This window comes from Wolbachia endosymbiont (group B) of Parapoynx stratiotata, from assembly GCF_947250635.1.
Lineage (GTDB): Bacteria > Pseudomonadota > Alphaproteobacteria > Rickettsiales > Anaplasmataceae > Wolbachia.
The window spans coordinates 115,343-230,685 of record NZ_OX366335.1 but is presented as its reverse complement, the minus strand read 5'-3'; the positions used below and the strand labels follow the sequence as shown (position 1 = coordinate 230,685).

Here is a 115,343-nt window from a genome sequence, read left to right as displayed (position 1 = left end):
GATCTTATGCATGTCATTGTTTAATGCCATAGCTGAAAGACGGAGCTAGCAGTTATACCAATTCTCATTGTTGGCAAGTCAAATAAGAAACATTCAAAATTGTTTGATTGTGGAAGTGGAAAGAGAAGTAATAAATTTGCATACACTTGCCCTTTTTTACAGTTAATCTAGTTTATAGAACTACTCGTGGTAATCCAAATAAGATTTTTTCTCATAATCAAGTTATAGTAAACGGGGAAAATTTTTCGCATCTAAAAAATTTTAGATTTAGGATTGAAATTAATAAGTGGAGTGATTATGTAATGCATGTATTAGTAAAAGGAGGTACAACATGAGTAATATAGTTCATTTAAATAAAAACAATAATCGTGATAATTTTAGTGTAAGAGGGTTACAAAGAGCCGTTGATGACATATTTGATAGCTTTTTTACAGGATGGAACCCAGAGCTTTCCAAAAGAGGCAGTAGTCTACTACCAGTTTGTGATTTTTATGAAACAAAGGAAAGCTATTGCCTATCATTAGAGTTACCAGGTATTCCTAAAGAAAGCATAGACATTAGTATATCTGGCGATAACTTAATAGTGAAGGGTGAAAAAACATGTAATAATGAATCAAAAGATAAGCAGTTTTACCATAAAGAAAGGTACTATGGTTCTTTCTATAGATCTATTCAACTTCCAACAAATGTAGAGCAAGATAAGGTATCTGCCAACTTTTTAGATGGGGTATTGCATGTAACCATACCTAAGTCAGAGAAACACATCAAGAAAATTGATGTAAAGTAACCAGTAAGTAATAGCAGGCTTCTGACCTTGAGGCTTGCTATTTTAATATCTGTTCAGCAGAGTGGCAAAATAAGGTAAACGAGAAAAGACAACTAAATGAATGTCATGAAAGTAGCTGATGCTGGCTCCCTTATGAAGGTGTCATCTTAGCACCCAGACACTGATTTTTTAATTGAAAATGTTGTCTTGTTTGTGATAAATTTTGCTCGATGCCAGTGTCGAGCACTGGCATGACATTATAGAAGCTGGAATTACAGTGTCAGCTACTTGAATGACAATATTTGCTGTGTAATTTACCTTAAAAAATGAAATTCCTACAGCTACGTGTAAGCTACTTTCATGACACTCATTTAGTTGTCTTTTTTGCCACTTTGCTGAACAGATATGCAAAATATTAACTTAGCAATACAAAAAATTATCTATAGATTAGACACACCATTAGATCTTATGCATAGTCATTTTTTAATGCCATAGCTGAGAGACGGAGCCTGCTCCCCTTATCATGAAACTGAAGTCTATATGGTACCACAGTATAATGATATAATAAAATATGAAAAAAATACCAATAAAAAAAGGCAAAAAAAGCCCGTATTAACTTTAACAATTTAAAATGATTTAATGTGAAAACCATAGGCGCCAATTGTTTTTTTAACTTAAAAATAAAAGTCAAGTATCAGGAATTCTAGACATAAACCCTCCTATATGAATAAAGAGCTAGCAAAAATAAACTTATATATTTTTTGCTGAAATTTGATTATTTGGTGAAAAAACCTGCAGGTGAAGATAGATTTTGGATCCTAAAAAATCTTCATTCTCCACTATAATGAAGCCACCAGAGTCTGTCAAGTAATTTTTTATTTAAACTGCTCGCAATCTTTTTATACACTCATCTTTACCAAGAATTACCATGATATCGATGATTCCAGGCGCATCCATTATTCCAGTTATTGGGGCGCGTAATGAGTGGTATATATCGCTCATTTTTATATTATGTAATTTTGAAAATTCCTTAATCTGAGAAGATAAAAAATTCTTATTCCAATCTTCACTACCTACACTCGAAAGAAATGATGCAAGTAACTTAATTACATCGAGGTTAGATTTGACAATTTGCTGAGCTTCTTCACTAAAATCAACTTGAATATAAAATTTTGCTAAATCCAATAATTCGGTCAGATAGTTTGCTCTTTTTTTCAGCTCTGTCAGTCCCTGCAGTAAATAGCCCTTTTTTTTGTCAGTTAGAGTATTTTCTCTAAGCATTAGAGTCAGAATATCTTCATTGCTCATATTACTAATATAGTGGTTATTCAAATGCTCCAGTTTTTTGAAATCGAGCCGTGCAGGTGAACGACCGATGCTTTCTAAATTAAACCACTCTATTGCTTGCTCATCGCTAATAATCTCATCGTTGCCATGACTCCAGCCAAGTCTTAGCAAGTAATTACGCATTGCCTGTGGCAATATTCCCATCTTTTCATAATCGCAAACACTTGTAGCCCCATGCCTTTTAGATAACTTATTCCCGTCTTCTCCATGAATTAGTGGTACATGTGCAAAGCGTGGGACATCAAAATCAAGAGCCTGATATATCAGTAATTGTTTGAAGGTATTAGTGAGATGATCAGAGCCACGTATAATATCGGTTATTCCAGCATCATGGTCATCAACCACTACAGCAAAAATATATGTTGGAGTATTGTCAGAGCGCAAGATTACTATGTCATCAAGCTGGTCGCTACTTATTGTAACTTGGCCGTATATTTTATCGTCAACAACAATATCTTCTGAGTCTGGCACTTTGAAGCGAACAACAGGCTCTGCATTTGATGTCGAATGAGTACACTTATGCTTATATATTTTTCCTTCTTCCCTTGCTCTTATTTTCTTCTCCGCAACTTCATTCTCGGGGCAGTAACAATGATACGCCCTACCCTTTTCAACTAAAAGATTTGCAACTTCAATATGTCTAGCTATTCTTCTCGATTGGTATATTATTTCTCCATCATAGTTTATTCCAAGCCATTTTAACCCATCTATTATTGCATCAATTGCTTCCTGTGTTGAACGTTTTCTGTCGGTATCCTCAATCCTTAGTAAAAACTCCCCACCATGACGCTTTGCATAGAGCCAATTAAACAAAGCTGTGCGAGCTCCTCCAATATGTAAAAATCCTGTTGGTGATGGAGCGAATCTAGTGACTATACCTGGCATATTTGTCTATTGTGATAACGTAACCGATGATAACTAAAATTTGTACTTGCAACAACGTGGAACTATAGTAAATTTGAAAGATCAATTTACATTTATTTTTAACAAACTGCATTGTATAATTTAATATTAGTGAATGCAGTGAGGTGTATATATGGATAATTTATTTGAAATTGCAAGAGGAGTTGTAACAAAAGAGGATGAAAATAAATTTATTGAAGCTTGCAAGAAAAGAGTTGCTTGTGTAGCTAAGCATAGAATTGATGAAAATGGAAACCCATTTCATATAGCAGCAAGTAAAGGGTTTCTATTATCTGCGTTACAGAAGATCATAAAGGATTTAGAAGAAAGTACCAGGAGTGAGGTTGAAAAAGCAAAAGAAGCTAAAGATTAGAAAAGGAATTTAAGAATAACAAGAAATATATTAAGGAAGCACTCCTCGATAAAAGCTATATTAAGGATGAAGGGAAGAAGGCAGTATCACCCCTTTATTTCTTGGACCCTGCAGAGCGGAAAGAAGTTAAGCAAATTGCAGATATAAAATGTGGCTTTATATGTAATAAGAAGTTTCATCTATGCTTATATATAGTAGGAGCTATAGTGTGTGCTACCGCTATGTGTGTATCTTTGTATCTTCTATTTTCGGCTTCTCAATCTCTTGCATTGGCTTCAATAGCGACAATAGCTTCTGGAGGGTCTTCATATCTGTTATTTAAGGCATGTAACGAGGTATATGGCCTCTATAACGAAAGTACTATAGTGACAGATCCTAATGTTATGCAACTTTTAGAGGGTGGTTTAGCCCCAACATGAAGTACTTGCAAGGAATAATATAGAAATTTACTTTCTTAACTTAAGAAAGTATACTGATAAGATGATAAGAAAGAAGTATAGTAAAATTTTAATAGCAAATAGAGGAGAGATTGCTTGCAGGATAATCAAAACTGCGCGCAAGATGGGTATATCTTGTGTATGCGTATATTCAGATGCAGATGTAAATTCTGTGCATGTAAGGCAAGCAGATGAGTCGAAGTACATTGGTCCTTCACCTTCTTGCCTGAGTTATTTAAATATTGAAAAAATATGCGAGGTGGCAGTTGAAACAGGTGCTGAAGCGGTTCATCCTGGCTATGGGTTTTTAGCAGAAAATCCAGATTTTCCCCGTGCTCTGGAAAAACATAACATAGATTTCATTGGTCCAAGTGCAGAAACAATAGAAGTTACAGCCAATAAAATAACAGCAAAAGAAGAGGCAAGAAAAGCTGGAGTAAATGTAGTGCCAGGATATATGGGTAAGATCGAAGATGCTGCCCACGCAGCCATCGTTGCTGAAGAGATTGGTTTTCCCGTTATGCTCAAAGCTGCATCAGGTGGTGGTGGCAAAGGAATGCGAATTGTATATTCCAAAAAAGAAATTGAACTAGCATTTACATCAGCAACAAATGAAGCAGAGAAAAGTTTTAAAGATGGCAGTATTTTTATAGAGAAATATATAGAGCTGCCAAGACACATTGAAATACAAATCATAGCAGATAAATATGGCAATATAGTGTGTCTTGGAGAGAGGGAATGCTCGATACAAAGGAATAACCAGAAAATAATGGAAGAAACTCCAAGTCCATTTATTAGTGAAGAAGTAAGACAAAAAATGTATGCCCAATGTGTTTCTTTGGCAAAGCAAGTTGGTTATTTTTCAGCAGGTACTGTCGAGTTTGTTGTAGATAAAGACCAAAACTTCTATTTTCTTGAGGTAAATACGAGATTACAAGTTGAGCATCCAGTAACAGAATTTATAACTGGAATAGACATAGTAGAAGAAATGATTAGAACTTCCTGTGGAGAAAAATTGAGATTCAATCAGGATGATATTAAACTTACTGGTTCTGCAATAGAAAGCAGAATTTGCGCTGAAGACCCATCAAAGAAATTTTTCCCTTCCAGCGGAAGAATCAAATATTACGACAAACCAGATGAAAATGGTCATGTAAGAATAGATGATGGAGTAGCTAGCGGTTCAGAAATCAGCATGTTCTACGACTCAATGATTGCAAAAATTATAACCTATGGAAAAGATAGAATAGAGGCGATCAGCAGAATGCAAAAAGCTTTGTCTGAATGTTATATAGAAGGAGTAACAAATAATATAGAATTTCTAGAATCCATTTTCCATCATCCAAACTTTATTGCAGCAAAACTCCACACAAGATTCATTCCAGACCATTATCCCAGTGGGTTTCAAGGCGATTTTATCACAGAGGAATATATTAAAATATTTATTTTTGCTGCACTGTATGTTCACTTAGAAAATGAGGGAAAGTATTACAGTAAGTCAATAGATGAAGCATTCATAGTGAAAATAGACGATAATGAGTACTCCGTAAATGCAAAATACCAAGATAATATATTAACAACAGTATATAACCACAATAAATACTCCGTGGTAGGTAGGTGGAAATCAAGTTATAGATTGCTACATATCATAATTAATGGCGATACCAACATAGCACTTAAAATAGAAAGGCAAGGCAGCAAATACTTTATAAGACACGCAGGTATGAAAGCTAAATGTTGTGTATTGAAACCTCATGTAGCTAAACTAAGCAAATTAATGCTAAACAACAAAACAGAAGGGATTTCAGTAGACACTGTGAAATCTCCAATATCTGGTTTATTAGTTAAATTACACGTAAATGCTGGAGATCAGGTAGAAATAGGACAACCTCTCTTTGTTGTGGAAGCAATGAAAATGGAAAATATCATATGTGCTGAATCAGAAATGGTGATAAAAAATATCCCTGTTACAGAGGGGAAAAATGTACAGGCTGGTGATTTGGTATTAGATCTGCTTTCTTAAATAACACAAGAAATATAAACCTGACCCAAATAAGATAAATGAAAACATTTGATGGGCTATGGCAATGGCCATTGGTATATGCAGCAACAAAGTGACTACTCCTAAAATTACCTGAATAATGACGGAGAGTAGCATAATATATACTGGTTTTACACTGGCATTTTTTATTGTGAGTATTGCTGTCAGAACTAATATCAGCAATGCCAATGCCCGGTGTATGAATTGCACTGTTACTCTATTTTCAAAGATATTGAGCCATGTAGGCTGTAAGTAAAATAAATCTTCCGGAACAATTTGTCCATCCATTAGTGGAAAGGTATTGTAAATTAAGCCAGCATTTAATCCCGCAACAAATGCACCGAAGATTATTTGTATTGTAACTAGGATTAAAATTATCCATATGTAACATGTAATGTTGCTATTAATTTTAATTATCTGTTTTGGTTTGATTTGGTAATCAAAAAATTGATACGACAATAATGCAAAAATAACCAATGCAAGCAGTAAGTGAAGTGCAAGCTTATAGTGACTAACATGAGGATTAGATACCAAACCGCTTTTTACCATATACCAACCAGCAAAAGCTTGTAAAATTCCAAATAATAGTGCTGTAGATAACCTTATTACTGCATTTTTAGGTATTCTTTTTTTTAGTGTAAAGTATATAAATGGTAAGATAAAAACTAAACCTGTCAGCCTTGCAATTAACCTGTGCACATATTCTATTAAGTATATGGTGCGAAACTCTTCCATACTCATACCATAATTAAATGCTTTATATTCAGGTGTAGCTTCATATTTTGATTTTTCTTTTAGCCAGTCTTGTTCACTCAGCGGTGGCAATGTTCCGGTAATTGGTTTCCATTCCGTGATTGACAATCCTGCTTTTGAAAGTCTGGTAAATCCACCAATTCCCACCATGCAAATCACCATGAGAGAGCAGAGAAAAAGCCAAATAGCTACAGGTTTTGCTTCCATAATCCATGCTGAGTTTTATTCCATTGCTGAGGGTGAATAACAAATTCCCACAAAGCGAGAAAAGCTGCAACGCTATGTAGTAGACTATAGACGGGAAAAAATATTGATACTATATAAAAATAAAAAGGCATTTTTTGTTGTCTGATAGCTATTATCAAAAAAATCAAGTTAATACCGTATACTATTATAAAATAATATAAGAATAATTCATTCAAAATTTGAGTCAGCACCAATGAAAGTAACAAAAAAGGAGTCGTGAAAAATATAAAAGCTGAGGAACCAACAAAAAGGTTTAATAGCAAAACTCCCTTAAGCCCAGTGTGCTTAAAAAGTAATTTTATATTTTTTAAATGAACGATATAAGTTTGCATATAACCTTTAATCCAGCGTGCTCTTTGTTTGATCCAAGCAAACACAGTAGTTGGTGATTCTTCCAATGTTTCTGAATCAATAATCCTGGTTTTATATCCCATTTGCGCAAGTCTCAAACCAAGGTCAGCGTCTTCAGTGACATTGTAAGCATCCCAAAAAAGCACTTTCTTTAAAATTTCCACTGAAAAATGGTTACTGCTACCACCCAAAGGTATTGGCATGTTCATTTTTTGAAATCCAGGCAAAAAATATTGAAACCAGTTCATATACTCGAGAGAAAAGAATTTTGTAAGAAAATTGCAACCAAAGTTATAGTAATTTAATTTCGCCTGTACACAAGCCAACTTTTCGTCGCCCTTATTAAATTCAATTAGTGCTTTTTTTAACTGCAACGGATCTGGCTTGTCATCTGCATCATATATTACCACATACTTTCCTCTAACAAAGTTCATAGCATAATTGCATGACTTAGCTTTTGTTCTAGGCAGAGAATGAGGCACTTTTATTACTTCAAAATACTGCGGTAAGGTGCATTTTTCTATAGCTGCTAACATTTCTTGGTCATCGCTCTCTATCACAAGCTTTACATCTAATTTTGATTTTGGATAATCCAAACTTTCAATGCTCTTAATCAATTGCTTTATAACCGCATTCTCTTTAAAAGCAGGCAATAAAATAGTATATATAGGTTCATTCATCTTATCATAATCTGCTTTTTGGTTAGAAATTTTACGCAAGCCAAAAATTTTAGTTACAAATTTGAATAAAGAACTAGAACATCCGATTATAAATATCAACACCAAAGCAAAATATGCATATTTTTTTGTCAGTGTTAAAGTCGAAATCATAACAAAGAAAGAGGAAAAAAAGATTGAACTGAGCCTAATGCTTTTAGCTGAAAAATTAGGATTCTTATAATATAAGTAGTTACTTGCGAATTCTGAAATACCAAAGTGTGAGTTAAGAAGATTTAAAATCTGTTTGCTATCTACTTTTATCAATACATATTCAATACCGTAATGAGATTCGACCCAAAGATTGATATCTTGGCTTATGTCTTCAACCATAAAAAAAGTAGTATCATTTAATTTTTGCCAAGGAATTATATTAAACCTATAGTAGAAAAGTTTCTCTTGTTCTTTGCATAAACTAGAATCAAATTTAATTTTTTCTACATTATCAGTTTGAAGTACAGGCATTAAACTTAATGCAACTTTTTGCTCAAGTCACGTGAAAACGAAGATATAACCTCACTACTACGCTTATCATCTTTACGTTCATGCATTATTTTTTTTACAGCATCAGCAGCTATACTCGCTGTGTTAGCTTGTAAATCCCCAAGAGCTTTTTCAACTTGGTCAGTAACTTTCTTCAAATTAGAATGGGCATTTTCATCTAACGTTTGATCGAGTTGCTGTCTATTATGCTTAATAATACTATTAGCCTTATCAAGTGCTTCATTCATCATTTTGTTAACTTCTGCATCTAATTTTTTGTATTTTTCAGAAGATTTTTTGTAATACTCCAACATATCTTTTCTGAATTTTTCAGTTTCTTCACTTGAAAACTTGCTTTTGTTACGTTTATTGTTAAGCGCGTTTTTTATTACCTTCCTTAGCAATTTATATGAGAGGATAAAACCTACTAAAAAAGCAAGGCTTATAACTAGTAATGTAGACATAAAAACCCTAAAATTCTTTGGACACCAAGTCAGCAACAAATTCCTCTTCAATTTCAGAATTAGTTAACTTAGTGTAGTAAATTAAAGCAATACTAGTAGCCATTTGTTTTAACTCACTAATATGCTTAGATTTAAATTTCGCCACTCTTTCTTCAACAAGCTTGACTATTTTTTTGTCTTCCTCTTCTAATATATTCTTAACACTCGCTCTCATTTCTTCCACCTGAGCAAGTGCATCATCTATGATTTTTTTTGCCCGTACTTTAGCTTGGTTTAAAGCTGCATCATACTTGGCAATCTGCTCTTCTGCACGTCTTAAAAGGTGAATAGAACTATTAAATGAATCTAACACTTCTTTACTTCTAGTGCTTATTATTTCATCTAACTTCGGTAAAAACAAACAACTGACTACAAAAAAAAGTGAAGAGAAAAAAATTAAAAACCAAAAAATTTGAGAAGAGAAAGTTGAAACATCAAGCTGTGGCATCTGTTAAGCAGCAAATATTAATAACATTGCAAGTACAAACGCAAGCAACCCCATGATTTCAACCATGGCAGCACCAATATAAACGTAACTTTTCATTTTACCTTCTGACTCAGGATTTCTCGCAATCCCATTTAACATAGCAGAAAAGATATTAGCTATACCTAAACCAGCACCGAGCATTCCAAATACAGCCAAACCAATTGCTATAAATTTTAAAGCCACTAAATCCATATATTACCTTTAACTATTTCTTTATAATATAATTGTAAAATATTCTGCAAGGAAGTCAATTACTTTACTGCATCTGACAAATATACACATGTTAATATAGTAAATATATAAGCTTGCAAAACTGCAACAAATACTTCAAATCCTATTAGTGCAATTATAAACAAAAAAGGTGCAGGTGTAAAAAATATGTTCATATTTATGACGAATCCTGCTATCACTTTGATGATTGTATGACCCGCAATCATATTTGCTGCAAGCCTTATTGATAAACTAATCGGTCTTACTAAATAAGCAAATAATTTAATAATGATGATTATAGGTGCAAGCCACGAAGGAGTTCCTTTTGGTAGCAATATGCGTAAAAATTCTACTCCTCTTTCTTTAAACCCAACAATCGTTATATAAGTAAAAACCACCATTGATAAAGCGAAGGTAACTATCACATGACTTGTAACTGTGAAACTATAAGGAAGAACACCAACTAAATTACACGATAAAATGAAAATAAATACTGTAAATATCAAAGGAATGTGCTCCAAACCTTTGCTTCCAGTGTTACTTTCTATTATTGAAACAACAAAATCATATACATATTCAACTGCAGCTTGCAAATATCCTGGTATTACTGCACCTTTTCTTATTCCAAGGAGCAAAAACAGTACCATTAATATCACCGAGATCATCATAAAAAGAGATGAGTTGGTAAAGTTTATGTCATACCCAAATAATTTTGGTAGTTCTATTATTGTATATACTTTAAATTGTTCTAGCGGATTTAACGCCATTTTGACCCTGTATACTTAAACTGCAGCAGTAAATAAAGTATAAATTTTATAAAATAAAGTCAAGAATTAAGATAAGGAGCTCTGTATTATTATAGCATTAACATATTAACAAAATATACAATTAAAATGCAAATTATAGTCACTACCAATCTTATTCTAAATTCTTGACTTAACATCTTATTTTAACTATAATTTAGTTTTAATATGAGGCAATTATGAACGAAATAGATTTTACTAATCCACCTTTAAATTTAGAACAGGAATGTGGTAACGGGTACATCAAGTTTACAGATTATTCTTCTAACTCAGACACTGGTCTTTTCCACATGGCAGGTGAAATGCTAAATGAAAGCCATGATGTTATAGGAAATTTCACTGGTGATGCTTACATTTATAATTTCCATATAGATGATCACAATATGAACATTCAACTCTGCATGGAAATGGACTGCAAAGGTGATATAAAGAAAATTCTTTCTTTGTAGAAAGAGTAGGCTTCTCTGTTGTTTCTTGCAATATAGAAGCCACTTATTACAACAAACTTTAAAAACATCACATTTTACATTACTATGAATTTTTGTTTCTTGTTAGATAAATGAAGTTCACATTATCTTGGTTATTAGAGTACTTAGAAACCAATGCTAGTTTAGAGGAAATTACTGATAAATTAACTCACATAGGGTTGGAAGTAGAGAATGTGATCGACAATTCCAGATTGGCCGGGTTTCTTGTTGCAGAAGTATTAGAAGTCGCACCTCATCCAAATGCTGATAAATTAAAATTATGTAGAGTAAATGATGGAAGTAAAGTTCTGCAGATAGTCTGCGGAGCAAAAAATGTTAAAGAAGGCATGAAGACTGTACTTGCATCTCTTGGTAGCACATTGCCAGAAAGCAACTTTACAATTAAGCCTACAAAAATAAGAGGAGTGCTAAGTGAAGGGATGCTCTGCTCTGCCTCTGAGCTTTCGCTGACTCAAGATGAAAGTGAAGGAATAATCGAGCTTTCTGATGATTATAAAACAGGAGATAAATTTTTCAATTGCGATCCTCTAATTGACATAAACATCACTCCAAACCGTGGAGATTGCTTAGGTGTTTATGGAATAGCACGTGATCTAGCAGCAACTGGAATTGGAACGTTAAAGACTTTAATCATTCCACAACTTACCGCTTCTATGAACTCACTAATAAACGTCAAAGTTACTGACGGGGAGAGCTTTATTAGTGGAATATACATCACCAATGTAAAAAATAAAGAAAGCCCAAAATGGTTAAAAGATAAATTGGAATCGATAGGAATGCGCTCCATTTCTGTAATAGTTGATATTACTAATTACATCATGATATCTTTTGGCCGCCCAATGCACGCATATGATGCAAAGAAAATAGAAGGTGAGCTCATAGTATGCAAAGCAAATGATGGAGAAAAATTTATTGGTTTAAATGGTAAAGAATATTCATTAAATAAAGAAATAAGAGTTATTTCTGATGATAAAAATGTTCATGGAATTGCTGGAATTATGGGCAGCAAGTATAGCGAATGTACACTTGAAACTACTGATATCTTTTTAGAGTCTGCTTGGTTTGACCCCATCTCCATCACTAAATCTTCAAGGCAGCTAGGCATCTCCACAGACTCAAGTTACAGATTTGCACGTTCAATTGACCCTGAATTTACCATTGATGGACTCAATCTTGCAGCCAAAATGATTTTGGATTTATGTGGCGGAGAAGTGTCAAGCATAGTGTCTGCTGGCAATTTGAATAAGGCTGATACCAAGATAAATTTTGATTATCAAGATGCAAACAAACTTGGAAGTGTATCTGCATCACCTAATGAGGTATTCGATATTTTAACAAAGCTAGGGTTTAGTATCGATAAAAAAACCGAAGGTAATTGGAATATACAAGTACCAAGCTGGAGACCGGACGTAACCATACCTGCTGACTTAGTTGAAGAGGCAGTAAGAATATACGGCTATGATAAAATAAAGGAAGAGCAACTAGCAGAAGACGTTACAGTAGAAGAAGAGACACAAGATGATTTGCGCATTTTAATGACAAGCAGAGGATTTCATGAAGTGATAACTTGGTCTTTTATGAGTGAATCAATAGCTGAAAAGTTTGGTTACTTGAATAAGTTATTCATTATCGATAATCCATTTAATAATAACTTCAATATAATGAGGCCAAGTGTCATACCAAATTTGTTGCAAGTCACTGCAGATAATATTGCTCACGGGATATCTGATCTCGCAATTTTTGAAATTGGACCAATTTATAATGGTGAGGCTCAGTCTAAGTACGTTTTAAGTGGAATTAGATCAGGAAATAATTCGCCGAAAAACCACTATAACACTGATAGAAAAATAGATATTTTTGACGCAAAGGCTGACCTCATAACAGCTTTGGAACTTTTTAATGTCAATTGTGATAATTTAGCAATAGAGAGAGCAGAAAAAGAATATTATCACCCAGGAAAATCAGGCTCCTTATCTTTTAGAAGTAAAATAGTTGGTTATTTTGGAGAATTGCATCCGAGTATATTGGATTTTTTTAACATCAAACAAAAAATTGTAGGCTTTGAGTTGATATTAGAAAATATCGAAAATTTACCTATAAGTAGAAAAAAATTTATCGATTATAAATATCAAAGTGTAAAACGCGACTTTGCATTTATTGTAAATAAAGATGTAGCAGTAGGTAGTATAATCAATATGGTGAAAAAAAGCTCAGAGCTCATCACAGAAGTTTTGATATTTGATGTATATCATGGAAACAATATAGAATCGAATAAGATGTCTATAGCATTTTCAGTTACTTTCTGCTCTCCAACTCACACTTTAACTGAAGAGGAAATCCAAAAAGAATCAAATATGATAGTCAACTTAGTGTGTGAAAATACTGAAGGAACTTTGAGAGCTCATCATTAAGCCGTAATCGCCGTTTCCTGATTTTGATGTGTCACGTTTATTTCATCCAATTTATTCCCTATCTTGAATTCAATATCCTTGAAAAACCTATCCCACATTCCATGCAAATGCTCTTCCACTTTAGGCCAGACATCATTTTTAAATGTTTCTCCATCATCAGAAAATAAATTACCCAAAAAAACTCCTACTTCCTCATAACTTGATTGAAAATGTTGAAGAAATGTCTCTACTTCCTTATGAGTATCATGTGCCACACTCAACGCTTTTCCTTCTGCGCTCTTATCCCCATAGATTGCAACGGCAAGACCTGTTTGAATATATCCCAAGCATGTCCTAGCAACTTTTATAGGCTGCAGCAATGAACTCTTATCGCTTTTTGGCACATTATTTACTATATTTTCCACCAACTTATTTATTAAAGGAGACAATAAATCTTGACAAAAATGCTTGATATTATTCTTTATTTCAACTACAGGACCTTTCATGCATTTTTCTGCTAAAAAGTATTCAAGTTCCGCTTCCTCTAATACCTTCTTAACTGCTTTTTCGTTAAAAGTTCCATGCTCGAACGCCTTCAGTAAATCATCTTCTATTATTGCAAATTTTATTTTTTCACGAGATTCTAGTTCTTCTCTATAATCATTTATTGTTTTTTCATTTATCAATAATCCTTTTTCTTCCAATTTCAACTGTTCTAATGTTTTTAGAATTTCTTTGTTATTTTCTAAGTGCTTCTGTACTAGCTTTGTATTTGGATGCTTCTCCCCCCTTCTATTTTGCTCATCTTCTAAATATTTGTTTAAATCCTCACTTTCTTCTATTACTTCTCTTAACGATATAGGTTGATCTAAGCATTCTGCAATTTTCACTCGGTGCACATTAATCCTCTGTACTAAATCCGGCTCCTTTTCCTCTAACAGCTTACATGAATTCTCTATACCCTTTGCTTGACTTTTAAACAAATCTTGCGTTTTACGTTTCGTTATTTCTAAATACATCTTTGCTATAAAATCATTCACTTTACCTGAAGCTTCTTCTAAACTTTCCCCATTCAAAGGACCTTTTATCTCCTCTTCTAAATCTCGAAACTGGCCCATTAAGCTTAATATTCCTAACAGGCTTAACTCACCCTTTGCTTTTCTCATTACTGATTTTACTAGTCTTCGCTTAACTTCTTGATTACCATATTCGAACTTAAAAAGACCTTCTAATCTTCTTCTTAAATTATCCTCCGCTAAGCTATTCTTTTTTATAATCTCGTATATTCCTTTCAATTTTTCATGTCCCTTATCTTCTCCTGCTTCTTTTAAAAAACCTCTTAATTTGCTTTCTAAAACACCATATGTTGAGTTATTCTCTTTTATATCCTTAAATATTTTTTTCAATTTTTCGTGTATCCCATCTGGTCCCTCCTCTTCTAAAAAATCTTTTAATTTCTTTTCTAAATTACCGTTTGTGAAGTTATTTTTTTCTTCATCATATACTTTTTTCAGTTCTTTATGTATCTTAGTATATCTTTCTTCTCCTTTTTTCTTTAAATCCTCAATTCCTTTTTTAGCATTATTTAGAGCTTCTTCTGTTTTTTCAGGATTTATATCCTCATAAACATCAATAATTGCCCTCTCAGCTATTTTCCCTTCTTCTTTAAGCCGTTCCCATTCTGCTTTAAATACAGGAAGCTCACTATCTTCTAAGATATCTGGTACTTTTGCTCCTGCTTCTCTCAAATCTTTTATTATCATCTCTTTCTCATTTGGTAATTCCTTACCTTGACTTTCTAATTTCTGTTTCACTAAAGTATTTTTTAGCTCATCCTCCAGTGAAAAATCTTTTCCCCGTCTATTTTGCTGAAACTTAATTGCTTGTATAAAAGCAACTTGATAAGCATTTTCTATTAAGTGAATTGTCAACTTAGAATCTATGCTACTCACCACTTTCAGCCTGAATTCACTCAATAATTCCTTCAGTTTATCATGTGTAATATCTTTCTTTTCTAGACTCACCAGCTCTCCCATAGTTCTTGCGCATTCTTGAATCGAAGTTGCAAGCACATTCTTGATTTCACTATGTAAGGGCTTAAGACCATTTTTTAAATTGATGTTAGTTGACAATTTTAGTATGGTATTATGCTCTGAATCTCGTGTCACATTAAACCACTTATTATCTTCATTATCGCATAAATCTTTAAGTAATTGTTTAAATTGTGGTGGAAACTTTATTTCCATATCATATTCAATACTTGGCCCAGGAACTTTCGTTTCATGAAAAGATACCTCAACATTTTGGTGCTTATTAGAATACTGCCCCGTACTTATTTTAAGAACAGTAACTAAAGAATGGACTAACTCTCTATTTAAAAGATAAAAAGTAGCCAAAGCAACTGTTGCAGGAACGATTAAGGCTACAAGCACAGTCACATTAACAAAAATTGCCATTGCAGCAAGAGCGCCATATGCCAATCTTTTTGGCACACCTGTTTCACTCTTTTTTGTCTTATCTTCCACTACACCTTCTTGTGTCTTGCTATTTGCTTTAAATCTACTGTATATGACTAACCCCAGTGCAGTAAAAGCAATATAAGGGAGCATTAAAACTGACAGAGCTAAATTTAATATTTTCTTCTCTGGACAAGCTCTGTTTATTTCCTTAAATATTTCACTTGACATATTATACCAGGAAGTAAAAAACTCAGAATTATAATCTTTATAATGAAATATACTGAGTGAAACATTAAAAGCAGCTATTTGTTTAATTAACCAATCCTGCTTACTTACAGCATCAAAAAACTCTTCTTCCTCTTCTGAATTAGCAAGACCTAAATCACTCCCTTCTTCCACATTAGAAACAGGTTCTTGTTCTTTCACAGCATCAAAAAATTCCTCTTCTTCCGAAGCAACATCGGAAGTAGATTTTACTTCACCTAAACCATCACTATTGTTGTTTAAATCAACAATTTCTTTATGGCTATCTGCAACAACTTGATTCATATTATTACCTTACCCTAAGCAATCTAAGTATAGCATAAACATTACTAACTTTGCAACTTTATTAACTTAATACCAACTGTCAAACCTTGGTATTCCTTAGAATAGAAATCGGCTTCGATCTCTTTATTAATGTCCAAAGATAAGGCAAGAGTCTGCTCTTTTATATATTCAACCCATGTATTTATTGCTTCCTTAATTTTTTCATCTTCTGTTTTGATTATTACTCTGATTCTATCTGATATATGAAAATCAGCTTGTTTTCTAGTTTCTTGAATAAGCCTCACAACATCTCTCGCAAGCCCTTCTAGAATTAGTTCATCATCGAGCTCAGTGCTCAGAATAACAATCCCTTTATTGTTATCAAATACAGAAGAATATTCACTGTTTGCTTTTAACAATAGTTCATATTCACCTTTTTCTATAGTATAGTTCTCTGTTTCATCCCCCAGAAATATTTGCTCATTCTCAATTTGCTTCCACTTTTCTTCTTTGACATATTGAACTAGTTTCTTGATTTTATCTGCAATCTTCTTACCAAGTAGCGGAAAATTTAGTTTTAGCTCTAGTGATGCAATATCTTCAAGTCTGTTTACTAATTCTAATTTTTTTACATTTACCTCATCTCTTATTATCTCTTGATATTCATTTTCAAGGAAATCGCAGGAAGACCTATGATAAATGGTCATACTGCCAAGTGGCTGCCTGATGCGTATATTAAACGTATTTCTGATGGATAATGCAGAGTTACATATCTCTCTTACCAAATCCATCTTGGCAATGAGTTCACTGTCATATCTATCTGATTGTGGAAAATCAGCCAAATGAACAGATGTTTCTTTGTACTTAAGCCCTTGCCATATAGTCTCTGTTATGAGTGGCAACAAAGGAGCTGCAGCTCGAAGCATGTAATAAAAAACTGTGTATAGCACATTATAAGCGTCGGTTTTATCTTGATCTAAGTCACTTTTCCAAAAACGCTCGCGACTGCGACGAATATACCAATTATTTAGCACTTCAAAAAAATCTGTCAAGATTTTGCAAGCTTCCTGAGAGTTATAGTTGTTCATAGAAGCTTGGATGCCTTCCACAGCTTCAAAACATTTTGAAATCATGTAGCGATCAATAGTACTTTGATAATCTTGACAAATCTCAGCTTTAATTCCATCTGCATTTGCATACATAGTAAAAAAGTGATAACTGTTCCAAATAGGTTTTATTACGTTTTTCAGAACATCACGCACTAAATTTCCTTCTTTGTCGAGTAGTAAATTACCACCGCAGACAATGGAACCAGACAGCATAAGAAAACGCAGCGCATCAGAACCATATTTGTCAAACACTTCCATTGGGTCCGCATAATTATTCAGACGTTTGGATAATTTCTGCCCTTTCACATCAAGAACCACACCGTGGCATATGCAGTTCTTAAATGGCTCACTGTCAAATAAAGCAGTGGAAAGCACAAAAAGCGTATAGAACCATCCTCTTGTTTGTGCTATATATTCAGTGATAAAATCCGCAGGGAAATTTTTCTCGAACCATTCTTTATTTTCAAACGGATAGTGAACTTGCGCGAACGGCATCGAGCCAGACTCAAACCAACAATCAAACACATCAGGCACACGACGCATAACTGATTTTCCTGTTGGATCATCAGGATTTGGTCTCGTCAAAGTATCGATAAACGGTCTGTGCAAGTCATCTATCTTAACATTAAAGTCTCGCTCTAGTTCTGCTATTGAGCCATACACATCCACTCTTGGATATTTTGCATCGTCTGATTTCCACACAGGAATTGGAGTACCCCAGAATCGATTGCGTGAAATAGACCAGTCGCGCGCTCCTTCAAGCCATTTTCCAAATTGACCATCTCTAATGTGGTTTGGTATCCAATTAACTCTCTTATTTAGCTCTACCATTCTGCTTTTGAATTTTGTAACGGCAACATACCAAGAAGGCATAGTGCGGTAGATTAAAGGAGTGTCAGTTCTCCAGCAGTGTGGATAATTGTGAATATATTGCTCAGTTTTAAACCAGCTCCCCTGCCTTTTTAATTTCTTGATTACTGTATCATTGGCATCAAAAACATGAACTCCTGTTAAATCCGAAACTTCTGCAGTAAATTTCCCACCGTTATCAATTGGACAAACAGCTCGAATATCATGGCTTTGGCAAAGGTAAAAATCTTCTTCACCAAATCCAGGAGCAGTGTGCACAACACCAGTACCATCTTCTCCTGTAACATAATCAGCAATGAAAACACGGAACGCATTTTTTGTATCTTTAAAGTAATCAAACAGTGGTTTATAGGAAAGACCTGCAAGATCACTCGCTTTAAGTTTTGTATTACAGTTTTCATATTGAATATTGCTTTGTTCACAGTGGCTGACAAATTTCTCTAAATAACTTTCAGCAAAGATGCAGACTTCACCATTTACTAACACCATACAATACTCAATATCCTCCCCTACTGCCAGTGCAAGATTGCTCGGCAACGTCCAAGGCGTTGTAGTCCAAGCAAGTAATCTACATTTTTGTTTAAATTGCTTTGGATTTTCTAAAAGTTCAAAAGCAACAGTTACAGCTTTGCTAATTTTTTCTCTATATGCATTATCAAGCCTTGTTTCAAAATTAGAGAGTGGAGTTTCGCACGCCCAGCTATAGGGAACAACGCGTATTGATTCATACACCAGACCTTTATCATAAAGCTGCTTAAATGCCCACATGACCGACTCCATGAATGACTTATCCATAGTCTTATAGTCATTGTGAAAATCTACCCATCTTGCTTGTCTATTTACATACTTCTCCCATTCTGATGAAAATTTCATCACAGAAGTACGGCAATGATTATTGAATTTTTCAATGCCAAATTTCTCTATCTCAGTTCTACCAGATATTCTAAGTTCCTTTTCCGCGCCCATCTCAGCCGGTAGCCCATGGCAATCCCAACCAAATCTGCGTTCAACCCTTTTTTGCAGCATAGTTTGATATCTTGCAAATGCATCTTTTATAAAACCAGTAAGCAAGTGTCCGTAATGCGGAAGTCCATTTGCAAACGGAGGCCCATCATAAAATACAAAACAATGATCCTTGGAACGTTTCTCGACTGACTGCTCAAAAATTTTATTTTCCTGCCAAAATTTTATGATTTCCTTTTCTAGCAATGAAAAATCAGGACTGCTGCTTGTATCAGGATAATACTTCATATTCATTTTAACTGGATAAAATCAAAGAATATAGAGCTTTCTGGAAAATTACAAATCCAAAAACTCTGTTTCTATAAACATTGATAGGTATTGACATTATTATACAGCATATTAATAAATCAGACTTATTTACTTAAGTTAAAGATGAATAAAGACAATAACAGTTGGCCTTATCAGAAATTTCACGATGCTAACAAAAATAATAGTAAAAGCAGCGTTATTTGGAGATCGCTTTCTTATGAATATAATAATTCTGGAAAGGTTGAAAAAGTACACTATCAGTGGGAAAAGAAAAAAAATCCCGCAAATCTATTATATCAAGTCTCATATGATTGCGTAACAGAGAGTTGTAGTCCCTTAAGGATTAAATCTAGATAGCTTATAAACTTATAAAAACACACAAAGTGCTTCTACATGAGAGCATAGGAGCACTTTTCTCTAATTAGGCAGCGCATCCCAACAAACTATTTTGCCGAGCTTCCAATATCCTTACATTTACTATTTTATCTTTGTATTTATCGTCAGGATCATCAACGCATACTGATTGCATGTATGGGCTTTTACCAATAATTTGATTTTGGTGTTTACCTTTTTTATCACTGAATAGAACAGATACAGTTTTGCCTATCATACTCTGGTTAAATTCAAGTTGTTGTTCACTAATTAATTTCTGTAAACGAAGAAGGCGCTCTGTTTTAACCTCTTCTGGTACTTGATCTTTTCTTTCCGCACCTGGCGTTCCTGGCCTTGGGCTATATTTAAAACTATAAGCCTGAGCATATTTTATTTTTTCTACTAATTTCATAGTTTTTTCAAAATCTTTTTCAGTTTCTCCAGGAAAGCCAACGATAAAATCAGAAGAAAATTCAATTTCAGGTTTCAATTTGCGCAATCTGTCTATTATTCCCAAATATTCCTCTGCCGTGTGTTTTCTATTCATTGCATGCAATATTTTATTCGAACCTGACTGCACAGGTAGGTGAACAAACGGCATGAGTTTTGATTCCTCCGCATGTACCAAGTAGAGAGATTCGTGCATATCTCTTGGATGAGAAGTTGTGTAGCGGATTCTTTCTAGCTTTTCAATTTTAGCAATGTGACTAATTAATTTTCCTAAATCCCACACCTCTCCTTCGCACTCTCCATGATAAGCATTAACATTTTGACCGAGCAAATTGATTTCCCTTGCCCCATTTGCAACTAACTTCAATGTTTCACGGAATATTTCATTTACTGGTCGTGAATACTCAGCCCCGCGTGTATATGGTACCACACAAAACGTACAAAATTTATCACAACCTTCTTGTATGGCAAGAAACGCAGAAGACCCCTGGCTATTGCCATAGCATTCATCTGGCAATTTATCAAACTTCGCAACTTCTGGAAAATCAGTATTTATTACATGACCTTTACTTCTGCTTGCTTTGACTATTAACTCCGGTAAAGCAGAAATACTCTGCGGACCAACAACAATATCAACAAAAGGAGCCCTTCTGAACACTTCTTCTCCCTCTGCTTGCGCTACACATCCAGCCACCACTATGGTCATTTCCTTATTTTTTTGTGATGAATGGATTCTTCCAAGCTCTGAGTAAAGCTTTTCTGCTGCCTTTTCTCTAATATGACAAGTATTCAATATCACCAAATCAGCTTGTTCTGCATCACTAACAACGTTGAACCCTAAAGGCTTAACTATATTCTCCATTAAAATGGAGTCATAAACGTTCATCTGACAGCCGTAAGTTTTAATATATAGGCCTTTCATATTTAAAATTCTTCACACAAATTCTAGCAAATTATACGAAAAACTGAATTCTAGTACAACAGCCAATAAAGATTGCTTGACAAACCTTCTCGCTTTCCTTACTCTAACAGTAGAGGTATTTTAAGAGCTCAAAAATCTATCTTCGTCTGCAGACTTTTCAGTCAATTTTTCAACAAAAAACGTACTCTTCAGCACGTGTTCAAATTCTGTTGTATGTGCGCTGCATTTTCTTTCTAATCTTTCAGGAGGATTTTATGTCCAGAATTCCAGATACTTAACCTTTATTCTTAAGCTAAAAACCGATTGGTACCTATGGTTTTTATAAAGAAAGTGCAAAAAATACTTTAAAGAATATGAAATAAAGGTAGAAAAGGTTTGAGTAACCAAAAACTGTTTCCAGGCATAAATTTGTCATGTATACCAAAAAGTAATTACACTAATATAATATTCACACTTATATGCTAATATAGATATAATACTAATTAAAGAGCATGTTATGCAAGAAGAAGTATCAGATTTTACAGATGCTCTTTGTCAAAATAAATGTGATTCCTTTCGAGTGACACTCTCCTATATCTTTCTTTAGGTTATACAGAAGTCTAACACAATTATAGAACAAGCGTAAAAGTTCTGGTAAAGTAGTTTTATTTACAAAAAATATGCTACTTGATATTGAAAAACGCAGCATAACAAATGCACTGTGGAAGTTACAAGAAGCAGATCAAAGGGAGATTTTTACTCTTATACAGAGATTTGAGTTGCCAGAAATATTAGCAAGAATATTAGTTGCTCGTGGTGTTAACATAGAAAATGCACATGACTTCTTACACCCACTAATCAGATCGCTATTACCAGATCCCTTTCACCTCCTTGATATGGATAAAGCTGTTTCTCACATAATAAAAGCAATAAACAATAATGAGAATATTGCAATATTTGGTGATTACGATGTTGATGGTGCAACGTCATCAGCATTGATTAATAGGTACCTAAGAGCGATTGGGACACACTCTATAATCTATATTCCAGATCGTGTTGATGAGGGCTATGGATTGAACACAGATGCTTTATTACAACTTAAAAAGAATGGTATTGATTTATGTATTTCTGTTGATTGCGGTACGCTTGCATATCAACCAATAGAAGATGCAAAAGTCTTTGGACTTGATATTATAGTTGTCGACCATCACCTTGGAACAGAAAAATTACCAAGTGCTGTAGCAGTTGTTAATCCCAACCGCCTTGATGAGAGCTCTTCTTATACTAATCTTGCAGCAGTTGGAGTGTCATTTCTGCTAATTGTTGCTCTTAATAGAAGCCTACGTGAGCAAGGATTTTTTACCAACAAAAAAGAACCAGATTTATTTGATCTACTGGATTTGGTTGCTCTTGGAACTGTTTGCGATGTTATGCAGATTACAGGCCTAAATAGGGCTTTTGTTTTACAAGGATTAAAAGTTATGTCAGCAAGAAAAAATGTTGGCTTACGTGTTTTGTTTGACGCTTTGGGAATCCTTGAAAAACCAAGTGTTTCACGATTAGGGTTTAGCATTGGACCGTGCATAAATGCCGGAGGAAGAATTGGAGAAGCATCGCTCGGTGCAAGGTTGCTTTCCACCGATGATGATGATGCACATTCAATCGCGCTAAAATTAATAGATTTAAATAATGCAAGAAAAATGCTAGAAAATGAGGCTATTTTGGAAGCTACAACACAAGCAGGAAAATTTGCACAATTAGGTGTAAATTTTATAATGGTAAGTGGCAACTGGCACCAGGGAATAATTGGTATAATTGCATCAAGACTAAAGGAGCAATTTCACTTACCAACGATAGTAATATCTTTAAATAATGGAATAGGAAAAGCAAGCTGCAGATCAATTTCTGGGGTAGATATTGGTGCTGCGGTTCTTTCTGCAAAATTTACCAACCTAATCATTGAAGGTGGTGGTCACAGTATGGCAGCAGGATTTTCGATTAAGGAAGATAAAATAAGTGATCTACATGATTTCTTTACTGAAAGATTTGCAAACTCCACAAACGATAAAACTATAAAAGCTGATGGTATAGTAACAGCTAAAGCAATAAACTTATCCCTGTGGAATCAATTGCAACGCTTAGAGCCATTTGGTGTTGGCAATCCTGAACCGAGATTTATCATCCAAGGAGCAAAGATAAGAAAGCCGGAAGTTATAGGAGTTGATCATATAAAATGTTTTATTGCTGATGATAATGTTATGGTAAAAGCTATTGCGTTTCGCTCTGCAAATACCGAGCTTGGCTCTGCTATCATGCAGGGAAATGTTAAATCAATTTTAGGTAAAATCTCTATGAATTATTGGAATGGAAATGAATTTGTGCAGTTTTTAATAGAGGATGTATTGACCATTAGTTGAGTTACTATTTTACAATAATTACCTGTCAATCTCACCAAAGACTATATCGAGTGAACCGATAATTGCTGCAATATCAGCAAGCATATGTCCTTTTGCCATGAAGTCTAAGGCTTGTAAATGCGCAAAGCCAGGTGCTCTTATTCGACATCTATAAGGTCTATTGGTACCATCTGAAACTATATATACTCCAAACTCGCCTTTTGGTGCCTCAACAGCTGTGTAAGCTTCACCTTCTGGTACACTATATCCTTCTGAATAAAGCTTAAAATGATGGATCATAGCCTCCATCGATGTTTTCATTTCTGCTCTTGGCGGTGGAGAAATTTTTCTATCTTCAGTTTTTATTGGCCCTTCAGGTATCTTCTCTACGCATTGCTTCACCAAGCTGATAGATTGCCTAATCTCCGCCATTCTTACTAAATAACGGTCATAACAGTCACCATTTTGGCCAATTGGTATATCAAAATCTAGCTGATCATATATCTCATATGGCTGGCTTTTTCGCAGATCCCAAGCAAGCCCAGCAGCACGGAGCATTGGTCCACTAAAGCCCCAATCAAGCGCCTGTTTTATTGATATTTCACTAATTCCTACAGTGCGTTGCTTCCATATTCTATTTTCCGTTAAAAGTTCATCAACATCATCTATATACTTTGGAAATTGCTCTATAAATTTTGCAATATCTTCAATCAAACCTTCTGGGATATCTGCTGCAAGTCCACCTGGCCTTATATAAGCTGCGTGAAATCTTGCACCTGAGGCCCTTTCATAGAACTCGAGTATTTTTTCTCTCTCTTCAAAGAGCCATAAAAGAGGAGTCATCGCCCCAACATCAAGTGCTTGAGAAGATATATTTAGTAAATGATTTAGTATTCTTGTCAGCTCACAAAACAAAACACGCAAATATTTTGCTCTAATTGGAATTTCACATTGCAACAATTTCTCTACACACAACGAATATGCATGCTCTTGTGACATTGGTGACACATAATCAAGGCGGTCAAAGTAAGGCAGAGCTTGAAGATATGTTTTATGTTCTATTAACTTCTCAGTGCCGCGATGCAAAAGTCCAATGTGGGGATCTGCCCTCTCGATCACTTCACCATCCATCTCTAAAACAAGACGTAACACCCCGTGTGCAGCTGGGTGCTGAGGGCCAAAGTTTAGCATCATTGTCTTTAGATCAGGCATGCTTGGTAGCTTAAGGTATTGGAATTGTATAGGGTAAAATGTGCTTAAAGTCAATAGGCTTCTTGTACAAGCTATAACTCATCGTTACAATAGAAAAACTCTCAAAAACTTCACCACTTCTTCATGATCTGATAGACAATGTTTATGTGTCACATACAATTATTGCACTTATGTTGATCAAGGCAGCGAAATTATGTATAGATAATTTTGATTGAGAAATAGTTTTTCTACTATATAAATTCTACTTTAGAGTAATCAAAATTAATGAAAGACAATAAATATAGTTTAGGTTTAAGGATCATTCATTGGTTAATGTCTGCTTTTATTATTGGCATGCTTTGTTCTGGGCTGTACATGAAAAGTTTGCCGATTAGCAGTGAAATTAAATTCAGCATATACGCTGTTCATAAGGCTTGTGGTATCACCGTTCTTGGATTAATTATAGTACGTATATTTTTTCGCGTCTTTACTTATGTTCCGCCATTACCAGCCAATTTTTCTCGATTTGTAATCAATGCGAGCAAAACGATACACTTTGGTTTATATGCTTTGATGGTGCTAATGCCACTATCTGGTTATGTCATGTCTTCTGCTTCTAGCAAAGAGATCAAATATTTTTTCCATATCCCTTTATTAATTAACCATAATGAAGATCTAGCTAGTGCAGCTAATCAGTTACACTCGATACTTGCATATTTTATGATACTCTTTATAGCCTTGCATATAATTGGTGCTTTAAAACACACATTTATAGATAAACAAAACATTTTTAAACGTATGATATAGGTTATATGTTAAGTAGCCTCTGGAAAAAAGGAACAAATTTTCTCGGTAGTGAGTTTGCCATAATGGGTGGTGCTATGAGCTGGGTTTCAGAGAGAAATTTGGTTTCAGCAATCTCAAATGCTGGTGGATTTGGCGTGATTGCTTGCGGTGCAATGTTTCCAGACTTACTGAAAAAAGAAATCATAGAGACACAGAAATTAACTAACAAACCATTTGGTGTAAATCTAATTACTATGCACCCAAAGTTGAGTGAGTTGATAGATGTGTGCATTGAAACGAAAGTAAGCCATATAGTGCTTGCCGGTGGACTACCAACGAAGCCTAATATAGAAAAAATCAAGAGTGCGGGCATTGAAGTTATGTGTTTTGCACCAGCATTAAGCCTCGCGAAAAGGTTAGTAAAAATGGGAGTAGATGCGTTAATAATAGAAGGTATGGAAGCAGGAGGACATATCGGTCCTGTTAGCACTTCTGTTCTCGCACAAGAGATATTACCTCATTTTAAAAATGAGAAAACACCGGTATTTGTTGCAGGTGGAATAGGAAGAGGCGAAATGATAGTGAACTACCTAGAAATGGGAGCAAGTGGCTGTCAAATAGGTACATTATTTGTCTGCACGAATGAGTCAATCGCTCACAAAAATTTTAAAGAAGTATTCATCAAATCAGCTGCGCGTAATGCTGTATCTTCTGTGCAGATTAGTGCTGATTTCCCTGTAATTCCAGTAAGGGCTATAGCTAACAAAGCAAGTGACGATTTTATGGAGCATCAAAGAGACATTATTGATAAATATCAAAATGGAGAAATCTCAAAAGAAGATGGGCAGCTTGAAATAGAAAAGTTCTGGGCTGGAGCTTTAAGAAGGGCAGTAATTGATGGAGATGTTGAAACAGGATCTTTAATGGCCGGTCAAAGTGTTGGCATGGTTGATAGAGAAAAGCCTGTAAAAGAAGTGATAGATATGTTAGTTCAACAGGCAAGCAATTATGTTGAAATGTAAAATCAGTAATCAGCAAAGAAAATAGTTAGCAAATTGCTATAATTATCCGCAACAAGGCATAACTGCCCAGTTTTAATGTAAAATTAACGCTAAAGAGGTATTCATACATTTTGTTATGTATGGAGAAATGTTATGCTAAGTCGTTTTGCAAAACATCAGAAGAGTGAAGATATTAATCAACAATTGTACAATTCTATATACAAAAAGGTCACAAAAAAAACACATAATCATGAAAATCTAAAAAAGGGAGATGGAACTATCGCAAAATGCATAGAGTTGTTCAACAAAGCAGCTGATCCGAACATATTAATTAAATTAGAAAAATTACTGAGAGAGCAAGAAAAATATTATAATTATTACACCGAGAAATTTCTTCCAGAATTGGAAAAAGAAGTAATGGGATCAGAAGTCGGACTTCCAGTATTTAAGAATGAAATAGAACAATCACAAGGATCACCAACAAGAAGAGGGAAAACATTAAAAATAATTTCAGAGATTACTAAAAAGAGCAACAATAAAGATCATTCTAGTATCACTATTCAAAATCAGAAAAGTCTTAGAAGTAATCAAGCAAATAGACAAAATAATACTATGGAACTATTTAACAAACAAATTCTTTCTGGTGAAGTTGAAATTCCCAAAAATTCAGGTATTAATCCTCTGGAAAAGGATTCTTTAGCTAAGGGTGTAAGTGGAAAAGGAACCCCTGGAATATATAATTCCTTGAGAAGTTCAGGTCGTTATGATGCTTCAACAATTCTTACATCAAAACAATCGCAAGAAAGAAAGAAGATCACACAATCACAATTGAATAGTCAATCTGATCTTTCGATTGATAGTAAAGATTTAAAAAATGAAAAGCCTAATATAACTGTGAATGCTGTAGAAGTGACAAGTGGTGCAAATACTTCTAAATTCAGTAGTAGTAGTGATTTAGATAGTCGAATAAATTCATCTAGCTTGGCATCAAGTAGCAGAAGGAACAGCTTAACTTCAGTAACAAGCATTTCATCTGAGGAAAGTGTACACTTAAAATTAAACCCTGCTGAGGAAGATAATAGTTTGCAACTAGAAGATGAAGGAAAAACAAAATTAGCACATCCGAACAAAACAAGGCCCAAAGGCCCAAGCGGAAGAAGATCCCCTTCTAAACATCATGAAAAGATTGAAGATCAAGTTAAAAAAGAATCATCTCAGTATGTGATCTTAGTGACAGGTAGTCAGGCAATGCAATCCGAAAAAAAAGAAGCTGCTAATTACGAAAATAAGAGTAAAGTTAAAGAACCTCATAATAAAAATCTTCACGTCGCACTTGTAACAAGTTCTGCTCTCTTAGCAATAGGGTGCATTGTTGCAGGAGTAATGACATCAGGATTAGTAGGAGCAGGACTGTTTGTGGTGGCTGCAGTGTTTGCTACAGCAGCAGCTGCTGAATTTTGTTCAAATATTCTGTCAAGTAAATTGACATCCATTAGTGTGAGTCCTCTTGTTGATAATAAAGGGCTAACACAGTGATAAAAGTTAAATATGAGTTACTTATGGTGAGCAAGTGAATTCGGTTCTTGCCTATTGATGTAAAAATTGTTACAGTTGAGGAGTATCTTAAAGGTATTTAGCTGATGCGTATTCAATTGGGTAGAGTTTTTGCTATTGTAGCCCTGTTAAGTTTTATCTTCATGTCATGTTCTAGCAAAGCAAGTGATGAATTGAAAAATATACCAGGAACGTTGAAAGAACTTATTTCTTCATTTTCAGTTAAAGATACTATGGAAAATATGAATCCTTCGACAATTATAGGGTTATGTATAGCTACAGTGATACTTGCAGTAGTGTTCAGAGGTCTAATTTTCTTCATGATACTGTTTGGTGTACTGATCATGATGTTTGGGAGTACAGAAAAAGCAACAGATTACTTGAAAGAAAAATTCAACTTTGCAAAAGATATAAAATTACAGCCCGACAGCGAAAAAAAAGATAAAAATTAAGATAGTATTTTTATGTTTTTTAATTATCTTTTTATTGAATACACATAATGTTGTATGCAACCAAAAGTACCGGCCACTAGCTCTAATTCTGAAAAAAAGAACAATTTAGCGTTACTAGAAAGTATTAATTTAGATTTTATCCCTTATGCTTGCCACTACGATGAAGAAACTATACTAACAAAACAGGGGGAATTATTAAAAATAATCAAATTAGAAGACTATTCTTCAGTTGATAACTATGGTGATCTTAGAACTGAAATTAGAAAAAGTATATCAAAAAATATCAAGAGTTTATATTTTACCGTTTGGATTCACACTGTCCGTAAGCGCAATAAACTGAGCTTACAGTGGAATAAAACTGCAGACTTTTCCGATCAGCTACACTCAACGTGGTTTAATAAACTAGTTGATAGTAAACTACAGTATATAAATGAATTGTACATTGTGGTGTTACTTAGTGATTTTGGCAAAAATATTAATAATGCATTTTTTTTTGGCGGGATAAAGAATAGGCACAAGTTATTTTTACAAAAAAATCATCAAGAATTACAAAAAATAACTGACCTGATTCAAAAAGATTTAGAACCTTTTGGAGCTAAAAAACTGGGCCTTAGGTCTAGTGAAGGTAAAATATATTCTCAAATGATGGAATTTCTCCATTACATTATTACATTAACGCACAAAGATTATCCAATATGTGAAAGGGACCTATCGCAGCATGTGAAAAACCTAAAAGTAGCTTTCGGTTTCAATAAATTTCAAACATCGTTTGAAGGTCAACAGAAGTTTGGTTCTATTTTTTGCATAAAGGAATATCGAGAAATCCCCTTAGAAAATATAGATAGGTGTTTGCAACTTGACTCTGAGCTTATCATCACAGAAATAATAATATTTACTAGTAATAATAAAGCAGTAAAAGAATTTAAAAAACAAATTAATATACTGCAAATCAGTGAGGACAATACCTTACTTCAAAACTCAGGAATAAATGAAATAATAGAGCTTGAAAAAATTTCTGCTATGGATTTTTGTCAACAGAAAATTATTGTTACAATCTTTGCAGATGATAAGAATAGGTTAGCTAAAAATATCAGCGATTTATCCTCTGTAATGTCGTTAATCGGGTTGATGATGTTTAGAACTGATCTGCACATGGAAAATCATTTTTGGGCACAGCTTCCTGGAAACTTTGCTTTTGTTACACAACCAAAAAATATATTAGAAAAATATGCTTGCAGCTTTGCTATGTTGCATGATTTTACATCAGGTACGTTAAAAGGAGGAAGATGGAAAGAAGCAGTAACAGTTTTTTTTTCAAAAAAAGGCAGTCCTTACTTTTTTAACTTTCATGGAAAGAAAAATAATGGTCATACCACAATACTTGGAGCTCCAAATTCAGGTAGAACCTCACTGATCAATTTCTTACTTTCGGAATCAAGAAAATTTAACCCTAGGATTGTTATACTGGATAATACTGGAAAATCAATAATATTTACTAAAGCAGTAAGCGGCCAATATTACATAATTGATCCAAAATATAAAGATAAAAGTCTAAAATTTAACCCACTGAACATTGAAGATAGTGCTTCTAATCGCAATATGCTTGTTGAATTGATCAAAAGGATGGTTGCAGATGCAAGTTTGGTAGACGTAGAAGAAAAGACAAAAAAAATTGTAGATTCTATATTTGCTATACCAAGAGAATCGCGATCTATTTCTCAAATTTCTGAAGTGCTTTTACTTCTTGGAGGCAAAATAAGTAAATGGTGTGGTGATGGTGAATTTGCTTACTTATTCCAAGATGGTGATGAGTCAGACATTGACTGGGGAACAAAAACTATATCCCTCAATACTGCAAATCTCACTAAGCAAAAAGAATGTATGTCCGTGATACTTTACTATTTCTTATACTCTTTCGAAGCAAAATGTGATGGCTCACCTGCAATACTTGTTTTGGATGAAGCATGGGAGATAAGTAATATTTTTCCTACAGAGGGAGAGTTTGACGACTGGATGCAAAGAATGACAAAGTTAAATGTTGTAGTAATTCTAAGTACTGAAAACTTAAACCTAGCATTTGCTAGCAAGTTTACTCAATATTTAGATAAGCATGTCGATACGAGGATCCTGATGCCGAACATAAATGCAAACAGGTTATACATGAAAGCATTTTCTCTGTCGAAAGAGGAACTGAATGTCATTTTGCAAACACCAACACAGGAAGGTTTATTTTTGATAAAGCAATACAAAGGTTTAGTAACTTTAAATCTAGATTTGAAGAATATGAAAGAAATACATGTACTTTCAGCTAATAAAGAGACTATAAAGTATATGTATGAAGCAATAAAGGAAAAAGGCGAAAAAGTGAGTAAGTGGTTACCGGCGTTCTATGAAAAATGTAAAGCTTAATTTTTTATTGATATTCTCCTTGATATTTTGTCTTTCTTATCAAGGATATGCTGATTGTCCAACATTTGTAAAAAGTAATACTGAAATTGAAGCTACAGGAAGTAAAGCAGGAAAAGGTATTGCGAATTTTTTTAAAGGCAAGTGGAGCGATTTAGATTTTGACGAAAAATTATTGCAATTTATTAAAGTTACAGCATTAAATAATCAGGGACCAGAAGGTTACTTCGATCCAAAGATTAAGGTCTGCGATTACGAAGGGAACGACAACTGTTATATATTATCCAGTGGAACATTCTGCCGCCAGATATATGGAACGCAGAGTACAGGAGCTGGAGTTTCTGCAGCAGCTTTTATAGATTGGGAAGGAGATAAAACAAAAGCTGGAGGAGAAATTGCCCAAGGTCTTGGATGGGAATGGGCAGATGGTGTTACTGATGAAGAAAAAGTAAAATTTGCTAATGCCCCTAAAATATGCGCTTGTAGTCAAAAGGGGGCTTGTATGTCAGGAATTTCTTCATGGGGCTCTAGAGTATTTTCTGGGGAAAATATTTTTCGTCCTGGAGAGATGGAAAAAGCTTGTGATACATGCTATCAAACAAAAGTAAAGTGTGCCCCTGTGCAACTTGCACCTGGCCCACCTGCATTTTGTGAACAACTTGCGATGTCACCACCACAAGTTAGAATTGTTCCTATAACAAATGAAGAAAATGATTATTTCCATCCAAGAGTTGGAGTCATTATTGGTGAGCTGAAAGAAAGAAGAGAGCTACCTTTTCCACGCGTTATTTCAAGTAATAAAAACATTCAAAGTGCTACATACTCTATTCCAGATAAAGATACCCACCATCACTTTAAAACTTATAGAAAAAAAGGTCAGCTCTGCACTGAATATTATGGTACTGAGAGAGAAGAGTCCAAAAGAAAATTACAATTTCCTGCTCGCTGCTTCCCAGCGCCACCTGCTCCAAAGATTGAAGAAGTGAGCATACCAAAGCCTAATGAGGGTAAAGGCGAAAATACGCTAAAAGTAAAAATGAAGATGAGTGAGAACGTTTGTACTTATGACGCACGTGGAACTCACAGTAATGGCATCTGTACTTTTTATGTTAATAAAAATTCTCCTACATATGTTGGCCATCTACCTTTAAAAGTAGTAAAGCCAGCAATAGTGGCAAAAACAACTGATAGCAGTAACAGTAAAAGCGACATCGATAGCGTAATAGAAGGTATATTAAAAAATAATTCGCAATTTGAAGTTCTAGAAAAATATGGATATGTTCCCGATATTGAAACAGAATGTAAAGAGCTTCAGAATGGTAAGTGCAAACTAGATGGCTCAGGATATCCAAAAGTAGAAATAAAATATAAAGAAAATTCTAAAAGTAAAATGCTCTGCCTTTCTGGGTGGCAACCAGAACCAGAGGAGTTTGTTCTTAAAAAAGAAAGTAAGCTAATATCGCTAAAATCAATGGGGGCAAGATACAATAAATACAATACTGTTTATTCAAAGGAGTCTGATCAGCTTTATTATTTTCCCTGTAACGAAACAATTGAGGTTTTAGCAAAGCCACAAGATGCACTGAATGAAATAATATTTAATAAAAAAGGATATATTTCCATTCCTGCTGAAAATAAGTCTAGAGATAACTGCATGGCAAAAGAGGATAAAGAGGTAGATACAAAACAAAATTGTGACAAATGCAAAATAGTATATGAGTTAACAGATGGAAAGTATGAAGAAAAAAACTGTAATCACGGTGATGATGGTTGCCTCTGCTTTGATGGAGTATGTAGTCGCTCAACACAGTATGTAGATAAGAATGATAAACTATTTTACTTAAGATATGAAGAAGTGGATTGCAAGGATAAGGATGGTAAAACAGTAAAAAACGAGAAAGGTGAAATACAAAAGTGCACACAATTAAAAAATCAACCGATTAAAGCAAATAGAACAGAAGTCTTTTATGCTGATAAATTGTGTAGGTTCGATTTAGAGGGTTTAAAAAAGAGATTACGTGAAATAATAATAGCACAATTGAAACATAAGAAGAAGATTATTGAAGACAGGGATCAAAAACTTTATGAGCTTGGAGATGGCTATACAGATGATCTGTCAATGTATGATTACGTTGAAATAGAAGCATGGGGAGGTGGTGAAGCTGGTCATATAGCTGATAAAGCTCAGTCTACTGTAAGTAGACTAGGAATGCCAGGTGATTACATTAAAGCTAAACTGAGAGTCAACCCTAGTTATCCATATATTAAAGTAAAAGTGACAGAAGGAGGTGGTGGACAAGAAGATGATGAATCTAACAAGGATGGGGGACCAACTTTAATAAAAATGTGCAGAGACTCTTCAGAAACAATTTGTAAAGATTTAATTACTGTTGCAGGCGGAGGTACATACAGAACCTATGGGGGAAGGGATTACAAAGATACAATAATTCATGAACAAAGTTTAAAATTAAAAGAAGAAATTAAGAAAGGGGACAAGCTAAACTCTAGTAAAGATAATAAAATAGCATATATAGAAAATGGTGAGATTGGGTATAAAGATGTAACAAAATGTAGTAAAAACTACGTGAATAAAACATATGGTGCTGGTGGTTGTATCAACGAAAGCAGCAAAAGTTATAGCAAGGGCGCTCCTGGTTACGCAAACATTAAACCTATATTTGAGGAAATTAATGAAAAAAGAGTAAAAAAAATAGATGATGCTATTGACAAAATGATACAAAATCCAGATGATATCACAGGTATTGATGATTCCTTAATAAATAAACTTGATCAAAAGATTATTGATACAATTAAAGAAGAAATTAGAAAAGAATTGTTAGGATTATAGTCAAAGGACCCTGATGGTTGCAAATGGGGTAAAGTTGAATTTACATCACTGAGAGTATCTGTTCAGATGCATGTCAAACCAGTGTTTCTTTTCTTGTATCTCAGTTCCCATAATGTCATCCCAGTGCGTGACACCCATTTCTTTCTAGTGCTTCCTTCCTTGTCATCACAGCTTCCATAATGTCATTCCAGTGCTTGACACTGGAATCCATGTAAATTTAACTGGACGCCAATGTCACAAACTAGTTTTCTCATCTATCTTATTTTGCTACTCTGCTGAACAGATACGTCAATTTCATCTACTGATGAGCTAGGTCTGCTGTCCTTTATATGTTGTACCAAAAGCTCCATAATTTTTTTTTGCTCATAAAATTGCTGAAATGAATATATTCCATTCGAGCCAACTAACACGAAGAATCCTCCTTGTACATTTGGAGGATTATCATGCCAGCTAATTTTTCTTACGTATTCAGCAGCTTGTAAGGAAGTATCTCCTGAAAGGTTTTTAATATTAGGATCAGCACCTTTTTCTAGCAGTAATCTTGCCATTTTTTCATTACCTTTCATAGCTGCTATATGTAGAGGTGTATTGCCAAGCTGATTGCCAATATTGACATCCACCCCTTCTACACTAAGTAATAATTGAGCTACCTCGTCATGGCCATTATCAATAGCTACACACAAAGGATTCATACTGGTATCACAGCCATTGACTTTAGCACCATTATCAAGAAGCAACTTAACTACTGCTGCATGCCCATTCTGAGCAGCTAGATACAAGGGTGTGACATTATTTTTTTTATCTACTATGTTAACATCAGCATTTTTTGTGCTAATTAATAGTTCAACTATTTCAGTATGTCCGTTCTGAGAGGCTAAGTACAGAGCTGTTATACCAAATTCATTGTCTTTAGCATCAATCTCAATTTCTTGAGTATTAAGTAACACCTTTACAACTTCTACAAGTCCATTTTGAGCAGCAATATGTAAAGGTGTCTTACCATCAGTACAGTCTTTTATATTGGGATCAGCTCCCGCTTTAATTAACTCCTCTACTATAGCTTTGCTTTTAGCTACAACAGCAAAGTGTAAAACTGTACTGCCTTTAGTAGTTCTTGCATGAATATTAGCTTCTTTACTGATTAGTAACTTTACTACGTCTAAATGTCCTGAATAAACAGCAAAATGCAAGGCTGTAAATCCTTTTTTATCCTTGATATTGATATCAGTTTTTACATTAAGTAATAACCTAACTTCATTTATGTTACCATTATAAGCGGCTTGATGTAATAGAATATTTTCAACCGGGAGCGATTGAGTGCTGAACATATTTACCTCTATATAATAGTATGCCTAGTGGTATTACATCAAAACAAGGAACATTCAAGAAAAATTTTTGCATCTGGCAATCTATTTTCTCTATTCTGATATATACAAACTCTTTAAACCCACCTTGTAATCAGGATAAACTAGAGAGACACCAAGATCTTTTTTAATTTTAGTATTGCTTACTTTTTTTGACCCTAAATAAAAACCCCGTGCGTAATTTGGTACGGAAGAAATCTCAACTGGCTCTGGAGGGCTAATATTGAGAAGCTCGGCTGCATACGTGACCACTTCAGATTGCGTAGCAGGTAAATCATCTGCACAATTGTATATCTCATAAGGCTTTATATTTTGCATGGAAGAAAATAAAATATTCGATATATCTTCAACATGAACACGAGAAAAAATTTTTTTCACATTTCTTGCTTTGCCAAGCTGCAGGTCAATTAGCGCATTTCTACCAGGACCATATATCCCAGCCAAACGAAAAATATGTACAGGCAATTTGCTACTTAGCCACTTCTTTTCAGACTCAAGGCGCTTTTCTCCTCTAATTTCTATAGGCTTTGTTTCAGATTCCTCATTCACCCAATTACCACAGTGGTCACCATAAACATTAGTTGCAGAAAGATAACCAAGCCATTTAATATTCTCCAGACAATGACCGTATCTCTCCATAACATCATCGCCGTCTGGAGGAATAGAAACTAAAACATGTGTTACGCTTTTAAGCAGATCTTGATCAACCTTTTCATAATCAAAAAGTTGTATATCTTTATTTCTTGATGTACCGTTAACTTTCCAGCCTAAATTTAGCAATTTTTTCGATAGAAATTTAGCTACATATCCGTAACCAAAGCAAAACAAGTGCATGGAAATTAATTTCCAAAATTCTTCTTGATAAACTCAACCCCTAACCTTATTCCTTCTTCATTAATAATATGGCCTAATCCATGAATTGGGTATCCTTGAGCGTTTACTCCATTTTCTTTCAGAGCTTTAACCGCTAAATCAAGGGACGAAAAAGGTACCACATCATCAGCGTCACCATGAATAATACATATGTTGGGTTTTGATTTTATCTGCGGTGCAGTTTTTGAAGGCGAAAGAAATCTACCAGAATACGCAACAACTGACGCACAAGACTGAAGCCGGGTAAGAGCCACATGTATTGCAAGCATTGCCCCTTGAGAAAATCCAACTAAAGAAAGCTGAGTATCTTTTAAATTAAGCTCCTTTAATTTTGTATCAATAAAATGATTTACAATTGATGCAGCATTTTTCACCCCATTATATAGTGCTTCTTCACTACGATCCTCTAAACTAAACCACTGATAACCATCACCTATTTCCCTCTCAAACGGAGCATTCGGTACCACAAAACATGAATCAGGCAAAAACTTGCTCATAACTTTAGCAAGATGCACGAAATTATCGCCACTTGAGCCCCAACCATGAAAAAAAATAATCAAATTTTTCTTATTTCCATTTGGACAAATTTCTTGGCTTTTAAGTTCAATCATCTCTTCATCCCTTTATGTTTATATTTAACTTTATGGTAATACTAAATTTGAGGAACAAGACCTCACTACTGCTATAGCTCTTTGATATGAATAAATACTACTTAGCTTCAATTTTCTCTATCAATTTCTTGACCAAGCCTCTCAATCTTCTGCTGGAATCATCAAGCTCTTGAATTTGTGAAGCATCTTTTCCCATGAGCTCTTTGTGATTACTCTTTATGTAATCATACATTTCCTTCATCTGAGCAATCATCTTGTTGATATCCATACCACCCATATCAGGTATCATGCTAGGCATATTTCCTTCTAGCATACCACCAGCCATAAGTTGCTGAGACATTTGCATGAATGGCTTTAAGGTCTGTTGAAGCAAATTAGGGTCGCTTGCCAATTTTTCTATTTGCTCTTTGCAAGTATCCATGTACTGCTTCATAAATTCATCATCTTGCACTTTATCTGTCATAATTACACCTATTTGAAACTAATATTATATATTGTTTTTAATTAAAAACAATACAAGAACAACTATATTAATACTTGATTAAATGACAAATTAACTATTTTAAAGGTTCACATACTCTCTTTAACCATTCCTTATCTTTTATGCCATTTTCTATATTTTTATAAACAAATTGGTGATAGCTATTTATCCATTTAACTTCATCTTCAGTAAGCATTTGTATATCTATTAGCTTTTTATCATAAGGAACAGAGGTCAATTGTTTAAAGCTTAAAAAGACGTTTTCTCGCCTTTCAATATACATCAGATTCTCAATTCTTATTCCATACTTTCCTGGAATATAATAACCAGGCTCGTTAGAAAGTATCATGCCTGGAATGAGTTCCACTTTATTTCCTCTTGATATTGCTTGCGGTCCTTCGTGTACCGAAAGGTAACTTCCTACTCCATGTCCTGTACCGTGCATGTAATCCATTCCAAATTTCCATAAATGTATACGCGCTAATATGTCCAATTCTCCACCAGTAGTGCCAGAAGGAAAGACCGCACTTGCTATCGCAATGTGAGCTTTTAATACTATTGTGTAGTGAGCTCGTTGCTCATTGGTTGGACTACCAATTGCTATAGTTCTTGTAACATCGGTTGTGCCATCAAGGTACTGACCACCAGAGTCAATTAAATACAGCCCATCTTCTTGAATGACTTTATTTGTCTTATTGCTTGCACGGTAATGAATGATTGCTCCATTCTCGTTGAATGCTGAAATTGTTGGAAAACTCGGTTGCTTAAACAAATTCTGCTCTTTTCTGTATTCTAAAACTTTTTCTTCAGCTTCAAGCTCAGTAATTTCACTGTCAATATTGTTTTCAAGCCAATATAGAAAATTTATAACTGCTACTCCATCTTTGATGTGCGCACTTATAGCTCCAGTTATTTCAGTTTGATTTTTTACTGCTTTGTGAATCAAACAAGGATCCTCCTTCTCAATTATCTGCTTATTTTCTATTAGACCTCTTTCATTACTTATTGTCATCCCAGTGCTTGACACTGGGATCCATGCTTTTTTATTTCTGGTCAAGCACTGGAATGACACCGAAGCTGATTTTTCATTTAAATAATGGTTATACAAGGGATCTATTGCATTCATAATGCTCATTGGAGTCGTGCTTGGATCTATCACCACCAAATTTAACTTATGTAGTGAATTTTCTAGCTCACTAATATCAAAAACATTTATATGGTTATCAAAATTTGCTTCTATAGTTGAATGTTCTTTATCTTGAATAAATAAATCAACATTGGCATTTTTATACAATATAGCACGACCCAATATACAAGGAGTATATTCAGCACTTTCATTTCTTAAATTTAATAACCACGAAATTGAATTTGGATCAGTCAGAAGCACTGCTTCAGCCTCTATGTTTTTAGCTACTCTTTCACATTTATCCTTACCACTCTCACCAGATACATGTGAGACTATTGTTTGTGCTTTATGACTACTATCTTTTTTAGTTAAGTATGGTACTAGTTTACAAATGCCTTCATATTTTCTTATGTCCTTCATAGTAAAATATTGCGGATAGTAACCCAGTGAGGTAGTCAATGTTAAGTTTGCTTTTACCCATTTGTGTGGATCCTCTTCTTGTATATTATATACTCGAAAACTGCCCTGATCGAGCTGACTGCGAGCTTGTGTGATATAGCGTCCATCTGTAAAAAATGGGCACTTATTACTCTTTGTAACGATAAGTAGCCCATTTGTTCCCGTGAAGCCACATAACTCTGCTAACTCTTTTGAATATTCATTTAAATACTCGTCTTTAGTATTCAAAATAAATGCATCAACATTTATTTCGTGCATAAAAGAGCGAAATTCTTCGATTTTTGACATGTTACGCAGAATTAGCAGCTATTTTCGTTTTCTTATTCCTAAGGTACACTAATATGCTAACTATCGCTGCTGGAGTGATACCTTGTATTTGCTTCGCAATACCAATTGTTGCTGGCTTTATTGACTGCAACTTTTCTATCACTTCAGTTGACAAGCCTTTAATCTGTGAGTAGTTGAAATTAGTTGGAATTTGAGTATTAACTTCCTCTTGTAGAAACTTCATATCTGCTTCTTGTCTTACTAAATAAGGCTTGTATTTTGCTTCAATTGCAACTGCTTCATATATTTCATTCTTGGCTATGCTATCAGTTATAGTGTTATTCCAGCACATGACGCTGGAATCTACATTTTTTTCAGTGTCAACTGCATCCATTCTATCATCATTCAAGTACTGGATTCCAGTGTCAGCTACTTGGATGACAGGAAGAGGTGCTTTGGTGTTATGCAAGTAGCTGACACTGGAATCCATGTTTAACTCTGGCCATATTTCTCGTAATTTATTCCAGTCAATATTTGGATAACCGAGCAAATTTAATGCTGTTTTTCTTATTCCATCATAAGATATTTTAATGCCATAGGACCTGAGCTGCTCAGGAGTAATTGTTAGGCTCTCTAATTTCTCCTCAAGTTGCTTAATGGATTTAAGTTTACCCTGCAAAACAGAGTATCTCCCATGCGACACAAGAGAGATGTCATAACCTTTTTGTGTCAATCTTCTATCTGCATTATCTGACCTGATTGCCAGTCTATATTCTGCACGCGAGGTGAATAATCTGTAAGGCTCAGCAATTCCCTTAGTGACCAAGTCGTCTATCATTACACCGATATATGAGTCTGTACGATGAAGAACAAAACTTTTTTGAGATAAAGAGAATGCTGCATTGATTCCGGCAATAATTCCCTGCCCGGCTGCTTCTTCATATCCAGTGGTACCATTAATTTGACCAGCAAAATATAGTCCTTTAACTTTCTTAGTTTCGAGAGTATGAAATAGCTCTCGTGGATCGATATAATCGTATTCAACTGCATATCCAGGTCTTAATATTTCTGCATTTTCAAGCCCTTTTATACTCTTTATCATTTCATACTGCACTTCGATGGGCAATGAATTTGAAATTCCATTTGGATATATAGTGTTATCATTAATCCCTTCTGGTTCTAGAAATATTTGGTGATTATTTTTTTCTGCAAATTTTTTAACTTTAGTTTCAATTGATGGGCAGTATCTTGGTGCAATAACGTTATCTAAATATGAAGAAGCTGATCTGTGAAGATTCTCTCGAATTACTTTGTGTGTATGTTCATTAGTATGAGTAATAAAACATGAAACCTGAGGCTGGTTAATTTTCTCTGTAAGATAAGAAAATGGTGTAGGTGGATTGTCACCCACTTGTTCTTGTAATACCGACCAGTTTATAGTGCCACGATCAAGCCTCGGTGGAGTTCCGGTACGTAATCTGCCCAGTTTAAAATCATACTTCTTTAGCGTATTTGCAAGCTCTATTGCAGGTTTATCTCCCATTCTTCCAGAAGGAGTTGTTTGCTCTCCTATATGAATCACACCACGTAAAAAAGTCCCTGTAGTCAAAACAACTCTGCTTGTCAGTATACGTTCACCTGAGTCTGTTATTACAGCTTTTATATAAGATTCTCCATTGCTATCACTTTCGATAAGAAAATCGTCAACTGACTCTTCTTTTACTGTCAAGTTGTTATAATTTAGAATAATTTCCTGTATTGCTTTTTTGTATAATTTTCGGTCTGCCTGTGCACGTGGGCCCCATACCGCTGCGCCTCTGCTGCCATTTAAAACGACCGAGTGTATGCTTGCTCGGTCGATAGCTCTCCCCATTATTCCATCAAGGGCGTCTACTTCTCTAACTACAACACCCTTTGCAACTCCTCCAATTGCTGGATTACAAGACATCTCTCCTATAGTTGAAATTTTGTGAGTTATAAGTAGTGTGTTTGCACCAAGACGAGCTGCAGCTGTAGCTGCTTCACACCCGGCATGACCGCCACCTACTACCACTACATCGTACTTATGCATCTTCTTGAGTAATTCCTACTCTATAATATTCCAACTATCAGTGATTGATGTCAAATTTTACAGATTACAACATTGCACACTAACTTAGCTCAAACTGCCGTCTCTCTCGCAGAAAAAACTTTTTCAACTTTGGGAAAGATGATACTTTTATTAACTTCTTCTTCCGGAAAGGTAATACATTCATCTACTTCTTCTTCCTGAGATATTTTGACATATGTAGAATCTGTAATCGAAATTGCACTTACTGCAGATTTAATTGCTGTTTCATCTACACAATGCACTATAGCTACAGTTGCAAAGAACCCTAAAATCGGTGATATCAGCCCTATCATTCCACTTATTAATGTAAATCCTATTTTTGGATTAGGAAAAATAGCAGCTATGCTTCCAGCAAGTGTAACTCCAATTGCAGCGCTTGTAGATATCATCAAACTCAAAAAATTTGCTACTTTTCCATGATCCTCCCCAACAGGATCTCTTTTGCAAAACTTATATAGCAAACATCCTACGTGAAAAACCGCAATCAATGCTGGAGCTATACAACCAGCAATTCCACCTATGGCTAAAGGTGATGAAGTGTCAAAACTTAACCAACAAGCTAATACTCCTAGTGCTGACACTATACTATAAGCTAACAAACAAATATACATACAATCCCTCTCACTAATTAATATCACTAATTAATAGGCATCATTTTTACTCTAAATCGCAAACTTCCCCTCCGCCATCTAAATACTAGAGCAACAAGGAATGCTAACGGCCGTGAAAAAATATCTAATGTTTATATTTATGTAAAGTGGAAAATTTTAGTGGGGCGAGCGACCAGGATTGAACTGGCGACATTCAGTACCACAAACTGACGCTCTACCAACTGAGCTACGCCCGCCAAGGTATAAAATTTCTAACACACAAGCATAAATAGTCAATTAATTATTTAAGCTACCTACTTTTGCATAGAGTTTTAAGTTTAGCGAATAAACATTTTCATTTATGCTTTTAGCATTATAGTTAATCGTATTGAAATCGTGATATGTTTAAAAGTATTTTCACATTTAGTTTTTTTACAGCTATTTCAAGAATTTTAGGGCTAATAAGAGATGTATTGATTGCTACGGTTATTGGTGCAACTTCTCTTGCAGATATATTCTTTTCCTCGTTTCGCTTTGCTAATTTATTTCGATCGTTTTTTGCAGAGGGAGCATTTACTACCTCATTCATACCATTATACTCTGCAGAGTCATATGATAATAAAAAGGCATTTAATTTCGCAAGTAGTGTAATATCCATTACGTTTATTATTCTAGTAATTTTTTGCCTTATCACACAAACCTTCTTCCCTTACATGATCAAAATCTTCACTCCTGGATTTGACCAAAATAAATTTACCTTTACTGTAACTTTGTCGAAAATTATGATGCCCTACATAATCTTCGTGTCAATCGCATCACTTATTGGTGGAATGTTGCAAGTAAAACAGCATTTTGCTTCAACAGCTATTTCACCAATCATTTTGAACCTCTGTTTAATCATCAGTTTGTTTTTACCTTACATTGAAACACCGGCTCATAACCTTTCTATAGCCGTCCTGATTGGAGGGATTTTGCAGCTACTTTTAATAATATTTAGTGCATACAAATTAAAGGCTTTCTTTTCTTTTAGTTTAGAATTAAGTAACGAAGTAAAATTATTTTTTAAACGTGTGATACCTGCAATTATCAACAATTGTGTAATACAAATAAGTGTATGGATTGACACAATCATGGCGAGTTTTATACCAAATGCAGTTTCTTATATATATTATGCCGATAGACTAAATCAACTACCGCAAGGAGTAATTGGCACTGCAATTGGTACAGTACTTCTTCCTCTGATTTCAAAACGAATAAATGATACTGAGAATATAGTCAAAATACAGAACAAGGCCCTTAATATAGGGTTAATATTAATTATGCCAATAACTGCTGCTTTTATCATTATTCCTGACATAATTTTACTTACGCTTTTTTCTTACGGCCGATTTGATTATTATGCAGTGCAGCAAACTGTTCCTACATTAGTAGCATTTTCTCTTTCTTTACCCGCATTTATTATAAATAAAGTATTGCTACCCACATTCTTTGCTAGGGGAAAGCTAAAAATACCAACTATGTTCTCATTAACGTGCCTTGGAATTAATGTAATACTAAATCTCATATTAATGAACAAATACCAACATATAGGAATTGCTATTGCTACTTCCATTTCCACTTGGATAAATTCTATTTTATTGATTAATTATTTAACAATAAATAAGATGTATAAGATTAGCCAAGCATTATTACTAAATATTGTAAAAATTCTCACTGCAACATTGGTTATGTCAATAGTTCTTTATCTCTCTAATTACTTATCAGCAGGGTTGTTTTTCGATAGAGGGCTAGCTCGTATTGTTTATTTAGTAACTTTAATAGCTTTGAGTGTTATTATTTATTCTAGCACTCTTTACCTAATTTTTAGAGGAAATTTGAATAATTTGAAATATGTATAAATTACACCCTTTGTATTGCTATATGTCATTTCAGCTACTATTCCAATATCCACTCCTTTCATACCATAACCTATTCCTGTCATTCCAGCACCTATTCCTGTCATCCCAGCACCTATTCCTGTCATCCCAGTGCTTGACACTGGGATCCAGAAATTTTGTTGATTATATAATCTGGAAAACCTTATTTAAGTCACACTGGATCACAGTGTCACACACACAACTGTATGAGTGTTGTGGTTTGAGAGCAATTTCCACTGGGAACCCAGTGCTCATCAGACCAGCTTCTCATGTAAAAATGCTGTGTTTTAACATAAGAATAGCTACTTTTTTGCTAATTAACTTAATGTCTAATCAAATTTCCTGGATCCCAGACTGGGATGACAAGAAGAGAAGGGATGCTGGAATGAGAGGTCTATTATGAAACTTTCTTTATACGCCATATCATCAATCTTGTTTCTATTAATTCTCATGCACGTTGCTGCAACTTTTAAGGATTGGAGTGGCTACAGAGAATATATCGTAAAAGAGTTAGAGAAGACGTATGATGCTAAAGTACATGTTGGAGGAAAAATTGAAGTTTCGCTCATTACTCCAAAACTTACTATTCACAATGTATATGTACAATATAACAAAAACAAGGAACAAAAATTATCAGATTTAATTAGTGCAAAAAAAATTGAAATAAGGCCATCGTTGTTTTCATTTTCATTGCAACCAAAGTCAATCTCATTTTTGGGCATGAAAAGCAACAAAGAAAATTTACTTAATATTATAAATACGAAAGCCAATGATAATATAGTTGATATATTAATAAAGGACAGCCAAATAAGTTTTAACGCCGATACTATTAACATCAAGGAAGTTGCTATAAAAAAAAATAAGCAGTTTTTTGGTGAAGTACAGATTGGTGACAACAATTACGATTTTTCTGGAAAGGTTAATGTCACAAAAAATAATGTACACATTAGTGTTGATTCAAATTTTGCAAATTTGCTATTTAAAGGTAATAGAAATCAACAGGGTAATTTAACACTGACAATCAATAACAGTTCCGGTTCTGTGAGCAATTTAGCAAAAATCATTAATCTTAGCTTCCTTTCTTATGTGATTCCCAGCGAAAATATTGAGATATCATCCAATATCAATCTCAATGAAAGCGAGTTTACGGCAACTGATTTAAAAATTGAGTCCAAAAGCATGCAAGGCACTGGTATAATACAAAATGATAGAAAAAGTGATCATACTAATATCAATATTAGTTTTAGTAAAGTCGACCTAAAAAACGGCTCACACAAAACAACAGATATGAAGGGTCTTTTAGAATCTTTTAGAGAGGTTGTACCAAAGAACCTGAGCTTGGATTTTAATATGGAAGCTTCAAATATTCAATATCAAAACAGGATATTGGACAAATTTCATGCTACGCTAAAATTTGCTAATGGCGAAATAAACGTTGATACTCTTCTTCAATTTCCTGGAACCAATAATATATCTCGCTTATCAGGAAGAGTTTCAAACAATGGCAACTTGTCTGAATTTAATGGTGATATATTGATAAAGGGTGAGTCGTTCATTTCACATATTTTACCTTCTATCAAGATGCAAGAAAGAGAGAAAAGTCAATTTACAGCAAGTTCTAAACTATATTTAGCACCTAGAATATTATCTCTTTCAGATATCAGATTGCTAAATAACAAAGAATCTTGGCAAGGATCAATTAAGGTAAATCACACAAAAAAACACAATATGATCGATAGTAAATTTAGCATACATAACATTAATATAGATAAATATGATTATTCATTATTCAGCAAAGTGCAATGGCTGAAAAATCTTAAATATGATGTAAATATAAGAACTAGTGTTAAAGATTCTATATTCAATGGTACAAAAATTGAAGATTTGGATTTTTCATTAAAAATACAAGAGAACAAGCTAGTTGCAGATAAAATAAAGTTATTCGGAGAAAATTTCGACATTACCGGTAGTGTAAAAATATTAGTGGATCAAAAATACACTAAGCCTTTATTAGACGTAAACCTTACAGGTAATAAATTTAATGGAAATATCTTTAAATTACCAAAACTATTAGAGGTAGAAAGAAACTCAAGAAATGAAATAAATCAAATTCAATGGTCAACAAAGCAGCTTAATTTTTTAGATGAGAAAGGAGATTTTGATGCAAACGTGCAAATCAAAACTACAGAATTTAAAATTGGGCAAAACGTCTTAAAAGATTTTAACTTGGATACAGTGATAAGAAACAACACTATCACTATCAAACAGATAAGTTACATACTAGAACATGGACAAATGTTTTTTCAGGGTTATCTAAAAGCAGGCTCAATTCACACAAAATTTTCTATTGCAAATTTAGACACCAAGGAAGTTATAGGAGTTAATAACATAAATGGCAAGATAAGCTTAAGTGGTGAAATCAAAACTCAAGGGACAAGCTTTGATGATTGGGCTAGTAACTTATCAGGAAATGTAAACTTTCAAGCACAGAAAATAGAGTTTACAAATGTGGATTTTAATTCATTCATCACTAAGTTGTTAAGCAGTAAGAATAAACCTGAAATTTCCAAGCTTGCTTACGTTGATATATATAATGGCAGTACGCTTTTTGAAAATATTAATGGAAAAGTAAGTATTAACAGTGGTGTATGTTCAACTAGTTCACAGTTTAGTACCGATCAAGCATCAGGTTCTATCTCTTCTAATTTAATCTTATCTAATTTCTCCTTAACTTCTATATTCAGACTCTTTTTCATACTACCAAATCATAATAGTCCTCTTTATATCGAGGCACACTTAGATGGCCCTATTTGGTGCCCTAAGATGAGTTTTGATGTAGACCAAATTTACAACACCTTAGTTAGCAAGAAAAATAGTTAACTCATTTAGATGTAGGATTTAAGGGACCATCTATCTTTAAGTTAGACCTTAGTAAAAGATGTTCTACTCTCACCAATGATAAAACTGATTGATTGTTTGTACATTCTCAATGCTTGCGTCGCTGCAGCTTGTGCTTGGACTTTCTGTATCTCCAAGCAATAACTGTGTTATCTCCCTGTAGCCTTCACAAACAGACAAATGCAAAGGAGTAAAACCAGAATTGTCCACTGCATTAACATTTGCTCCGTTTTTAAGCAATAATTTCATTTCCTCTAAGCGGTTTCCGCAAGCAGCATAATGTAAGGGAGTAGCGCCATTATGATCTACTGCATTAACACTCGCTCCGTTTTTAAGCAATAATTTCATTTCCTCTAAGCGGTTTCCGCAAGCAGCATAATGTAAGGGAGTAGCACCCTTATGATCTGCTGCATTAACATTCGCTTTGCATGTCGATAACAATTCTATATGAGGAAGAGTAAAATTTTCTTGTTCTTGATACATAAAATACCCTCTATTTATTACAGCTTAGTATAAATATCTACACTATATAAATATCAATTCAACTTATCACCACCGGGTAACGGTAAAAGTTTCTCCTTTTATAATGAGCATAGGCCTGTGTACATTACTCTAATTATGAGCTTGAGCAGCTGCTTGAAGTTGTTCAGCACTTGGATTATCCAAATTCTGACTTGGAAATGCCTCTATAATGTTCTTTAACTCTTTATCTGTTAAGTGATAAGTTACTTCGTCAAAAACTTGATGTAACACCCACAAATTAGAATTCTCTATAGCTGCTTTACTTTTATCTAATAAATCCCTTCTGTCCGATGCCTTATCAAATTGGCTTACTATTGTATCAGCGTGTTCAGGAAATTCTGATATATATTCCAATTCGTCAGAACATCTTATTTCATCATATTCTCTATCAGACAAATAACCTGCTAATTTATTCTCATCAGTCTCTCGCAGGAACTGATATAATGATATAGTGCTGTTACTAAGCTTGACGTTCATCATCTCATTCTGATAATCATCCCAGAATTCGGACAATTCACTATTTTTGACAATACACTCTGGTTTCGTTGTGATACCACTATGTACCACAGCATATGCAATTATAGTTCTTACTACCATCGGTTTATCGCAATACCCTATTTGGTAATCATCACTAGCTACAATAGATAAAGGGGTCCTTCCTTTCTTGTCTACTGCATTAACATTTGCTCCTCTATCAAGCAACAACCTTACTAATTCCTCCCGATTATACTTAAGTGCAAAATGTAAAGGAGTCATATCCAGATTATCTACTGCATTAACATTTGCTCCTCTATCAAGCAGCAATTCTGCTACCTCCATCTTGCCACTTTTAACTGCAGTATGTAAAGGAGTCCACTTTCGCCTTTCTACTGCATTAACATTTGCTCCTCTATCAAGCAGCAATTCTGCTACTTCCTTATGACCATACCTAACTGCAATATGTAAAGGAGTCTCCTTTTGCACAGTTGTTACTGCATTAATATTTGCTCCAGCTTCTATCAACTCCGTAATCTGCTGTATATTCTCTCCTTTAGAAGAATTCATTAATAGTTCATCCAATTCTCTTTGTTCCCTTTCATTCATAATTTACCCCACAATTTCATTGTAGTTAATTTAATATGCAAAAAAAAATAATATCAACCCAATTTATCACCACCGGGTAACGGTTGCAAGCCAAAAGCCTCTCTTTTTTCATTGAGCGTCATGAAGCTTGCATTTTCCACGTATTTCCACATCTTTTGTCTTTTTTCCATTAGAATTTCTATTGCATCTTTGTCGTATGACAAACATAAATCCTTACCAAATTTTGGCACTAGCCAAGAATTCAGGTGACAGATAATATTTTCTAGCGTTGGTAAAATCGTCTGTTCCCAAAGGGAAAGACGTGCTTCAACTAAATTACTGTAAGTGTTATCACCTGGTATGCCAAGCAACTGAGGCGGAACGCCAAAAGCTAGCGCAATATCACGAGCTGAGCTATGTTTTGACTCAATAAAATCCATATCCCTCGGTGATAAGCTCATTTCCTTCCACTCTAGGCCCCCTTCAAGCAATATAGGTCTTCCAGCATTGACAGGACCTGAGTAATGATCATTTATCTGTGCTTTTAAGCGTTGATATTGCTCTTGACTTAAGTTTCCACCACTTCCATCCTTTTCTGATTTTACAACTATTGCACCACTTGGTCTTGCTCCATTTTGCAGCATTGCCTGATTCCAAGCACCAGCCTGATTATGCTGATCTATACTATATGCAGCTGCCTCAATTGGTGAAAGTCCATACCAATCATTCAAAGGGTTAAAGGTTTTAAGATGCAGTACTGTTGAACGCCCAGTCAATTTATCAACTTTAAAGTCATAACTGTTGTTATTTACGGTATAACGATAGGCATAAGGAACGTTACTTCTCCCTGGAATAATTTCAACTCTATCAGGGCGCAGAAGATAAAGCTCTGTTGGTTTGTTCTGCGGCTCAATCATCAATATATAAGAATTGCCGTTAACTAATCGATAAGTCACAATCCCCTCAATAAATTCCGATTTTGATGTCATTGGATTAGGAGAATAAAGTAACTTCAGTAATGGATGCGCTTTTAGTTGTGATTTTCCCTGGTCAGTAATCTGACAGAGAGTAAAAGGTACCGCAGATGCAGCACTTGCGATCATATTAATTGCTCGAAAGGCAATGACATCTTTTATGTAGCCTTCCTCAGCAAAACTTGCATAATCGCGCCTACTCCAACTTGGTTCCATCATTAGTTGCAAAGCAGAGTATTCACTGCTTTTCTTTCTTTGAAAAATGTTAAAATTCATATGTGCCTCCTGAAAATTTTGTTAAAAATTTGAAATTGTAGTTGAATTATATCAATTAGTGTTACAAGAATGATGTCATCTGAGTAGCTGACACTAGTTCGTTTGCGATAGTGCCATTCAAGTAGCCCATATTTGTCATCCAAGTAGCTTGACACTAGGATCCATCTTTTTATACAATTTAGTCAAATACGTTCCTTTTAGCGTAAAACAGCTATGCTTACCAGTTCAGTGTGCTATCTACAATCAAATTTCTGGATTCCAGACTGGAATGACATTGATAGACCTAAAGAAATTGAATATGACGGAATGGCTAATATCTAACCAACTTATTGATTATAACAATGCTGTAGAATTCATGGAAGCAAAAATTCAACAAATTTACAATAATTTATCTGACGAGCTAGTATGGCTGCTCCAGCACCCTCCACTTTATACTGCAGGAATCAGTGCAACAGATGATGACATTATTGAAAAATTATTTCCTATATATAAAACAGGTAGGGGTGGTAAATATACATATCACGGACCAGGGCAGCGCATTATATATTTAATGCTAAATCTTAAAAAAAGAAACAAATGTGACATAAAACTATATATCAGAGACCTAAGTAATTGGATCATAAATGTTTTAAAACACTTTAATATACTTGGGGAATTTAAGGAAGATAGAATAGGCATTTGGGTGAACAACAACGGAGTAGAAGAAAAAATAGCAGCTTTTGGCATTCGCTTGAGAAAATGGGTAACTTATCATGGCATAGCACTTAATGTCTCTCCAAACCTTTCCCACTATAAGGGTATTATTCCTTGTGGACTAAAAGATTACGGCGTTACATCAATGGAAAAACTAGGAGTAAAAGTTTCTCTTTGCGAATTAGATGATATATTAAAGCAAGAGTTTCATAAGATATTTTAATGTATTCCTTTATTCTTTATTTTCTATGCCTTTTACTCACTAATCCTGCACACACAATCAATCAAGTTGATATTATTGCTCCTTCTTCGAAAGGAAAAGAATCAGATCTGCCTACTATAAGAGAATACGTAAAAACTTTGGGTTTTAATCCTCACATTTCGGAGAAAATATACAGTAATGACAACCCATTTTATTCTAACTCTGATGAGTTTAGAGCGAATGATTTGGTTAATGCGCTCACTGATGATAGCAAAATAATTTGGTGTATCAGAGGAGGAGAAGGGGCTTCTCGGCTAATTCCCTATCTAGAAAAGTTACCCAATGATAAAAAAGAAAGAATTGCTCAAAATAAAAAAATTCTTATAGGCTATAGTGATATCACTGCTTTACATATTTATCTGCAAGTTAAATACGACTGGCAAACCCTCCACGGCACCATGTTGGAAATGATAGTAAATAACTCTGTTGCTGAAAGCTCTGTTGAAAAATTAAAAGAATTAATTCTTAACCAACGCAACTCTATCAGATTTGACAACTTAAAGATGATAAATAATGGAGTTAGACTAAAAAATGGCAGATTAGAGTCTAAAATCATCGGTGGTAATATGACTTTGGTTGAAAACAGTATAGGAACTGCTTGGCAAATAAACGCAAAAAACAAAATTCTATTTTTAGAAGACATAAGAGTTTATCCATATTCAATTGAGCGAAGTTTAGATCACCTAAAACAAGCTCATATTTTTGATGGAGTAGATGCAGTAATATTCGGTGACTTTGTTAACTGTTATAATGATAATCTTGTTGAAATTGTAAAAGAAAGGTTTGCAAAAAGTGTTAACTTTCCAGTATTTACAATAAAAGGGGTAGGACATGGACATAGAAATGACCCTTTACCTCTCAACACTCACACTATCATCAGCATTCAAAACGAAAAGGAGTTTATGGATGTGCAACAGTTATACAAGTAGCTTTATCTAACACTCCTTTCATTCCAGCACCTTCGTTGTCATCCTAGTATCCCCCCTTGTCATCCCAGTGCCTAGACACTGGAATCCAGATCAAGTACGGCTATTATCCAAATAACCCTTCGTTGTTATTCAAGCAGCCCCTTCGTTGTCATCCCAATGCCCAGACACTGGGATCCAGGAACCTGCGTCACGCGCTCTACTATGAAGGAATGCTAGTAACTCCCTGCTGTCCATTTATTAAGGCGGCAGATGATTTCTCTGCTCCATCAACTTTAGTACTAGGCTTTAGTAATTCATATGTAGCACAACCAACTACCAGTGCTGCTGCTGTAACTGCAACCACTGCTATAACGATAGGTATCAACTCAGCTGTAATTATTCCAGTTGTAAAAAGTGCCACTGCTATAGCAGTGCCTAATAATGTATTCACTCCACCAGCAATCATTGCCTTATTACGTGCTTTCACAAAAGAACGTCCTCCTGCATCTAATAGAGCTTTTACTATGCTTTCACTCTTAGCATAACCTTCAGCATAAATTTCACCATACCCTTTAGCACGCTCTTTAGCATGCCATTTAATACGCATTTTAGCATAATCTAAAGGAGTCTTTCCATATCGATCTACTGCGTTAACATTTGCTCCTCTTTCGAGTAAAACCTCTACTATCTCTTTCATCTCTTTGCAAGTAGCAGAGTGCAAAGCAGTGCACTCATTTCTATCTTTCGTATTAACATCTGCTTCTGCTCTGATTAAAACATCTACTATCTCTTTGCGACCATAATCAGCAGCAGAGTGCAAAGCAGTGCACTCATCTCTATCTTTCGCATTAACATCTGCTTTTGCTCCGATTAAAAACCCTACTGTCTTTATGTAACCATTCTGAGCAGCTATTATTAGTAACGGAAGCTTTGAGTACTCTATCCCTGAAATATTTAAGCTAAATGCATGATTTACATCAAATTCATCTTCCTCCCACTCTTGATATAGACCTTGATCCTGTTCCTTTAGTTCTTCTTGTATTTTCTTAATTATATTATCTTTCTTTAAATCTTTCTTAGCCTCAATCGTCCTCAGTACTTTTTTCAGTGATTCATATTCTCCTGTCATGATTTTACCTTCAATATTAAAAGAGTTATTTAATTATTACATAATTATGATAAAAAGTCAATTAAAACAAGCTAATAACCGGGATTGTGAATAGTAAATTAGATTCAAATAGCCTCTTTGTGTTATTTCAGTGTTAGACCTTTTCATATCCCTACGAGCAAATTAATGTTATCCTTTTATTGCTAATCTAAAGTTTTTTATGTTCATACACTTGCGTGTTCATAGCGTTTATTCTCTGCTTGAGAGTTCGGTTAAAATTGAGGAGCTGATTGGTCTTTGTTTGCAGAACAAAATGCCGGCAGTTGCAGTTACTGACTCAGGTAACTTATTTGGCTCACTTGAATTTGCAGAATATGCAGCAAGTAGGGGAATACAGCTAATAATAGGATGCAATATTATCGTTCGACACTTAGAACAAAATTTATCAATACTCCTACTTGCAAAAAATGAACAAGGGTACACTAATTTAGTCACCTTGGTGAGTGAGTCTTTTAAAAAGCGCAAGAATAACAGCGATATTCCTTACGTTGATTTTGATGAGCTATTAAATTTAAGTTCAGGCCTAATCGCCTTAACTGGTGGATATGACGGCATATTGGCTCAACTGTTATTGAAGCAAGATAAAGAAACGATAAAAAGACTGCTCTCAGCATTCGATGGTCATTTATATGTTGAATTGCAGCGTCATGGGCTGAATAAAGAGCTAGAGCTTGAAGAAGCTTTAATAGATTTTGCTTATCAGCGCAATATACCACTAGTGGCAACGAATGATGTGTTTTTTTCAAATAGATCTGATTATGAAGCTTATGATATATTAACGTGCATATCGGAGGGCAGTTATGCCCTGGAGAATAACAGAAAGAAGTTAACTACCGAGCATTACTTCAAATCTGTGGAAGAAATGGAGGAACTGTTCAGCGACATTCCCGAAGCAATTTATAACACTTTAGTGATAGCTAAGCGGTGCTCTTACATGCCAAGAAGCAGGCAGCCTATCTTGCCTAAATTTCCTTGTCGAGAAAATAAAACTGAGAATGAAGAACTGAGGGAGCAGGCAGTTGCAGGATTAGAATTCCACATTGCAAATGAAACGGACATAGACCTTAAACAATACTACGATCGGCTGAATTACGAACTAAGCGTAATAACTTCGATGAACTACGCTGGCTACTTTTTGATAGTTTCTGATTTCATTCGTTGGAGCAAAGCAAATGGCATTCCAGTTGGACCGGGAAGAGGTTCTGGTGCTGGATCGATTGTTGCTTGGAGCTTACAAATTACAGATCTTGATCCAATAAAGTTTGGTCTGATCTTTGAAAGATTTTTAAATCCTGATCGTGTATCGATGCCTGACTTTGATATCGATTTCTGCCAAGAGAAAAGGGACCTGGTTATTGATTATGTTCAGAAAAAGTACGGTTATGTTGCTCAAATAATCACTTTTGGAAAATTGCAAGCAAGGGCAGTATTGCGTGATGTTGGTAGAGTATTGCAAATGCCTTACTCTCAAGTGGATAAAATATCTAAAATGGTTCCATTTAATCCAGTAAATCCTGTAACTTTATCGCAAGCGATAGAGCTTGATCAAAACCTACAGAAAGAACGAGATAGTGATGAGGTAATTGCAAAGCTTCTTGATATATCACTAAAGCTCGAAGGAATATATCGTCACGTTTCAACTCATGCTGCTGGAATTGTAATATGCGATCAAAAATTAGAAAATTTTGTTCCCGTCTATTATGATCCAAATTCGGCTCTGCCAATCACTCAATACAGCATGAAATATGTAGAGAAAGCTGGGTTAATAAAATTTGATTTTCTTGGACTTGGTACGCTAACACTAATAGATCATGTATGTCGTTTAATTAATCGTGATGAAAAAAAATTTGATATTTCCTCGGTTTCTTTGATTGATCAAAGAACCTATGAAATGCTCTCAAGAGGTGATTCAATCGGAGTGTTTCAGCTTGAAAGTTCGGGAATGAGAGAAGCTTTAATCAAACTAAAGCCAGACTGCATTGAAGATATCATCGCTTTAATTTCTCTTTATCGCCCAGGGCCTATGGATAACATTCCAACTTATGTTGCAAGAAAGCATGGACTTGAAAAGCCAGATTACATTCATCCATTGCTTGAGGAGGTGTTAAAAGAAACATTCGGAGTAATAATCTACCAAGAACAGGTAATGGAAATAGCGCGTATTCTCTCTGGATATAGCTTAGCAGAGGCGGATTTACTCAGACGTGCCATGGGTAAGAAAATTAAGGCAGAGATGGATAAACAACGTGAACTTTTTGTTCAAGGAGCAACAAAAAACGGTGTTGATTACGACAGGGCAAGTTATATTTTTGATCTTGTTGCAAAATTTGCTGGTTATGGATTTAATAAATCCCACGCTGCAGCATATGCGATTATATCTTACCAAACAGCTTACCTTAAGGCTAACTACCCGCTAGAATTTTTTACGGCCTTGATGAATCTCAACATTGATGATAGAGACAAACTGAATTTGTTTTATCATGCTGCAAAATTCAGTGGAGTTGCTGTTCTTTCGCCTGATATCAGCAAATCTAAGGCTGAATTTTCAATAGAGGGTGAGCACATACGCTACGGAATTGCTGCTTTGCGTAATGTTGGTTTTGCTATAGCAGAAGGAATAGTAAATGCACCTTATAAGGACATATGGGAATTTATTCAAAATTCTGGTCATATGATAAATAAGAGGGCGCTAGAAAGCTTAATTAAATCTGGAACATTCGATAGTGTGCACCAAAATAGAAAGCAGTTATACGAGTCAATAGACACATTGATTTACTTTGCAAATAAAAATAGGCAGTCAAATCAAGCTGTTTTATTTGGCAATCTTGATGTCCTCAAGCCAAAACTTGAGAACGTGGAAGATTTTAATGAAGAGGAAAAATTAGAGCATGAGTTATTTTCACTAGGGTTTTATTTAACTAATCACCCGCTTAAAAAATTTAAAACTCTTTTGAAAAAATTAAATATTGGGTTTATCGGAGAGAGTAAGACGATAAAAACTGCTGGTGTAATATTAAATGTGCGTATGAGAACCTCAGAACGTGGAAGATTTGTTATCCTAACACTTTCTGATCCCCACAATGTTTCTGAAATAGCATTCTACAATAATGAAATAATAGAAGAAAAAAGGAATCTATTTTCACCTGGAGCATTTGTGATAATTGATCTTGAAATTTCAGAAAACACAACGAGACTATCAGGAAAGGACATATCTGAATTTACAGAAAAGGTTACTTCTCTAATGAAAGGATTAGTTTTAACTGCTGTATGTGCAGACTCGCAAAAAGTTGCTGAGGAGTTGAATTCAGTGTTGAAAAATGGAGGCAAAACCAAAATAATGCTAAAGTTTCTTCTCGAAAAACATAAAGTCAGCATCTTGTTGCCAGGTGCATATTCAATCACCCCCCAAGCTATTTATGAAATATCTCACTTAAGTTGGATTGAAGGCGTAGAAATTAATACAAATAACTTGCTTATATAAAAAAGTTTTATATAATAAAGTGTTTAATTGATATTAAAGGAAGATATAGTGAATCTCTATGAATTTACTTTTATAGCACAACCGAACTTATTGCAGCAAGAAGTAGAAGAAATGGTCCAAGAATTGGCTATTTTGTTGAAAAATATTAAAGCAGATGTTATTTCTCAGGAGGTTAAAGGTCTCATAGAAAGAGAACATAGCACAGTTACAAAACAAGAGCTAGAGGCAAGTACTGAAAGCATTAAAAAAAGTCTGATTGTTTACTCTGATTTTTTGGAAACTCTGACAAAAATTTTATGGGTTGAATTGGAAGAAGATTTTTCAAATTTAAAAGAAATAAAGTCAAGAATCGATAAAGAATTGAAAAATGAACTAAGTGATACGGGAATAAAACAAAATTTTATGGACCTTCCAGGAGCTAACACTAAAAGTGCATTTATCTATAATGTAGTAAATGCTTTTAAGGAAAATATTTCACAACATCTAATAAAGCCCCTTCAAGAGGTTTTAAAAAGTTTTAAAATAGTAGACTCAAATCAATTGAGTAAAACGCTGGAAGTGCTTTTGAAAAATATTGAAGCTTCAGGATTGATAAAATATGAATATTGGGGTCTATTGGATTTTGCATACCCAATAAATAAGATGAAAAGTGGTCATTACTGTATGATGTGTATAAGTTTTACTTCAAGCATTATGGATGAATTTGAGCGTAGAGTAAAACTGAATGAGAATATTATTCGCCACTTGTCTGTACGGGTTAATGAGTTTTTTAAAGGTAAATCTTACATGCTGGATAAACAAATTGAGGAGAAAAGTGCATAATGATAAAAAGACGAAATAGTTTTAATAATTCTTACGTGTCTGTAAATAACAGAACTGGCTTTAGGCGTCCTAAGGTCTGTCCTCTTACTGCATCTAAAGATGAGGACATAGACTATAAGAATATAGATTTATTGTCCAAATTCACCTCTGACTATGGTAGAATATTACCTAGAAGGTTAACAGGTGTGTGCGCAAGAAAACAAAGAAAGTTGCGCTTAGCAATTATAAGAGCACGCTTTTTAGCTCTTGCTCCTTACTGTACTAAAAAAGTTAGGTAATTTATGTTAATAATTTTAAAGGAAAATATAACAACTTTAGGTAAGCTTGGTGAAGTTGTCAAAGTTAAGCCAGGTTATGCACGTAATTTTCTTTTTCCACAAAAAAAGGCGATGAAAGCCACTAAGGAAAATTTAATAAAGTTAGAGGAACAGCGTTTATTATTGGAAGAAGAAAATATCAAAAAATTAAATGCAGCAAAAGTGCTTGCATCATCACTGCATGATAAATTTATTATATTAATAAAGCAAGCTTCAGAGGATGGAAAGATTTTTGGCTCTGTAACCACACGTGAAATTGCAAAAACTTTATTACAAGAAGGATATGATATAAGTCATCATAGTTTATCTTTTGGTGGAATAAGTATCAAAAATTTGGGCGAGTATCAAGTAAATATAGAATTACATAGTAAAGTGATAGTTCCAATTACTATATACGTTGTAAGATCTGAAAAAGATGCACATGAATTGAGGCAAGTAAAGTTGCAAAATCAGAAATCTGAGCAACAAGAAGATACAAATAACGAATAGCAGTGAATAAAATATTTCAACTACTCTTGTCATTCCAGTGCCTTTTTTTTCTGTCGTCCCAGTGTTACACACTGGGGTCTAGCATGTTCAAAGATAAGACAGGGATCATCTAATGATCCCACGCTATAGCCGCAAAGAAATGTCTTCCATTTGGGAAGAAAAAAATAAGTTTAATATATGGCTCAAAATAGAAAAATTAGCGTGTGAAGCTCAAGCAGAGTTAGGAGTGATTCCAAATAGTGTTGCTCAGAAGCTCTCTGATGTTATTGAATTTGATATTGAACGTATTAACGAAATTGAATCCATTGTAAAACATGATGTTATAGCTTTTTTAACATATGTTGCTGAAGAAGCGGGAGTTGATGTTCGTTATCTTCATTATGGAATGACAAGTTCTGACGTTTTAGATACATGCCTTGCGGTTCAGTTAAAGGAATCATGTGATATTTTGCTCGAAAATTTAAAAAATATACTTTCAGCACTGAAAAAAAAGGCTGAGGACTATAAAAATATTGTTTGTGTTGGGCGCAGTCATGGAATGCATGCAGAATCAACAACTCTTGGATTAAAATTTGCTAGATTTTATGCTGAATTTAAACGCAATTATCAGAGATTAATTAGCGCGAAAACAGAGATCTCGATTTGTAAAATATCAGGTGCAGTAGGTAATTTTTCAAATGTTGATCCGTTTGTTGAAGAGTATGTAGCGAAAGAAATGGGACTTATACCTGAAACCATATCGTCTCAAGTCATTCCTCGTGATAGACACGCAATATTCTTTTCAGTTTTAGGAGTGATTGCAAGTTCAATAGAGAATATTGCCGTTGAAATACGTCACTTGCAAAGAACTGAAGTTGGAGAAATTTCTGAGTATTTTTCCACTGGTCAGAAGGGAAGTTCTGCTATGCCGCATAAGTGTAATCCTATTTTAAGTGAGAATTTGACTGGGCTCTCACGCTTAATACGCAGCTATGTTTTTCCTGCATTAGAAAATGTTGCATTATGGCACGAACGAGATATATCGCACTCGTCTGTGGAAAGATGCATTGCTCCTGATGCTTGTATAGCAATGGATTTTGCTTTAGTACGATTAACAGATTTGATAGATAAATTGGTGATCAATAAGGAAAACATTGAAAAGAACTTAAATTCTTCAAAAGGCTTGGTTTTTTCACAACGAGTATTACTCGAGTTGGTAAATAGTGGTTTGGCGAGGGAAGAGGCGTATAAAATTGTTCAGAGCAATGCAATGAAAGTGAAACAAAACAATAGTGATTTTCTGGCCGAACTGAAACAAGATAAATCCTTACTTGAAGTTATTAACTCTAAAAAACTTGAATCTTTGTTTGATTTGAAGTATTATACGAAACATGTAGATCATATATATAGCAAGGTTTTTAATGAGGCTGAGTAGCTCAGTGGTAGAGCAGGAGGATCATAATCTCTTGGTCGGGGGTTCAAATCCCTCCTCAGCCACTCAAGCTAAGCTATGGTTTGGCGATAGCAGCGCATTTGACAAAATAACGTGATTCATTGTCAATTAACTGAAGTTTTTTTTCAGTTGTTCATATAGTATATGGAATAATGTATGTGAAGTGATAAAGATACAACATTTGTTGTATCTATTCAGGGGAATGGCTAATGGTATCCGTTCAAGAAAGTGGTAAGGTAGATGAGAAAAGACAACTAAATGAATTTCATCCGAGTAGCTGACACTGGCATCTATATAAAGACAATCTAATGCACTCATTTAAAGTGAAGTTTTCTGGATCCCAGTGTCTAGGCACTGGGATGACAAGAAAAGAGTTGACTTGAATGACACCGAATAGGTACTGGGACAGAGGCTACTTGAATAATATTTCACCATGTCATTCCAGCACTTGATTCTGGAATCCAGAAGTTTTTTGAGCACAAAAGTCATGCTAAGTTTTTGTTGTTAAGAAAGGCTGGATAGCTACTTGCATGACACCATTTGTTACTGTGTTTTTGTCTATCTTATTTTGCTACCCTACTGAACGAATACACAAAATCTAACTTTTTTCTATACAACCAGCCAGGTCAAGAAAGGTGAATCTATCTCTTGTTGCAAATGTAAGATTGACTACCTTGCAATATTGCTCTTTGTTCCAATTAAGATGCTCCGGTAAGTACGGAATTGATAGATCTTCAAATACTTTCTGCAGGTGTTTTGCAGATAGTAAATTTTGCTTAATTAAACTAGAAATGTTACTCCATTCTTTGCAAATAATCTCTTGAATTTTTTGCTGCATCATTTGCTTCTGCTTTAGAATTTTTATAAATTCGGTATTACCAAAGCACTGAGTTATATGTTTTACATCTAAAGTGATCGGTTTGGTAATCGGGTTTCGTATTGACAATATCTCCTCTTGCAAGTTAGCCATGGTAATCGTTGTCACAGCAATTTTTTCCCCATGTAACGAGGAGGAATAATCCTGTGTTACCATCTCAATTGCATGAGCTATCATATGTTCTCCTTGACTTGCAGAGTAACTGCCTTTTGACATCACCATTCCGAGTCCTGAAATCAATAAGGCTTCCATAAGTAATAAAACTACTCTTTTATCTTTTTTAGCAAGTGCCAAGTGTTCTCTGAGCAAAATTTCCTCCAGATTGCGAACAAGTTTAAAGGGAAGTTCATTATATTCTGTGCCAAGTAATAGATGAGATAATAGCCAATCGGCTTGTACTGTTGAACGGCAGATGAAATCTGCAAATCCACTTAATGTGAGTCGTGGTGGTGCGTTGGCAATTATATCGGTATCAATGTATATTGCCTTTGGAAGATGTGCTCCGAACGATTTTTTATATCCATCAACTAATATTGAAGCGTTTGCAGAGCTATATCCATTCATGGAAGCAGCTGTTGGAAAGGATATGTAATCTTTGCCTTCTAAATAGCTTGCGTACTTACAGATATCATTAACAGTGCCACTGCCAAATGCAACCATTAAGTCACTATCTTTTGCTTTATTTCTAACTAGGTTTACAGCTTGGAGAGAAGCAGCTCTGTTCAGTCTATTTGGTGTCATCCAAGTAGCGTGACACTGCGATCCATCATAGTCACGCGCTGGAATGACAGGTTTGGCTGGAATAATTAAATGAGAAACTTTATTAAGTATGTTTTTGTTTAAAAGTTTTGCTGTATTTTCATCTGCAATCAGAAAAATGTCATTTCCGTATTGTCTACATATTTCATAGATATTATCAGCAAGTACTGTTACTTCCCTAATAAGAACTTGTTCTGTGTGCTGTAATATTTGTTTTAAATATCGCATAGAATGTTTACAATACGGTAATGTTAGTATTTCAAGATTGATATGAAGATTGACCCTGTAGAACTAACTAAGAAATTAATTTCTTTTAAAAGTATAACACCAAAAGACGATGGGGCAATAGAGCATATAGCAGCCATTCTCAAGAAAAGTGGTTTTGAATGTGAGATTTTAGAGTTTGGTGATAAAGTTAAAAATCTTTATGCGAAATATATAAATGGAGTACCAAACTTGTGTTTTGCTGGACATGTTGATGTTGTACCACCAGGTGAGTTAAAAGATTGGATATCTGATCCATTTAAGCCAGAAATTAGAGATGGAATGCTATATGGAAGAGGAGCAGCTGATATGAAAAGTGGAATAGCCGCATTTATTGCTGCTATGGTAGATTCAGTTGCAGGTAAGTTTCGATTCAGTGGTTCAATCAGTGCATTGATTACCAGTGCTGAAGAAAGCGCGGAAGAACATGGAACAAAGGAAGTTTTGGAATGGATGAAAAGTAAGCAAAAAAAGATAGATTTTTGTGTAGTTGGCGAACCAACTAGTAGTGAGAAATTAGGTGATACAGTAAAAATAGGTAGAAGAGGTTCTGCAACATTTAAATTGATTTGCCATGGTAAACAAGGGCACGTTGCCTACCCAGATCTAGCAGATAATCCAATATATAAAATGATATCGGTATTAAGTAAGATAAAAGATACTACTTTTGATAGTGGTAACAAATATTTTCAGCCTTCACATTGCGAAATTACTACTATCGACGTTGGAAATAATACTAATAATCTAATACCTAGCTCAATAGCAGCAGGTTTCAATATTCGATATAACAACATACAGACGCTTGACGGCTTATATAAGCTGATTGATGAAATATGCTCTAGTGTAACTAACGATTATAAACTTTCTATGCAAAGCAGCAGAAACGTTTTTCTCTCTACTCCTGATAGAAATACTGATATTATGCTTGATGCGATAAATAAAATGACCGGCATTGATGCTGTGCTGAGTACAAATGGTGGCACATCTGATGCTGCGTTTATTAAGGATATTTGTCCAGTAATTGAATTTGGTATGATCAACAAAACCGCACATCAGGTAAATGAATGCGTATCAATAGACGATATACATAAATTAACAGCTATATATAAGGAGTTTATAAAAAATTATTTTTACCCCACTAATAAAATATTAAACCAGATCAATGTAATTGGTAATACGCCTGATGGTCCATTATTAGCTTGAGGTGCAGTTGCATAGAGAAGAAAACTTACTAGACACATTTTACCAGCCCCTTATTATAATATTAAGGGTATTTTTGACTCAAAACTTGTCTTTGATCTGTGCAAGCTCAATAACAAAAACTCAGTAAAAAGCTTATTAGCGAGAATTATCTGTTCAGCAGAGTGATAAAATAAGATAGACAAAAAAAGTATAAGAGAGAAATCGGTGTCATGCAAGTAGCTGACATAGGTTTCTTTATAATGCCAGTGCTCAGACACTGGTTTTTGATCGAAAATGTTGTCTTATTTGTAATCAATTTTCCAGTGTTGCGCATTGATCATTTTTTTCTATAGTTGTCTTTTCTCGTCTACCTTATTTTGCTACCCGGCTCTACCGATCCAGATGCTTCTAGAGAATTTCTTAAACATTTATAGCTCATACAAAACCCGGTCTGACTGTCATAAAGGCTACTCGCTTCAGCAAGACAACTTTCGCACTACTTCAAATTCTAATTTTCAACTTAAAGAGGTACATAATGTCAAATAACTTCAATTTCAAAGAATTTTTTTACCATCACGAAGCAAATAGCACTTTAGATGATATACAAAGGTACTGCATACTGTGGCAATCAGTGATATCACAGGCAATGATTGATGCAGCAAGTAACTGTAAAAAAACAGAAAGCTTGATAGAGAAACGTAAAGCAATTTCCTGGCTATCAGACTTCAGTCAAGATTTTGTTGAAACATGTATACTGGCTGACTATGATCCGTTATACATAAAAAATAAAATACAGCCAATTCTAAAAAAGATAAAGCCCTTTTAATGAGGTTTACCCCTCTCACCAAGAAAAATATCATTTAATCTTTTTTCTATAGCTTCATCTATATCTTGGATTAATAGCTGCTTTATCATATTCACTTTCCGTTCTGCCTCTTGAAGATTATTGTTACCGTAACTGTTCTTATTACTATAACCATAACTACTGCCATTTGGTTTATTACTCATTTTTCTTCTTGTGCTGAGTATCTGAACTATCTTCTCCTTGAAAAAAGACTTCCAGCCTGTGCCAGAAAATAATTTGTAGAGAAAATGCGGAGTAAGAAACGCTACTAATATTCTAATAGAAACTCCATAACCCAAATCATCTCTATTTTCATAATACCATTTTAAATATTGATACAAATGGTAAAATGCATTTTTGAAAGAGCTAAACTCTACAGTATACCAAAAGCCATTGGTGAGAAACATGAGCATAATGCTCGATGTATAAAGATACAGAGTGAAAAGAAATAGCTTGACAACTATATCTTTCAAACTGCCCAGTATGTAATTAAATAACCTTAATTTATAAAAAAGTGATATCATTTCACGCACACTTCAATAAAGCTGGGGTGGAAGGATTCGAACCTTCGCGTGGCGGTATCAAAAACCGCTGCCTTACCACTTGGCTACACCCCAATATTGTTTATATCAATAACATTATTAACCCAATTAGTAAAAGATTTATTCGCTTTTCCTATGGGTATTATCACAACGGCTGGTTGATCATAAGAATGCATTGCCTCGATTTTTTCTACAATCTTATCAGTCTGATCATTCCTGCTCTTCATAATTGCCACTATTTCACAATTACTATTAATTTTACCTTCCCATAAATACAGAGAATTTACTTCGGGAAATATATTTACACATACAATTAACTTCTCGTTTAACAATTCTTCAGAAATAGTCTTAGCCTCTTTCAGGTTTGAAAAAGTTATATAGACTAAAACTAAGTTGCTCATTAATCGCTACATAAATGCATTTTTACTATACTCTACTTAGATTTATTCATCAAGAGAAAATAGGAGAGACCTCTTCAGTGCTTGACACACAGAAATTGAAGATGTCATTTAGTAGCTCTCCCCTTGTCATCCCAGTAGTTCTCCTCTTGTCATCCCAGTGCGTGACACTGGGATGACAGGAAAAAAAGGCATTCTGATGACACTATTTTTTGTACTTTTGCATTCAATATTCGTACAATTATGTGTCAAGCAGTGGAATGACATTATCTACTATGCAAGATGTGAATTATAATAAGAAATGGAAAATATGAACATAACTATACATTCACAAGAAGACTTTGACTTTATGCGTAAAACTGGCAGGCTTGCAGCTGAAACCCTTGACTTCATTGCACCATACGTCAAAGTAGGCGTAACAACTAATGAATTAAATGATCTATGTCATGATTTTATAATCAATGCAGGTGCAATTCCAGCACCACTGAATTATAAGGGATATCCGAAATCAATTTGTACTTCGAAAAATGCTGTTGTATGTCATGGTATTCCTGATGATAAACCTCTTAAAGATGGAGATATTTTAAATATTGACGTTACAGTGATTTTAAATGGCTGGTATGGTGATACAAGTCGCATGTTTTGGACTGGTAAACCCTCAATAAAAGCAAAGCGTTTGTGTAATGCTGCCTACAATGCGCTAATGGAAGCGATAAAACAAGTTAAGCCCGGCAATAAGTTAAATGAAATAGGATTTGCTATAGAAAAATATATTGAAGATTTTGGATATTCTATCGTACGCAATTATTGTGGACATGGCATAGGAAAGGTTTTTCATGCTCCACCAAATGTTGTACATTTTTATGATGAAGGTGAGGATCTTATCTTAAAAGAAGGCATGTTTTTTACGGTAGAACCAATGATCAATGCTGGAAAACATGAAACTCTTCTCAGCAAGCTAGATGGCTGGACAGTGACAACACGTGATCTTTCACTTTCCGCACAGTTTGAGCATACGCTTGGAGTCACAAAAGATGGAGTTGAAATATTTACACTATCACCTAAAAATTGGCATTTTCCACCTTACGATTAGATTTTTTAAACACTTGGTTTTTGAAAAAATCTAACTCTTAACTTGTGATATAGCAACTAACCCAATTAGTGCACAGAAAATCATGTAAAAACTTGCTAAAGTTCCTTGTCCTGTAACTTTGATAATAGTTGTGCATATAAATGGTGCAAGACCACCAAAAAATCCCGAAGCTATATTTCTTGATAAACCAAATCCACTGTATCGTACCTTTATTGGGAATAATTCGCACATAAACGCGCTAACAGGACCAAGAGAAGCAGCTATTGGGATTATAAAAAGAACGTGCGCCATTATGGTGAGCAAATTATTACCACTTAGTATCATTGAAAAAACTGGATAACTTACTACTATAAAAGTCACAAATGCAAATTTCATGACTTTCTCTCTTCCTATCTTATCAGACAGTATTGCAAATAGTATAGTCAATCCTCCAAGTGCAACCTGATTCAATATTTCTACTGCGTGATTAAAGTGAGTGTTTATTGTTGATGCAAGTAGATTAAAAAACACTAAATATATGTAAAGAGATGCATTCTCAACTATGTCAACTCCAATTGATATTAGAAAAGGTTTTTTATAGCCATTTAACAGTTCTTTTAACGGTAATTCATGTGGCTTTTCCTGCTTTTTATATTCTGGGCTTTCATCGAGTATATATCTCATATATATACTGATTAATCCTATTACAAAACTGAAAATAAAAGGCAATCTCCATCCCCAAGATTCAAAATCGGATACTTTTTTGCATATAAGCACCACTATAAGACTTAATATTGAGCCAAGAATTGCGCTCAATACTTCAATACTGCCAAAGAATCCTCTTTTATTTTTAGGAGCATGCTCTATTAAAAATGGGGCATTTCCTGCCTCTCCTCCAAGAGATATACCCTGCAATAATCTTAAACATACCACCAGTACTGATGCGAGTACCCCAATGTTCTGATACCCTGGAACAAATGCAATAAGTACGGTTGATAGAGTCATCAATATGATAGAGAGAAATAGAGCAATCCTTCTTCCATATTTATCTCCAATGTGGCCAAATATAGCAGCACCAATTGGTCTTATTAAGAAACCCACTGCAAACACTCCAAAAGCTTTAAGTATGCTGACTAATTTGTCGTCTGATGGAAAAAACACATCTCCGATTATGCTTATTAGATGGCTGAAAAGCATGTGATCATACCACAACAAAGTGTTACAAATTAAACTTGATAGTATTACTTTTGTTATTTGTTGCACGAAATCTTCCGTAATTTGTTTGATATTATAGTAATATTACTTACTTTTTCAAACGTGAATTATGTAAATGTTATATTAATAATATTATCTTATTAAATTTTTATATCGTTGATTATATTTAAATATTCTTATACTATACCTATATATTTCCATATATTTTTTGGCGAGAAAGTTATTTTAATTTAAGTGCACAAAGTCTCTTGATATGACACATATTCCAGTTTTGTTAAAAGAGATGCTACTGCAATTGTCACCACACAGTGGTGGTATATATGTGGATGCCACGTTTGGAGCTGGAGGATATAGCAAAGCAATATTGGAATCCGCTGATTGCAAAGTGTATGCAATTGATAGGGATGAAACAGTTACCAAATTTTATGATGATCTGAACGTTAAATACCCTGATAGAATAAATCTATTTATTGAGAAATTTAGTAATATTAAAAATTTATTAGATAGTAATAATATTAAAGGTATCAATGGAATAGTTTTCGACGTTGGAGTTTCATCTATGCAGCTTGATAATGGAGATAGAGGATTCTCATTTCTACGTGATGGCCCACTTAACATGAGCATGGATAACTATTCTCATATGAATGCTTCGACGTTTGTTAACGCTTTACGTGAAGAAGAGATTGCGAACACTATATATAATTATGGGGGTGAGCGTCATTCTCGTAAAATCGCAAGAGCGATAGTAAATGCGCGGAAGAAGAAAATTATCAAAACTACATTTGAACTTGCGGATATTGTACGTTCTGTAGTGTTTCGTGGAAAAAGCAAGATTGACCCTGCAACTAGAACATTTCAGGCAATCAGAATATGGGTAAATGATGAGCTAGGAGAGCTTGAAAAGGGTATTAAAGCTGCATCTGAGATTTTAAGTGAAAACGGCAAATTAATTGTAGTTACCTTTCATTCTCTAGAAGATCGTATAGTTAAAACCCTTTTTAAAGATTTGTGTGAACCAGGACCTACCAAGACATTCTCCCTTTTAAACAAAAAAGTGATTAAAGCAAGTGCGGAAGAAATAAATGCAAATCCGCGTGCGCGTTCAGCAAAATTAAGAGCTATACAGAGGTTGTCATGAGAACCTTCTGTATTATCTCAATAACTATGTTTTTATTATAGGGTTATTTAAGGTAAAATTACATGTCCACTCACTAAATAAATAGCTAACACAAATAAAACGTGAAATTAATTTAGTGCAAAGCAACATAAAAGTTCTTCAAGCAGAATGAAGTTATTTGAGTAATCCAAAAAAACTTGCAGTCTTACGGAGAAATACCTAAAAAATAACTCTTTGATACTAGCTAGCCAGGTTCGACTATCTAAATGACCTTAGTGTGTTAGCAAAATCATAGTAACGATTAGGTTTAGGTTTTTAGATAAACACACTACGATAAAACTTACTTTGATACGAAATTATTTGCATAAGATTTTGGCAGTCTTTTAACATCTTTTGGCATTTCAATTGTGTACTTTGTGTTGTGTTTCTTTGCGTAAGATATTGCTTTTTCAAGAGAATCAAACTTTAATACAATCTGTTTTTGGGGATCTTTTGAGCCAACCCAACCCATCAAAGGTTCAATATAGTAAGAACAAGGCTCAATTTTTAGGTACCAGAATTTTGTATTACCTAAGCCAGATTGTGTTGCAGTTTTTGTTGGCTTATAAATCTTAAAAACTACTTGATCGTTAATACCCATAGCTCTTACTACGTAATCTTAAGTATATATCTAAATAAATTTTTCCACAAAGAATTAGTGTGAAAGAATGAAGTTTGAAATAAATATTTTTATGTTATATTATTAAATTATATAAAAAGGATTAGCTGAATAGGAGTAATCGATGGCACAGCAAGAAATGGTAACAATTAATGCAGAGTTACGTGATGTAAAAAAAAAGAAAGCGATTCAGGCTCTGAGGGAGAAGGGAAGTATACCTGCAGTTATATATGGTAAAGGGCATGATAACGTAAATTTGACATTGTCTGCAAAGGAATTTACTAAACAATATAAATCAGGTGCTCTTTCTGCACATTTAATAGAACTAGATATTTCGGGGAAAAAAGAATATGCTCTTGTTCGTGATATTCAATGGCATGTAGTAAAGGATACTGTGCAACATGTTGATTTTCAGTTTGTTGATAAAGGTAGTGAAATTAAAATAGATATACCTTTATCATTCATCAATGAAAGTAAATCACCAGGAATCAAATTAGGTGGAGTGCTTAATGTTCTGTGTCGTTCTATTACTGTCAAATGCTCTCCTGAGAAAATACCTCAAGTCATAGAAATTGATTTGTCTGGCAAAATGATTGGTCAGTCTATACATATCAATGATGTAAAATTGCCAGAAGGTGTTAAATTTGTAGCTCATGAGGAAGAAAATTTCACCATTGTAACAATCTCTGCTGCCGATAGTGATGTTGAAGAGACTCAAACAAAAACAGAGGAGTAGTGCATTTAATAGCTGGGCTTGGTAATCCTGGTAGTCAATATGAGTTAACTCATCATAATATTGGTTTTATCGTTATTGACGCAATCTACAAATATTGGAATTTTCAGTCATTTTCTAAGAAAGCCGATTACTTGATAACCTCTGGCATAATTAACAATAATAAAGTTATGCTAATAAAGCCTTCTTCATTTATGAATAATTCAGGTATTCCTGTTGCAAAAATAAAAAATTTTTACAAATTATCGCTAGACAATATTGTTGTCATACATGATGATGCTGACTTGAAATTTGGAAGAATAAAAGTAAAAAAAGGTGGTAGTTCTGCTGGACACAATGGACTTAAGTCTATAGATAGCTTTATTGGTAACGATTATTGGCGTTTGAGATTTGGAGTAGGTAGGCCTGAAAATCGGAAAAGCTTAGCAGATTATGTATTATCAAAATTTGAAAATTTTGATAACGCTATCCTCTTAGTGGAAAAAATAGCAAAGAATATACACCTAATGCTGCAAGGAGATAACGCAGCTTTCATCAACTCGGTTGAGAGTGAAACTTTAGTGTAGCAATTGAATACTGCCCAATACAAGCATCTAGATTAGAATACTGATTCTTCTAGAAGTTGTTCACGCTCCTCTTCTATTGCAATAGAGTTATCGTGATTTTTAAATAAATCTCTGATTTTTGTTTCTATTTCATTTGCAATTTCTTTATTCGCCTTGAGGTAGCTTTTTACATTTTCTCTTCCTTGCCCAAGACGCGTATTGTTATATGAATAATAAGCGCCTGCCTTTTCAAGGACACCAAGTTTTGCTCCTATATCTATTATTTCCCCAAGTTTTGATATGCCTTCATTATACATTATATCAAATTTTGCCTCTCTAAATGGAGGAGCAACTTTATTTTTTACAACTTTAACTCTCGTTTCATTACCCGTAATATTCTCTTTATCCTTTATCGCACCAACTTTTCTTATATCAAGTCTTATAGAAGTATAGAATTTTAACGCATTTCCACCAGTGGTAGTTTCAGGATTTCCATATACTACTCCTATTTTCATACGAATTTGGTTGATAAATATCAATATACAGTTTGCTTTTGAAACTACAGAAGTTAGTTTCCTGAGTCCATGGCTTAGAAGCCTTGCTTGTAGTCCCATGTGCTGGTCGCCCATATCTCCTTCAATTTCAGCTCTTGGAGTTAGTGCTGCAACAGAATCAATAACTATTACATCAACTGCACTAGAACACACTAAATACTCAACAATATGCAACGCCTGCTCTCCAGTGTCTGGTTGTGAAATTACCAAATCATCAGTTTTCACTCCAAGTTTACGAGCATATATAACATCCAGTGCGTGTTCCGCATCGATAAATGCACATAAACCTCCTTTTTTCTGTGCTTCAGCAATTACATGCAAAGCAAGGGTAGTTTTACCAGAACTCTCAGGGCCAAATATCTCAATTATACGTCCTTTTGGCAATCCCCCAACACCCAGAGCTGAATCAAGTGCAATCGACCCTGTAGATATCGTGTCTATTTTTTCTATAGGGTTTTGCTTTAGCTTCATTATTGCACCTTTACCGAATGCTTTTTCAATTTGACTTATTGCATTATCTAGTGCTTTTTGCTTATCATTATTTCTTTCTTCTGGATTATGTGCCATGGATCATTTATTAACTTGTATAGTCTCCATGGTAATTGAACGCAACCAATCTGCCAAGGGTTTTTTAATAACGAAGAACGTTAGTTACCTAAAATTAGATAGATAGACTTTGTAGTGCGATACAAAATAACGATAGAATACAATGGTAGTGGTTTCTCTGGCTGGCAAAAGCAACAACACTCTGCTAACTCAATTCAGGAAACCATAGAAAACGCTATATTTAATTTCAGTGGCGAGAGAGTCTCTTTGCATTGTGGTGGCAGAACTGACAAAGGGGTTCATGCTTTAGGGCAAGTTGCTCATTTCAATATGGAAAGGCAATTTGAGCTTTACAGAATAAGAAATGGAATAAACTATCACTTAAAAGCGATTCCTATAGTTGTGCTTAGTGCAGAAGCCGTAGATGATGCATTTCATGCGCGATTTTCAGCAAAAAAAAGATATTATGAATATAGAATAATTAATCGCTACGCTCCTGCAGCTCTAGAAATCGGTTATGTGTGGCAAGTATTTAACCCACTTGACGTAAACATCATGCGTGAAGCTGCTAGACACCTGCTTGGAAAACATAATCTTTCAAGCTTCCGCTCAAAAGATTGTCAAGCTACAAATCCGGTCAGAACAATCGATGATATTGATATAGTACAAAATGGAAGTCACATATACATCAAAATATCTGCGATTTCCTTTTTGCATAACCAAGTGAGGATTATTGTTGGCACTTTAGTTGAATTTGGAAAAAATAGAACTAATCCACAAGAAATGTTAAATATATTAAGTCAATGCAAAAGAAACGCCGCTGGGGTCACTGCGCCGCCTCACGGCTTATACTTAGTAAAGATAGATTACTAGCTTAAGTCCTCATTGGCATTACTATATATAGTGCACTTGGATCATCTTCATCAGTGATAATTGTAGCGCTATTACCATCTGATAGGCTGACCTTACATTTGTTTTTTATACAAGATAAAGCATCAAGCAAATAACGAGAATTAAATCCTACTTCCATAAGAGCTCCATCGTAATCCACTTCTATAGACTCAGTTGCATCACTACACTCTTGAGAGTTTGAATGCAGAGTTAATAAATTCTTTTGCAATGAAAATTTAATGGATTTTATTTTATCGGACACAACAACAGAAACCCGATCTATAACGCTAGCAAGCTTACTACTCTCAACAATCATTTGTTTATCTTGAGACGTTGGAATGACAGCTTTGTAATCTGGAAAAGTCCCATCTATCAATTTTGATATTAGAATATACTCACCACATGTAAATTTGATTTTTCTATCTGAAAGTTTTATATTAATCTCATTACAATCACACAATACTTTCAATAATTCCATGATAGTTTTACGTGGAATGATCACCCCAAATTCGCCGTTGATATCTTCAGGTTTAGGCCTTTTTATACATGATAAACGGTGGCCATCAGTTGCAACGCAGTACAGAAATTGCTCATCTGTATGCAGATATATCCCGTTTAAATTATACCTTGTATCATCCAGCGACACAGCAAACTTCGTTTTAGTCAATAAGTCTACCAAATCTGCACTTAGTAGAGTGAAATCGTATTGATGATCACCTTCTTCCAGAACAGGGAAGTTATTTGAAACTACGTTCGGTAAAGAAAAATTTGCATTTCCACAGGATATCAATAATTTTCCTTGATTATTCATTTCGAAATAGACATCCAAATTAGTTGGCAATTTCTTCACTATGTCATGTAAAGTATGTGCTGAGATTTTCACTTCTCCTTCTGCTGATACATTTGCAGTAAGTGAGGCAAATATTGAAATGTCAAGATCGGTAGCCTTTAGTTTTATGCTGCCATGTTGTGCTTTGATATTTATACACGCTAAAACGTCTATCGCGTTGCGCCTTTCAACCACCCCGCTCACTCTGGATAGCGTATTTAAAAGACTTGCTCGGCCAACGCTAAAACGCATTTGCTCACATACAACTTGCTCTTTACCTGCAACCTCTAACATACTAATTCTCAAAAGTATATTTTAAATGATATCCACATTCTATGTAAAGTGCTATTTATCTTTTTATCTGAGAGATAAAAACAGCCTATCTTATACTTTAGTAATCAATAATTTACTTTGTATGGCATAAGTCGTGCATTTTTTGGTAAGCTTTTTGAAACCCAAGCAAGGAATAAGTATCATCAACATTTGCTGTTTTTACTTTTCCATTAACTACCATTGATAATCCCTGCTTCATTTTTAGAATCAAATCTTGGTCCATTTTTGTATCATCTGTCCACGCAAGACTTCCCTGTATTATTGGCAATTGATATTTAATTTTTTTATCGATATTGAGAACTACAGGCTCATTATTATACTGAAAGCCAGAAGTGACGCTCACCTCATCTGCTTTTTTATCAACGTAACTGACCATTACATACGGCTTGCGATCGGCTGTATAATGTTCACTTTTTTTCTTAGGATGAGATACAATATAACACACTTTTTCACCATCTTCCAATGCAGTATAAACAAACCAGTCTTTATATTTTTCGCTCAGTTGTACATTACTAACCGATGCAAGAGTGTCTATTGAAAGAAATATTAGAAATACGAAAAGACTACGCATGTAAACCGAATTTCAAACTCTCTGATTTTATATGTTGTTTTACCTTACTCATCGCTTGCTCAGCCAGCTGTCTTATTCTTTCTCTTGAAACACAATATTTTTTGCTAAGCTCATCCAAAGTCTGAGTATTCTCAGACAAGTATCTGCTAATGAAAATGTCTCTTGATCTTTCATTAAGACTTGCTAATGCATTGCTTAAGATTGTTTCTTTTAATGCCTTTTCTTCATGATTCTGGTAAGCTACTTCTTGACTAACTAAATTACACGGAATCATATCTTGTAACTCCTTTTTAGAGTCATCACCTATTTTTATACAATTATTTAACGACTGATCCTTACAAGCCAGACGATAGCTCATCTGTACAACATCTTCTTCAGATACAGAAAGCTCATTTGATATTGCTTTTATTTCTTCTTTACTCAAAGTTTCTCTGTTTGTGTATTGTAAAATTCTTTTTTTTATTTTACGTAAACTAAAAAACAATCTCCTTTGTGCTTGCGTTGTACCTATCTTTACAAGTGACCAAGATTTTAATATAAAGTCTTTCATTGAAGCTTCAATCCACCATACTGCATAAGTTGAAAAACGAAATCCCAAGTCAGGATTGAACTTTTTCACTGCATGCATTAAACCCATATTTCCTTCCATGACCAGGTCCATCAACAATAGACCGTAATTCTTAAATTTCATTGCAATTTTTACTACCAAATTCAAATGGCTAGTAATCAACCTGTGAGCAGAAGAAATATCCTGGTATTCTTGCCAATTTTTTGCTAATCGCACTTCCTCTTCTTGGGAAAGCATAGGAAATTTTCGCACTTCAGCAATATATTGCATGAGATTAGTGCTACTATTAACACATAAATTTGCTACTGGGGTCAACATAATAACTTAAATTAAAACTCTATACATATAATATATTGATTTTCAGTGAAAAATTCAAGCTTTAATTAAAAAAGCACAATTTTACATCTAATTGAGATCTTAGTAGCAATACACTTCAGTATCAGCTACCTGATTAACATTGCTAGCGTGTAACGATAAAAACTACATTAAATAAATAATGTGTTATTCCAGTGCTCAAACACTGGAATTCACATTTCTTTTTTCTAGATCCCAGTGTCATGCTACTTGAATGACAAGAAAAACCCACTGGGATAATAAGACAAAGATAGACTAGAAATTAAACGCTACTCCAGCTTCTGCACCAACAGCGCTGTAAAGGACGTTGATCTCTTTAGTAGCTGATACTGTTTCTTTATTAAAACTAGCACCATAAGAACCAAAATAACGAGCTCCAGCATAAAGCTTGATTTCTGGGGTTACATCATAACTAACACCAGCTTTTGCTTGATAAGCAAAACCAAATCCTTTTTGATCTTTAACTGTATCAGCTTTTGAAGGATTGCTGATATATGCTGCACCAACACCAACACCAACGTATGGAGTGATAGGCATATCTTCAATCGCTATATCGTAATAAACGTTAACCAATCCTGAAAATGCTGTTAAACTGTCTGCAACATTTGTTTCAGAAGCATTTACTACAGCTGTATCTTTAGCCAATTGTGAGTAAAGCCCTTCAACATCAACTCTAATGTCATCCATTTTATAACCAAATGCACCACCACCAGCTATAAAAGATCTTGTTAAGGGACTATCCTTTTCTTTACCTGCTGCATTTTTAATACCATCAACTTTTGTATAAAAAGGTAAAATTTCACCGTTGTATTGCAAACGAACGTAGTAGCTAGTTTCTTCATCACTTATTGGACCAATAGGGTCTGATGAAAAAGCAGAGTTTGATAGGCTTAGCAACGTCACTAAAGCAGCTGCCGAAAAAAACTTTTTATAATGCATAATTGCCCTCGTTAAAAAAATTAAAATTCCACTTTAGCAGTCTAAATAATCACTAAAGTTAAGTCAAGTGCTAACTTAATAACACAAAACCTTCTGTATCTTAACTAACTTTTAGGAAAATACAAAGATTTTATTAATTAATAAATAGAGTTACTCTACTTTTTTTACTCTTGATCTTCTGACACCTATTTCACTAATGTCTTTTTATCTTCTGATCTGCATTCATCATTGTGAATTGCTGCATATTCATGCAGTAATATGAATGTACTTCATGGAAGTACTAGTATAAAAGGAAAACACTTAGTTACTGCATTAAGTCAAACTTCAGTAGTAAATTTAAAAAGGAAGTTTAAATCCAGGTGGTAACCCCATCATACCTGCAAGATCAGAGGTTGCATTTGCCATATCTTCTTCTGCTTTTTTAATGGCATCATTAAACGCTGCTGTCACTAAATCTTCTACTATGTCTTTTTCTTCATTTCTCATAAGCTCTAAGTCTATGTTTACCTTTTTAGCTTTATAGCCACCTATTTTTATAACTTCCACTAATACAGAAACTTTGCCACCACCAGAAATACCTTGAAACTCTTTTCCAATATATTTTTCTTGGGCTTCCGCAAGCTTTTTTTGCATTTCTTGCGCTTGCTTCATTATTTGACTGAAATCCACAACCTACTCCTTATTTTCTATATTAACTACCTTTGCACCTTTAAACGTATTTAATATATCCTTAACTACAGGTGCATAATTTAAATTACTCACTTCCCTATTCATATAACTCGTATCAACTATAATAACCCACTCCTGATTAGTAGCTTGATTTAAGTAACTTTTCAAGTCATTACAAAAATTACTGTTCAAGTTAGATACAGCTTTTAATTTTAAATACCCAAATTTACAATCTATTAATTTTAGATTACTACACAGTTGTTTGTAAAGATAAATTTGGTTACTCCGCCTTAATAGTTGCAAAATCTTATCAAAATCGTAATTTTGTTGTTTATTTTTCACATGGATCCCAGTGTCACGCACTGGGATGACAGAGTGGGGTTTTTCCACATATTTTTTTGGATCCGAGTAGTCAGTTACTTGGATGACAGAGGGGGAAGGTGCAACAGGTCTGCCCTGTCTATTTCCTTGCTCTACATTCTGTGAAAGAATTTTTTTGATCACCTGTTCCGGAGAAGGCAAATCAGAAAGATAACAAAGGCTAATTAACATCATTTCAGCAGCAACCTCATTGCATGTTGAAATTTTTATATCTTGAATACCCTTAAGCAGCACCTTCCACAATCTCGAAAAAAATATTAAAGACTTTTTTGCACTCAAATCTTTTACTCTGCTCTTCTCATATTCTGTATCAATCTCTTTTGTAATTAAAAAACGGCATATTAACTGGATTGTTTGCAGCAGATCTTCAAAAATATTGAGCGGATTTGCTGTTTTTACCACATTGTCGAATACTAACAAAGCCTTCTGTAAATCACTATCTAATACTGCTTCCAGTAGATCAAATATAACGTTTCTATCTACTAGACCAAGTATGTCTGTAACACTTTGAGTGGATATTGTACCATCTTTGCTATATAGCACTGCTTGATTCATCAAAAATAAAGCGTTACGCATTGAATTGCTACAGTGGTGAGCAATTAATTCCGATGCTTCTTTTTCAATAAAATAATTTTCTTTTTGTGCAATATCATTTAAACGCTCCATTATCTTAGCTGAAGGAATGTTATGTAAGTCAAACCTTTGACAACGTGCAATAACAGTTATTGGTATCTTTTTTATTTCTGTAGTTGCTAGAATAAACTTTACGCTAGATGGTGGTTCTTCTAGAGTTTTAAGTAATGCATTAAATGCATTACTGGATAACATGTGTACTTCATCTATAATGTAAACTTTAAATTTAGAACTTATTGGTAAATAGCAAATATCTCCCAAGATCGCTCTAACATCCTCAACACTAGTGTGACTTGCCGCATCGATTTCAACTACATCTGGATGGCTTGAATTTTTTATTGCCAGACAACTTGTACATGATCCACAAGGTTCAAAAGTTGGCCCCAATGAGCAGTTCAAACATAAAGCTATTATTCTTGCAGTGGTGGTTTTACCAATTCCACTGCTACCAGAAAGCAGTATAGATTGTGGAATTTTGTTGAGAGTAAAAGCATTTTCTAGTATACGCACCAATATATCTTGACCTACTAAATCTTTAAAGCTACTAGGACGATATTTTAATGCTATGTTCATAGCCTAGAATAAAACAAATAGTACAAATAGGTATGCAACCCAAAAAGATTCTGATATGGTTGCTTCATTTCTGACCTGACCAAGTTACAGAATTTTTGCCTGCATACCTTATAAAAGGTTATACTTTTTTTTTTTTTTAGCAAGGTATATTCTATATTAGTCTTATAATTTATATGTTAGACCTTTTGCAACATTACTTTGGAGTAAACAGCTGTCACCTAAAATACTCTTCTTCTGTCATCCCAGTCTAGGATGGCTTTGTTGGATAGCACCTTAAGCAGTGATAGTTTACGACAAATTTATGTAATGATTTCAAATTTAGCCATACCAATATCAGTGAATTTGTTGAGCAAATAGCATTTAGTTCTTTTTCTCGATTTATCTCAGATTTATTCCTAAACAAATACTTGCTTCAACCTTGAGAAAAATCCTTCTATGTAAGATCTTTTTCCATAAATTGCTTCCTTTTTCCACTCTTTTACACCATCTTGTCCATATAATTTTATTAACCTAATAGCAGCATTTCTGTCAGACATATAATCTATTTTTGAATGTTCTGCTGCATCCTTTTTTGGTAGAACTTTTGTCTTTATATCGTATTTCTTACACAATTTATAAAGTTTTTGCCTATCGTATGCCCTATCTGCATATAATGCTTTTATTTTGTGCTGAAAATTAACTTCTTCAAGCAAATCGCAAGTGGTCAGAGTAGACGCCATTACTGTATCTTGCAGCTATAGCTTTTTTACTATTCACACTTAACATAACATGTAACTTTCTTACTTGCTCGTAGCTTCGGTACTTTCTATCTGCACTGTTTTCCTTACTGTGGCCAGGAGTGTTACTGTAAATTTGTGCTATCTATGATAATTTCAATATTTTCCATGTTGCTTTTATCAATCCTGCAATCATTTATCTTAATATTAAGTTTTTTTTGATGCTTGTGAATAGCTGCAAATCTCTTCCTATTTGTTGCAAATACCCTTTTATAAACCCGACTGTTTTTCTTAAACCAATTCTAAAGAAACTGACGATTATATGCACTAAAATCACAACTTTATCACTATAAATATAGTTGCCGCCCTGCATTTTTGGACTATTTTCATACCAATTTTCGATAGCTTCATCGATGTAACGAAAAATATTCCCCCTTTTTTCAAGGAATTTGTTATATTCGTTTTGGTTACTGACTTTCATTTTCTGTGGCATATTTTTTCTTCAACAGTTAAATGGCTGCTTTATAATGAATTTTGTCAGTAACTGCCAGTTCTTTTCACTTGAGCGATGCAACAAAGCCTACTGGGATCCAACTAAGTTGGTAAACACTTTACAACGTTTTTTGCACAAAAGGACTTTATTCTAGCGTCACGCGCTAGAATGACATCAACTTTTGAATTCCAGTTATGCAAGAAATCTATTCATTTGAAACTTGTTTGAGAAACGTAGCTATAAAAACCGCAGGTACCAGTTGGTTTTTATTAGCTAAAGTAAAGGTCAAATATCTGGAATTCTGGACATAAAATCCCCCTGTAAAAAAGATTAGAAAAAAATGCAGCGCACATATGACAGAAATTAAGTATACACTGAAGAATACATTTTTTATGAGTTTAATAAAAAGGTCTGCAGACGGAGATAGATTTTTGAGCTCAATAAATATCTCTAATTGTAATTATAATTGGATTCAAAATACGCGGAAGTAATTTTTTTAGCTATAAAATAATTCTGTCTTGTAAAAGTTTAACAAGAGAACCAAAAAGTTAGTGTCATAAATATTTTTATCAAAAACTATTTTAAAAAAATTTAAATAGAGTTGAAAAATTTTAAAGATGAGATACCCTACCTGAAATGCAACCCCTGTAAAATAAAGAAATATGAAAGGTGAAATAAACACTGCAGCAAATTTTCAAGCAGAAGACCTTGAGTCTAAAAATGCTACAGATCTTGATTGTTTAGCTCACTCTCTAAATTCTTTGAATGCAAAGAGTGCTGAGATTAAAGATAAAAAGAACGATGTGCCTTTTTCCAGTAGAAGAAGCAGCTCGCATGTTTTAGAACTTTTTTCTAGTGAAAATGTTGAGATTAACATTCCAGATGAAACACCTTGTGCCACTCGGAGTGAATCAGGTATAGCTGAACTGTTTAGAGGTATAGCTGGGTTGTTTAAAGGCAGGGGTAGTATGAACATAAACCTTTATCAATCTAAAGTGAAACGTAGCTCTGCAATTGATTACAGTACTACAGAAAGTATAGGGTCACGGCTATTAAATATCTGTGAAGGAGAAGAAGAAGATATCTATTTTGACCAAGAGATTGATTCTCTATATAAAGAGGGCTGTTTGTATGATGCCTTATTGTTGCAAGATAAGAAAAATCAGGACACACCTTTACATTTGGCCATAAAAAAAAATCGTGCTGATTTTGTAAAAAAGCTTTTGTCTATTCTTAAGGAACCATACTGTTCGAATGAGTTTTACAAGCACAAATATTTTGAACGTAAGCAAGAGAATGAAAAGCCGCTTTCTAAAGTTATTAATACTAAGAACAAAGACGAAAGAGATGTAATTACTCTGGCTATTGAAGGTAATAATTCAAAATGCGTTTCAGTTCTTTTCGACTACTTAACTCGTGAACATATTAACAGAAGGAAAGATGTTGAAAGTGAGTACACACCTCTACACGAAGCTGTGCTTCTTGGCAAGAATGAAGTAATCAAAGAGCTTCTAAAATCAAGAGATATAGATACTGAATTTATGGATAAGGAATCTTACAAAGCATATAATTATGCTAATAACAAAGAGGCAATAGAATTGTTTATTAAGCACTATAGTAGTAAAATTAGTGAGTTGCGTATAAAATTAGAAGATAATAATAAAAAACTAGCGCGAATTAAGTGCGTCCTAAACAAAACAAAACTTACTTGCGTATGCTTAGCAGCCTTCGGCTCTTGTTTTAGAATGTATAAAAATTCTCATGACATAATAAATGAAGAAGTGAGTGAAGATATGTTATATTATTCTCTTGAATTGCTCTCCAACACTACAGGTCTAATATTATTTTTTAATTATTTGATCGATACAATACTTTCCAAGTATGAAGAAAAAAATTCTAGTTTGAATAAAGAATCGGACAGTTATGTGGAAGAAAGAAATATGTTGAAAAATAAATTACGTCATTTTCAAAAAGGAAGTACCGTAGTAACTACGCAAATGTGTGAGATAATTTCAGTTATACCTGAATCAGAGTTAGGTTACAGTAGATTGTGATTACATTAATTTTTTCAAGACAGTTCTAAAAAAAAGTGGGAAATCTTTTTCATAGCCAATCAAACTAAGCTTTCTTTACGAAAGGTTTGATGTTATCATTTTATAAACTATATCCTGAATTTGTTAAATGAACATTAATATAAAGAATTTAGTTCATGCTTTTTCTAAATTGCCAAGTTTAGGTCCATCATCATCACGAAGGTTAGTTATACATTTGCTCCAGAACAAAGAGAGAGTCATGCTACCACTTGCATCTTTGATTAGAGAGCTAGCGGATCTTATAATAGAGTGCAAAATTTGTGGAAACCTAGATACTAAATCGCCGTGTTCTATTTGTACTAACCCAAAGCGTGACACCAAGTTAATGTGTGTAGTAGAAGAATTGGGTGATCTATGGGCATTTGAAAAAGGGAATATATATTCAGGTATGTATCATGTTTTGGGTGGAAGGCTATCAGCAATAAATGGCATAGGTCCAAAAGAACTGAATCTTGATAACATTCCCAAAAGAGTTACAGAATTTAAAATTGAAGAGGTCATTATTGCAATCAATCCGACATTAGAAGGCCAAGTTACTGCGCAATATATAATTGAATTGCTAAAGAATTTGAATGTAAAAATATCGCGCCTTGCTTGCGGTATACCGATAGGTGGAGAAATTGACTACCTAGATGAAGGGACGCTGAAGATAGCGCTGACGTCAAGACAAGAGTATGAGTTAAATATAAAGTAAGGTATGTGCTTAAAAAAACTTACATCCCTAATAACCTTCAGAAAAAAAGAAACGGAACATCTACCCAAGGTAACAACTTGGGAAGGTGATTGCTTAGGCTATAAGCAAGTTGCAAGTAGATTTAGTAATATAATTAAGACAATTGATCAGTCTTTTTCAATCGTATCCTTAGAAGGATATGATAAGTGGGGTAAGACATTTTTTTTGAAAGAATGGGTAAAGGATCTAGAGCAGCAAAATGAAATTGCAGCTTATTACAGCGCATGGGATATTAGTGCGCTAGATCAACCATTGCCTTCTTTTTTGCATTTCTTGTTTGAGGATCTATTCGCATCATACAAAGTAAAAAGGAGTGTTATACAGCAGTTCAAAAACATAAACCAAGAACTATTTTCTCTCAATACATTAGGAAAGCTGATCAGTAAATCTCCACTTGCTATGCTTTCAGTATTTCTCGATGCTGCAAAAGAGGCTGATAAGAAAGACATTGGTTTTGTCTTGGGTGAATTAAATCTTCTCCAAAGGAGAAAAGAGAACATTAGAGACTTTAAGATACAACTAGCAGATGTGGTTAACAAAATCAGAAAAGGTAAAAACATTTATATAATGGTCGATAATCTTGATATATGCCGTCCTAAATTCATTGTCGATTTTTTAGAATCCATAAAGTACATGCTTGATGTCGAGGGACTGGTTTTCATTATCTCTGTTAGTCAAGATAAAAGTAACGTGCAAAGAGCAATCAGCACAATACTTGGACCAAATTTCAGCCTAAAATCTTTTACTGATCTCTCTTTGCATTTGCCAAAACAGCCAATAGAGAAATTTACAAGAAAGCTGTTTCAAAATATTGAATTGCCGAAAAAATCAAAGAGCTTAATTATAGATAGCTTTATATTTTATGCAGAAAGCTTCTCATTATCATTGCAGGCAATAGAATACTGCGTAAAGAAAATAAAGCTATGTTATACGAAAATTGATCCGAATTTATTTACATTTTTAGTAATACTACAGTCAGTAAACACTAATTTGTATGAGGAATTATATTCATCACCTCAAAAAGCACTGGAGAAGATTGAGAGCGCTTTGATTCTAAACGGTCAGGAAGAATGGGAAAAGCTTAAAACTTCTCTTGAGACTACTTTTAAAGAAAAAGAATCAAAGACTCACAAATCTTTGAAGCAAATAAGAGATATCTTATTCTAAGAATAAAGAGAATTGTGGAACAGAACCCTCTTCTTATCATTTCAGCTTGCATGACAAATTGGCTCACATAAATTTTAGCATATATGACCTTGAAAGATCGCTGTGCAATACTTAAATTATTAGAATAGCAGGCTAATAATGGAGCTCAAAATGCACAACATACAAGAAACTGAAAGTTTAAAATTTGACGCTGAAGTAGGCAAAGTAATAAATATAGTAATTCATTCACTTTATACTAATAAGGATATTTTCTTGCGTGAGTTAATATCAAATGCATCAGATGCATGTGATAAATTGCGCTATGAATCACAATTAAATGCTGATTTATTAGATTCAAGTGATGAGTTGAAGATTACTATTAGCTCCAATAAAGATAAGAATGAGCTGTATATAACCGACAATGGAATTGGCATGAACAGGCAAGATTTAATAGATAATCTTGGCACGATTGCAAGTTCTGGTACGCAAAAATTCTTGGATGCAATTAAGAATAATAAAGATTCGAGCCAAGCTGTAGAGCTGATTGGAAAGTTTGGTGTTGGTTTTTATTCAAGCTTCATGGTTGCTTCAGAAGTTATAGTAGAATCAAGGAAAGCCGGAGAAGAAGAGTCTTGGGTGTGGAAATCTAAAGGAGATGGAGAGTATTCAATCAGCAAATTAGATGGTCAAATCTCTCGTGGCACAAAAATTACGCTCATCATGCGTCCTGAAGAAAGCGAATTTTTAGACAAATTCCGTATTGAAAACATTGTTACTACTTACTCTGACCACATAAATTTTCCCGTTGAGTTTGTAAATGAAGAGGGAAAAAGTGAAAAATTAAACAGCAAAGCTGCAATTTGGACTAAGCCAAAAAATGACGTTACTCAAGAAGAGCACAACGACTTCTTCCGCGGTGTTGCGCATGTAGGTGGTGAGCCTTGGATGATACTGCATAATAAAAATGAAGGTGCAATAGAATATACGAATTTGCTTTATATTCCTTCTATCAAGCCTTATGATTTGTTTCATCCAGATAGACGCTGCTCTGTAAAGTTATATGTCAATAAAGTATTTATTACTGAAGATAATGTACAAATTATACCACAATACCTGCGTTTCTTGAAAGGTGTGGTTGATTCACCAGATTTGCCTCTTAACATCAGCAGAGAAACACTGCAGAATAATCGCGTTGTTGAGCAGATTAGGAAATCCCTAACTAAACGCGCGGTATCAGAGCTCGGCAAAAAAGCAAAAGATAATTTAGAGGAATACACAAAATTCTGGGGCAATTTTGGTGCGGTGTTAAAAGAAGGTCTTTGCGAAGCTATGCCAACTGATGAAAGAGAAGCATTGCTTTCCATTTGCAGATTTCATAGCACCAGTGATGATAAGCTAGTTAGTATTGATGATTATATAAGCAGAATGAAGCCTGAACAGGAACATATCTACTATCTCACAGGAAATAGTCTCGATTCAGTAAAAAACAGTCCACAACTTGAAGGATTCGTCAGCAAAGGATTGGAGGTGCTTCTATTTGTTGATCCAGTTGATGATTTCTGGACTAGCGTAATTCATGAATATAAAGATCAAAAATTTAAATCTGTAACTCGTGCTGATGTTGATTTAGAAAAATTCTCTTCAGAAGAAGGTAAGAAAGATGAAGAAAATAAATCAGATGAAAACAAAAGCGAAGAAAACGCGGATTCTATACTCGAATACTTCACCAAGGTTCTTGGAAGCTTAGTAAAAAGTGTAAAGATCTCTAAGAAATTAACCGATAGTCCTGTGTGTCTAGCAGTTGATGAAGGAACTATGGATCTCCGTATGGAGCGTTTTTTACGTGAACAGAAGCAGCTAAATTACCGCACGCCAAAAGTACTTGAAATTAACATTAAGCATCCTTTGATAAGAAACATAATGGAATCTCACGCTGAAAATGGTGAAAATCCAACACTTGGAGATATGATTTACTTATTGTTCTATCAAGCTTGTATAGTGGAAGGTGAAGAGATGGAAGACGTAAGTCTGTTTGCTAAAAGACTCAATAATTTGCTTGGCAAAATTTCTGTTTAATGCTATAGTTAACTTAGCTAATGGTCAGGGGGTAAAACATGGGGTGGAATTTACTTGGTGGGCTCATGCCGCCAGCAGTAAATACTGCAGAAGAAAGGGAGCGTCGCCATTCCAGAGATTCAGGTGCTGAAGAAGAATTTGAAGTTTTAGAACAAGAAGAAATTAAGGAGCATCGTCATTCTGGAGATTCAGGCAATTGTTCAGAGGTTGAGGAAGGACAAAATACTAACAGAGCAATTGAATTGGAATTTCAGCTAACACAATCTTTGCTAAGTCAAGTAAAGGCAGGTGAGAATAATAGGAATGCAAATTCTGGCAAGCAAGCACAACTTGATTTGGAAAGAATGGATTTTGTAATTAATGGGCAAACAATAAGCAAAGCGTATGTTCACGAGTCATATTGCCAGCACAATCACTTAATTTCGAGTGAAAATGCAAATTACCGCCTGTTTGCTAAGCAAGTTTTCACAGAAATGTTTAAATATGCTAAGGCAGAAACTCCAAATGACAATATATTAGAAGAGTTAATTACTAATTGCAATCAGGCTGGGTATGATGGCTCTTTGTTAATGCAGCTCTCTCCTATATTCTCTAAGCATAAACTAAGCTTGCCTCATGCCAACGATAGAAAGATAAGTATTGTATATAATAGCCAAGGTTCTCTCAATATTCAGTATTGTCCAAGTATGCCTGTTAGAGAACTTGATACAAATAAGTAAATATGCAGGGTTGATGCTATTTTAGAGTTCACCCTTAAGTTTCGAGATAGTAAGGTAGAGTATGAAAACGGCAAAGTAACACTTGCTATTCCTGAACAATTAGAGAATTACAAAGTTGATGGCAAAAGTTTGTTAGATGAAATAAATAGGCATTTCGAAGATGAGGATAATAGAATTACAGAGACTCTTGAGAAAAATATGAATGAAGGACCTAAGTCATTTGCTGCTGAAGACTTGTCTATTACTGAGAGTTCATCTGATAGTAGTGAAGTAGCAAACAAAGTAGTTACTGATCCAGGCATTTTAGGTAATGTTGCGAATGTATTGGTAGGTGTTGCAGAAGTTACAGCAGTTGTAGCAACAGAGTTATTTTGGCCTCAAGATCAGGTTAATATAGAACCAAGGCATAATGAAGAAGAATTTACCATTATCCCTAAAAATTTAACCTTTGATGGATTAATAGACGTTATAAATAAAGCAAAAAATTATGGTGATTACGCAGGTTTAGATAAAACTATAAATAATATAGAGGAAAGCGATAGATTTATTACTGATTTGAATTGTGGTAATTTGAAGGATTTTTGCTCTCAACAGCTTAATTTGACTGATCATATGCACAATGTGCTGTTGAATAATAGCTATGATGAAACAAATGGTTATTATAATTATTCAGTAAAAGAGCTTTCACTACTAGCCATTGCAGCTAATGATACGCTTGTGGAAAGATATGCAGAAACGCATAAAAGTATATTATTTACGCAAGATGAAGAGCTCGATAGGCTACTTATTGGTGTTGGTGGACAATGCTATATTAAGTTTTTATTAGAGCATTTGGATAAGCCGAATCATACTATGTTTTTGGATGATATATGTAAAAAACTTGAAAGGGCATCTTTTGTTGGTAATCAGAAATGCGTGGAAGTGATACTAAATAGGTTTAAGAATACTGAGGCTGAAGGTAGAATTATTTTTTCATCTAAACTTTTGCACTATGCTATACACTTAGCTCCTGAAAGTAAAGCGGCAGAGGTAATTGTTAATCGTAAAGTTGTTGATATTAATAGTATAGATAATTCTGGAATTGCACCTTTGCATTATGCTGTAGCACGTGATAATTTAGAATTAATGGGCTTGCTTATTGGAAATGGCGCTGAGATTGATATTCAAGATGAGAGGCATGGCAGAACAGCTTTACATAGGGCTGCTTACCATGATAAATTTGAAATAGTAAAATTACTTGTAAACAAGGGAGCTGATTGGAACATTCAAGATAGAGATGGCAAAACAGCTTTAGATCTGGTAGGAACGAAAAGTTTATATTTGGTAAAGGAAGAAAACAGGGAAAAATCTTCTAGTGAATCAAAAATCACAAAATTTCTTGAAGGTTTAGATGATAAAACACCTTTGCATTTAAATATTAAAAAAGATCCAGAATCCAAAAATATTGATAATCAACAGCCGCAAAGAAACGTTGTTGATAAAGTAGAGAATATTATGAATAATGAAGAGGCTTCAATAGAAGAAGCTATAGGTAATAATTGTGAGGAGGGTAAAATGCCTAAAAATATAGAAGAAAAATTATCTAGTGCTGTCAGTAGCATTGATCTTGCTGATGTGATGGATTTATTAAGAAAAGTAGATGATAGTGTATATAAATCCACTTTACAGAAGCTCTTAGGTCAAGCAAATGACAAGATGACAAGTTTGGGAGAGGGTAATCAGAAAGAGGATCTTGCACAAATAATAGCATTTCTTAAAAACGAGTTCGAGCAATTATCAGTAGGCAATGATGTAGAAGCTACTGCAAGTAGCCAAGAAGCTCCTTTGGTAGAGTCTAAAGAAAGCTCACCATCACTGAGTTCTGAGGAGGATGATTTTTCTAACCTTGAAGGTAATAAAAGTGATTGCTCTGCCGGAACTTCCTCAGACTCTAATAGTAATTCTCCATTTGAAAAAATTAGTGAAGAAGGTCATGAAACAAGAATATCTGTAATTGACACAGTGGAAGCTGAAGCAACAGCTAATGGTACTGTTTCTAGTAATTCTGTTCCTTGTACTTTAAGAGAAGAATTAACAAGTGATGATGAAGATGAATTCCTTTCGATTGAAATTGAAGATGTTAATAATGATATTAACGTTAATCAACCTACTGAGCATGTAGAACAAGTTGCTAACGGAAATGGACAGCCAAAAACAGAATTGCCAAGAATTAATGAGCAAAGCAGCAAAAGTGGCCTCAAAAAAAATCCACAAAATACAAAGAAGTATGTTGTAGCTGCTTCTACGCTTGCGATAGCCGGTATTGTTTCAGGGGTGGCTGTTGCATTTTACTTGGAAATGTTAGCGGTAGGAATAGCAGTTGCAGCTTGTTGTCTTATTGCAGCTACAGTTACATACTGCTGTAGACCTAAAAGCTTAATTGAGAATGGTGAGCCTGCAGAGATTGTGTTCAAGGAAAGGTCTGTATACTAAATATAGTAGTCTATTATTTAATAATTTATTATAATTATATTGATTATTAATAGATAAAAACTTGGTAGACTACGAAGAGATGCTTGCTAAGTTGACAAAATTGCCATTTAATGCTACACTTAGCTTAGCTACTAATTAGGAGGAAAAACATGTTAGGTTCAGATTTTGTATCACAGGAATCAAACAAAATTTTAAAGAAATCAGATTCTAGGGATTCGGGAACTGAAGAAGGGTTTGAAATTTTAGAACGAGAGGAAAAAGAGCGCCGTCGTTCTGAGGATTCAGGTAATGAAAGTCAAGAGGAATCTGGCGTTAATAATTCTGATACTAAATCTAGTGCAGTAACTACGTTAGAATTTCAGCTAACACAATCTCTGCTGGGTCAAGTAAAGGCAAATGAGAATAATGAAGATGTAAAGTCTGGTAACACAGCTTATCAAGACCTACCCAGGATGGATTTTGTAATTAATGGTCAAGTTATAGACAAGAATTTCGTTAGCCAGCTTCGTGATAAATGTAATCAAAATGACCAACGCCAAATCGCAAAACATGTTTTTACAAAAATGTTTGAACATGCTAAAGCAGAGGTTCCGAATGATTCCCTCATAGAGGAATTAACAACAAGTTGTAATCAAGCGGGGTATATGGCTTTCCTTGCTATCCGAATATATAGTATATTAATAAAATATCAGGTACTTTCTAGCGATTCTGACAAGAAGATTATGTGCATCGATTGTTCTGATGAGAATTATGTACGCATTAACTATAAGTCATCAATGGTGGCACGCAATCCTGATGAGCCAGAGAAGGAGATATGTGAATTAGACAGTTTACTTAGATTCACACTTAAATTTCATAACGGTGAAGTAGAGTATGAAAATGGTAAAGTAACACTTATCATTCCTGAGGAATTAAAAGCTGGTAGGGAAAGTTTACTAGACGATATTAATGAACGTTTCACAGATTATGATAATGATGGATTTATTCATTTACACGTTGCAGCACAAGAAGGTAATGTTGAGCTTGGTAGGCGTTTACTAGAATGTGGTGCAAATATTGAGATTAAATCAAAAACAAAAGTAGGTGGTGACACTGCACTTCATTTAGCTGCTAGAAATGGTCATAAAGATTTTGTGAAGCTTTTACTCGATAGCGGTGCAAATGTTAACTCAGTGAGCAGTACAGGCAGCAGAGTAACTCCTTTACATGAAGCAGCGTACGATGGACATTTAGATGTTGCGGAATTGCTAATAGATCGTGGCGCAACAGTTGATGCTAAAGATCGGCATAACTTTACTCCTTTGATGTACGCTTCTGCAGAAGGTAATTCGGCAATGGTGGAATTACTTTTACAAAAAAAGGCAGATCTTTATTTACAGGATAATAATGGTGAAACTGCATTGCATATCGCTGCTGATAATGGCCGTCCTGATATAGTTGCTATTTTAATAAGTGCAGCAGAAGATAAAAAAAGGTATGTTAATATGCAAAGTGACAGTATTGGTACTGCGCTACATGTTATAGCTTATAATCGAGAAATAAATGAAGAGCATAAAAAATCTGCAAAATTGCTACTAGACAATGGTGCAAGCCCGTATTTAGAAAATAATCCAATTATTAATACACCATTAGATACTCCTTTGAAAGAAAGCTCTTTAGATATGGCAAAAAGACGAGGAAATAAGGGATTTTTGGAATTTATGTCATCTTTAGGCTATTCAGCAACCGTACCAAGCAATTCAAAGAATAATCCACAAAACACAAAAAAGTATGTCGTAGCTGCTTCTGCGCTTGCAATAACTGGTATTGCCTTAGGAGCAGCTGTTGCAGTTTACTTGGAAATGTTAGCAATAGGAATAGCAGTTGCAGTTTGTTGTCTTATTGCAGCTACAATTACGTACTGCTATAGGCCTAAAAGCTTAGTTGAGGATAATCAGGTCAAAAAGGTTATGCAGACAGAAGAATGTCAGTCTAAGTAATAAATATAGTAGTCTATCATTTAATAATTTATTATAATTGTATTGATTATTAATAGATAAGAACTTGGTAGACTACGAAAAAATATTCTTAAATAAAATCAAAGATATAAAAGAAGAAGGGCGCTATCGTGAATTTACGCATTTTGCGTCATTACCTGGCAAACTTCCCTATATTATGGATTATGAAAGAAATAGAGAGGTTATTGTCTGGTGCAGTAATAATTATCTGGGAATGTCACAAAACGATAGTGTCATTGCTGCTATTCAAAATTCATCTGTTGGTGCTGGAGGAACAAGAAATATATCAGGTACAACAAAGGAAGTTGTTGAGCTCGAGAAGTCTTTGGCTGACTTGCATCAAAAAGAAGCTGCTTTAACTTTTGCTTGTGGCTACCTTGCCAACCAAACTACGCTTAGCACTTTGTCGTCTGTTATTCCGGGTGTGGTAATTTTTTCAGATGAGAAAAATCACTCTTCAATGATAGAAGGTATAAAGTCAGGAAAAAGACCAAAACATATATTTAGGCATAATGACATTGATCACTTAGAGCAGTTGCTAAGGACTATAGATATAAAAACACCGAAAATAATAGCACTTGAATCTGTATACTCAATGGATGGTGATGTAGCACCGCTTGAAGCGATATGTGATCTAGCAGATCAGTATAATGCAATTACCTATTTAGATGAGGTACACGCAGTTGGCATGTATGGAACGCGCGGTGGCGGAATTGCAGAAAGAGAAGGCTTAATGGATAGAATAACTGTTATTCAGGGCACATTATCAAAGGCTTTTGGAGTGATGGGTGGGTATATAGCATCTTCAAAGAACTTGGTAGATGTAATAAGAAGTTCCGCTCCAGGATTTATTTTTACTACTGCTATGTCGCCCGTTTTAGCAGCAGCAGCAAAGGCGAGCGTTGAGCATTTAAAATCAAGCAGTATTGAAAGAGAGAAGCAAAAACAAGCTGTTGAAAAGGTAAAAGACTCACTGAGAAATGCAGGAGTGAATTTTATGCAAACAGAAACTCATATAATTCCAATCATAATTGGCGATCCTGAGTTGTCCAAAAAAGCATCAAAATTGTTATTTGATGAGTATGGAATATATGTACAACATATAAATTACCCAACAGTTTCAAAGGGGACTGAGCGCTTCCGTATTACTCCTACGCCTTACCATACAAATGAAATGATAGAGCATTTAACAAAATCTCTTGTAAAAGTTTTTGAGAAATTGTCTGTTTGTGTCTGTTGTTGAGTTTAAAGTTGCCAAGAATAAGGTATCTATTTAAAAGCATGGTTAATGTACAAAATCAGTGCTTTATTTCTTGTCATGAAAGTAGCTAACACTGGGATCTATAGCTCACACAGGTAAAGTTTACTCTTTTGTCATCCTATGGCTTGACCATAGGATCCAGTCTAAACAATCTGGATTCTAGTGTCACGTGCTGGAATGACACCTATTTGTTCCTATAGTTGTCTTTTCTCGTCTATCTTATTTTGCCACCCTGCTGCAATGAGGGGTAGGTAAGACCATTTATTATTTTCACTACGTGACTTTTGCTCTTTTGAATGAACTTTAGTTTATATCTCCAGCAATGACAAGCGCGTTATCTTCCCTTAATCTCCCACCGCTTTCTTGCAGAAAAAGCCTACCGAGTGAAGTTTTATATTTATTAATTCCAGAGTAAATTATTCCATTGTATCTTCCGGCAGCAAGATATGCAAAACCTAGTACCGTTGAGCCAAGGGAGCGTAGATTATTATTGTCAAGTGGTAATTTATTTAACAAATTACCACTTATGTCTATTATTCCCCCTTCACGAGCTTTCATCCGCATTTTTACATGGCGAGATTTGAAATCTTCAAGAAAAGCTCCTTTCTTTTCCTCTGCCCAGAAAGTTTCTCTAAGGGCTGGAGCATCAATCACAGCTGCTACAACTCTGTTTTTATGAATGAGACAAACTGATACTGCAAAATAAACCATACAACTAAAAAGGTTTTCCTTGCCTTCTATAGGCATAATAAACCAAGTATAACCGCCGTCTTTTAGATCTTGGCCCACATCGTCTTCAAAAATAAAGTCATAGTTCTGGTTGTAGTTCTTCAAGCAATCGTATATAAGTTGCTTGGATTTTGAATAAGTTTTATTGATAAAGTCTGCTGACTTAACGCTTGAAATTTGCAATTCATTAAAATCACGTATAAGCTGCTTGGAGGCACTGCGTACAGAATCAAGCATCACATTGATTCGTGGTGATGAAATGGCCATTTACTCTTTTACTCTTTCGTAATAGCTGTTATCAGGAGTATGTACTACAATTTTATCCCCTTCTTTTATAAATTGAGGCACGTTAACACGTATTCCGTTTTCCAAAATTGCAGGCTTATAAGAAGCAGTAACAGTCTGCCCTTTGATAACAGACTCTGTTCCTTTTACAGTTAGTGTAACGTGATCAGGCACATGTGCAGAAATTATTTTATCTTGATAAGTTACTACTTTAATTTTCATATTATCTTGCAAATAAGCCTTCTTTTCCCCTAATAAGTCTAAATTTATAACAATCTGCTCGTAACTACTTGGATGCATAAGATTTACGATATTCCCTTCAGTAAAGAGATAAACATATTCCTCTTCATCTAAAATTGCCCTTCTGATTGTTGCATCAGAGCGAAACCTCTCATAGTACTTTGCTCCTGTTTGGATATTTTTCATTTCAGCTTGTATATATGCACCACCCTTACCAGGTTGAGTATGCATAATACTTATAACCGAAAATAAACCACCGTTATGTTCTAGTACCTGACCTGGCCTGATATCATTAGCCCTTTCTGCCATAATTACACTTTTAATTTGGTCTGATTATTATAAATAACTTTATACAAATATCAAAATTTTTATTGGCCAATGAATTCTGGCATGTTGATTACTATATACCTTTCCTTTATATTTATATGTGGAAATGTTTCTTTAGTGAAAGATAGCATAATGTTTTTTTTTGTGCTGATAACCAAAATTTCTAATATATCCCCCGAGCCGAAATTATTCACAGACTTCACATAGCCATATAATTCATTACTCTCTAGTCTTACTTCCATATTCACAAGATCATCTTGGTAAAATTCATCCTCATCATTTAACTGTGGTAGCTTATCTCTTTCTATATATAACTTTTTATTTCTTAAAAGCTCTGCTTCATTACGGGAATTCACACCGCTAATTGTTGCTATTACTAAATTATTACTGACAACAGACACCAAGCTTATTTTATAATTTTCACTTCCGATTATTAGTTCACCATATAGGAAAATATTTTCGGGCTTTTCAGTAAAGGTTTTTATTTTGACAGCTCCTTTGATTCCATGGGGAGAAGTAATTATTCCGAGGCATATATTCATATTAATATGATAGTTGAAATCAGCTTTTTGTCCATAGAATTGACAATTTACTGAATTAACATACAATTAATATTGTGATAATTATAGTGGGTAATGTGTGAGTTCTATCAGTAATCAAGAAAAGCAAAGTATTATAAGTAGCTTAGAAAAAATCAACTGCAAGCTAAAAGGTGAATCTATAAAACTTGATGATACAAAGGAATCTATAATAGTAGCACGTCGTAAACCTGTTGTTGAAGGGGTATTAGAACATTTAAGCAACTCTTCCACTACTAACTGTAATGTTATGATCGATGCAGAAACTGGGTTTGGCAAGACTTACGATATTGGAATGTGGAGTCATGTACTAGCCCAAGCAGAGTTTCATCATCTGGTTGCAGTACCAAGCAGTGATCTAGTAAACCAAGCTAAAAAAATGATGAGTAGTGCATTTACTGTAAACATTAGGACACCTAAAACTGCTGAGGAAATTAAAAATGCACTGAAGGCAACTAAACCTACAACAATTATAGTGACACATGACCTGTTATTACAGCAAGAAAATGATCGTAAATTTAAAGACCAAAATACCAAGTTGTGGATTAGTGTTGATGAAGTAGACAGTATTAACAAGCAGCAGGATTTTGAGAACATGTGCAAGCTTGATGAGAAATATCCTACGACTTACCTCACTGCAACACCAAAGAGAAGGATTTTAAATAGATGCGGAAAAGTTATCAGCCCGACAAGATTGAGTAGACGTTGTATTGCAAACGCTATCGAAACAGCAAGTGTTATTGCAAAAACCAATAGAAGAGCAAATTTCAATCAAGCGTTTGCAGTTAATGTTACTACCTCCATAATATCTTTAGCTATATTGTTTCCTATTATAAATAGTAATGTTGCTGACGTAATTGGTCTCACTTCAGATTATTAGCTGTATTCTGCTTTGATTGGGCAGCTATACTATACAATTTCTATGTTTATATTTGGTATGGTAATGTTGCCAGTTTGGTGGGTGCTAACTAAAGCAACTGGAGTGGAATCAAGAGAACTGCTCTCTAGATTTCTTGCTAACGTGCGTAGCTTATTTACTAGAGAAAAATCCAGTCCAGCTCATGAGTATGTTGAAGAAAGCGAAGAAGTTTTTAATTACAGTAAACTTGTCGATAACAATGATTTATTAACTTCTATAAGATGGAATGTGCAAAGCCCAATTGGAGAAAGTGCTCTGCTTTTAGCTGATGATGTAAATAGTATAGTTAATCTTAACTTTGCGTTGCAGGGTAGAGATAATTTAGTATATGAAGGTAGTACACGTTATGAAGTGTATAATAAATTTCAGCCTGAAGGGATGTCTTATCAAGACTATAGGCTCCAATTACGTCAATTAAACTTTATAAACTGCGTTAAAAAGCAACATCCTAGTTTGACAGAAGAGCAGATATCTGAATTAAAAGAAAAGGTGGATTTCAGTAGTACTGCTGAATATCTAAAATATAGAGTAATGCATTCAATGATCGATCTTACTCTCTTATATTTAATGAAGTGTGATAATATTACCTTAGATAAAAAAAGAAGAGAAGGTTTGATTGGATTGATAGAAGATGTTAAAAAGAATGTTAGCACCACTAATGATAATAATATTATAAGCTACCTAGAGGAAAAAGGCTTTAGTGAGCAATTTGCTAGAGATGAGCTCTTACTGCAAATAAAGACAGTAATTGAAGCACTGAGTAAAAGTGATAATGAGCAATGCAGCTTAATAGTTGATAATTGGCGCTTAAGCAAAGAGCTCCATGACCTCATGGAAAGAGAGGAAGGTATACTACATAGTCTCATTGATTTCTGCAAACAAAATAAATGTATCTTTGCAGGAATTGGGAAAAATGATCTTGGTATTGGAGAAAACAGACTCTTTTCAGCGATAATACGTAATCAGATAGGTGGATATCGAACTCTTTATTGTGATTATGAAAAAAGAGATTTTGATTCATTGGCTAAATATGCGTTGACAACGGTTATAGATGGATCGAAAGGTCGTGGATTTGATAGTGAATATAATCATGTTGCATCAATATTTGCAGATTCGGTTAGTCAGTTCAATAATCCATCTGAAGCCCTACAGAATCTTGGAAGAAATAGAGAGCGTAATGAGAGCAGACAATCATGGTTTTTTGCTGCTGCAGGTGAAGAAGTTGAGCTATTTGTGAATAAGATCTTAGCAAATTTTAAAAACGAACCACAGAAATTTTGTCAGAAAGTTTTGTTTCCAGCTACTAATAAATACAATAAGTTGCTAAAAAATAGAATGGGAGAAGAACTTGGAAGAAAAATAGAAATCTATATTAGTAAAAATATTGATGCATTAGGAAATATTGATGATTCAGCTCTGAAGAAGTTTTCTAGTGATTTGATAAAAGAAACGTATGAAAAAGTTCATGATATAAATGATTTTGATGTCAAAAAGACAGAACAAGATTTACATAGGATTTTAAAAAGTACAGAGGCATACCTTCGTTCATATGAGAACAGAATTAAAAACAACGGTAAATTATCTTGCACACGCTCAGCTTTATTTTCTGTGGGGAGTGCTATAACAAAGGTAATGTATTATCTTTGGGCAGGGTTTGACTATTTAGTCTTTTTGGCTAAAGCGTACAATATAGATAAATCTGGAGATACCAGTGCAAGAGCGTATGTACACATAATCAGAAACTGTCACTGTGAAAGTAGTGTGAAGGCGCAAAATGTATTGGTTCATGCATTAGAAATTGCCAAAGAACATGACAGCAGTTTCAAAAGAAATAGTTTGTACGAAGGCAATGAGGATAGATGTAAAGAAAAAATCATCTCATATTTTCAATCCAAGCAATATATACGTGCATTAGATAGAACAATTGCTCAAATTGAAAATAAACACTTGGTAACAATTTTGAAAGCTGTAGGCTACGAAGATGATGCTAATAAAATGGCACAAGAAATCAAAGATTTTTTATGTGATTTAAAGAATTTAAATTGTGTAGACTTGAGAGAAAAATATTATCAAGGTAACTTATATCAAGAAAGCAAATTATACAAAATCAATAATCAAGTTAGTACGATAATTGATGAAATTGTAAGGTGTCATAAGTGGCATCATGGAATAGAGGACTGGGAGCTCAAATTGAAAACCAATCATAATATTTTTGAAGTCAGAGTTAACAATGATTTTTCTAAGTTACGTGAGAAAAACTTTAACAAACGCTCTAAAGAAAGGACATATCTAGGTAGAGCTATGTTACTTATTGGGTTTATAATTTCAATGGAGCTTATAGGTAGAATATCATCAGGTCAGACCATGCCATTGCCTTTACTTTGCGGTTTTATAGTATTTGGACCACTGGCACTCTTGTGTGGTGCATTGTTATATGAAATAACGACCTATTTAGTGAGAGGAGCATTTTTTATTTTTGGAGTGCCAATTCTTTTAGGAGAACTGTCTAAATGTGTTTTGAGAAACGGCTCAATGAAAAGTTTGTTAGATATGACATTATCGCTTGGTAACTCGGCTTTTTTCAATATTCCGAAAGAAATCGTGCAATCGTTTATATTTGAGGATATAACAAAATTTGACTCACTAAGTGATATAAATGAGCTTACACTGATAAGAGAACAGGAAAAGGCAAAGTGTACAAATGAAGTAGCTGTATTAAACAAGACTTGATCTGACACTTTAAAAAAGTAAGTTATAAAATAATAAAAGAAAGGAGTGTTAGATATGAGTACGATACAAACAAAAATACTAAAACCAAAGTTAGGGTTATTAGAACTAGCAAAGCAATTAGGTAACGTATCACAAGCGTGTAAGGTGATGGGTTATTCGCGTGATACATTTTATCGATTTAAGGAGTTATATGAAAGTGGGGGAGAAGGAGCATTACATGAAATAAGTAAGAAAAAACCCCTATTAGCAAACAGAGTTTCCGAAGATATAGAAAGGGCAATAATTGGCATAGCTACAGAATTTCCAGCATATGGACAACAAAGAGCTGCAAATGAGCTGAGAAAAAGGGGTGTAATAATTTCCGAAGGTGGCGTAAGATCTGTATGGCTAAGAAATGACATTGAAACGTTCAAAAAAAGACTTAAAGCCCTTGAAGCAAAGGTTGCACAAGACGGCATAATTTTAACTGAAGAGCAACTTGCAGCATTGGAAAAAGTTAAAGAGCAAAGAGAAGCTCACGGTGAAATTGAAACAGAACACTCAGGTTATTTAGGGTCTCAAGATACTTATTACGTAGGCAATATCAAGGGCGTTGGGCGCATTTACCAGCAGACTTTTATTGATACATATTCGAGAGTGGCTTTTGCTAAGCTTTATACAGATAAAACTGCTATTACCGCTGCCGACTTGCTGAATGATAGAGTAATACCATTTTTCGATGTACAAAACGTGCCATTATTGCGCATTTTGACTGATAGAGGTACAGAATATTGTGGTAAACCAGAAAATCACGCTTATCAGCTTTATTTGGGAATTGAAAATATTGATCATTCAAGAACTAAAGCCAATTCACCACAAACTAATGGCATATGCGAAAGGTTTCATAAAACTATGCAAGATGAGTGTTACAATATTATCTTTAGAAAGAAAATCTACAGTTCTTTAGAAGATTTGCAGATAGATGTTGATCATTGGTTACGCTCTTACAATGAGACCAGGCCTCACTCAGGTAAATATTGCTATGGTAAAACGCCTATGCAGACTTTTCTTGATAGCAAACACATTGCTTTTCAGAAAAATATTAGTAACGTTAAACAAGAGACTGATATTAGTTTTAACTACCTCAATTCTTCTGTCAGTTAATTCGTTGCTGTCAGATTAAGTTGTGTCTAGTACAAAGTAGCTGATAAAGTTGTAGCTACTGATTTGTCTGCAATTTTTATACAATCAACAACTAACGAGCAGGAAGGTTTAGTTTTTAACTAGAACTTTTCAGATAAATACTGAGTGAGGATTTCAATGCCTTCATCAATCTCTTTTTCAGTGATAATGAGTGGAGGCAAGATTCTTAGAACGTTATCTGATGTTACTCCAACAGTAAGTAAACCACGGTGACTTAGCTCTTCTGCAAATTTTTGGTTATTCATTTTTACTTTTATTCCTAGCATCAACCCTTTTCCTCTCACTTCTTCTATCATTGGAAACTTGCTTGCTAAGTCCTCTAGTTTGTTTTTTAAAGACTTACCTCTAACTTCAACATTTTCTAAGAAGCCAGGGCCGAGCAATTCATCCAATACAGCATTACCTACTGAAGTTGCAAGTGGATTACCACCAAAAGTAGAACCATGCATACCGACCGCCATGTACTTAGCAACCTTTTCAGTTGCAAGACAAGCCCCCAGAGGGAAACCTCCTCCTATTCCTTTTGCAAGAGCACATATGTCAGGCTTAATTCCTATGTGTTCATATGCAAATAACTTTCCTGTCCTGCCAGCACCGCACTGAACGCAATCAAAAAATAGCAGTATGTCGTTTTCGTTACATAGTTCTCTTAGCTCTTTCATGAAGACTTCACTCATTACTTTAATACCACCTTGTCCCTGTATTGGTTCTATTAATATAACACCTATGCCATTAGAAATTGCTTTCTTTACACTCTCAATATTGGGCTCTATGTTATCACACCAGTCAATATAAGGATTCAGTAATTCAGAAAATTTCTGTCTATCGTTTGTTGCACAAGTTAAAAATGTCCTTCCATGAAATGCACCATGAAATGTTAGAATTCTATAGCGATTTTTATTACCTTTTCCATTTTGATAGGCCCTAGCGATTTTAAGTCCACATTCCACTGCTTCTGATCCAGAATTTGCAAAAAATACAGTATTAGCAAAGCTGTTGTTTATTAAATTTTCTGCAAATTTGTTGGCAGTAGATATATTATAGGTATTTGATATATGCCATAGTTTTTCTCCTTGTAATTTTAGGACATCAGTTAATCGTGGGTTGGCATGACCTAAACTGCTAACAGCTATTCCAGAGTGAAAATCTATATAGCGCTTATTATCGATATCATACAAGTAAATACCTTTGCCATAAGAAAAATTTATGTTAATAGGAGAATAAACTGGCAAGATAGGAGAAATTGTCATAAAAGTATGATATGCTAATTTTTTATTAATACCATAAAAGACGTTATTTCACAATGAGAAGAATATGTATAAATTAAGTAAATTAATTTTTACTACACTAAAAACAAATAGATATACAAAAATTATCTCGCTATTCTTATTAATTTTTGTGGTTTTATTGGGCACAATATACCGCAGTTATTCATTAAAGAATAATTTTCTTTCTTTTTACCGTAATTCAAATGCAAACTTAAAAGATCTATTGGAAAATAGTATAATAAAAAAATATCATTATTTACTAATAGAAAAACATCATATTAAATATAACAGTTTTGATTACATAAACCAGTTGGTAAAATTGCGTGCTGAATTGTTACAATCAGTAAGCAAAGTAAGAAATTTTAGCTTAATACTGTATGATCAAAATGCCAGAGTAATTTTCAGTAATTTTAATACTCAAGGTCATGACTATGAGCAGTTGCTTACAAATGATGAAATTGATAAATTGCTAAGCAATCAAGAAATATTTTACGCTACAGGAAATACATTAACTTCTACTTTCCCTATATTTCATGAAGATGACATTAAGCCTTCATTTTTTTTGAAGATCATTCAAAGCTATAATGACTCTTATATTATGGTATATAGTCTATTTTCAATATTAATGGGCTTATTACTGGTTATCTTAATACTAATAATGCTTTATTTGCACTTTTCCAATACCCAAATGCTAGCCAAGCAGCATAAAACTAATATTGAATTACAAAGGGTTAAAGAGGCATTAGAGCAAGAAAATGCAAATAAGATAAAATTTTTTGCAAGTGTTACACATGAGTTGCGTACACCTCTTAATGCTATTATTGGATTTGCAAAGTTGATCAAAAATGAAACTTTAGGTTCGGTAGATCACTCTAAATACAAGGAATACGTAGACGATATATATAATGCTGGTACACATTTACTTGCTTTGATTAATGATGTGCTCGATTTTTCTAAAGTTGAATCAAGTAGTTTAACAGTAGAGAAAGTGAAGTTTAATCTGAATAAGATAATAGATTCGTGCTTAAAAATGTTATCACCTAAACTAAAAGAAACAGGTATTAGTTTAAAGAAAAAGATATCTGATAAACAATTATTAGTTATCGCCGATCCCAAAAGAATGAAGCAAGTTATAATAAATTTGTTATCAAATGCAATCAAGTTCACTCCTCAAGGTGGTTTAATAAGAATGATTATTAAAGAGAATATAGAAAAAAATTTATTAACTATTGAGTTTCATGATAATGGAATAGGGATAATGCAGCAGGACATATATAAAGTTATGTCCGTTTTTGGCCAAGCAGATTCGGGATATAGAAACGAAGGCACAGGTATCGGATTACCTCTAAGCAAGAAATTAGTAGAGTTAATGGGTGGGACTTTCAACATTCAAAGTGAAGCAAAACTTGGTACTACGATAACATTGAGCTTCTTTTATGAAGAGCAAACATGTGAAAAGTTGATTGATTTTTAGTAAAATATATTTGATATTGCACTTTTATATCTAGTACATTCCTAAGTCATACTGACGTGATACCTCTTGGCTAATAATAAGTAGCGGAATGTAAGTAAATTAAACTTTTTTAGCTATACTTCCTGAAAACACTTTATAATTCTTGAGCATAAAGAAAATTCCTTTAAGAATGAAGCATGCTAATCAGGAACTTAATAAAACAAGCAACTCAAGTAGGAAATAGTGAAAACGTAATACAATATGTCAAATATCTCTATCAATTTGAGAAGTTTAGAAATACATTAAACCTCACTTTGTCACTAATAAAGCAAACTAGACTCTCGTTTGAAATATATCAAGAAGGATTAGTGGATATGGAAGAGGGAGTGTGTAAGACAATTCGTTCTTCTGGTTTAAATAAGTATGTTATTGTGCTAAGAAGGTCAAATCCTTACATCATAGTACATGAACTTTCACATATGGTTGAAAATGAACTGAACTTAAGCTTAGAGCAAGAATTTCTCTATAAAGTTTATCAGGATATTGAGCAGAACTTAAAGCAGTCAAATATTCTGGTACAAAAAATTATTGGTCAAATTATATTTAAGGAGATACAAGTTTACCAAACTCCAAAATCACGTGCGTCTGAGTTATTCGCACGCTATTTTGAGCTGTTTGCTTGGGCTCAGGAAGTTTATCCTAAAGATAAAGAATATCTAATTCGCACTCAAGATTTAAATAAAGTATTTCTTGCTACTAACCAATGGAAAAAGAGATGCCTGGATCCACAAATAATGAAGATAATAGATAAAGAAGTAAAGGAGTATAGCAATAAAACTGCCTTTAAAGATATAAACAAAGTACAAAGCAGTTGGACTAATAAATTTTCCTCTGGGAGTAAAAAAATTGGTTCTATATTTGGAGATGATAATTAGCTTAACAGAACAAAGTTCACTTCTTCAACATTTCAAGTTATAGTTCTCACAATTAAAGAGTTCAAATATATATGAAAACTATATTAGCTGTTGAAACAAGCTGTGATGAAACTGCAGCAGCAATTGTAAATAGTAATAAGCAAGTCCTTGCTCACGAAATTCTTTCTCAGGAAGAGCACAAAAAACGCGGTGGGGTAATACCTGAAATAGCGTCACGTGCTCATATGAAGCATTTAAGTGGTCTAGTAAAAAGCGCTATAGAAAAATCTAACCTTAACTTTTGTGATCTAGATGCAATTGCAGCAACATCAGGACCAGGACTCATAGGTGGACTAATAGTTGGTACAATGATGGCTAAAGCAATTGCGCATGTAGCACAAAAACCGTTTATTGCAGTTAATCACTTAGAGGCACACACATTAGTTATTAGGCTGCTATATGAGGTTAAATTTCCATTTCTAGTCCTACTTATATCGGGTGGCCATTGTCAATTTTTAATTGCACAGGATGTAGGTAAGTATATTAAACTTGGAAAAACACTTGATGACTCGCTGGGTGAAGCGTTTGATAAAATTGCTAAGATGCTGGATCTAAGCTATCCTGGAGGTCCATTGATTGAAGAGTTAGCTAAAAAAGGTGATGGTATGAGATTTAAGCTGCCAAGAGCAATGATAAAACGTTCTGGATGTGACTTCTCATTTTCTGGAATTAAAACAGCAGTAAAAAACTTAGTTAAAGAGCTTGCAATGAGCAAGCAAGATGTTTGCGATATGTGTGCTTCGTTTCAAGAGTGTATTAGCGACATATTACTCGATAGAGTCAGAAATGCTATTGATATCACTGCATCTTTAAATATTAAAATCAATGATTTTGTAATTACCGGTGGAGTTGCAGCAAATAATTTTCTGAAGGAGAGATTGAAAAAATACATAGATTTGAACGTGCTTTCTCCTCCAAGCAACCTATGTACAGACAATGCGGTAATGGTTGGATGGACAGGAATTGAAAGGTTACAGAAAAATTATATAGACTCTCTTGACTTTGCACCAAGGCCAAAGTGGGAATTAGAAAAATATTACTAGCACAAAAAATTATCTACTATATAATGCGGCCGCTGGTGAATTTTTGTAGGCTTAAAAATTACAGTGGTATCTACTAAAGCCTTATTCACTACCGGCATTATTATTTATGAGGTACAGTATGTTCAAAAATAAATTTGACACAGTTACTAATGTTTTCAAAGCTAAATCTAGTACAAGCGCAAAGACACTCAGGTCGGGTTTATTTGTTGCGGGAACCATTGGTATGGCCAGAGCAATTAGTGAGATAGACCTCTCTTTATTACAAGGCAATTCAGAAGATAAAGTCAATAAGCAAGACCTAATAATCATATATGATTATATTAATAAAGTAACTCAAGAAGAAAACTATAATATATGTACTAATAATCTTGATTATATAAAAAGCAGGATTTTAGAAGAAAATATAAGTGATTCATTAGCTGAAAAATTTTGTCAAGATGGATGGAATATAATAAGTAATGATGGTTCTTCGCTATTAACAGTGGCTATTGAAAGAATTAGGGAAAGACAACAAAAGAAAAATAGGGATTGTGATATTAAAATGGCTGTATCTCTAATTCTTGGTATGAAGAAAGAATTGATTACAAAACTGGAGAATTTTGCAGATAGTAATGATAAAACACTTCTACATTATTTAGCTGAGTTGGGTAAAGAAGATATTTTACGTTTTGTGATAGAAAATTCTAATTTTGACATTGAAGAAGCATTAAGGAATAAAGATAGAGATGGCAAAACACTACTACACTATGCGGCTAAATCTGGCAATAAAGAATGCTTGAAAATTCTCATAGAAAATGAAGCAGATTTTAGTTGCACTACCAATAATAAAACTGAGTTACACTATGCTGCCAGAAGCGGAAGTCCTAACCTCCTAGAATATTTAAAAGAAATATTGACAGCAAAAGGAATTTTTGATAGGGAGAAAATTAAAACAGATAAATATGGAAATAACGCATTACACTATGCTGTGCAATCTGGAAATGCTGAGTGCATAAAATTCTTCATTGATAATCAAGTACAATTTTTAAAAAATAAATATAATGAGAATCCTTTTCATAAGATTGCAGGTAACTCAGAAACTCAAGAAAATGCCATAAATTTTCTTATAGAGCATCTAAAATTTTTAGGTAGACTAAAAAGTAAAATTAATCAAGAAAATGTAGATGGTAACACCCCATTGCATATAGCTGCAAAACATGGAAATAAACAGCTAATAGAATTGTTTATTAAATCAGGTGCAAAAATTGTTCAGAATAAACAAGGTAACACCCCCTTACATATTGCTATTATACATGGTAATACATATTGTATAGAGCTATTTTATGAAAATATAGGAAATAGCATACTTCAATCCAAAGGTGAGTATGGAAGAGATCTTGTACATTTAGCTGCAATGTACGGGAAGTATGATTGTCTAACATTTTTACTCAATAAATTTCCTGATTACGATTTAAGCACAGAAACACGCAAAGGAAATGTGGCCCTACACTTAGCTCTATCGAGTAATACAGAAACAGAACTAAGAAAAAAATGTGTGAGTCTATTAATAGACAGAAGCATGCAAGTAAATAAGAGTAATAATGAAGGAAACACCCCTTTACATTTTGCTGCCCAACTTGATTTATCGTTTTTAAGCATGATAGAAAAAAAGTTGGAAGAGAAGAAATTTGACGTTTATCAAGAGGTTTTGCGTGAGAATAGCAACGGTGACACCGTCTTTCATATGGCAGCACGTGTTGGTAATAAATCATGCCTTGAGCACCTTTTTAAAAAAGAGAGAGTGGGAGAAATATTAAGTAAGAAAAATAAGGATGGACAAACTTTACTACACTTATCTATCCTCAGTGGAAGAGTAGAATGCGTTAAGTATTTGGTAAAAAAAAGCCCAAAGGGTATTTTTTTAGAACAAAATACACAAAAAAAGTTGTTATTTGCAGCTATTTTGAGCGGCAATAAGGAATGTCTTGAATTTGTGTCAAAAGAACTTGTAGGTAAAAAGGTGGCTGCTAGCATCAAAGTGTTATATGATGAAAATGACAATACACCGTTACACATGGCTGCTCTTGCCGACGACATAGGACTCTCTCAGTATGTTATTGAAAGTATTGCTAAGTCAATTATTAGGAACACAGTACCACTTTTTAACACAAACAGTCAAGGGCTTATACCTCTACATTTAGCTGCCATGAGCCTTAATGCTGAGTTAATAGAATATTTTATGACAGATAATCATTACCCCTATAATAAGAAAATGTTAAATGTTGTATCTAAATCTGGAAGAACAGCATTACACTATCTTGTAATGAGTGATAATGATTTTGAAAAAACTATAAATGAGGATTTTAAGCAAGGTCAATTTTTGAAAAAGTTGGTTTTAGAAAAGCGTAAACAAAATGAGCGCTTAAGGGAAAAAGCTATTAAAGCCTTATTCTACCTAACAATCAGCACCGGAGAGAAAACTGTAAATAAGAAGATAAATTTTGATATAAAGGATAATGCAAAAAAAACAGCTTTAGATTATGCTTTTAAACATGGCGACACAAATATCTTGAGGTTATTTTTAGATTTCTTTTATGAAATAAGGGAAAACAAAAAAAAGAAATATGATAGACTTAATATGGAAGATCAAGAAAGAAGCAAAAAGCTTCTAGATTACTATAATCTGGCCATGTCAATATCAAGTGTGATTATTTCTGTTTGCGTTAAGTATAATAATGCAAAACCTGAAAAGGAAGAAATTCTTACCTGGATTTCCATTGCATTTTCTTCGATATCATTTTTACTTATCTTATACAACTTAGTGATTGGCCTTCAAAAAGAACCTGTTAAACGTAAGATAGAAAACTATACTGAAAAAATGAACAGAATTGAAGAGGCTACAGGAAAGTTAGCTAAGACAAAAGTAGGGGATCATGATTTGGAGGAATACAACTCAATATTGGAACTATTAATAAAGAATGCAGAAGATATTTCACGATTGGAAAATGAACTTTACAAGTTTACGCATGAAACTAGATTAGAGAGTAAAGACAAACTCAATATTTCTCCTCAGAAAATGAGTAGGGGTGGTAGTGCAGTACCATGTTCGAATAAGTCTTTAGAAGGTAGAAAAAGTTCACCTGTTTTGAATGATTTAACAGCAAAACTTAGTCTGTATTCAAGACGCAACAGTAGAGTACAAAATACAATGGACAAGTTAGATAATCCATCATGTGTAATTACTATAAATGAGCATCCAGAAATTAAACCAAAAGCTCCGAAAAACAAATTCAAGAATGTTGCAACCAAGCTAAAAATAGGCAATATCTTTAGTAAGAAAAAAGAAGATCTTATTGCTTCATCAAGCTTATCAGAAGGTGCTAATCAAGAGAATATTACAAAAATGAATGAAGAAAACTGTGGGTTGATAAAACTATTTGGTGATACCAATGGGTATTCAACATTTTCGACTCCTTTTAATCCAAGCGATTCAACCTCAAGAGAAGAGTGTGGTAACAATCATAGTGCAGCGCGTCATGTGAGTTATGGTAGTGCAAATAATCCTGTAAGTGATAAGGAAGTTAGTAAATCTCCATCTCTAATACTTTCTAACTTTGAGGAGGGGATTACTGTTGACTGTTTTAAATTCGAAAGATATAGACCAAGGGTATATTCAAGTCCATCTTGTGTGAGAAAAAGAGCAATTACAGCTAGATCATTGGAATATGTAATACTTCCTGATCATATAGAAAGAGGAAAATAGATGCAGATTGTAATCACTGACTCTGATAGCATCAACTTTCAGAGGAGTGATAGTAAGCATTCTAGTAAACTGTCATTGAGTAGTAGATAAGGAAAACATAGAACAATTGGCAAGGCTATCGTATAAGATTATAGTAGAGAAGGAATTAGATAGTCTTGCTATAAAAAAGTTTATGTTTTCCTATTCGCATATGTTAACATTTTATTATATTAACGATAGGGTAAGGCAATAGCTGTTAATACTTTTGAAATAAAAGTTATATATGGTGCATATAGTTAAGTTAAAAGGAAGATTGTGGAAATTACTCCATCAATAAAAAAAGAATTAAAGCAAAGTATACTATACACTTGTCTAGAGAAATGCAAGAGTGCGTTTTGGTTCATTTTCTGGTTTAGTTCAGGGATTAATGCGTTGATGTTATTTTTGCCACTCTATACTTCTCAGGTACTTGATCGAGTGATATCGAGCGAGAGTGTATCAACATTAGTTATGCTGACGATTATTACTTTATCTGCGTTTGCATGTTCTGCAATGCTTGAAACTTGTCGATATTTAGCCATGGCAAAAATTGGCGACTGGATTGATAAAACTGCAACACCAGACCTAATAGTAAGGTCAATTAGGCTAACATCAGTGCAGAGCTCAACTTCCAGCGGTGAAGCAATACGAGATCTTGGGGTAATAAAAAATTTCATTACAGGAAATGGTATATTTTCACTATTTGATACTCCATGGTCGTTAATTTACCTTGTTTTCATCTTTATGATACATACCTCTACAGGGTTTATAGCTATTGCCGGAATTATTATATTAGTTTCAATGGCAGTATGGAATGAACTTGCTACTAAGCGTATATTGAGAGAAACCAATGAAGAAACTATACGTAATATTAATGCTATAGATGTTGCAACACGAAATGCAGAGGTGGTTGAAGCTATGGGTATGTCAGAATTTATAGTTTCTGATTGGTGTAAACGGAATGATCAAAATCGTGCAATGCAAGTTACAGCGCAGAATCGTTCTAATGTGATTACTGGGATTACTAAGTTTTTACGCTCGACTCTCCAAATTTCAGTAATTGGAACAGGTGCATTACTCGCAATCACAGCTCACAAAACTGCTGGTAGTATCATTGCTGCCTCAATTTTGATGGGTAGAGTATTGGCTCCATTTGATGCAGCAGTTCATACTTGGAAATTTTTAAATCAAGCCAAAATGTCATATGGCAGGCTGCAAAGACTTATCCTAACATCACCAAAAAGAGAGCAAACTATGGCTCTACCAGAGCCTGAAGGGAAGTTGGAATTTGATAGAGTATTCTTTACTCCTTATGGGAGTAATAAGCCAACAGTAAAAGGAATATCATTTTTAATAGAACCAGGGGATGTAGTTGGTGTTATTGGCGCAAGCGCTTCTGGTAAGTCCACCATTGCCAAGCTAATTGTTGGTGTATGGAAACCCATATCTGGTGTAGTCAGACTAGATGGTGCTGATGTATACACTTGGAATCGAGAAAATTTTGGTAATTATGTTGGCTACTTACCTCAAGATATTGAGTTGTTCAACACTAGTGTTAAAGCTAATATTGCTCGCATGAGACCAGACCCAAATCCTGAAGAAATAATCAAAGCAGCAAAAATTGCAGGAATACATGAATTAATACTGAGCTTACCAAATGGGTATGATACAACAATAGGAGGACCTGGAGGAGTAATACTCTCTGGTGGCCAAAAACAGCTTCTTGGACTTGCAAGGGCTTTTTATGGTAATACTAAGCTTTTAGTGCTTGATGAACCGAATGCTAACTTAGACAGTAATGGAGAGGCGCGCTTGATTAATGCAATCAATGTTGCAAGAGAGCAAAATACTACCACTGTTATCATCACTCATAAGCTACCATTACTATCCGTAGTTGATAAAGTGATTATCATGTCAGATGGTGTTATTTATGCTATGGGACCAAAAGATGAGATTTTGAGCAGATTAGTTGCTCCATCACCAGATGCCACAGAAGATAAACGTTCTTCAGCAAGTGGTTAAGAAAGAGAGAAGTTGTCACACTTCTCTTTCTCTTATAGAGTACTATATGCACAGTTTATAAAATCTTAAGCAATTGTTATTCGAAAAATCCAATAATGATTAGCCGCGGAACCTATTTGCTAATTCTCTCACATTAACCTTAGACATTTCTGATGTAGGCTCTTGTGTATATGAGACATCAGATTTAACGCCTTTTTTGTCATGACCTTTAGTAATAGAACATACTACAGTATCAGCCTTTACATGCTTAACACTTGGATCTGATTGAAACCCATGCTTTCTTTCCATTTGTGCTTCAAGCTTACTGCTATCATGTGTAACCCTACACCTTTCTAGATTACGGTCACGTTTGTCAGGAGCTACATATCCATCTATATCACTACATAAGAACGGGCGCACTTTGAACCTGTCTGAACTAACACCATTTTCAACACTTGCAGAATTATGAGCTTTTCTATTATTGCGCATTTTATCTACAGCTTCCTTTATTTTTTCTTTTGATGGTTTTGGCAGCAGTGCTGGCTTATATGCACATGCTGGTAGTTCTGGAAATGAGTCCTCCTGAAACAGCAAATGACTTTGGTTTCTCTTACTATCTGATTCTTCAATATTCTTTATTGGTGTCTTGAAAGAGTTTTCATTTTTCTTTCTTAGATCTAACTCATTTAATCCGCTTCCAACATTATTTTTTCTTGTTGTAGTGTGAATAACACCTGGAAGTTTCACTTCATACTTAAATTTTTTACCAATGGTATCTATTGACTCATTAGATGAGGAATCTATTTGAAACCTATCGTTTGAAAATTTTGATTTTGTAGCATCAAAAGATATACTACGTTTTTCTATCTTTTTATAAGTCATATTTTACCTCTAAACCTATTAACTAATAAAAGTATAAACTAAGAGGTATTAATTTTATTATAATAATAAAGGCTCAAGAAGCATCACCGTAGGGTTTTCTATATAGTACTTAAAGGCATTTAAAAATTTTGCTCCGAGTGCTCCATCAACTGCTCTGTGGTCAACAGAGAGAGTAACTGTCATTACCTCTGCTATCTCTATTTTTTCACTTATGACAACTGGTTGTTTTTTAGATGCGCCGACAGCCATAATGCAAGACTGTGGTGGATTGATTATAGCACTGAAAGTTTTTATACCAAACATGCCTAAATTAGAAATGGTAAACCCTCCTCCTTGAAATTCTTCAGGCCTTAATTTTCCAGATCGTGCTCTATTTACTAAATCTTTCACTTCTTTTGATATAGATAAAACACTTTTTTCATCAGCATTTTTTACTATAGGAGTAATAAGTCCATCCTCAAGCGCTACAGCAATTGAGATATCTATATTTGAGTATCTTACTATTTTAGTATCTATCCACGATGAGTTTATATCAGGAAATTTTTTCATGCTGAAAGCCACAGCTTTTATAATTAAGTCATTAATTGTTACTTTATTGTTCTCATTTGCTGAATTAACCTCATTTTTGAGCGATATTAGCTTATCAACGTGGCAGTCTACAGTTAAATAAAAGTGTGGAATATTTTGCTTAGATTCAACTAGGCGCTTCGCTATCACTTGGCGCATATTACTTACTTCAACTGTTGTATTTTCCTCAAATCTCTCATAGCTTTTAGTTTGATCTAAAAATTCTAATACATCAGCTTTGATGATACGACCATATGGACCTGTACCTTTTAATCGCTTTATATCAACACCTTCATTTTGAGCTATTTTTTTAGCTAAGGGGCTTACTTTTATTCTATTTTCTGTTGCTCTATCCTCTTTTTTAGATCCCAGTGTCACGCACTGGGATGACATTAAAGAGCTAGATGAAATCGAAGGGTTGGATGATACTGAAAAATCGGCTTCAACCTCCTTCTCAACCTTGGTATTGATGGCAGAAGCTAAATCAAGTGCGCTTTTATCTTCCCCTTCCTCTAACATTAGAGCTATCAGTTGATTTACAGGCACGCCACTTGTTCCTTCCGACACTAAAATTTTTGCCAAAACTCCTTCATCGACAGATTCAAACTCCATTATGGCTTTATCAGTCTCAATTTCAGCGATTACATCACCTATTTCAACTTTATCTTGTTCTTTTTTACACCACTTTACAATTTTTCCTCCAGTTTTACTCATTGTTGGGGAAAGAGCAGGCATCAATATTTCTATAGGCATTTATTCTGTATTAAAAGATCTATTTAATTTTTAATTTACTCTTTACCCTATGTCAATCTAATCGTAAATTATGATACTTATATCATCCTAGTACGTGATGCTGGAATCTTGGTTGACTACTGTTATCCTACTATTTCTATTGCTTAGTCCTAGACAGAGTACAAATAGTAAGATCATCATGAAAATAGACGAATCTGTTATAATGGAAATAGAAAAATGTAGTGCTTACTATCCTCTCACAAACATATAGCTTGGGTACAGAAAAAATTTATATGAGGAGCTGGTTAAATTGATAAAAGATCAGAATTAATAGTAGTTTCCGAATCTTCTGTAGCAGGCTCTTCATGTGAAGCAGAGGACAGACTAACTTCTTTATCCTCTGTTCTCTGTATAGAACTACCACAAAAACTCCTTAACATCTCTTCAGCAGATGAATTTAAAATCTGTATAATAGACTTTTCACTTTGTTCTTTCAGCGATTGATCCATTCTAGAAATCAACTCGGAAAATTCACTACCTTCTTTTCTAGCTTCACTTTCTATCTTATTTTTTATGCTTTCTATATTACTTTGGTTAATTTCTTCTTTCGTTATGTTAAATGAATTAGCAATACCTTGATACTTAATCTCACAATCGCCACAGCCAACTATGCAAAGAGCAATAGAATCGGATATTTCACCTGCAGCCGAATTATGGATAGTGTAAGCTAAGCAATTGTCATGATATTTAATGCCAAGCTGTTGCTCTATCAATTCAGAAATTTCATTTTTTAAAGACATAAAGTACCTCCTTCTTACATTACTGTACCTTCTGATTAAAGTACAACAGCTGCTCCTAAATAGCAATCCATATATGGTTTACTTTAATAAATTATTAAAGTAAGAAGCTTTTACATCCTAAAACATAACTGAGATAAGCCAATGTAAAAAAATTTTTAAACGAGAATTATTGTATATATATTACTTATTTGGTAAAATTATTTTGGCAAAATAGCATATAAAAGTTGAGGCTAATTATGAATATTAAAGAAGGAAAGGATTTACAACAGGAGTTATTAGGAATTGTTTTCAATATACTCATAGAAAGTGAAGATAGCGCCATAGAAGCTATGGAAACAAGAGCAGTAGAGATAATTAAAAAACTAAAGGAACACATTAATGATTATATAGAGTATGGTGGTCAAAAAAAGCCAATTTTAGATTGGGTTATTGTTTGTGATTCTCAGAATAATGTCAGACTAAATAACAAGTCGCTATTAAAATTTGAGAAGGCAATTAAGGATATTGGAGGAAGAGCACCGCTAAATGAAATAAAATTAGTAGAACAAGCACAGCTAAATCATGTTAGAATTAGACGTGAGAGAGAAGTACCACTAAACCTCTTTGAGGAAAACATAATAATGAGAGAGCGAAGAAGGGCAAGAGAACAACAAATGCGGCCAAATTTTATTAGAGAAAGAGAAGCGTCATTGAATCTCTTTGGAAACAGGGATGAAAATGTAATAATGAGAGGACAAATGAGGTCACGCTATATTAGGCGTATTAGACGTGAAAGAGAAGTACCACTTAGTTCAAAAATAGGAGAATTAATTGGTGTAGTTTCATCCATAATTGTAGGTGCTTTCATTGGTATAATGGTTGGTATGGTCATTGCTGGTTTATGTATTGAGCTTTGTGTAATCACCACTGCAGAACCGATTCTTCTCATCATGGGTGCTACTGCTGTTATAGGAGCTATTGTAGCAGGAACTGCTCCTGTATTAAAGCTAATAGAGATGTTTAAAGGTCAAGAACCTAATCTTTCTCCTAGTAGCGGTCTGGAAAGCTCTAATACTGAACATACTTATTTAAATAGGCAAAGAGTTATTTAGAAAAAAATTGGAAGAATGTTCAAAAAAGTCCATTTATAAAATACATCGGCTTAACTATGATCTTATAACTTAAGCTAATTAATTAAAAATTTTTGTTTTAGCGGTTAAATAAAGCCAGATCTTATTAGAGAGAGGATCTTCTTATCTCTTCTTTACCTTCATTTTCATTTCTAACAATTTTTTTTCCACTTAATATGTCTCTTATTTCATCTCCTGTTAAAGTTTCAAACTCCAGTAGATTTTCAGCAATGAGCTCCAAGTCTTTCCTACGCTTGGTTAAAATGTCTTTTGCTTTTTCATAGCAAGAAAATACGACTTTCTTTACTTCCTCATCTATAAGTCTTAACGTATCTTCAGAAATTGTCTCAGAATCATGTGTGATTTGTTCGCGATTATGATAGATCGGACCTATTTTGTCGCTCATTCCCCATTTTGTCACCATAGAACGTGATAAATCTGATGCTAGTTTTATATCTGAAGATGCACCGCTTGTGACTTTATCATAGCCAAAAATTAGCTCTTCTGCCACACGTCCACCCATTGCAACAGTTATATCTGCTAGCATCTTTTCTCTTGTGAGGGACACTCTATCTGTTTCTGGTAGTCTCATAACTAAACCGAGTGCTCTACCACGTGGAATAATTGTTGCTTTGTGTATAGGATCAGAAGCAGGCATATTAACTGAAACTACTGCATGACCAGCTTCATGGTAAGCAGTAAGCTTTTTTTCTTCTTCTGTAATGACTAAGGACCTTCTTTCCATGCCCATCATCACTTTATCACGTGCATACTCAAAATCATCCATGGTAACAATTTTCTTATTTCTTCTTGCAGCAATAAGCGCAGACTCATTCACTAAATTTGCTAGATCAGCCCCTGAAAAACCTGGCGTTCCCCTCGCAACTGTTTTTACGTTTACATCTGGTGCTATCGATATTTTCTTTATATGCGTATTTAATATTCTCTCACGCCCATTTATATCAGGTAAAGAAATAGTAATCTGTCGGTCAAAACGACCAGGTCTAAGTAGTGCTGGATCTAGGACGTCTGGACGGTTAGTTGCAGCAACTATTATCACACCTTCATTAGACTCGAAACCATCCATTTCAACCAGTAATTGATTTAATGTTTGTTCCCTTTCATCATTACCGCCACCAAGACCAATGCCGCGATGCCTACCCACTGCATCTATTTCGTCTATGAAAATTATACAAGGAGCATTTTTCTTACCTTGATCAAACATATCACGAACACGGCTTGCACCAACACCGACAAACATTTCAACGAAATCAGATCCAGAAATACTAAAAAACGGTACATTAGCTTCACCTGCAATTGCACGAGCAAGTAGAGTTTTACCAGTTCCAGGGGAACCAATTAAAAGACATCCTTTTGGTATCTTCCCACCTAACACTTGAAATTTTTGCCTTTGTTTAAGAAAATCAACAATTTCAACCAACTCTTCTTTTGCTTCATCAATCCCAGCAACATCATCAAATGTCACTTTTTTTCCAGTAGTCATAAGTCTAGCTTTTGATTTGCCAAAGCTTATAGTTCTATTACCTCCTGCTTGCGTTTGTTTAAAAAGGAAAAGTAATAAACCGATAAAGATAAGCGTCGGAACCCATTGAATAAGTAATCCACCAATGATACCTATTGCAGAGTCTCCAATTGAAAAGGAGAACTTCACTTTCCTATCATGCAAACTTTTTATTAAGTCACTATATATAACACCACTTGAGTTAAAGGCTGACCCATCCCTAAACTTCCCTTCGATGCTTTGGTTTCTTATTGTAATATTTTCTATATCATTCTCTTCTAGTCTAGTTAAAAATTCTGAAAAAGGTATGGTTGTTTTACTCTTACCTATACTTCCGCTAAATTGAATATAAGCAACTGAAATAAGAACAATAATCACTAACCAGATCAATAAGCCTTCTAAAAATTTTTTCATTTACATTTCTAATTAAATACTAATCAAGCTTACCAAATTTTGTTTTATCGTGCTATTAATAATGAATCGAACCTTATCATCATCGGTATTTTTTCCGTTATAATTTACATCAGGATAAGCAAGCATCTTTCCATCTTTTTGTACTGTAGGCAAAGAATAGTAAACTTCAGAGCAATAATCATAATTTTTTAGAAATTCAGGGATTTTTTGTGTTTTCTTTAGTGGAGCAATAGTTACTGAACACTCCTGATCTCCAAATATTGTGCAGCTAAACCTGTTATCCCATTCAATAGAACCATTTAATGGTAAGTGTACAGTAATTTCCTGTATCTTTGACGATTCTCTCATTATCAGAATACTTTCTCCATATTTTCTTATTTTGCATCCATAGAGTGTGCAATTAACATCACTATTTTGTTGCAATATTCTATTAAATATTGCGATAAGGCTACGGTACCTTGGTTTATAGTGCTTGTTGACAATTGCCATTATAGAATAAAGAAGAAGTCTTAAAGCTATTTCCTCTGGCAGTTTATAAAATTCACTTAGTTTAATTTCAATATAACCAAGATCATGAACATTAATACAGTCATTAAATGCAAGGCGTGTGTAGTGCATCAACGCTTTTGCAGCTCTTTTCATATGAAGGGCTGTAAGGCATATTCGCTCTGTTAGAACATCTTGATTATCACTTGCTTTAAGCAAGTTACGGTATAAAGTTCGCCTGTATTTCAAGTCATAATTGCTTCTATCTTCGATCCATCTTAACTGGTGAAGCTGAGCATACCTTTCTATTTTACTACGACTGAAATTTAACAATGGCCTAAATATATAAATACCATTTAAGAAAGATTTGTAATCCATTGATGATAATCCATCTACTCCACTACCTCGCTCCAATCTTAATAAGAACGTTTCTGCTTGATCATCTTTGTGATGAGCAACGAGCAAACATTTAACATTATTGTTTTTACACCACTCTGCTAGTAACTTATATCGTGCTTTTCGTGCCTGTAACTGAATATTACCTTTAATATTTTGCTTCTCCCAATTTAATATGAACGATTCCTTTGCTCCAAGTT

At 34.3% G+C, this 115,343-nt stretch carries 90 protein-coding genes, 3 tRNA genes, 1 other RNA gene and 1 pseudogene (1 of these 95 cut by a window edge); 47 read left to right on the top strand and 48 right to left on the bottom strand.

The window, feature by feature from the left end; genetic code table 11:
- Window positions 1-331 precede the first annotated feature (331 nt).
- Entirely contained in the window at window positions 332-787 is a 456-nt protein-coding gene (locus OOT12_RS01100; protein WP_017532141.1) for an Hsp20/alpha crystallin family protein, read from the top strand.
- Between the two features lie 858 nt (window positions 788-1,645).
- On the opposite strand, the gene gltX is transcribed toward OOT12_RS01100, so the two are convergent.
- A complete protein-coding gene (gene gltX / locus OOT12_RS01095) occupies window positions 1,646-2,998 on the bottom strand; it encodes a glutamate--tRNA ligase (RefSeq protein ID WP_264375025.1) in 1,353 nt (450 codons plus the stop codon).
- Between the two features lie 151 nt (window positions 2,999-3,149).
- Here gltX and OOT12_RS01090 point away from each other — a divergent pair, with 151 nt between their 5' ends.
- Both OOT12_RS01090 and OOT12_RS01085 read left to right on the top strand, forming a co-directional pair.
- Window positions 3,150-3,389 (top strand): hypothetical protein, encoded by a 240-nt coding sequence (locus OOT12_RS01090; RefSeq protein ID WP_264685304.1) that lies wholly within the window; start codon window positions 3,150-3,152, stop codon window positions 3,387-3,389.
- Window positions 3,390-3,869: 480 nt separating this feature from the next.
- Window positions 3,870-5,849, top strand: a complete 1,980-nt coding sequence (locus OOT12_RS01085; RefSeq protein WP_264375027.1) for an acetyl-CoA carboxylase biotin carboxylase subunit — start codon at window positions 3,870-3,872, stop codon at window positions 5,847-5,849.
- On the opposite strand, the gene OOT12_RS01080 is transcribed toward OOT12_RS01085, so the two are convergent.
- From OOT12_RS01080 to OOT12_RS01055, 6 genes are read right to left on the bottom strand one after another with little or no spacing between them, the layout of a single operon-like run.
- A complete protein-coding gene (locus tag OOT12_RS01080) occupies window positions 5,832-6,827 on the bottom strand; it encodes a COX15/CtaA family protein (RefSeq protein ID WP_264375028.1) in 996 nt (331 codons plus the stop codon). The two genes, OOT12_RS01085 and OOT12_RS01080, sit on opposite strands and share 18 nt — an antisense overlap.
- Window positions 6,809-8,398 carry a glycosyltransferase family 2 protein gene (locus tag OOT12_RS01075; RefSeq protein WP_264375029.1) on the bottom strand — a complete coding sequence of 530 codons (1,590 nt, stop codon included), beginning with the start codon at window positions 8,396-8,398 and terminating at the stop codon, window positions 6,809-6,811. The genes OOT12_RS01080 and OOT12_RS01075 overlap by 19 nt, the downstream gene beginning before the upstream one ends.
- Before the next feature lie 5 nt (window positions 8,399-8,403).
- Window positions 8,404-8,880, bottom strand: coding sequence for a F0F1 ATP synthase subunit B family protein (locus OOT12_RS01070; protein ID WP_052264897.1), 477 nt, complete (start codon window positions 8,878-8,880; stop codon window positions 8,404-8,406).
- A 7-nt stretch (window positions 8,881-8,887) separates the two neighbouring features.
- Entirely contained in the window at window positions 8,888-9,367 is a 480-nt protein-coding gene (locus tag OOT12_RS01065) for a F0F1 ATP synthase subunit B family protein (protein WP_264375030.1), read from the bottom strand.
- A 3-nt stretch (window positions 9,368-9,370) separates the two neighbouring features.
- Window positions 9,371-9,598, bottom strand: coding sequence for a F0F1 ATP synthase subunit C (locus OOT12_RS01060; RefSeq protein ID WP_006014985.1), 228 nt, complete (start codon window positions 9,596-9,598; stop codon window positions 9,371-9,373).
- A 59-nt stretch (window positions 9,599-9,657) separates the two neighbouring features.
- Window positions 9,658-10,383, bottom strand: coding sequence for a F0F1 ATP synthase subunit A (locus OOT12_RS01055; protein ID WP_007302047.1), 726 nt, complete (start codon window positions 10,381-10,383; stop codon window positions 9,658-9,660).
- A gap of 215 nt (window positions 10,384-10,598) precedes the next feature.
- Here OOT12_RS01055 and OOT12_RS01050 point away from each other — a divergent pair, with 215 nt between their 5' ends.
- Both OOT12_RS01050 and pheT read left to right on the top strand, forming a co-directional pair.
- Window positions 10,599-10,868 (top strand): hypothetical protein, encoded by a 270-nt coding sequence (locus tag OOT12_RS01050; RefSeq protein WP_010402566.1) that lies wholly within the window; start codon window positions 10,599-10,601, stop codon window positions 10,866-10,868.
- A 110-nt stretch (window positions 10,869-10,978) separates the two neighbouring features.
- Window positions 10,979-13,318 (top strand): phenylalanine--tRNA ligase subunit beta, encoded by a 2,340-nt coding sequence (pheT, locus tag OOT12_RS01045; RefSeq protein ID WP_264685303.1) that lies wholly within the window; start codon window positions 10,979-10,981, stop codon window positions 13,316-13,318.
- Here pheT and OOT12_RS01040 read toward each other — a convergent pair.
- Together OOT12_RS01040 and ileS are read right to left on the bottom strand one after the other, a co-directional pair.
- The gene (locus OOT12_RS01040) at window positions 13,315-16,305 is read right to left on the bottom strand and encodes a hypothetical protein (protein WP_264685302.1); all 2,991 of its coding nucleotides are present in this window, start codon (window positions 16,303-16,305) and stop codon (window positions 13,315-13,317) included. The genes pheT and OOT12_RS01040 overlap by 4 nt on opposite strands.
- 44 nt (window positions 16,306-16,349) lie before the next feature.
- Window positions 16,350-19,520 (bottom strand): isoleucine--tRNA ligase, encoded by a 3,171-nt coding sequence (gene ileS, locus OOT12_RS01035; RefSeq protein ID WP_264375033.1) that lies wholly within the window; start codon window positions 19,518-19,520, stop codon window positions 16,350-16,352.
- Between the two features lie 138 nt (window positions 19,521-19,658).
- Here ileS and OOT12_RS01030 point away from each other — a divergent pair, with 138 nt between their 5' ends.
- The gene (locus OOT12_RS01030) at window positions 19,659-19,892 is read left to right on the top strand and encodes a hypothetical protein (protein ID WP_010402600.1); all 234 of its coding nucleotides are present in this window, start codon (window positions 19,659-19,661) and stop codon (window positions 19,890-19,892) included.
- 64 nt (window positions 19,893-19,956) lie between these two features.
- On the opposite strand, the gene miaB is transcribed toward OOT12_RS01030, so the two are convergent.
- Complete coding sequence (gene miaB, locus OOT12_RS01025) at window positions 19,957-21,279, bottom strand: tRNA (N6-isopentenyl adenosine(37)-C2)-methylthiotransferase MiaB (RefSeq protein ID WP_264376570.1); 1,323 nt, start codon at window positions 21,277-21,279, stop codon at window positions 19,957-19,959.
- Window positions 21,280-21,938: 659 nt separating this feature from the next.
- On the opposite strand from miaB, the gene recJ reads away from it, so the two are divergent.
- Window positions 21,939-23,675, top strand: coding sequence for a single-stranded-DNA-specific exonuclease RecJ (gene recJ, locus OOT12_RS01020; RefSeq protein ID WP_264685301.1), 1,737 nt, complete (start codon window positions 21,939-21,941; stop codon window positions 23,673-23,675).
- Between the two features lie 18 nt (window positions 23,676-23,693).
- On the opposite strand, the gene OOT12_RS01015 is transcribed toward recJ, so the two are convergent.
- Window positions 23,694-24,866 (bottom strand): NADH-quinone oxidoreductase subunit D, encoded by a 1,173-nt coding sequence (locus OOT12_RS01015; protein ID WP_264375036.1) that lies wholly within the window; start codon window positions 24,864-24,866, stop codon window positions 23,694-23,696.
- 264 nt (window positions 24,867-25,130) lie between these two features.
- Between OOT12_RS01015 and OOT12_RS01010 the strand changes: the two genes are divergently transcribed.
- The 6 genes from OOT12_RS01010 (at window position 25,131) to OOT12_RS00985 (ending at window position 33,892) form a co-directional block, all read left to right on the top strand.
- Entirely contained in the window at window positions 25,131-25,652 is a 522-nt protein-coding gene (locus OOT12_RS01010) for a cytochrome b (protein WP_213863969.1), read from the top strand.
- A gap of 5 nt (window positions 25,653-25,657) precedes the next feature.
- On the top strand, window positions 25,658-26,653 hold the full coding sequence (locus OOT12_RS01005) for an NAD(P)H-dependent flavin oxidoreductase (protein WP_264375037.1): 996 nt from the start codon (window positions 25,658-25,660) through the stop codon (window positions 26,651-26,653).
- A gap of 132 nt (window positions 26,654-26,785) precedes the next feature.
- Window positions 26,786-28,168 carry a DUF350 domain-containing protein gene (locus OOT12_RS01000; protein ID WP_264685300.1) on the top strand — a complete coding sequence of 461 codons (1,383 nt, stop codon included), beginning with the start codon at window positions 26,786-26,788 and terminating at the stop codon, window positions 28,166-28,168.
- A gap of 104 nt (window positions 28,169-28,272) precedes the next feature.
- A complete protein-coding gene (locus OOT12_RS00995) occupies window positions 28,273-28,638 on the top strand; it encodes a hypothetical protein (RefSeq protein ID WP_010402638.1) in 366 nt (121 codons plus the stop codon).
- Between the two features lie 54 nt (window positions 28,639-28,692).
- Entirely contained in the window at window positions 28,693-31,047 is a 2,355-nt protein-coding gene (locus OOT12_RS00990) for a VirB4 family type IV secretion/conjugal transfer ATPase (protein ID WP_264375039.1), read from the top strand.
- The gene (locus tag OOT12_RS00985; RefSeq protein ID WP_264375040.1) at window positions 31,028-33,892 is read left to right on the top strand and encodes a hypothetical protein; all 2,865 of its coding nucleotides are present in this window, start codon (window positions 31,028-31,030) and stop codon (window positions 33,890-33,892) included. Before OOT12_RS00990 ends, OOT12_RS00985 begins: the two co-directional genes overlap by 20 nt.
- Before the next feature lie 254 nt (window positions 33,893-34,146).
- Here OOT12_RS00985 and OOT12_RS00980 read toward each other — a convergent pair whose 3' ends face one another.
- The 8 genes from OOT12_RS00980 to OOT12_RS00945 form a co-directional block, all read right to left on the bottom strand.
- Window positions 34,147-35,220, bottom strand: a complete 1,074-nt coding sequence (locus OOT12_RS00980) for an ankyrin repeat domain-containing protein (RefSeq protein ID WP_007302061.1) — start codon at window positions 35,218-35,220, stop codon at window positions 34,147-34,149.
- A 90-nt stretch (window positions 35,221-35,310) separates the two neighbouring features.
- Window positions 35,311-36,090: an SDR family oxidoreductase gene (locus tag OOT12_RS00975; RefSeq protein ID WP_213863966.1), complete on the bottom strand. Its 780-nt coding sequence runs from the start codon at window positions 36,088-36,090 to the stop codon at window positions 35,311-35,313.
- A gap of 5 nt (window positions 36,091-36,095) precedes the next feature.
- Entirely contained in the window at window positions 36,096-36,740 is a 645-nt protein-coding gene (locus OOT12_RS00970; RefSeq protein ID WP_213863965.1) for an alpha/beta hydrolase, read from the bottom strand.
- 97 nt (window positions 36,741-36,837) lie between these two features.
- A complete protein-coding gene (locus OOT12_RS00965; protein WP_213863964.1) occupies window positions 36,838-37,203 on the bottom strand; it encodes a hypothetical protein in 366 nt (121 codons plus the stop codon).
- A gap of 94 nt (window positions 37,204-37,297) precedes the next feature.
- Window positions 37,298-39,094, bottom strand: coding sequence for an aminopeptidase P family protein (locus tag OOT12_RS00960; protein WP_264375041.1), 1,797 nt, complete (start codon window positions 39,092-39,094; stop codon window positions 37,298-37,300).
- Window position 39,095: 1 nt separating this feature from the next.
- Window positions 39,096-41,144, bottom strand: a complete 2,049-nt coding sequence (mnmG, locus tag OOT12_RS00955; protein ID WP_264375042.1) for a tRNA uridine-5-carboxymethylaminomethyl(34) synthesis enzyme MnmG — start codon at window positions 41,142-41,144, stop codon at window positions 39,096-39,098.
- Window positions 41,145-41,233: 89 nt separating this feature from the next.
- Window positions 41,234-41,794, bottom strand: a complete 561-nt coding sequence (locus tag OOT12_RS00950; protein ID WP_264375043.1) for a hypothetical protein — start codon at window positions 41,792-41,794, stop codon at window positions 41,234-41,236.
- Window positions 41,795-41,954: 160 nt separating this feature from the next.
- A tRNA-His gene (locus OOT12_RS00945) sits at window positions 41,955-42,030 on the bottom strand.
- 144 nt (window positions 42,031-42,174) lie between these two features.
- Between OOT12_RS00945 and murJ the strand changes: the two genes are divergently transcribed.
- Window positions 42,175-43,671, top strand: a complete 1,497-nt coding sequence (gene murJ / locus OOT12_RS00940) for a murein biosynthesis integral membrane protein MurJ (RefSeq protein WP_026092648.1) — start codon at window positions 42,175-42,177, stop codon at window positions 43,669-43,671.
- Here the strand turns inward: murJ and OOT12_RS00935 are convergent.
- Window positions 43,626-43,811 (bottom strand): hypothetical protein, encoded by a 186-nt coding sequence (locus OOT12_RS00935; protein WP_264375044.1) that lies wholly within the window; start codon window positions 43,809-43,811, stop codon window positions 43,626-43,628. The two genes, murJ and OOT12_RS00935, sit on opposite strands and share 46 nt — an antisense overlap.
- A 277-nt stretch (window positions 43,812-44,088) precedes the next feature.
- On the opposite strand from OOT12_RS00935, the gene OOT12_RS00930 reads away from it, so the two are divergent.
- Entirely contained in the window at window positions 44,089-46,569 is a 2,481-nt protein-coding gene (locus OOT12_RS00930) for an AsmA-like C-terminal region-containing protein (protein WP_264375045.1), read from the top strand.
- Window positions 46,570-46,638: 69 nt separating this feature from the next.
- Here the strand turns inward: OOT12_RS00930 and OOT12_RS00925 are convergent, their stop codons facing one another.
- From OOT12_RS00925 to OOT12_RS00915, 3 genes are all read right to left on the bottom strand, one after another.
- Window positions 46,639-47,070: an ankyrin repeat domain-containing protein gene (locus OOT12_RS00925; RefSeq protein ID WP_264375046.1), complete on the bottom strand. Its 432-nt coding sequence runs from the start codon at window positions 47,068-47,070 to the stop codon at window positions 46,639-46,641.
- Window positions 47,071-47,199: 129 nt separating this feature from the next.
- Window positions 47,200-48,192 carry an ankyrin repeat domain-containing protein gene (locus tag OOT12_RS00920; protein ID WP_264375047.1) on the bottom strand — a complete coding sequence of 331 codons (993 nt, stop codon included), beginning with the start codon at window positions 48,190-48,192 and terminating at the stop codon, window positions 47,200-47,202.
- 53 nt (window positions 48,193-48,245) lie between these two features.
- Window positions 48,246-49,421 (bottom strand): phage portal protein, encoded by a 1,176-nt coding sequence (locus tag OOT12_RS00915; protein WP_264685299.1) that lies wholly within the window; start codon window positions 49,419-49,421, stop codon window positions 48,246-48,248.
- 298 nt (window positions 49,422-49,719) lie between these two features.
- On the opposite strand from OOT12_RS00915, the gene lipB reads away from it, so the two are divergent.
- Both lipB and OOT12_RS00905 read left to right on the top strand, forming a co-directional pair.
- Window positions 49,720-50,337 carry a lipoyl(octanoyl) transferase LipB gene (lipB, locus tag OOT12_RS00910; RefSeq protein ID WP_264685298.1) on the top strand — a complete coding sequence of 206 codons (618 nt, stop codon included), beginning with the start codon at window positions 49,720-49,722 and terminating at the stop codon, window positions 50,335-50,337.
- Window positions 50,337-51,305: an LD-carboxypeptidase gene (locus OOT12_RS00905; RefSeq protein ID WP_264375050.1), complete on the top strand. Its 969-nt coding sequence runs from the start codon at window positions 50,337-50,339 to the stop codon at window positions 51,303-51,305. Before lipB ends, OOT12_RS00905 begins: the two co-directional genes overlap by 1 nt.
- A 199-nt stretch (window positions 51,306-51,504) precedes the next feature.
- Here the strand turns inward: OOT12_RS00905 and OOT12_RS00900 are convergent, their stop codons facing one another.
- Window positions 51,505-52,413: an ankyrin repeat domain-containing protein gene (locus OOT12_RS00900; protein ID WP_264376565.1), complete on the bottom strand. Its 909-nt coding sequence runs from the start codon at window positions 52,411-52,413 to the stop codon at window positions 51,505-51,507.
- 199 nt (window positions 52,414-52,612) lie between these two features.
- On the opposite strand from OOT12_RS00900, the gene dnaE reads away from it, so the two are divergent.
- The 6 genes from dnaE to OOT12_RS00870 all read left to right on the top strand — a co-directional run bounded on the left by dnaE (window position 52,613) and on the right by OOT12_RS00870 (window position 59,037).
- Window positions 52,613-55,933 (top strand): DNA polymerase III subunit alpha, encoded by a 3,321-nt coding sequence (gene dnaE / locus OOT12_RS00895; protein ID WP_264375053.1) that lies wholly within the window; start codon window positions 52,613-52,615, stop codon window positions 55,931-55,933.
- A 48-nt stretch (window positions 55,934-55,981) separates the two neighbouring features.
- A complete protein-coding gene (gene rpsF, locus OOT12_RS00890; RefSeq protein WP_029237619.1) occupies window positions 55,982-56,755 on the top strand; it encodes a 30S ribosomal protein S6 in 774 nt (257 codons plus the stop codon).
- Window positions 56,755-57,033 carry a 30S ribosomal protein S18 gene (gene rpsR, locus OOT12_RS00885; RefSeq protein WP_264375054.1) on the top strand — a complete coding sequence of 93 codons (279 nt, stop codon included), beginning with the start codon at window positions 56,755-56,757 and terminating at the stop codon, window positions 57,031-57,033. Before rpsF ends, rpsR begins: the two co-directional genes overlap by 1 nt.
- Window positions 57,034-57,036: 3 nt before the next feature.
- A complete protein-coding gene (gene rplI, locus OOT12_RS00880; protein WP_264375055.1) occupies window positions 57,037-57,561 on the top strand; it encodes a 50S ribosomal protein L9 in 525 nt (174 codons plus the stop codon).
- Window positions 57,562-57,673: 112 nt separating this feature from the next.
- Window positions 57,674-58,975: an adenylosuccinate lyase gene (gene purB / locus OOT12_RS00875; protein WP_264375056.1), complete on the top strand. Its 1,302-nt coding sequence runs from the start codon at window positions 57,674-57,676 to the stop codon at window positions 58,973-58,975.
- Window positions 58,966-59,037: transfer RNA gene (locus tag OOT12_RS00870), tRNA-Met, on the top strand. Before purB ends, OOT12_RS00870 begins: the two co-directional genes overlap by 10 nt.
- 554 nt (window positions 59,038-59,591) lie before the next feature.
- Here the strand turns inward: OOT12_RS00870 and OOT12_RS00865 are convergent.
- Window positions 59,592-60,857 carry an iron-containing alcohol dehydrogenase gene (locus OOT12_RS00865; protein ID WP_264376564.1) on the bottom strand — a complete coding sequence of 422 codons (1,266 nt, stop codon included), beginning with the start codon at window positions 60,855-60,857 and terminating at the stop codon, window positions 59,592-59,594.
- A gap of 42 nt (window positions 60,858-60,899) precedes the next feature.
- On the opposite strand from OOT12_RS00865, the gene dapE reads away from it, so the two are divergent.
- Window positions 60,900-62,096 (top strand): succinyl-diaminopimelate desuccinylase, encoded by a 1,197-nt coding sequence (dapE, locus tag OOT12_RS00860; RefSeq protein WP_264375057.1) that lies wholly within the window; start codon window positions 60,900-60,902, stop codon window positions 62,094-62,096.
- A gap of 514 nt (window positions 62,097-62,610) precedes the next feature.
- On the top strand, window positions 62,611-62,901 hold the full coding sequence (locus OOT12_RS00855; protein ID WP_264375058.1) for a hypothetical protein: 291 nt from the start codon (window positions 62,611-62,613) through the stop codon (window positions 62,899-62,901).
- Here the strand turns inward: OOT12_RS00855 and OOT12_RS00850 are convergent.
- The 3 genes from OOT12_RS00850 to cutA form a co-directional block, all read right to left on the bottom strand.
- A complete protein-coding gene (locus OOT12_RS00850) occupies window positions 62,898-63,218 on the bottom strand; it encodes a hypothetical protein (protein ID WP_264685297.1) in 321 nt (106 codons plus the stop codon). The two genes, OOT12_RS00855 and OOT12_RS00850, sit on opposite strands and share 4 nt — an antisense overlap.
- Before the next feature lie 246 nt (window positions 63,219-63,464).
- A tRNA-Gln gene (locus OOT12_RS00845) sits at window positions 63,465-63,536 on the bottom strand.
- The gene (gene cutA / locus OOT12_RS00840; protein WP_063630722.1) at window positions 63,527-63,862 is read right to left on the bottom strand and encodes a divalent-cation tolerance protein CutA; all 336 of its coding nucleotides are present in this window, start codon (window positions 63,860-63,862) and stop codon (window positions 63,527-63,529) included. Before cutA ends, OOT12_RS00845 begins: the two co-directional genes overlap by 10 nt.
- Window positions 63,863-64,169: 307 nt before the next feature.
- Between cutA and map the strand changes: the two genes are divergently transcribed.
- Window positions 64,170-64,952 carry a type I methionyl aminopeptidase gene (gene map / locus OOT12_RS00835; RefSeq protein ID WP_264375060.1) on the top strand — a complete coding sequence of 261 codons (783 nt, stop codon included), beginning with the start codon at window positions 64,170-64,172 and terminating at the stop codon, window positions 64,950-64,952.
- 30 nt (window positions 64,953-64,982) lie between these two features.
- Here the strand turns inward: map and OOT12_RS00830 are convergent, their stop codons facing one another.
- Window positions 64,983-66,194, bottom strand: a complete 1,212-nt coding sequence (locus tag OOT12_RS00830; RefSeq protein ID WP_264375061.1) for an MFS transporter — start codon at window positions 66,192-66,194, stop codon at window positions 64,983-64,985.
- Between the two features lie 205 nt (window positions 66,195-66,399).
- Here OOT12_RS00830 and rsmH point away from each other — a divergent pair, with 205 nt between their 5' ends.
- Window positions 66,400-67,284 (top strand): 16S rRNA (cytosine(1402)-N(4))-methyltransferase RsmH, encoded by an 885-nt coding sequence (gene rsmH / locus OOT12_RS00825; protein ID WP_264375062.1) that lies wholly within the window; start codon window positions 66,400-66,402, stop codon window positions 67,282-67,284.
- Window positions 67,285-67,603: 319 nt separating this feature from the next.
- Here rsmH and OOT12_RS00820 read toward each other — a convergent pair whose 3' ends face one another.
- Window positions 67,604-67,903, bottom strand: coding sequence for an ETC complex I subunit (locus OOT12_RS00820; protein WP_264375063.1), 300 nt, complete (start codon window positions 67,901-67,903; stop codon window positions 67,604-67,606).
- 142 nt (window positions 67,904-68,045) lie between these two features.
- Between OOT12_RS00820 and OOT12_RS00815 the strand changes: the two genes are divergently transcribed.
- Together OOT12_RS00815 and pth are read left to right on the top strand one after the other, a co-directional pair.
- Window positions 68,046-68,657 carry a 50S ribosomal protein L25/general stress protein Ctc gene (locus tag OOT12_RS00815; RefSeq protein WP_264375064.1) on the top strand — a complete coding sequence of 204 codons (612 nt, stop codon included), beginning with the start codon at window positions 68,046-68,048 and terminating at the stop codon, window positions 68,655-68,657.
- Complete coding sequence (gene pth, locus OOT12_RS00810; RefSeq protein WP_264375065.1) at window positions 68,657-69,220, top strand: aminoacyl-tRNA hydrolase; 564 nt, start codon at window positions 68,657-68,659, stop codon at window positions 69,218-69,220. Before OOT12_RS00815 ends, pth begins: the two co-directional genes overlap by 1 nt.
- A gap of 32 nt (window positions 69,221-69,252) precedes the next feature.
- Here the strand turns inward: pth and recA are convergent, their stop codons facing one another.
- Window positions 69,253-70,320: a recombinase RecA gene (recA, locus tag OOT12_RS00805; protein WP_226079388.1), complete on the bottom strand. Its 1,068-nt coding sequence runs from the start codon at window positions 70,318-70,320 to the stop codon at window positions 69,253-69,255.
- Between the two features lie 114 nt (window positions 70,321-70,434).
- Here recA and truA point away from each other — a divergent pair, with 114 nt between their 5' ends.
- Window positions 70,435-71,172 carry a tRNA pseudouridine(38-40) synthase TruA gene (truA, locus tag OOT12_RS00800; RefSeq protein ID WP_264375066.1) on the top strand — a complete coding sequence of 246 codons (738 nt, stop codon included), beginning with the start codon at window positions 70,435-70,437 and terminating at the stop codon, window positions 71,170-71,172.
- A 1-nt stretch (window position 71,173) separates the two neighbouring features.
- Here the strand turns inward: truA and dnaN are convergent, their stop codons facing one another.
- The 8 genes and pseudogenes from dnaN to OOT12_RS07425 all read right to left on the bottom strand — a co-directional run bounded on the left by dnaN (window position 71,174) and on the right by OOT12_RS07425 (window position 78,249).
- Window positions 71,174-72,313 (bottom strand): DNA polymerase III subunit beta, encoded by a 1,140-nt coding sequence (gene dnaN / locus OOT12_RS00795; RefSeq protein WP_264375067.1) that lies wholly within the window; start codon window positions 72,311-72,313, stop codon window positions 71,174-71,176.
- 112 nt (window positions 72,314-72,425) lie between these two features.
- Window positions 72,426-72,923: an invasion associated locus B family protein gene (locus OOT12_RS00790; protein ID WP_019078627.1), complete on the bottom strand. Its 498-nt coding sequence runs from the start codon at window positions 72,921-72,923 to the stop codon at window positions 72,426-72,428.
- Window positions 72,916-73,809 (bottom strand): RNA polymerase factor sigma-32, encoded by an 894-nt coding sequence (locus tag OOT12_RS00785; protein ID WP_012481951.1) that lies wholly within the window; start codon window positions 73,807-73,809, stop codon window positions 72,916-72,918. The genes OOT12_RS00790 and OOT12_RS00785 overlap by 8 nt, the downstream gene beginning before the upstream one ends.
- Before the next feature lie 291 nt (window positions 73,810-74,100).
- Complete coding sequence (locus OOT12_RS00780; RefSeq protein ID WP_264375068.1) at window positions 74,101-74,784, bottom strand: P44/Msp2 family outer membrane protein; 684 nt, start codon at window positions 74,782-74,784, stop codon at window positions 74,101-74,103.
- A 336-nt stretch (window positions 74,785-75,120) separates the two neighbouring features.
- Window positions 75,121-75,435, bottom strand: coding sequence for a YbaB/EbfC family nucleoid-associated protein (locus OOT12_RS00775; RefSeq protein ID WP_006013488.1), 315 nt, complete (start codon window positions 75,433-75,435; stop codon window positions 75,121-75,123).
- 21 nt (window positions 75,436-75,456) lie between these two features.
- Window positions 75,457-77,040 carry a DNA polymerase III subunit gamma/tau gene (gene dnaX, locus OOT12_RS00770; RefSeq protein ID WP_264375069.1) on the bottom strand — a complete coding sequence of 528 codons (1,584 nt, stop codon included), beginning with the start codon at window positions 77,038-77,040 and terminating at the stop codon, window positions 75,457-75,459.
- A gap of 16 nt (window positions 77,041-77,056) precedes the next feature.
- Window positions 77,057-77,155, bottom strand: an RNA gene (gene ffs / locus OOT12_RS00765) — signal recognition particle sRNA small type.
- A gap of 184 nt (window positions 77,156-77,339) precedes the next feature.
- Window positions 77,340-78,249 (bottom strand): annotated as a pseudogene (locus tag OOT12_RS07425) (transposase).
- A 662-nt stretch (window positions 78,250-78,911) separates the two neighbouring features.
- Here OOT12_RS07425 and OOT12_RS00750 point away from each other — a divergent pair.
- The 8 genes from OOT12_RS00750 (at window position 78,912) to hemA (ending at window position 90,728) form a co-directional block, all read left to right on the top strand.
- Window positions 78,912-80,303 carry an ankyrin repeat domain-containing protein gene (locus OOT12_RS00750; RefSeq protein ID WP_264375072.1) on the top strand — a complete coding sequence of 464 codons (1,392 nt, stop codon included), beginning with the start codon at window positions 78,912-78,914 and terminating at the stop codon, window positions 80,301-80,303.
- A gap of 133 nt (window positions 80,304-80,436) precedes the next feature.
- A complete protein-coding gene (recR, locus tag OOT12_RS00745) occupies window positions 80,437-81,036 on the top strand; it encodes a recombination mediator RecR (RefSeq protein WP_264375250.1) in 600 nt (199 codons plus the stop codon).
- A gap of 3 nt (window positions 81,037-81,039) precedes the next feature.
- Complete coding sequence (locus OOT12_RS00740; protein ID WP_264375073.1) at window positions 81,040-82,242, top strand: KAP family P-loop NTPase fold protein; 1,203 nt, start codon at window positions 81,040-81,042, stop codon at window positions 82,240-82,242.
- Window positions 82,243-82,392: 150 nt separating this feature from the next.
- The gene (htpG, locus tag OOT12_RS00735; RefSeq protein ID WP_264685296.1) at window positions 82,393-84,297 is read left to right on the top strand and encodes a molecular chaperone HtpG; all 1,905 of its coding nucleotides are present in this window, start codon (window positions 82,393-82,395) and stop codon (window positions 84,295-84,297) included.
- A 38-nt stretch (window positions 84,298-84,335) separates the two neighbouring features.
- Window positions 84,336-85,016, top strand: a complete 681-nt coding sequence (locus OOT12_RS00730; RefSeq protein WP_264685295.1) for a hypothetical protein — start codon at window positions 84,336-84,338, stop codon at window positions 85,014-85,016.
- Window positions 85,017-85,145: 129 nt separating this feature from the next.
- Window positions 85,146-87,488, top strand: coding sequence for an ankyrin repeat domain-containing protein (locus OOT12_RS00725; protein ID WP_264685294.1), 2,343 nt, complete (start codon window positions 85,146-85,148; stop codon window positions 87,486-87,488).
- 149 nt (window positions 87,489-87,637) lie between these two features.
- A complete protein-coding gene (locus OOT12_RS00720; protein ID WP_264375075.1) occupies window positions 87,638-89,467 on the top strand; it encodes an ankyrin repeat domain-containing protein in 1,830 nt (609 codons plus the stop codon).
- Window positions 89,468-89,531: 64 nt separating this feature from the next.
- A complete protein-coding gene (gene hemA / locus OOT12_RS00715; RefSeq protein ID WP_264375076.1) occupies window positions 89,532-90,728 on the top strand; it encodes a 5-aminolevulinate synthase in 1,197 nt (398 codons plus the stop codon).
- 321 nt (window positions 90,729-91,049) lie between these two features.
- Here the strand turns inward: hemA and OOT12_RS00710 are convergent, their stop codons facing one another.
- From OOT12_RS00710 to rimM, 3 genes are read right to left on the bottom strand one after another with little or no spacing between them, the layout of a single operon-like run.
- Complete coding sequence (locus tag OOT12_RS00710; protein WP_007302192.1) at window positions 91,050-91,742, bottom strand: inositol monophosphatase family protein; 693 nt, start codon at window positions 91,740-91,742, stop codon at window positions 91,050-91,052.
- Window positions 91,743-92,309 carry an elongation factor P gene (gene efp, locus OOT12_RS00705; protein WP_010403241.1) on the bottom strand — a complete coding sequence of 189 codons (567 nt, stop codon included), beginning with the start codon at window positions 92,307-92,309 and terminating at the stop codon, window positions 91,743-91,745.
- Between the two features lie 59 nt (window positions 92,310-92,368).
- Window positions 92,369-92,869, bottom strand: coding sequence for a ribosome maturation factor RimM (rimM, locus tag OOT12_RS00700; protein WP_264375077.1), 501 nt, complete (start codon window positions 92,867-92,869; stop codon window positions 92,369-92,371).
- Window positions 92,870-92,966: 97 nt separating this feature from the next.
- Between rimM and OOT12_RS00695 the strand changes: the two genes are divergently transcribed.
- The 3 genes from OOT12_RS00695 to OOT12_RS00685 are packed head-to-tail and all read left to right on the top strand — an operon-like array spanning window position 92,967 to window position 97,697.
- Window positions 92,967-93,785, top strand: a complete 819-nt coding sequence (locus tag OOT12_RS00695; protein ID WP_264375078.1) for a DEAD/DEAH box helicase — start codon at window positions 92,967-92,969, stop codon at window positions 93,783-93,785.
- Between the two features lie 42 nt (window positions 93,786-93,827).
- Window positions 93,828-96,554 carry a hypothetical protein gene (locus OOT12_RS00690; protein ID WP_264685293.1) on the top strand — a complete coding sequence of 909 codons (2,727 nt, stop codon included), beginning with the start codon at window positions 93,828-93,830 and terminating at the stop codon, window positions 96,552-96,554.
- 54 nt (window positions 96,555-96,608) lie between these two features.
- Window positions 96,609-97,697, top strand: a complete 1,089-nt coding sequence (locus OOT12_RS00685) for an IS481 family transposase (protein WP_019236582.1) — start codon at window positions 96,609-96,611, stop codon at window positions 97,695-97,697.
- 119 nt (window positions 97,698-97,816) lie between these two features.
- On the opposite strand, the gene OOT12_RS00680 is transcribed toward OOT12_RS00685, so the two are convergent.
- Window positions 97,817-98,986: an aspartate aminotransferase family protein gene (locus tag OOT12_RS00680; protein WP_264375080.1), complete on the bottom strand. Its 1,170-nt coding sequence runs from the start codon at window positions 98,984-98,986 to the stop codon at window positions 97,817-97,819.
- A 64-nt stretch (window positions 98,987-99,050) separates the two neighbouring features.
- On the opposite strand from OOT12_RS00680, the gene OOT12_RS00675 reads away from it, so the two are divergent.
- The 5 genes from OOT12_RS00675 to OOT12_RS00655 all read left to right on the top strand — a co-directional run bounded on the left by OOT12_RS00675 (window position 99,051) and on the right by OOT12_RS00655 (window position 108,256).
- Window positions 99,051-100,478, top strand: a complete 1,428-nt coding sequence (locus OOT12_RS00675) for a sensor histidine kinase (protein ID WP_264685292.1) — start codon at window positions 99,051-99,053, stop codon at window positions 100,476-100,478.
- 176 nt (window positions 100,479-100,654) lie between these two features.
- Window positions 100,655-101,392: a WD_0702 family putative metalloprotease gene (locus OOT12_RS00670; RefSeq protein ID WP_010403278.1), complete on the top strand. Its 738-nt coding sequence runs from the start codon at window positions 100,655-100,657 to the stop codon at window positions 101,390-101,392.
- Window positions 101,393-101,463: 71 nt separating this feature from the next.
- Window positions 101,464-102,474 (top strand): tRNA (adenosine(37)-N6)-threonylcarbamoyltransferase complex transferase subunit TsaD, encoded by a 1,011-nt coding sequence (tsaD, locus tag OOT12_RS00665; RefSeq protein WP_264375081.1) that lies wholly within the window; start codon window positions 101,464-101,466, stop codon window positions 102,472-102,474.
- A gap of 118 nt (window positions 102,475-102,592) precedes the next feature.
- On the top strand, window positions 102,593-106,216 hold the full coding sequence (locus OOT12_RS00660; protein ID WP_264375082.1) for an ankyrin repeat domain-containing protein: 3,624 nt from the start codon (window positions 102,593-102,595) through the stop codon (window positions 106,214-106,216).
- 294 nt (window positions 106,217-106,510) lie between these two features.
- Window positions 106,511-108,256 (top strand): type I secretion system permease/ATPase, encoded by a 1,746-nt coding sequence (locus OOT12_RS00655; RefSeq protein WP_264375083.1) that lies wholly within the window; start codon window positions 106,511-106,513, stop codon window positions 108,254-108,256.
- Between the two features lie 99 nt (window positions 108,257-108,355).
- Here OOT12_RS00655 and OOT12_RS00650 read toward each other — a convergent pair whose 3' ends face one another.
- From OOT12_RS00650 to OOT12_RS00640, 3 genes are all read right to left on the bottom strand, one after another.
- The gene (locus OOT12_RS00650; protein ID WP_007302202.1) at window positions 108,356-109,117 is read right to left on the bottom strand and encodes a hypothetical protein; all 762 of its coding nucleotides are present in this window, start codon (window positions 109,115-109,117) and stop codon (window positions 108,356-108,358) included.
- A gap of 57 nt (window positions 109,118-109,174) precedes the next feature.
- Entirely contained in the window at window positions 109,175-110,437 is a 1,263-nt protein-coding gene (locus OOT12_RS00645) for a pyruvate dehydrogenase complex dihydrolipoamide acetyltransferase (protein ID WP_264375084.1), read from the bottom strand.
- Window positions 110,438-110,721: 284 nt separating this feature from the next.
- Entirely contained in the window at window positions 110,722-111,216 is a 495-nt protein-coding gene (locus tag OOT12_RS00640) for a WBM0748 family T4SS-associated protein (RefSeq protein ID WP_149168710.1), read from the bottom strand.
- A 236-nt stretch (window positions 111,217-111,452) separates the two neighbouring features.
- Between OOT12_RS00640 and OOT12_RS00635 the strand changes: the two genes are divergently transcribed.
- Entirely contained in the window at window positions 111,453-112,307 is an 855-nt protein-coding gene (locus tag OOT12_RS00635) for a hypothetical protein (protein WP_264375085.1), read from the top strand.
- A 124-nt stretch (window positions 112,308-112,431) separates the two neighbouring features.
- Here OOT12_RS00635 and ftsH read toward each other — a convergent pair whose 3' ends face one another.
- Together ftsH and tilS are read right to left on the bottom strand one after the other, a co-directional pair.
- Entirely contained in the window at window positions 112,432-114,261 is a 1,830-nt protein-coding gene (gene ftsH, locus OOT12_RS00630) for an ATP-dependent zinc metalloprotease FtsH (RefSeq protein WP_264375086.1), read from the bottom strand.
- A gap of 12 nt (window positions 114,262-114,273) precedes the next feature.
- On the bottom strand, window positions 114,274-115,343 hold the 3' portion of the coding sequence (tilS, locus tag OOT12_RS00625; protein ID WP_264377202.1) for a tRNA lysidine(34) synthetase TilS. The gene runs 223 nt beyond the window's last position; only the last 1,070 of its 1,293 coding nucleotides appear in the window; the start codon falls outside the window, past its right edge — the gene reads right to left on this strand; it ends in the stop codon at window positions 114,274-114,276.

Coding starts and splice junctions, on each gene's coding strand:
- OOT12_RS01100 (WP_017532141.1), top strand. CDS start 332: ATGAGTAATATAGTTCATTTAAATAAAAACAATAATCGTGATAATTTT.
- gltX (WP_264375025.1), bottom strand. CDS start 2,998: ATGCCAGGTATAGTCACTAGATTCGCTCCATCACCAACAGGATTTTTA.
- OOT12_RS01090 (WP_264685304.1), top strand. CDS start 3,150: ATGGATAATTTATTTGAAATTGCAAGAGGAGTTGTAACAAAAGAGGAT.
- OOT12_RS01085 (WP_264375027.1), top strand. CDS start 3,870: ATGATAAGAAAGAAGTATAGTAAAATTTTAATAGCAAATAGAGGAGAG.
- OOT12_RS01080 (WP_264375028.1), bottom strand. CDS start 6,827: ATGGAAGCAAAACCTGTAGCTATTTGGCTTTTTCTCTGCTCTCTCATG.
- OOT12_RS01075 (WP_264375029.1), bottom strand. CDS start 8,398: ATGCCTGTACTTCAAACTGATAATGTAGAAAAAATTAAATTTGATTCT.
- OOT12_RS01070 (WP_052264897.1), bottom strand. CDS start 8,880: ATGTCTACATTACTAGTTATAAGCCTTGCTTTTTTAGTAGGTTTTATC.
- OOT12_RS01065 (WP_264375030.1), bottom strand. CDS start 9,367: ATGCCACAGCTTGATGTTTCAACTTTCTCTTCTCAAATTTTTTGGTTT.
- OOT12_RS01060 (WP_006014985.1), bottom strand. CDS start 9,598: ATGGATTTAGTGGCTTTAAAATTTATAGCAATTGGTTTGGCTGTATTT.
- OOT12_RS01055 (WP_007302047.1), bottom strand. CDS start 10,383: ATGGCGTTAAATCCGCTAGAACAATTTAAAGTATATACAATAATAGAA.
- OOT12_RS01050 (WP_010402566.1), top strand. CDS start 10,599: ATGAACGAAATAGATTTTACTAATCCACCTTTAAATTTAGAACAGGAA.
- pheT (WP_264685303.1), top strand. CDS start 10,979: ATGAAGTTCACATTATCTTGGTTATTAGAGTACTTAGAAACCAATGCT.
- OOT12_RS01040 (WP_264685302.1), bottom strand. CDS start 16,305: ATGAATCAAGTTGTTGCAGATAGCCATAAAGAAATTGTTGATTTAAAC.
- ileS (WP_264375033.1), bottom strand. CDS start 19,520: ATGAATATGAAGTATTATCCTGATACAAGCAGCAGTCCTGATTTTTCA.
- OOT12_RS01030 (WP_010402600.1), top strand. CDS start 19,659: ATGAATAAAGACAATAACAGTTGGCCTTATCAGAAATTTCACGATGCT.
- miaB (WP_264376570.1), bottom strand. CDS start 21,279: ATGAAAGGCCTATATATTAAAACTTACGGCTGTCAGATGAACGTTTAT.
- recJ (WP_264685301.1), top strand. CDS start 21,939: ATGCTACTTGATATTGAAAAACGCAGCATAACAAATGCACTGTGGAAG.
- OOT12_RS01015 (WP_264375036.1), bottom strand. CDS start 24,866: ATGCCTGATCTAAAGACAATGATGCTAAACTTTGGCCCTCAGCACCCA.
- OOT12_RS01010 (WP_213863969.1), top strand. CDS start 25,131: ATGAAAGACAATAAATATAGTTTAGGTTTAAGGATCATTCATTGGTTA.
- OOT12_RS01005 (WP_264375037.1), top strand. CDS start 25,658: ATGTTAAGTAGCCTCTGGAAAAAAGGAACAAATTTTCTCGGTAGTGAG.
- OOT12_RS01000 (WP_264685300.1), top strand. CDS start 26,786: ATGCTAAGTCGTTTTGCAAAACATCAGAAGAGTGAAGATATTAATCAA.
- OOT12_RS00995 (WP_010402638.1), top strand. CDS start 28,273: ATGCGTATTCAATTGGGTAGAGTTTTTGCTATTGTAGCCCTGTTAAGT.
- OOT12_RS00990 (WP_264375039.1), top strand. CDS start 28,693: ATGCAACCAAAAGTACCGGCCACTAGCTCTAATTCTGAAAAAAAGAAC.
- OOT12_RS00985 (WP_264375040.1), top strand. CDS start 31,028: ATGAAAAATGTAAAGCTTAATTTTTTATTGATATTCTCCTTGATATTT.
- OOT12_RS00980 (WP_007302061.1), bottom strand. CDS start 35,220: ATGTTCAGCACTCAATCGCTCCCGGTTGAAAATATTCTATTACATCAA.
- OOT12_RS00975 (WP_213863966.1), bottom strand. CDS start 36,090: ATGCACTTGTTTTGCTTTGGTTACGGATATGTAGCTAAATTTCTATCG.
- OOT12_RS00970 (WP_213863965.1), bottom strand. CDS start 36,740: ATGATTGAACTTAAAAGCCAAGAAATTTGTCCAAATGGAAATAAGAAA.
- OOT12_RS00965 (WP_213863964.1), bottom strand. CDS start 37,203: ATGACAGATAAAGTGCAAGATGATGAATTTATGAAGCAGTACATGGAT.
- OOT12_RS00960 (WP_264375041.1), bottom strand. CDS start 39,094: ATGTCAAAAATCGAAGAATTTCGCTCTTTTATGCACGAAATAAATGTT.
- mnmG (WP_264375042.1), bottom strand. CDS start 41,144: ATGCATAAGTACGATGTAGTGGTAGTAGGTGGCGGTCATGCCGGGTGT.
- OOT12_RS00950 (WP_264375043.1), bottom strand. CDS start 41,794: ATGTATATTTGTTTGTTAGCTTATAGTATAGTGTCAGCACTAGGAGTA.
- murJ (WP_026092648.1), top strand. CDS start 42,175: ATGTTTAAAAGTATTTTCACATTTAGTTTTTTTACAGCTATTTCAAGA.
- OOT12_RS00930 (WP_264375045.1), top strand. CDS start 44,089: ATGAAACTTTCTTTATACGCCATATCATCAATCTTGTTTCTATTAATT.
- OOT12_RS00925 (WP_264375046.1), bottom strand. CDS start 47,070: ATGTATCAAGAACAAGAAAATTTTACTCTTCCTCATATAGAATTGTTA.
- OOT12_RS00920 (WP_264375047.1), bottom strand. CDS start 48,192: ATGAATGAAAGGGAACAAAGAGAATTGGATGAACTATTAATGAATTCT.
- OOT12_RS00915 (WP_264685299.1), bottom strand. CDS start 49,421: ATGAATTTTAACATTTTTCAAAGAAAGAAAAGCAGTGAATACTCTGCT.
- lipB (WP_264685298.1), top strand. CDS start 49,720: ATGACGGAATGGCTAATATCTAACCAACTTATTGATTATAACAATGCT.
- OOT12_RS00905 (WP_264375050.1), top strand. CDS start 50,337: ATGTATTCCTTTATTCTTTATTTTCTATGCCTTTTACTCACTAATCCT.
- OOT12_RS00900 (WP_264376565.1), bottom strand. CDS start 52,413: ATGACAGGAGAATATGAATCACTGAAAAAAGTACTGAGGACGATTGAG.
- dnaE (WP_264375053.1), top strand. CDS start 52,613: ATGTTCATACACTTGCGTGTTCATAGCGTTTATTCTCTGCTTGAGAGT.
- rpsR (WP_264375054.1), top strand. CDS start 56,755: ATGATAAAAAGACGAAATAGTTTTAATAATTCTTACGTGTCTGTAAAT.
- rplI (WP_264375055.1), top strand. CDS start 57,037: ATGTTAATAATTTTAAAGGAAAATATAACAACTTTAGGTAAGCTTGGT.
- purB (WP_264375056.1), top strand. CDS start 57,674: ATGATCCCACGCTATAGCCGCAAAGAAATGTCTTCCATTTGGGAAGAA.
- OOT12_RS00865 (WP_264376564.1), bottom strand. CDS start 60,857: ATGCGATATTTAAAACAAATATTACAGCACACAGAACAAGTTCTTATT.
- dapE (WP_264375057.1), top strand. CDS start 60,900: ATGAAGATTGACCCTGTAGAACTAACTAAGAAATTAATTTCTTTTAAA.
- OOT12_RS00855 (WP_264375058.1), top strand. CDS start 62,611: ATGTCAAATAACTTCAATTTCAAAGAATTTTTTTACCATCACGAAGCA.
- cutA (WP_063630722.1), bottom strand. CDS start 63,862: ATGAGCAACTTAGTTTTAGTCTATATAACTTTTTCAAACCTGAAAGAG.
- map (WP_264375060.1), top strand. CDS start 64,170: ATGAACATAACTATACATTCACAAGAAGACTTTGACTTTATGCGTAAA.
- rsmH (WP_264375062.1), top strand. CDS start 66,400: ATGACACATATTCCAGTTTTGTTAAAAGAGATGCTACTGCAATTGTCA.
- OOT12_RS00820 (WP_264375063.1), bottom strand. CDS start 67,903: ATGGGTATTAACGATCAAGTAGTTTTTAAGATTTATAAGCCAACAAAA.
- OOT12_RS00815 (WP_264375064.1), top strand. CDS start 68,046: ATGGCACAGCAAGAAATGGTAACAATTAATGCAGAGTTACGTGATGTA.
- recA (WP_226079388.1), bottom strand. CDS start 70,320: ATGGCACATAATCCAGAAGAAAGAAATAATGATAAGCAAAAAGCACTA.
- dnaN (WP_264375067.1), bottom strand. CDS start 72,313: ATGTTAGAGGTTGCAGGTAAAGAGCAAGTTGTATGTGAGCAAATGCGT.
- OOT12_RS00790 (WP_019078627.1), bottom strand. CDS start 72,923: ATGCGTAGTCTTTTCGTATTTCTAATATTTCTTTCAATAGACACTCTT.
- OOT12_RS00785 (WP_012481951.1), bottom strand. CDS start 73,809: ATGTTGACCCCAGTAGCAAATTTATGTGTTAATAGTAGCACTAATCTC.
- OOT12_RS00780 (WP_264375068.1), bottom strand. CDS start 74,784: ATGCATTATAAAAAGTTTTTTTCGGCAGCTGCTTTAGTGACGTTGCTA.
- OOT12_RS00775 (WP_006013488.1), bottom strand. CDS start 75,435: ATGAAGCAAGCGCAAGAAATGCAAAAAAAGCTTGCGGAAGCCCAAGAA.
- dnaX (WP_264375069.1), bottom strand. CDS start 77,040: ATGAACATAGCATTAAAATATCGTCCTAGTAGCTTTAAAGATTTAGTA.
- OOT12_RS00750 (WP_264375072.1), top strand. CDS start 78,912: ATGAAAGGTGAAATAAACACTGCAGCAAATTTTCAAGCAGAAGACCTT.
- OOT12_RS00740 (WP_264375073.1), top strand. CDS start 81,040: ATGTGCTTAAAAAAACTTACATCCCTAATAACCTTCAGAAAAAAAGAA.
- htpG (WP_264685296.1), top strand. CDS start 82,393: ATGCACAACATACAAGAAACTGAAAGTTTAAAATTTGACGCTGAAGTA.
- OOT12_RS00730 (WP_264685295.1), top strand. CDS start 84,336: ATGGGGTGGAATTTACTTGGTGGGCTCATGCCGCCAGCAGTAAATACT.
- OOT12_RS00720 (WP_264375075.1), top strand. CDS start 87,638: ATGTTAGGTTCAGATTTTGTATCACAGGAATCAAACAAAATTTTAAAG.
- OOT12_RS00710 (WP_007302192.1), bottom strand. CDS start 91,742: ATGGCCATTTCATCACCACGAATCAATGTGATGCTTGATTCTGTACGC.
- efp (WP_010403241.1), bottom strand. CDS start 92,309: ATGGCAGAAAGGGCTAATGATATCAGGCCAGGTCAGGTACTAGAACAT.
- rimM (WP_264375077.1), bottom strand. CDS start 92,869: ATGAATATATGCCTCGGAATAATTACTTCTCCCCATGGAATCAAAGGA.
- OOT12_RS00690 (WP_264685293.1), top strand. CDS start 93,828: ATGTTTATATTTGGTATGGTAATGTTGCCAGTTTGGTGGGTGCTAACT.
- OOT12_RS00685 (WP_019236582.1), top strand. CDS start 96,609: ATGAGTACGATACAAACAAAAATACTAAAACCAAAGTTAGGGTTATTA.
- OOT12_RS00680 (WP_264375080.1), bottom strand. CDS start 98,986: ATGACAATTTCTCCTATCTTGCCAGTTTATTCTCCTATTAACATAAAT.
- OOT12_RS00675 (WP_264685292.1), top strand. CDS start 99,051: ATGTATAAATTAAGTAAATTAATTTTTACTACACTAAAAACAAATAGA.
- OOT12_RS00670 (WP_010403278.1), top strand. CDS start 100,655: ATGCTAATCAGGAACTTAATAAAACAAGCAACTCAAGTAGGAAATAGT.
- tsaD (WP_264375081.1), top strand. CDS start 101,464: ATGAAAACTATATTAGCTGTTGAAACAAGCTGTGATGAAACTGCAGCA.
- OOT12_RS00660 (WP_264375082.1), top strand. CDS start 102,593: ATGTTCAAAAATAAATTTGACACAGTTACTAATGTTTTCAAAGCTAAA.
- OOT12_RS00650 (WP_007302202.1), bottom strand. CDS start 109,117: ATGACTTATAAAAAGATAGAAAAACGTAGTATATCTTTTGATGCTACA.
- OOT12_RS00645 (WP_264375084.1), bottom strand. CDS start 110,437: ATGCCTATAGAAATATTGATGCCTGCTCTTTCCCCAACAATGAGTAAA.
- OOT12_RS00640 (WP_149168710.1), bottom strand. CDS start 111,216: ATGTCTTTAAAAAATGAAATTTCTGAATTGATAGAGCAACAGCTTGGC.
- OOT12_RS00635 (WP_264375085.1), top strand. CDS start 111,453: ATGAATATTAAAGAAGGAAAGGATTTACAACAGGAGTTATTAGGAATT.
- ftsH (WP_264375086.1), bottom strand. CDS start 114,261: ATGAAAAAATTTTTAGAAGGCTTATTGATCTGGTTAGTGATTATTGTT.